The 115,343-nt window shown below is 39.4% G+C and carries 102 protein-coding genes and 4 pseudogenes (1 of these 106 cut by a window edge); 17 read left to right on the forward strand and 89 right to left on the reverse strand.

Translation table 11 applies throughout. From position 1 onward, the window contains the following. Nucleotides 1-21 precede the first annotated feature (21 nt). From QUF94_RS14780 to QUF94_RS14800, 5 genes and pseudogenes are all read right to left on the reverse strand, one after another. Nucleotides 22-300 carry an ArsR/SmtB family transcription factor gene (locus tag QUF94_RS14780; protein ID WP_289318386.1) on the reverse strand — a complete coding sequence of 93 codons (279 nt, stop codon included), beginning with the start codon at nt 298-300 and terminating at the stop codon, nt 22-24. Nucleotides 301-498: 198 nt separating this feature from the next. Continuing rightward, nucleotides 499-3,111 carry a phosphoenolpyruvate synthase gene (ppsA, locus tag QUF94_RS14785; protein WP_289316520.1) on the reverse strand — a complete coding sequence of 871 codons (2,613 nt, stop codon included), beginning with the start codon at nt 3,109-3,111 and terminating at the stop codon, nt 499-501. 524 nt (nt 3,112-3,635) lie between these two features. Then, nucleotides 3,636-4,709, reverse strand: a pseudogene (locus QUF94_RS14790) (helix-turn-helix domain-containing protein). 510 nt (nt 4,710-5,219) lie between these two features. Then, the gene (locus QUF94_RS14795; protein ID WP_289316521.1) at nt 5,220-6,131 is read right to left on the reverse strand and encodes a VanW family protein; all 912 of its coding nucleotides are present in this window, start codon (nt 6,129-6,131) and stop codon (nt 5,220-5,222) included. A 43-nt stretch (nt 6,132-6,174) separates the two neighbouring features. Then, a complete protein-coding gene (locus QUF94_RS14800; RefSeq protein WP_289316522.1) occupies nt 6,175-7,029 on the reverse strand; it encodes a hypothetical protein in 855 nt (284 codons plus the stop codon). Between the two features lie 732 nt (nt 7,030-7,761). On the opposite strand from QUF94_RS14800, the gene QUF94_RS14805 reads away from it, so the two are divergent. Next, nucleotides 7,762-9,288, forward strand: coding sequence for a serine hydrolase domain-containing protein (locus QUF94_RS14805; RefSeq protein WP_289316523.1), 1,527 nt, complete (start codon nt 7,762-7,764; stop codon nt 9,286-9,288). A gap of 354 nt (nt 9,289-9,642) precedes the next feature. After that, nucleotides 9,643-9,771, forward strand: coding sequence for a DUF3898 domain-containing protein (locus QUF94_RS14810; RefSeq protein WP_289318387.1), 129 nt, complete (start codon nt 9,643-9,645; stop codon nt 9,769-9,771). A 446-nt stretch (nt 9,772-10,217) separates the two neighbouring features. Here the strand turns inward: QUF94_RS14810 and QUF94_RS14815 are convergent, their stop codons facing one another. Both QUF94_RS14815 and QUF94_RS14820 read right to left on the reverse strand, forming a co-directional pair. Next, a complete protein-coding gene (locus tag QUF94_RS14815) occupies nt 10,218-11,360 on the reverse strand; it encodes an Ig-like domain-containing protein (protein WP_289316524.1) in 1,143 nt (380 codons plus the stop codon). 1,815 nt (nt 11,361-13,175) lie between these two features. Beyond that, entirely contained in the window at nt 13,176-13,355 is a 180-nt protein-coding gene (locus tag QUF94_RS14820; protein ID WP_289316525.1) for a hypothetical protein, read from the reverse strand. A 701-nt stretch (nt 13,356-14,056) separates the two neighbouring features. Between QUF94_RS14820 and QUF94_RS14825 the strand changes: the two genes are divergently transcribed. Beyond that, a complete protein-coding gene (locus QUF94_RS14825) occupies nt 14,057-14,296 on the forward strand; it encodes a hypothetical protein (protein WP_289316526.1) in 240 nt (79 codons plus the stop codon). A 120-nt stretch (nt 14,297-14,416) separates the two neighbouring features. Here the strand turns inward: QUF94_RS14825 and QUF94_RS14830 are convergent, their stop codons facing one another. From QUF94_RS14830 to QUF94_RS28815, 5 genes and pseudogenes are all read right to left on the reverse strand, one after another. Further along, nucleotides 14,417-16,021, reverse strand: a complete 1,605-nt coding sequence (locus QUF94_RS14830) for a phosphodiester glycosidase family protein (RefSeq protein WP_289316527.1) — start codon at nt 16,019-16,021, stop codon at nt 14,417-14,419. Nucleotides 16,022-16,727: 706 nt separating this feature from the next. Further along, nucleotides 16,728-17,057, reverse strand: a complete 330-nt coding sequence (locus tag QUF94_RS14835) for a peptidoglycan-binding domain-containing protein (protein WP_289316528.1) — start codon at nt 17,055-17,057, stop codon at nt 16,728-16,730. A gap of 102 nt (nt 17,058-17,159) precedes the next feature. Then, nucleotides 17,160-17,687, reverse strand: a complete 528-nt coding sequence (locus QUF94_RS14840; protein WP_289316529.1) for a M15 family metallopeptidase — start codon at nt 17,685-17,687, stop codon at nt 17,160-17,162. Between the two features lie 170 nt (nt 17,688-17,857). After that, nucleotides 17,858-18,067: a hypothetical protein gene (locus tag QUF94_RS14845; protein ID WP_289316530.1), complete on the reverse strand. Its 210-nt coding sequence runs from the start codon at nt 18,065-18,067 to the stop codon at nt 17,858-17,860. Nucleotides 18,068-18,494: 427 nt separating this feature from the next. Then, nucleotides 18,495-18,875, reverse strand: a pseudogene (locus tag QUF94_RS28815) (helix-turn-helix domain-containing protein); the annotation flags it as partial. 514 nt (nt 18,876-19,389) lie between these two features. On the opposite strand from QUF94_RS28815, the gene QUF94_RS14850 reads away from it, so the two are divergent. Then, nucleotides 19,390-19,635 carry a hypothetical protein gene (locus QUF94_RS14850; protein WP_289316531.1) on the forward strand — a complete coding sequence of 82 codons (246 nt, stop codon included), beginning with the start codon at nt 19,390-19,392 and terminating at the stop codon, nt 19,633-19,635. Between the two features lie 375 nt (nt 19,636-20,010). Here the strand turns inward: QUF94_RS14850 and bla are convergent, their stop codons facing one another. The 14 genes and pseudogenes from bla to QUF94_RS14920 all read right to left on the reverse strand — a co-directional run bounded on the left by bla (nt 20,011) and on the right by QUF94_RS14920 (nt 29,130). Next, on the reverse strand, nt 20,011-20,793 hold the full coding sequence (bla, locus tag QUF94_RS14855; RefSeq protein ID WP_289316532.1) for a subclass B1 metallo-beta-lactamase: 783 nt from the start codon (nt 20,791-20,793) through the stop codon (nt 20,011-20,013). 570 nt (nt 20,794-21,363) lie between these two features. Continuing rightward, nucleotides 21,364-21,549, reverse strand: coding sequence for a DNA/RNA non-specific endonuclease (locus QUF94_RS14860; protein WP_289316533.1), 186 nt, complete (start codon nt 21,547-21,549; stop codon nt 21,364-21,366). 281 nt (nt 21,550-21,830) lie between these two features. Further along, complete coding sequence (locus tag QUF94_RS14865) at nt 21,831-22,241, reverse strand: immunity protein YezG family protein (RefSeq protein WP_289316534.1); 411 nt, start codon at nt 22,239-22,241, stop codon at nt 21,831-21,833. 1 nt (nt 22,242) lies between these two features. Continuing rightward, complete coding sequence (locus QUF94_RS14870) at nt 22,243-22,554, reverse strand: DNA/RNA non-specific endonuclease (protein ID WP_289318388.1); 312 nt, start codon at nt 22,552-22,554, stop codon at nt 22,243-22,245. Nucleotides 22,555-22,825: 271 nt separating this feature from the next. Further along, complete coding sequence (locus QUF94_RS14875; protein WP_289316535.1) at nt 22,826-23,314, reverse strand: hypothetical protein; 489 nt, start codon at nt 23,312-23,314, stop codon at nt 22,826-22,828. Continuing rightward, nucleotides 23,314-23,858: pseudogene (locus QUF94_RS29080) on the reverse strand (AHH domain-containing protein). The gene QUF94_RS14875 and the pseudogene QUF94_RS29080 overlap by 1 nt, the downstream one beginning before the upstream one ends. Before the next feature lie 503 nt (nt 23,859-24,361). Further along, entirely contained in the window at nt 24,362-24,628 is a 267-nt protein-coding gene (locus QUF94_RS14885) for an immunity protein YezG family protein (protein ID WP_289316536.1), read from the reverse strand. Continuing rightward, nucleotides 24,598-24,813, reverse strand: coding sequence for an immunity protein YezG family protein (locus tag QUF94_RS14890; protein WP_289316537.1), 216 nt, complete (start codon nt 24,811-24,813; stop codon nt 24,598-24,600). Before QUF94_RS14890 ends, QUF94_RS14885 begins: the two co-directional genes overlap by 31 nt. A 229-nt stretch (nt 24,814-25,042) precedes the next feature. Next, nucleotides 25,043-25,501, reverse strand: coding sequence for an SMI1/KNR4 family protein (locus tag QUF94_RS14895; RefSeq protein ID WP_289316538.1), 459 nt, complete (start codon nt 25,499-25,501; stop codon nt 25,043-25,045). A gap of 19 nt (nt 25,502-25,520) precedes the next feature. Continuing rightward, nucleotides 25,521-25,958 carry an SMI1/KNR4 family protein gene (locus QUF94_RS14900; RefSeq protein WP_289316539.1) on the reverse strand — a complete coding sequence of 146 codons (438 nt, stop codon included), beginning with the start codon at nt 25,956-25,958 and terminating at the stop codon, nt 25,521-25,523. After that, nucleotides 25,949-27,925: a T7SS effector LXG polymorphic toxin gene (locus QUF94_RS14905; RefSeq protein ID WP_289316540.1), complete on the reverse strand. Its 1,977-nt coding sequence runs from the start codon at nt 27,923-27,925 to the stop codon at nt 25,949-25,951. The genes QUF94_RS14900 and QUF94_RS14905 overlap by 10 nt, the downstream gene beginning before the upstream one ends. A 5-nt stretch (nt 27,926-27,930) precedes the next feature. Beyond that, nucleotides 27,931-28,212, reverse strand: coding sequence for a YwqI/YxiC family protein (locus QUF94_RS14910; protein ID WP_289316541.1), 282 nt, complete (start codon nt 28,210-28,212; stop codon nt 27,931-27,933). After that, nucleotides 28,212-28,640: a DUF5082 domain-containing protein gene (locus QUF94_RS14915; protein WP_289316542.1), complete on the reverse strand. Its 429-nt coding sequence runs from the start codon at nt 28,638-28,640 to the stop codon at nt 28,212-28,214. The genes QUF94_RS14910 and QUF94_RS14915 overlap by 1 nt, the downstream gene beginning before the upstream one ends. A gap of 241 nt (nt 28,641-28,881) precedes the next feature. Next, nucleotides 28,882-29,130: a hypothetical protein gene (locus tag QUF94_RS14920; RefSeq protein ID WP_289316543.1), complete on the reverse strand. Its 249-nt coding sequence runs from the start codon at nt 29,128-29,130 to the stop codon at nt 28,882-28,884. A gap of 451 nt (nt 29,131-29,581) precedes the next feature. Here QUF94_RS14920 and QUF94_RS14925 point away from each other — a divergent pair, with 451 nt between their 5' ends. Then, on the forward strand, nt 29,582-29,992 hold the full coding sequence (locus tag QUF94_RS14925; protein ID WP_289316544.1) for a hypothetical protein: 411 nt from the start codon (nt 29,582-29,584) through the stop codon (nt 29,990-29,992). A 154-nt stretch (nt 29,993-30,146) separates the two neighbouring features. Here QUF94_RS14925 and QUF94_RS14930 read toward each other — a convergent pair whose 3' ends face one another. The 19 genes from QUF94_RS14930 to QUF94_RS15020 all read right to left on the reverse strand — a co-directional run bounded on the left by QUF94_RS14930 (nt 30,147) and on the right by QUF94_RS15020 (nt 50,134). Next, nucleotides 30,147-30,443: a hypothetical protein gene (locus tag QUF94_RS14930; protein WP_289316545.1), complete on the reverse strand. Its 297-nt coding sequence runs from the start codon at nt 30,441-30,443 to the stop codon at nt 30,147-30,149. A gap of 346 nt (nt 30,444-30,789) precedes the next feature. After that, complete coding sequence (locus QUF94_RS14935; RefSeq protein ID WP_289316546.1) at nt 30,790-31,005, reverse strand: hypothetical protein; 216 nt, start codon at nt 31,003-31,005, stop codon at nt 30,790-30,792. 249 nt (nt 31,006-31,254) lie between these two features. Then, complete coding sequence (locus QUF94_RS14940; RefSeq protein WP_289316547.1) at nt 31,255-32,280, reverse strand: serine hydrolase domain-containing protein; 1,026 nt, start codon at nt 32,278-32,280, stop codon at nt 31,255-31,257. A gap of 142 nt (nt 32,281-32,422) precedes the next feature. After that, nucleotides 32,423-33,253 (reverse strand): ammonia-dependent NAD(+) synthetase, encoded by an 831-nt coding sequence (nadE, locus tag QUF94_RS14945; RefSeq protein WP_289316548.1) that lies wholly within the window; start codon nt 33,251-33,253, stop codon nt 32,423-32,425. Nucleotides 33,254-33,287: 34 nt separating this feature from the next. Next, nucleotides 33,288-34,757, reverse strand: a complete 1,470-nt coding sequence (locus QUF94_RS14950) for a nicotinate phosphoribosyltransferase (RefSeq protein ID WP_289316549.1) — start codon at nt 34,755-34,757, stop codon at nt 33,288-33,290. 61 nt (nt 34,758-34,818) lie between these two features. Continuing rightward, nucleotides 34,819-35,370 (reverse strand): cysteine hydrolase family protein, encoded by a 552-nt coding sequence (locus QUF94_RS14955; RefSeq protein WP_289316550.1) that lies wholly within the window; start codon nt 35,368-35,370, stop codon nt 34,819-34,821. A gap of 15 nt (nt 35,371-35,385) precedes the next feature. Next, nucleotides 35,386-36,150 (reverse strand): NUDIX domain-containing protein, encoded by a 765-nt coding sequence (locus QUF94_RS14960; protein ID WP_289318389.1) that lies wholly within the window; start codon nt 36,148-36,150, stop codon nt 35,386-35,388. 193 nt (nt 36,151-36,343) lie between these two features. After that, nucleotides 36,344-37,873, reverse strand: coding sequence for an acyl-CoA carboxylase subunit beta (locus tag QUF94_RS14965; RefSeq protein WP_289316551.1), 1,530 nt, complete (start codon nt 37,871-37,873; stop codon nt 36,344-36,346). Nucleotides 37,874-37,896: 23 nt separating this feature from the next. Then, on the reverse strand, nt 37,897-38,679 hold the full coding sequence (locus tag QUF94_RS14970) for an enoyl-CoA hydratase (protein ID WP_289316552.1): 783 nt from the start codon (nt 38,677-38,679) through the stop codon (nt 37,897-37,899). Nucleotides 38,680-38,689: 10 nt separating this feature from the next. Further along, entirely contained in the window at nt 38,690-39,598 is a 909-nt protein-coding gene (locus QUF94_RS14975) for a hydroxymethylglutaryl-CoA lyase (RefSeq protein ID WP_289316553.1), read from the reverse strand. A gap of 17 nt (nt 39,599-39,615) precedes the next feature. After that, nucleotides 39,616-39,828, reverse strand: coding sequence for an acetyl-CoA carboxylase biotin carboxyl carrier protein subunit (locus QUF94_RS14980; protein WP_289316554.1), 213 nt, complete (start codon nt 39,826-39,828; stop codon nt 39,616-39,618). A 40-nt stretch (nt 39,829-39,868) separates the two neighbouring features. Next, nucleotides 39,869-41,218 (reverse strand): acetyl-CoA carboxylase biotin carboxylase subunit, encoded by a 1,350-nt coding sequence (locus tag QUF94_RS14985; RefSeq protein WP_289316555.1) that lies wholly within the window; start codon nt 41,216-41,218, stop codon nt 39,869-39,871. A gap of 12 nt (nt 41,219-41,230) precedes the next feature. Then, on the reverse strand, nt 41,231-42,868 hold the full coding sequence (locus QUF94_RS14990; RefSeq protein ID WP_289318390.1) for an AMP-binding protein: 1,638 nt from the start codon (nt 42,866-42,868) through the stop codon (nt 41,231-41,233). Nucleotides 42,869-42,991: 123 nt separating this feature from the next. Beyond that, on the reverse strand, nt 42,992-44,134 hold the full coding sequence (locus tag QUF94_RS14995) for an acyl-CoA dehydrogenase family protein (RefSeq protein WP_289316556.1): 1,143 nt from the start codon (nt 44,132-44,134) through the stop codon (nt 42,992-42,994). A 60-nt stretch (nt 44,135-44,194) separates the two neighbouring features. Next, nucleotides 44,195-44,866 carry a TetR/AcrR family transcriptional regulator gene (locus QUF94_RS15000; RefSeq protein WP_289316557.1) on the reverse strand — a complete coding sequence of 224 codons (672 nt, stop codon included), beginning with the start codon at nt 44,864-44,866 and terminating at the stop codon, nt 44,195-44,197. A gap of 183 nt (nt 44,867-45,049) precedes the next feature. After that, on the reverse strand, nt 45,050-45,811 hold the full coding sequence (locus QUF94_RS15005; protein WP_289316558.1) for a hypothetical protein: 762 nt from the start codon (nt 45,809-45,811) through the stop codon (nt 45,050-45,052). Between the two features lie 28 nt (nt 45,812-45,839). After that, complete coding sequence (locus QUF94_RS15010; protein ID WP_289316559.1) at nt 45,840-46,886, reverse strand: cytochrome d ubiquinol oxidase subunit II; 1,047 nt, start codon at nt 46,884-46,886, stop codon at nt 45,840-45,842. A gap of 18 nt (nt 46,887-46,904) precedes the next feature. Next, nucleotides 46,905-48,266 carry a cytochrome ubiquinol oxidase subunit I gene (locus QUF94_RS15015; RefSeq protein ID WP_289316560.1) on the reverse strand — a complete coding sequence of 454 codons (1,362 nt, stop codon included), beginning with the start codon at nt 48,264-48,266 and terminating at the stop codon, nt 46,905-46,907. 1,361 nt (nt 48,267-49,627) lie between these two features. Then, the gene (locus tag QUF94_RS15020) at nt 49,628-50,134 is read right to left on the reverse strand and encodes an acyl-CoA thioesterase (protein ID WP_289318391.1); all 507 of its coding nucleotides are present in this window, start codon (nt 50,132-50,134) and stop codon (nt 49,628-49,630) included. A gap of 1,335 nt (nt 50,135-51,469) precedes the next feature. On the opposite strand from QUF94_RS15020, the gene QUF94_RS15030 reads away from it, so the two are divergent. After that, nucleotides 51,470-52,912, forward strand: a complete 1,443-nt coding sequence (locus QUF94_RS15030) for a flavin monoamine oxidase family protein (RefSeq protein WP_289318392.1) — start codon at nt 51,470-51,472, stop codon at nt 52,910-52,912. Nucleotides 52,913-53,066: 154 nt separating this feature from the next. Here QUF94_RS15030 and QUF94_RS15035 read toward each other — a convergent pair whose 3' ends face one another. The 3 genes from QUF94_RS15035 to QUF94_RS15045 are packed head-to-tail and all read right to left on the reverse strand — an operon-like array spanning nt 53,067 to nt 56,658. Beyond that, entirely contained in the window at nt 53,067-54,140 is a 1,074-nt protein-coding gene (locus QUF94_RS15035; RefSeq protein WP_289316561.1) for a Ger(x)C family spore germination protein, read from the reverse strand. After that, nucleotides 54,137-55,231: a GerAB/ArcD/ProY family transporter gene (locus QUF94_RS15040; protein ID WP_289316562.1), complete on the reverse strand. Its 1,095-nt coding sequence runs from the start codon at nt 55,229-55,231 to the stop codon at nt 54,137-54,139. The genes QUF94_RS15035 and QUF94_RS15040 overlap by 4 nt, the downstream gene beginning before the upstream one ends. Then, nucleotides 55,228-56,658 (reverse strand): spore germination protein, encoded by a 1,431-nt coding sequence (locus QUF94_RS15045; RefSeq protein WP_289316563.1) that lies wholly within the window; start codon nt 56,656-56,658, stop codon nt 55,228-55,230. The genes QUF94_RS15040 and QUF94_RS15045 overlap by 4 nt, the downstream gene beginning before the upstream one ends. A 212-nt stretch (nt 56,659-56,870) precedes the next feature. Between QUF94_RS15045 and QUF94_RS15050 the strand changes: the two genes are divergently transcribed. From QUF94_RS15050 to QUF94_RS15070, 5 genes are all read left to right on the forward strand, one after another. Then, on the forward strand, nt 56,871-58,397 hold the full coding sequence (locus QUF94_RS15050) for a spore germination protein (protein WP_289316564.1): 1,527 nt from the start codon (nt 56,871-56,873) through the stop codon (nt 58,395-58,397). An 18-nt stretch (nt 58,398-58,415) separates the two neighbouring features. Next, nucleotides 58,416-59,507: a GerAB/ArcD/ProY family transporter gene (locus QUF94_RS15055; RefSeq protein WP_289316565.1), complete on the forward strand. Its 1,092-nt coding sequence runs from the start codon at nt 58,416-58,418 to the stop codon at nt 59,505-59,507. Beyond that, nucleotides 59,504-60,589: a Ger(x)C family spore germination protein gene (locus QUF94_RS15060; RefSeq protein WP_289316566.1), complete on the forward strand. Its 1,086-nt coding sequence runs from the start codon at nt 59,504-59,506 to the stop codon at nt 60,587-60,589. Before QUF94_RS15055 ends, QUF94_RS15060 begins: the two co-directional genes overlap by 4 nt. Nucleotides 60,590-60,839: 250 nt before the next feature. Then, a complete protein-coding gene (locus tag QUF94_RS15065; RefSeq protein WP_289316567.1) occupies nt 60,840-61,391 on the forward strand; it encodes a Rid family hydrolase in 552 nt (183 codons plus the stop codon). Between the two features lie 19 nt (nt 61,392-61,410). Continuing rightward, a complete protein-coding gene (locus QUF94_RS15070; protein ID WP_289316568.1) occupies nt 61,411-61,587 on the forward strand; it encodes a Sec-independent protein translocase family protein in 177 nt (58 codons plus the stop codon). 92 nt (nt 61,588-61,679) lie between these two features. On the opposite strand, the gene cysI is transcribed toward QUF94_RS15070, so the two are convergent. Together cysI and QUF94_RS15080 are read right to left on the reverse strand one after the other, a co-directional pair. Next, entirely contained in the window at nt 61,680-63,398 is a 1,719-nt protein-coding gene (gene cysI / locus QUF94_RS15075; RefSeq protein ID WP_289316569.1) for an assimilatory sulfite reductase (NADPH) hemoprotein subunit, read from the reverse strand. A 26-nt stretch (nt 63,399-63,424) separates the two neighbouring features. Then, complete coding sequence (locus QUF94_RS15080) at nt 63,425-65,239, reverse strand: assimilatory sulfite reductase (NADPH) flavoprotein subunit (RefSeq protein ID WP_289316570.1); 1,815 nt, start codon at nt 65,237-65,239, stop codon at nt 63,425-63,427. A 350-nt stretch (nt 65,240-65,589) separates the two neighbouring features. Here QUF94_RS15080 and QUF94_RS15085 point away from each other — a divergent pair, with 350 nt between their 5' ends. Then, complete coding sequence (locus QUF94_RS15085; protein ID WP_289316571.1) at nt 65,590-66,498, forward strand: LysR family transcriptional regulator; 909 nt, start codon at nt 65,590-65,592, stop codon at nt 66,496-66,498. A gap of 216 nt (nt 66,499-66,714) precedes the next feature. On the opposite strand, the gene QUF94_RS15090 is transcribed toward QUF94_RS15085, so the two are convergent. The 4 genes and pseudogenes from QUF94_RS15090 to cuyA all read right to left on the reverse strand — a co-directional run bounded on the left by QUF94_RS15090 (nt 66,715) and on the right by cuyA (nt 71,215). Further along, nucleotides 66,715-67,791 (reverse strand): alanine/ornithine racemase family PLP-dependent enzyme, encoded by a 1,077-nt coding sequence (locus tag QUF94_RS15090; RefSeq protein WP_289316572.1) that lies wholly within the window; start codon nt 67,789-67,791, stop codon nt 66,715-66,717. After that, the gene (locus QUF94_RS15095; RefSeq protein ID WP_289316573.1) at nt 67,788-68,876 is read right to left on the reverse strand and encodes an N-acetyltransferase DgcN family protein; all 1,089 of its coding nucleotides are present in this window, start codon (nt 68,874-68,876) and stop codon (nt 67,788-67,790) included. The genes QUF94_RS15090 and QUF94_RS15095 overlap by 4 nt, the downstream gene beginning before the upstream one ends. A gap of 602 nt (nt 68,877-69,478) precedes the next feature. Then, nucleotides 69,479-69,963 (reverse strand): annotated as a pseudogene (locus tag QUF94_RS15100) (DinB family protein). A 256-nt stretch (nt 69,964-70,219) separates the two neighbouring features. Further along, the gene (gene cuyA, locus QUF94_RS15105) at nt 70,220-71,215 is read right to left on the reverse strand and encodes a D-cysteate sulfo-lyase (RefSeq protein ID WP_289316574.1); all 996 of its coding nucleotides are present in this window, start codon (nt 71,213-71,215) and stop codon (nt 70,220-70,222) included. Nucleotides 71,216-71,759: 544 nt separating this feature from the next. Between cuyA and QUF94_RS15110 the strand changes: the two genes are divergently transcribed. Beyond that, nucleotides 71,760-72,473 carry a GntR family transcriptional regulator gene (locus tag QUF94_RS15110; RefSeq protein ID WP_289316575.1) on the forward strand — a complete coding sequence of 238 codons (714 nt, stop codon included), beginning with the start codon at nt 71,760-71,762 and terminating at the stop codon, nt 72,471-72,473. Nucleotides 72,474-72,669: 196 nt separating this feature from the next. On the opposite strand, the gene QUF94_RS15115 is transcribed toward QUF94_RS15110, so the two are convergent. From QUF94_RS15115 to QUF94_RS15175, 13 genes are all read right to left on the reverse strand, one after another. Next, nucleotides 72,670-73,230 (reverse strand): nucleotidyltransferase family protein, encoded by a 561-nt coding sequence (locus QUF94_RS15115; protein ID WP_289318393.1) that lies wholly within the window; start codon nt 73,228-73,230, stop codon nt 72,670-72,672. Between the two features lie 151 nt (nt 73,231-73,381). Continuing rightward, on the reverse strand, nt 73,382-74,341 hold the full coding sequence (locus QUF94_RS15120) for a VOC family protein (protein ID WP_289316576.1): 960 nt from the start codon (nt 74,339-74,341) through the stop codon (nt 73,382-73,384). A gap of 41 nt (nt 74,342-74,382) precedes the next feature. After that, nucleotides 74,383-75,171 carry an SDR family NAD(P)-dependent oxidoreductase gene (locus tag QUF94_RS15125; protein ID WP_289316577.1) on the reverse strand — a complete coding sequence of 263 codons (789 nt, stop codon included), beginning with the start codon at nt 75,169-75,171 and terminating at the stop codon, nt 74,383-74,385. 41 nt (nt 75,172-75,212) lie between these two features. Then, on the reverse strand, nt 75,213-75,722 hold the full coding sequence (locus QUF94_RS15130; RefSeq protein WP_289316578.1) for an aromatic-ring-hydroxylating dioxygenase subunit beta: 510 nt from the start codon (nt 75,720-75,722) through the stop codon (nt 75,213-75,215). A 21-nt stretch (nt 75,723-75,743) separates the two neighbouring features. Beyond that, entirely contained in the window at nt 75,744-77,045 is a 1,302-nt protein-coding gene (locus QUF94_RS15135; protein ID WP_289316579.1) for an aromatic ring-hydroxylating oxygenase subunit alpha, read from the reverse strand. A gap of 39 nt (nt 77,046-77,084) precedes the next feature. Then, a complete protein-coding gene (nadX, locus tag QUF94_RS15140; RefSeq protein ID WP_289316580.1) occupies nt 77,085-77,870 on the reverse strand; it encodes an aspartate dehydrogenase in 786 nt (261 codons plus the stop codon). A gap of 16 nt (nt 77,871-77,886) precedes the next feature. Further along, nucleotides 77,887-79,332, reverse strand: a complete 1,446-nt coding sequence (locus tag QUF94_RS15145) for an aldehyde dehydrogenase family protein (RefSeq protein WP_289316581.1) — start codon at nt 79,330-79,332, stop codon at nt 77,887-77,889. Nucleotides 79,333-79,344: 12 nt separating this feature from the next. Then, on the reverse strand, nt 79,345-81,033 hold the full coding sequence (locus QUF94_RS15150; RefSeq protein ID WP_289316582.1) for a thiamine pyrophosphate-binding protein: 1,689 nt from the start codon (nt 81,031-81,033) through the stop codon (nt 79,345-79,347). 30 nt (nt 81,034-81,063) lie between these two features. Continuing rightward, nucleotides 81,064-81,855, reverse strand: coding sequence for an SDR family oxidoreductase (locus QUF94_RS15155; protein WP_289316583.1), 792 nt, complete (start codon nt 81,853-81,855; stop codon nt 81,064-81,066). A 122-nt stretch (nt 81,856-81,977) separates the two neighbouring features. Beyond that, nucleotides 81,978-82,916, reverse strand: coding sequence for a VOC family protein (locus QUF94_RS15160; RefSeq protein WP_289316584.1), 939 nt, complete (start codon nt 82,914-82,916; stop codon nt 81,978-81,980). A 122-nt stretch (nt 82,917-83,038) separates the two neighbouring features. Next, nucleotides 83,039-83,572 (reverse strand): cupin domain-containing protein, encoded by a 534-nt coding sequence (locus QUF94_RS15165; protein WP_289316585.1) that lies wholly within the window; start codon nt 83,570-83,572, stop codon nt 83,039-83,041. 288 nt (nt 83,573-83,860) lie between these two features. Continuing rightward, a complete protein-coding gene (locus tag QUF94_RS15170) occupies nt 83,861-84,676 on the reverse strand; it encodes an IclR family transcriptional regulator (RefSeq protein WP_289316586.1) in 816 nt (271 codons plus the stop codon). Between the two features lie 377 nt (nt 84,677-85,053). Next, the gene (locus tag QUF94_RS15175) at nt 85,054-85,272 is read right to left on the reverse strand and encodes an alpha/beta fold hydrolase (RefSeq protein WP_289316587.1); all 219 of its coding nucleotides are present in this window, start codon (nt 85,270-85,272) and stop codon (nt 85,054-85,056) included. A gap of 760 nt (nt 85,273-86,032) precedes the next feature. Here QUF94_RS15175 and QUF94_RS15180 point away from each other — a divergent pair. Both QUF94_RS15180 and yppF read left to right on the forward strand, forming a co-directional pair. Then, complete coding sequence (locus QUF94_RS15180; RefSeq protein WP_289316588.1) at nt 86,033-87,322, forward strand: MFS transporter; 1,290 nt, start codon at nt 86,033-86,035, stop codon at nt 87,320-87,322. A gap of 315 nt (nt 87,323-87,637) precedes the next feature. Next, a complete protein-coding gene (gene yppF / locus QUF94_RS15185) occupies nt 87,638-87,820 on the forward strand; it encodes a YppF family protein (RefSeq protein WP_289316589.1) in 183 nt (60 codons plus the stop codon). A gap of 185 nt (nt 87,821-88,005) precedes the next feature. Here the strand turns inward: yppF and QUF94_RS15190 are convergent, their stop codons facing one another. Genes QUF94_RS15190 through QUF94_RS15215 form a run of 6 tightly spaced genes read right to left on the reverse strand, consistent with a single transcriptional unit; the run spans nt 88,006 to nt 94,075 of the window. Beyond that, entirely contained in the window at nt 88,006-89,331 is a 1,326-nt protein-coding gene (locus QUF94_RS15190; protein ID WP_289316590.1) for a GntT/GntP/DsdX family permease, read from the reverse strand. A 55-nt stretch (nt 89,332-89,386) separates the two neighbouring features. Continuing rightward, on the reverse strand, nt 89,387-90,109 hold the full coding sequence (locus QUF94_RS15195) for a GntR family transcriptional regulator (protein ID WP_289316591.1): 723 nt from the start codon (nt 90,107-90,109) through the stop codon (nt 89,387-89,389). A 17-nt stretch (nt 90,110-90,126) separates the two neighbouring features. Beyond that, a complete protein-coding gene (locus QUF94_RS15200) occupies nt 90,127-91,140 on the reverse strand; it encodes a sugar kinase (protein ID WP_289316592.1) in 1,014 nt (337 codons plus the stop codon). Continuing rightward, complete coding sequence (gene dagF, locus QUF94_RS15205; protein WP_289316593.1) at nt 91,133-91,888, reverse strand: 2-dehydro-3-deoxy-phosphogluconate aldolase; 756 nt, start codon at nt 91,886-91,888, stop codon at nt 91,133-91,135. Before dagF ends, QUF94_RS15200 begins: the two co-directional genes overlap by 8 nt. Continuing rightward, entirely contained in the window at nt 91,885-92,994 is a 1,110-nt protein-coding gene (locus QUF94_RS15210; RefSeq protein ID WP_289316594.1) for a DgaE family pyridoxal phosphate-dependent ammonia lyase, read from the reverse strand. Before QUF94_RS15210 ends, dagF begins: the two co-directional genes overlap by 4 nt. Continuing rightward, nucleotides 92,972-94,075 carry an amidohydrolase/deacetylase family metallohydrolase gene (locus QUF94_RS15215; RefSeq protein WP_289316595.1) on the reverse strand — a complete coding sequence of 368 codons (1,104 nt, stop codon included), beginning with the start codon at nt 94,073-94,075 and terminating at the stop codon, nt 92,972-92,974. Before QUF94_RS15215 ends, QUF94_RS15210 begins: the two co-directional genes overlap by 23 nt. A gap of 790 nt (nt 94,076-94,865) precedes the next feature. Here QUF94_RS15215 and QUF94_RS15220 point away from each other — a divergent pair. After that, a complete protein-coding gene (locus QUF94_RS15220; RefSeq protein ID WP_289316596.1) occupies nt 94,866-95,372 on the forward strand; it encodes a hypothetical protein in 507 nt (168 codons plus the stop codon). Between the two features lie 345 nt (nt 95,373-95,717). Here the strand turns inward: QUF94_RS15220 and QUF94_RS15225 are convergent, their stop codons facing one another. Continuing rightward, complete coding sequence (locus QUF94_RS15225; protein ID WP_289316597.1) at nt 95,718-96,071, reverse strand: GNAT family N-acetyltransferase; 354 nt, start codon at nt 96,069-96,071, stop codon at nt 95,718-95,720. A gap of 935 nt (nt 96,072-97,006) precedes the next feature. Beyond that, nucleotides 97,007-97,453, reverse strand: coding sequence for a MarR family winged helix-turn-helix transcriptional regulator (locus tag QUF94_RS15230; protein ID WP_289316598.1), 447 nt, complete (start codon nt 97,451-97,453; stop codon nt 97,007-97,009). Nucleotides 97,454-97,575: 122 nt separating this feature from the next. Here QUF94_RS15230 and QUF94_RS15235 point away from each other — a divergent pair, with 122 nt between their 5' ends. Beyond that, on the forward strand, nt 97,576-98,763 hold the full coding sequence (locus QUF94_RS15235; protein WP_289316599.1) for an MFS transporter: 1,188 nt from the start codon (nt 97,576-97,578) through the stop codon (nt 98,761-98,763). A 579-nt stretch (nt 98,764-99,342) separates the two neighbouring features. Here the strand turns inward: QUF94_RS15235 and QUF94_RS15240 are convergent. The 14 genes from QUF94_RS15240 to QUF94_RS15305 form a co-directional block, all read right to left on the reverse strand. Next, the gene (locus tag QUF94_RS15240; RefSeq protein WP_289316600.1) at nt 99,343-100,386 is read right to left on the reverse strand and encodes an oxidoreductase; all 1,044 of its coding nucleotides are present in this window, start codon (nt 100,384-100,386) and stop codon (nt 99,343-99,345) included. 41 nt (nt 100,387-100,427) lie between these two features. After that, the gene (locus tag QUF94_RS15245; RefSeq protein WP_289316601.1) at nt 100,428-100,859 is read right to left on the reverse strand and encodes a DUF1801 domain-containing protein; all 432 of its coding nucleotides are present in this window, start codon (nt 100,857-100,859) and stop codon (nt 100,428-100,430) included. Between the two features lie 471 nt (nt 100,860-101,330). Beyond that, the gene (gene nagE, locus QUF94_RS15250) at nt 101,331-102,806 is read right to left on the reverse strand and encodes an N-acetylglucosamine-specific PTS transporter subunit IIBC (protein ID WP_289316602.1); all 1,476 of its coding nucleotides are present in this window, start codon (nt 102,804-102,806) and stop codon (nt 101,331-101,333) included. A 191-nt stretch (nt 102,807-102,997) separates the two neighbouring features. Then, nucleotides 102,998-104,236, reverse strand: coding sequence for an exo-beta-N-acetylmuramidase NamZ family protein (locus QUF94_RS15255; RefSeq protein ID WP_483313659.1), 1,239 nt, complete (start codon nt 104,234-104,236; stop codon nt 102,998-103,000). A gap of 13 nt (nt 104,237-104,249) precedes the next feature. Then, a complete protein-coding gene (locus tag QUF94_RS15260; RefSeq protein WP_289316603.1) occupies nt 104,250-106,190 on the reverse strand; it encodes a glycoside hydrolase family 3 protein in 1,941 nt (646 codons plus the stop codon). A gap of 213 nt (nt 106,191-106,403) precedes the next feature. Further along, complete coding sequence (locus QUF94_RS15265) at nt 106,404-107,414, reverse strand: MupG family TIM beta-alpha barrel fold protein (protein ID WP_289316604.1); 1,011 nt, start codon at nt 107,412-107,414, stop codon at nt 106,404-106,406. Further along, entirely contained in the window at nt 107,411-108,778 is a 1,368-nt protein-coding gene (locus tag QUF94_RS15270; protein WP_289316605.1) for a PTS transporter subunit EIIC, read from the reverse strand. The genes QUF94_RS15265 and QUF94_RS15270 overlap by 4 nt, the downstream gene beginning before the upstream one ends. 32 nt (nt 108,779-108,810) lie before the next feature. Beyond that, nucleotides 108,811-109,668: a MurR/RpiR family transcriptional regulator gene (locus QUF94_RS15275; protein WP_289316606.1), complete on the reverse strand. Its 858-nt coding sequence runs from the start codon at nt 109,666-109,668 to the stop codon at nt 108,811-108,813. Nucleotides 109,669-109,679: 11 nt separating this feature from the next. After that, nucleotides 109,680-110,588: an N-acetylmuramic acid 6-phosphate etherase gene (gene murQ, locus QUF94_RS15280; RefSeq protein ID WP_289318395.1), complete on the reverse strand. Its 909-nt coding sequence runs from the start codon at nt 110,586-110,588 to the stop codon at nt 109,680-109,682. Between the two features lie 415 nt (nt 110,589-111,003). Continuing rightward, complete coding sequence (locus QUF94_RS15285) at nt 111,004-112,185, reverse strand: ABC transporter substrate-binding protein (RefSeq protein WP_289316607.1); 1,182 nt, start codon at nt 112,183-112,185, stop codon at nt 111,004-111,006. 21 nt (nt 112,186-112,206) lie between these two features. After that, complete coding sequence (locus QUF94_RS15290; RefSeq protein ID WP_289316608.1) at nt 112,207-112,914, reverse strand: ABC transporter ATP-binding protein; 708 nt, start codon at nt 112,912-112,914, stop codon at nt 112,207-112,209. Continuing rightward, complete coding sequence (locus tag QUF94_RS15295; protein ID WP_289316609.1) at nt 112,907-113,671, reverse strand: ABC transporter ATP-binding protein; 765 nt, start codon at nt 113,669-113,671, stop codon at nt 112,907-112,909. The genes QUF94_RS15290 and QUF94_RS15295 overlap by 8 nt, the downstream gene beginning before the upstream one ends. Before the next feature lie 2 nt (nt 113,672-113,673). Then, nucleotides 113,674-114,669, reverse strand: a complete 996-nt coding sequence (locus QUF94_RS15300) for a branched-chain amino acid ABC transporter permease (RefSeq protein ID WP_483313660.1) — start codon at nt 114,667-114,669, stop codon at nt 113,674-113,676. 1 nt (nt 114,670) lies between these two features. Beyond that, on the reverse strand, nt 114,671-115,343 hold the 3' portion of the coding sequence (locus tag QUF94_RS15305) for a branched-chain amino acid ABC transporter permease (protein ID WP_289316610.1). The gene runs 191 nt beyond the window's last position; only the last 673 of its 864 coding nucleotides appear in the window; the start codon falls outside the window, past its right edge; it ends in the stop codon at nt 114,671-114,673.

Below are 115,343 nucleotides of genomic sequence, written 5' to 3' on the forward strand. Positions count from 1 at the left end.
TCAGAAGTTTTTTTAATGAAATTACTCTATCCATCCTTTCAGCAAATTTTCAAGTGGTTCGTTGTTGAAAATAAGTACTCGATATTTTCCCTTGCGTTTTGATTTTACGAGCCCAGCATCTTCCAATGCAGAAAGATGTTTAGCTATCGCCTGTCGCGAAATGGAAAGGTCGTGCTTCATAATGAGACGTACCGTAAGTTCATACAACGTCAGCTCGTTGCGTTCGGATAGTTCGTCTAATATTAGCCGCCTAGTCGAATCGCCAAGCGCTTTGAATATAGCGTCTTTGTCCCAATTCATATATCGAGTATAAGCAACTCTACGGTTGCTTGTCAAGAATAAGCAACTGTATGGTTGCATGATAAAGGAACCGTATCATGCTATCTTAACAAGTTAAAGTCAAATAATAGTAGTTTGAACCATTATAGAAATTTAAACTGTATTCTAACAAAAAAGTGCATTAATCCACCCTGGATTAACACACTAGTTAAACAGCAATTACAATGTTTCGATATACCCTTCTGTTCCATGCACGCGAATTCTTTGCCCGTCTCTTATCAGTTTGGTAGCATTCTCCACCCCAACAATTGCTGGTAAGCCATATTCACGTGCGATAACTGCTCCATGGGTCATCAGTCCACCAACTTCGGTGACTAGGCCTTTTATGGAAACAAATAATGGTGTCCAGCTAGGGTCAGTAAAGGAGGTGACTAATATATCTCCATCTTCTAAATCAGCATCTTCCATGTTTAAGATGACACGTGCTCGTCCCTCTATAACTCCGGAAGAAACAGGTAGACCTACAATAGCTTCGGCTGGGAGATTTTCTCGTTTGTACTCACCTACAATGATTTCACCATCAGACGTGATAACACGTGGGGGAGTGAGTTTTTCATATAATTTGTACTCGTCTTTTCGTTTGCTGATGATCTGGTAATCCAGTTTATTTGTGCGTACTTCGCGAAGTTCTTCAAAAGTGAGATAGTATATATCTTCTTTTTCATGAATAAAGTTGGCTTTTACGAGTTGTTCGGCTTCTTTCAGTAAAGCCTGCTTATAAACGAAGTAGCGATTAACCATGCCGTATTTTGGATATTCCCGATAACCGATGAAATTCCGGATTAGATCGATCATTCGTTTTGTTTCTTTGGCTTTTTGTTCACCATCCGGTAATTGCTTCAATTGATCTAATAACTCTTGTTCTTTTTTCAAAGCTTCCTGCCGCCCTTGCTCAACTTTCCGATTGCTAGCATTAGGCTCAAAGTTTTTGATATTACTAAGAATCATGGAGACAAGTGTAGTTGGTTTTTCGCTCCAACGAGTTTTAGTAATATCGATTTCTCCGGTACATCGCATTCCGTATTTGTTGAGATAAGCATAGATAGCGTCTTGGGTTTCCTGTCCGCCATTAAACTTAACAAGTTCATCCAAAAAGTTATCATTTTTAACATGTTTTAAATAATCAATTACTTCTGGATAAGGGCGAATCACATCTGCGACATCCAATAGCGCCAGGCCCATTTCCGAAGTAATATTGTTTGGTACAGATTGAGAAAGCGTATCTGCTACGTTTTTTTCACCTAACCACATGTTCATTTTTTCATTGATCCATGATGAAGCATCCATAGCAGCCATAATCACACCCAAACTTTGTGGGTCAAATAAAATCGTCTTTAATTGCTGGATATCTTCTAGAATAAAATCAAATAAATCTGATCCTGATTTCGTTTGGATGTTTTGTTTTAACTCTTCTATCGATGTTTGACTACTCTTAATCAAATCAGAAACGATTGTCGGATCGTTTTCGATTTGTGCTTGAAAACCCGCAGACGACATACCTTTATTGCTTTTACCGGGACTCAGTTCTTTGTTATCATTTGGTAACGATTTAATAAAATCTCCTCGCTCTACTATGGTCATGAGTGCGTCCTTTATGAGCGGATCGGATTGTCCCAAGGTATCTATTATCGTTTTTCTTCTGACAGGCGAAGCCAGATTATGCGTGACATCAACAAATAACCTTCCACCAGCTTTAAACCGGGGTCCAAAAGAGGTTAACTGGAATAAAGACATTCCCAATGGTTTCATGGGGTCGGTCATCATTTGTTGATGACCGACAGATACATAAACGTGATTTTCTTGATCATTCGCTTCAGGGATCGGGTATAAAGTAGTGATTGGCCGACTCTGGACAATATAAAATGTATCATCAACCAAACACCATTCGATATCTTGTGGGTAACCAAAATAAGCTTCGATCTGTCTTCCTGTGCGTGCTAGTTGTAAAATTTGTTGTTCAGTAAGTGTTTGAGTCTTTTGCTGATCAGGGTCGATCTGTTGTGTCTCTGTTCCGCCTTCTTTTAGTCCATAGATAGCCAATTTTTTGGTTGCTATCATCTTATCGACGATTTCCTCTTCCTGTACTTTATAACAATCGGCAGATACCAAACCAGAGACCAGTGCTTCACCAAGTCCAAAACTGGCATCGATTGATAGCAGCTTTCGATTGGAAGTAATCGGATCAGCAGTAAATAAAATTCCTGAAGCCTGTGGGAAAATCATCCGTTGAATGATAACTGATAGGTAAACTTGGCTGTGATCAAATCCGTTTTGGATTCGGTAAATTACTGCACGATCAGTAAATAGGGAAGCCCAACATTTGCTGATATGCTGCAAGATTGCTTCTTTTCCGATGATATTTAAATAGGTATCTTGTTGACCAGCAAAAGAGGCATGTGGTAAATCTTCAGCAGTCGCACTAGAACGCACTGCATAGGCATGTTCATCGCCAAACTGGGAGAGATAATGAGCAACTGCTTTCACAACATCGGAGGGAATTTCTATTTCCATAATGATTTGTCGAATCTTCCTGCTGATTTCACCAATTTGATCTCGATCCTCTACTTTTAGCAGTGTTAGTTGATCCAACAATGCTTGAAACGTTTCGTTTTGTTCGATGGCTTTTTGATATCCCACTGTTGTAACACAAAAACCTTCTGGTACTTGTATTCCTTGAATTTTTGATAATTCCCCTAATTTTAACCCTTTTCCGCCAACGAGCAAAAGCTGTGTTTTTTCCATTTCCTGAAAACCGAGAACCAAAGAACTCATTTATACATCTCTCCTAACCATTACATTTCTTTTGGTTTCTTTGATATATTTATCCCTCTCAACAAATTTCATTAAAGTTCTTTTGTATTTTAGCAGTAGCAAACGAGAATAAATAGTCTATATTTACCATTTTTTATATGCTATAATTAACTTAGAAAGAGTTAGAGTTCAATTTTCAAAAAATAGCTAGATCTTATCATACAGTAACCTGATAACCCGGTTCATCCCCTCGAAAGCAGCTCATATACCTTTTAGCCCACAATGAATATGCCATCTAATCTGTTTTTTTTTCCAAAATACCTTGTATTAATATAAGATATCAATCTCTTATTAAACTAACCTACAATGTTAGTTCAACAAGAATGATTGATTTAACAAAATTTAAAAACAACAACATTTTGGAATTCGTTTGACAAGTCGTTCAGAATAGTCCCGGATGACGGAAAAAGAGGTTTAGTTTTTTTACACTTTATGGAAACCCCTTCATTGATTGTCTTTAAAAATTCTTGTTCCCACTTCCAATTTTAAGTTTTATTAATAAGCTCTATATATTGTAAATCTCCATAGCCTACTGTTGGGAACAGAGCAAATAACCTATTAATTAATTCTGATGTTGCTAAATCTTTATTTTTGGAAATATACTTTACTACTGCATTATCTTCTTTTAGCATATCCAAATATATGTCTATTGCCTGATACATGACCGGAAGTAGTTCATTTGATGGTTTATTATGATTGACCAATACTTCCTCGTATACAGAATAATAATGACCTAATTTAAGTTCATCTTGATTAACTTTAAATTCATCCTCTCTGAAGCAATTTAAGAGCACTTTGCCTTCATATCCGGACTGTTCAAGATAGGAAAGTATGGTAAGTAGGTTCATTTGACAAAACATGTCTTCACCAAACCATAAAACGATACATTTATACTCTTTATTAAAAAGATTGTCTAATGGAACAATGACCTTTTTGATATAATTCTCTACCGACTCATGATGTCCAGAAGCTCGTGTGTTTATAAATTCTTTATCAAAAACTTGTTTAGTTGTCGCGTTTACACACATCGCTTCATTAAATGGAGCGTAATCAGAATCTCCCATTAGTCTGTTATCTTTAAACTCCTCATACATAACTTGACCATTCAATATGTTGAGTACGTCTTTGTCAAACAATTCACTCTTCTCATTTTGTAACTGTTCAACCTCAATTTTTCTAGAAACGTTCATTCTACACCATTCCCCGCCTTTATTAATAGTGAGCTTAACAAGGGACTGGACAGGCAACTTGTTAAGTTGATATTCTCTAGGATTGATACCAAAAACAGTTTTAAAGGCTCTGCTATATGCTTCTTGCGAAGAATAATCGTAATCAAAGGCGACGTCAATTATCTTCCTGTTATTTGCTAAATCTTCCGTGGATAAATACAATCTTCTAAGAAGAATATAGCGCCTTATACTTATACCTGTTACTTGGTGAAATTTAAACGAACAATAATAAGGGGACTATCCCATATAATTAGATAGTTCATCTAATGAAAATTGATTTTTTAAATTGGCTTCAATCCAATCAATCATAAGCTGTATCTGTTCATTCATTTATCTCACTCCTTAATAAAATTATATGAGGTATCAATTCCTTTTATTTGATATTTCTTGTGATATATAAAATTAAACCTACACAAAAATCCCGAAATATTGTTTAAAATTATCTAACTTTATATTAAAGCTACAATAAAAGCCGACACTATTAAAGTATAGTGTCGGCTTTTCATTTACATAATCTACCTTACAAATTGGAAAACGATCGCATGATTGGCTTAAGGTTATTAATTATCAATATACCGATGCAGTAATAACCGGATAAAGCCAGCCGGTGGAGTTTGTGACTCCTGCAGCCAGGAAACAATTCTATAGCCAGTATCAGGATTTAATTGTTGGTGAAATTCATATATATATTGATCCGAAGATTAGGTACAAGGTAAGGTTCAGAAATTATACAACGGCGGGGCTATTGCGTATTCCGTCCATATTGTTGGATTGAAAATGAAATTTTTCAGAAAAGTAGGTGATTTTATAAAAAAACAATCCGCTCGTAAAAGTGTACTTTTACGAACGGTAAATCTGTTCTTTTGATATCTGATTTGAAGCAGCGGGAACTTTTCGTGTCTTATAATTTATCATATCTGAAGAGTAAACCCTGATACTTACCATTCCTCCTTGCGTTGTAGCTCGGATTAGGATAGGTTGATTGTACTTGTTTTTAAAACTAAAATCAGGACCATACCAACTTACTGTAGCATCGCGGCCAGATGGAACATACGGAACGCTCCTAGTATGGGAATAGCGTTGAATAGTTTGCAACCCTGCATTGTCGATAGCATTAAACAGGGTGGATGACACCTGACATATCCCTCCACCAATCCCTTCAGAAAACTCTCCTTTAACGATAACTCGAGCGAGCATATATCCTTTATTTACTGATCTCTTGCCAACGGCTTGATTAAAAGAAAACACCTCTCCTGGAAACACGACATAATTATTAATGGCTTCTGTAGCAAGCGAGATATTATTTGTACGATTTTTGTTGTTCACATTAAAATAAGTTCTATATTCACCTATCTTTTTTTCACGAATCTCTGCAAGTAATTCGCTATCAACTTTTGGATGAATAGCAAGCAAAGGTACTTCTAGTTTATAGGCTCTATTACTGTACAAAAAGGAATAAAATTGCTCTTTAAATGCTTGATGGTATAGCTTGTAACCTACCCGCCCAGGAAGAATATTACCTTGTTTGTCTATTGTGGCATTTACAGGTTTTTGGTAAACTTGTCGGTCTATTTTTTCGACAAATTGATTGTATTTATCCACGTCCATGATAGGAACATCTAGGAAGGGCATAGTAATATCAGCATGGTTGACACTAGCAATCGTTTGTCCTTGGTGGGTTACCGCTATGCTTTCAGAAATATTCACTGGTTGAACGAATAGTAAAAGTCCGGCAATCCATGATAATCGCATAGAATTCACCCCCATATTGGATTGGAATTTATTTTTACAAATCTTATTTTAAGTCTTCATAGATCGCATCTTGATCAATGAACCAACGATCAGTCAAACTCTCCCTTCGGATCATAAAATGCATAACCTTTTTTTCTTTACCTTCTCTCTTCTTATAAATAGCTACTTGAACGGGTACATCCACGAGAAATAGCCCATTTAGTTGTTCAGGAGGTTGTCTTAAAGGGTCAACTACTCCAAAATATGTAATATCTTTAACAAGTTTATTGGCTCGATTAGGATGACTCGGATTTGATAAGGTCATTGCTAATAATTTCTGATTTCCTTGATTAATGGCTATGGTAAAAATACGTATAAGTTCATAGGGACTTACCGTTTGTATATAATCATCAAGCTTACCAGCCGCTTTCAATACCATTAATTTATGAGAAAGGTCTTCGTTTTTCAAACGATGCGTAATGCTTCCAGAGAAATGAACACAGAAATGGCCTGAAAAACCATTTTGAAGAGCGCCAGCACCATGTGGCATTCCGTGCATTGATGCAGCAATCATTTGATTATTGATTAATACAATAATGGCTCTTCTATTCCAACTCCATTTATTATTATAAATTTTCTTCATGATTTGAGTATCTTCTTTGGTTAGTGGCTGTACGTCGGCATGATGGCTACCTGCTCTTCGTTGTACCTTAAATGATAAACCAGTTTCAATATCAATAATGGTGAAATTTGTTTTATTAGGAATAATGTTGTTTACAATCTCCCAAGGTAACATCTCAATTTTAAAGCTAATGGGTACTTCTTCATCTTCCCATTCAATTGCATAGACCGAGTGATCGACCATTAAGACAATTATAGAAATAGCGATAAATACCTGATAAATTTTTTTGTTTTTCATTTGGTTTCTCCTGTACTTTTTCTTATTATTTCAGGACATGATCAGTTGAATACCTTCAAATATTTGGGAATTCTTCAAATTAAACTCCTCCCTGTTAATTTATGTTCTAAAACACTGGGTTTGGGGGAATCAGCTATAAAGGCATAAAATGGCTCAATCAAAAAGTTCATTTTGAAAGTGGAATGCATTGATATTTCTCGTGGTAAATTAACCTCTATCTCTCTTTGTTAAACTGTTTCTATAAGCTAGTACATCTTAATTTAAGTGTTTAACCTCACATTTGAAAAAAAGAAACCGACTACATCTGTTCTAACCAGGGAGCAAAAAGTTAAATGGTCAAATTTCATTACTCTTAATCATAAGGAATAAAGAGAACATTTATTGGGGGGGTCTTTATGAGAACAAGTATTTTTAACCTTCCAAGCACCTTCGGCTATCCAAACAGCACTCGCTTTACAAACCACATGGGATACCCCCTCCTTGGCTACAAAGCAGACTAGGACATGCACGATTTGTGACAACTTTGTCATTTCGACGCGTGATTTTGTTATATAAATCGATGGTTTCGGTAATTATTGCGCGCTATACTAAACGTTATTCAGAACATATAGACTGAAATGGGGGGGAACGACGTTGCTTAATCTGCTAGCAGCACGGTCATGCTAACGATTTACTTCCTTGTTGCAGCAATAGCTACATAAAAAACATAAATTTGACCAAGGGGAATCGGTAATGAAACCATCAGTAAGAATTTGTATGTTAATGATTGCTATGATTTTGGCGGTTAGTGGCTTCACACCCAAAATAGCTAACGCCGAATCAAGTGAAAAAATTCAAAAGATCGATAAGTTTGTTGAAAAGCAAAGAAGCATTAGTAAAATTCCAGGGTTATCGTTAGTTATTGTAGAAAAGGGGAAAACGGTATATCAAAAAGGCTTCGGGTACGCTGATGTAAAGGCGAAAACACCTGTGACCTCTAATACATTATTTGAAATCGGATCGACAACGAAAGCATTTACAGGTCTAGCCATTCTGCAATTGGAAAAGGAAGGGCTGTTAAAACGATCAGATGATGTCCGGAAGTATATCCCATGGTTAGAGTTAAAATATAATGGAGAGCCGCAGACGATTACTTTGAATCAGCTCCTTCATCATACCAGCGGGATAGCTACTAATTCTATAACTCAAATTCCTGAAAGTAATGCGGATAACGCCCTTGAGTTGAATGTAAGAACATTGCTGAATCAGCAATTAGATCGGAAGCCAGGCAGCTCATTTGAATACGCAACACTCAATTACGATGTATTAGGACTCGTTATCGAGAACGTAACGAAGCAGCCCTATGATGTATATATGAAAAAGCAGATATTAGAGCCGATTGGTATGAAAGACTCGCTCGTTGGGCTGCATCAAGTTCAGTCCACTGATATAGCTTCTGGTTATAAAATAGGATTTATGCAAGAGCAGTCTTACACGCCGCCCATTTATCGGGGGAACATACCAGCTGGATATCTTATCAGCAATACGAATGACATAGCAAAATGGATGAAATTACAATTAGGAAACGATTCAAGTAATGCGATAGACAAGCAGCTCATTCAAGAATCGCATATCCCTGATCAGTCAGTTGAGCCTTTCGATAAGGACACCTACTATGCCAGCGGATGGGGAGTTATGATAAAAAACGAGAAACAATATATTCTTCATGCTGGAGAGAACCCAACATTTAGCTCGTATTTCATCATGCAGCCCGATGAACAATTAGGGGTAGCAATTCTGTCCAATATGAATACGAGCTTTACGACAGCCATAGGTCAAGGTGTGATGGATTTATGGGAGGGAAACGATGTTACTAATAATCATTCAGATAGATATCAAAAGTTGGATAGATTCGTGACCATCCTCTGTATTGTAGTCGGCTGTTTTGGTTTATTTTTCATCCTACTATCGATAAGAGTAATGAGGAAGCTTGTTAGAAAACAACGCATTAGGACATCATTAAACGTAAAGAGAATCTTACTATTATCCATCCATACGCTGATTGTAGCTGCAATTTTGACACTCGTAATCATGTTCCCGAAAATTTTATTTGGATATCCATGGACATTTATAAAAGTGTGGGCCCCAACTACGATCACGGTGTTATTTTATAGTGTCATAGCGACAAGCATCATTCATTATTTGTTTGGGTTATTACTTATTTTTACCAAAAATGAAATTGAATTAAAGAAGAAACAAATCTCGATAAAACAATTTTAACAATATGTTGATCGATTTGTATCAAAAATGGGATTCTGATTAATTCAATATAATTAAATTATCAAATAGGAAGCGAAGACAGCCCGAGTCCTCTCACTTCACCTAACAAGTGGGTCCTCAATCAGGATTCCCGATTTAAGAACGATTTTCCATTAAAGAGCGTGATTGTTGAACAATGAGCAGTCGCTATTTACTAGGCGGATCCGAATAGTTCTATAAATGATTGGATGTAAATAATTAAGCAACCCAGCTAATCTTCTCATGTGAAGGTAGCTGGGTTTTTAAATTGGGTGTGCAAAATAACCCTTAAAATATACGTAAATTATCGGTGAAAGTGACAATTATCAAAGCCTTATTAACGGGAAGTATGTATTAATGATAGAATCCGATACAATAGAATTCGATAAAGGTGTGTCACCGATTGAGTTTCATTGGCCGGATGATTTGATGGAGATTGTGGAGCGGATTAGTAGGAAGCTATGAGAGATTTAGAGGGTTAATTTAGGGGTTTTGAACGCTAATATAGTCTATGATTTCCCGCATTTTTTGTGACCACATTTGTGCCACGAAAAATAAAATATAAAGGTCTTATGGATTGTATCAATATCTTTCCATTTAATAAATTATTCATCTAACCACTCCGCTGCAAAAAAAGCGGAGTGGTTTTTATTTAATACTCATTTTTTTCGTTACAAATTTATAGATACATTCATATCCTACATAACAGTAACAATAAGGAACAAAGAAACGACACATGATATCAATCCCTTTGATAAGTTATTAAGAGTGTCGTTGCTAGCTAAAAGAGATGTGAATGGTCTCTTTTCATAAACCGCCTCAATTTTTTAAATAACACCGATATAACATCTGCTAGAAATCCTTTTATAAACAAAAAGCCGAGGAATTAATCCTCGGCTCTGTTATTGAACTTAATGTTTTACAACTTTAGTAGTTGCCTTTGAACTAGTATTCCCTGCCTTATCCTTTGCAGTTATAGAAAGTGTAGTCCCTTTTTTCTGTGCTTTAATCTTGACTGAGTAGCTCCCCTTAGAAGTTGCTTTTGCTGAACCGAGGGTTTTACTTCCTACCTTCACAGTTACAGTTGAATTTGCTTCAGCTTTCCCAGTAACAACTTTATCATTGTCATCTACTTTCTTTACTGTTGGCTTGCTTGGTGCGACAACATCTACTACAGTTACCGATGCACTTGAACTCACATTCCCTGCACTATCTTTAGCTGTGATTGTCAATTTAGTGCCTGCTTTTTGAACTGCTATTTTAACAGAGAATGTTCCTTTAGATGTTGCTTTTGCAGAACCTAACACTTTACTTCCACTTTTAACAGTAACCGTAGAACTAGCTTCTGCCTTTCCCGTTATTACTTTGTCATTGTTGTCAACCTTATTAACAGATGGCTTAGATGGTTTAACATCGTCTACAAATGCTGTTGCCGTAGCGTAAATGTCATATTCTGTATTATCGTCAATATATTCGTTATCTTGGTCTATAACACCCACATAGTATGTGCCTTTTTTAGCTTGATACGCTTGTACTTCAACACCGTTATCATATTCACTACCTAGATATACTAAGTTACTATTTTTAACGAAATCTTTTTGCACAGCAGCAAATACTAGATCAATAACATATGAGTCTGTTAATCCTGCCACTAATAAAACTCCACTACTAGGAACAACTACTTTATGAAAATCAACATCATTTAAAGGAAGCAATTGCCCGATTGTTCCTTTTTCATAAGATGCACTATCAGCTGAATCAAAGTCGTCATTGTACTCAGTTTCAAAAATATAATCGCTACTGGCAGAACTACTCATTCTACCCATTTTGTTAAAACCTTTAACTGAATGTGATTGAGAACCAAATACTTCTTTTTCAAGTTGATTAAACGTTTTAGAATCAATAACACCTTTTTCAAGTGGTTTTTCCACCTGACGTTCAATAGCATTTCTTGCCAATCCGTTCTCGTTTCCTTCTGCCTTAACAGAAACTACAGACAATGATGAAGCAAATAGACCTACAGCAACCAATGACAAAATACCTTTATTACGCACGATTATTCCTCCTGAATTCGTTATAAAGAACCACTCACTTCACCTATACTAATACATAAGTACCTGAATTACCATATGTTTCTTTATATATATTTTGACAAAAATATACATGGCAAGGTCTCCCCACCCCTTCTCCCGGCCCGAAGAAGTCGAGCTGAAAATCAACCAGGCGTCAGTTTCCTGCTACCTTTAGGGGTTTCCTGAAGTTCGTCGAATATGGTGATCAATTCCAGAAATCATAAAAACCATTCACATGTGCCATGAACAATTCGAAGAGAACAGTGATGAACTGAATAATTCAAAATGGACTTGTTATCTTAGAAACAAGCGAAAGAAACTTCATATATTCAGTATGTCTTTCACTTATGGATCACAATTAGGGCAAAAAAAAGTCTGAGCATTGTGCCCAGACTCCTATCCAGAAATTATTTTTGGTATGTTGGTTTTTTAATTGCTATCAAAACCCAAAAAACCATGATTATTGGAATGAAAAATAAATTAAAATTAGTTCTTTCATCAACGATAATTGAAAAAACATCGTTAATAATTAAACTAATCAAGCTTACTAAAATGCATAAAAGCAAAGAATGTATCGTTAATTTCAGCATTTTCACTCTCGAAAAGTCAGTATGTCAAACATTGTGTTTCCCCCTTAGCTTCGGATATTTCACCAGTATCCTAGTGCTTTACACGCCTTTTACTTTAGGTTTCTTTTTACCCCATTTGGGACAAGCAGAATAAGCTCCTAATTTATACAAGTCTTGAACATATAAAGTAGTAACAGTCATCCCAACACTAGCTCCAAATAAAAGTTTTAAAGCCTTTTCGAATCCTGAAGGCGGTGCAGCATGTCTACCAATAAGTGACGCTGTGACTCGAAACGTGACTCTAGAGTCACACTATACCTAAATCCAGAATATGGAGGTCTTTGTGACTGCCTAGTCTTTTCTACTATTATATAAAGTTATCTCGTTTGTCGAGGTCCACCACCCGGATCAGCACTATGTTTGTAATATCTTTAATGACTGGTGGTCTCAAGCTATAATTAATTCTATTTAAATTTTAATAATGGTCTACTGGTGCACCTAGGTTATCCAAGTCTTGTGAAATATTTAGAATGATTAAATATCTCCACTCGTTTTTAAGTTTTCCTAAGTCCACAACCTGATGAACCTCTACTTCATCATTTTCATACTCTTTACTAGTCTCGCAAATTTCATATAAACTTTCTACTAATTCGGTATTATCCCGATTCCTAACGTCTAACTGTACGAATGTTTGGCTTTTTTTTTATTTTCATTTTCTTCACTCCTAGTTTTTGAAGGATAAGGGATATTGATTACTCCTAGTTGATTTAGTTTTGTTAATTACAACTCTATGGCTTTTTGTTGATGTATCCTTAGTGCTAATATTAGAATCACAACTCTTAGCATAATGAACCTGAACTTGATTAGAGCCTTTGTCCTAAATTGTCCACTTATCATCAAAGTTTGCAATCTTATCTACTCTTAATCTTTTCACATCTACATCTTTACCATATTAAGTAGCCTTCCTAGCGAATATATTAGCTAGGAACATTAAAATGAACTTGGAAAAGTATCCAAGTTCATTTTTCCTTTGACATTTTTTTTACTACAAGCACCCTTTTGTTAAACACTATGTTAAAGTTCTTGGTTGATTTTGAATAAATCATAATCAGTTGTTGTATCCATTTTTTTGCTAAAGCTGACCCGTTAGTCGAATAAGGAATAACTATTTATATGAAGTTTCTGAAACTTCATATAAAGCATCCATTTTTCGAATAAGAAAATGTGATTACTTTTGATTCTCAATTGCTCTCGTAACAATTCGGAATACAAAGTAAGACATACCACTAAGTCCAATAATCCCTACGAAAGTTAGGAGAGGGATTTGTTCTGAAAATAACATACCTACAACAAATAATATAAAGCATAATATTATACCGACAATAATTAAGACGTCCTTATTTTCCAACGATTCCCCCCCTTTATTTTCACCTCTTGTTTCACTAATCTACTTACGTTAGTTTAAGTAGAAATCTTCACATTCTCATAAACATTTAAACATAAATATCCATTTCGGATTTTTATTTTGTCTATTTTCTAAATCGATCTTTGCCTTTAACATACCCTGGTTAAATACGAAGGGTTCATAGTTGGGTTTCTCTACTTGAACTTTTCAGGTTCTTCTACATAAAACTCGATAAACCCACAGCAAGGACATACATAACAGGGGCTAATGTTGCTCATAGTATTAGCATTAGGTTTTTTACCTGTTTTGTAAATTCTAATTGGAAAACTATCTAGATTAGCATTCACCATAACTGTTTTACATTTAGAGCAAATATTCTCCAAAATTGCACCCCTTAATAGATGATTTCTTAATATTGGTAATGTAAGTTGTATGTTATTCCATATTCTTCTTTTTATTTTAACATAAAAATCCAAATATCCTTTAAAAACACTTTTTAGACTCACATTAAGAGCAACCTGTCATCCATATTATCTATTAAAAATAAACCGTTACATTTAACATAACCTTTCCATTTAGCTCAACTTCGTTCCTCGATGAACATTTAAACACATCAAATCTTTAGGATGATTAAATCTCACTCTAGTAAACTTTTATTATATAATTATACTAATAAAATAATTCAACATATGGAGGGTACAATCATGGACATAAATGAAAGACTAGCATTAGAGTCATTGTTATCTCCTGAATTAATCAGCAAACTGAAAAGCTTATCAGATAATACAGACATGCCTATCCCTGAATTATTAGAAATATCTGTATCGTCTCTCCTAGAAAAGATGAGCAATCCTGCCGAACTAAATATTGGACTTAATAATAAGGAAATGATTTTAAGAAATAAAATCATCATTAATCAAAATAAAGAAGAATTAAATAAATAGATACAAAAAAGCACTTTACCATTTAGGTTAAGTGCTTTTTTGGATTGATGAGTTCCTTGAGTTGAATATTTTTTGGTTTCAAAATCAATTTAAGATTAACCTCACTACATGACCAATCCATTATTCTACTATCAATATTCCGTCGGCAATTGGGCGTTCACCTGCTGCATCGGATGGTCTTGTGACTCGATCATCCCCAACTGTCATGGTGGTCGATCCGCCGCCATCAAGATTGATGGCATCGACGGCTCCTAATGACTTCATGATTTTCGCACTTTCTTCAAAATTAGCCCCCACACTCCAGCCAGGTGCGCGTCCATCGATGGTGACAAATAATAGATTGCCATTTTCCTTGATTCCTGCAAGCGTTCTAGGATTACGACGTTCCCCAAAACGATAATAAAACCCAGGATCTTCTTCCCAGTGAAAGCCTTCCTCTACGGCATTAATGGAAATTTTTCCGTTTTCCAATAATCGAGGACCTCCATTAATCATGCTGGTGGTTTGGTCTAATTCCATTAGCTTTCCATCCCCAACGATTTCACTCTTCACCTGTATCTTCATCCCTTGTTGGGCGTGGTCACGAAGCCACACTGCTGCTTCCCCCGTTCCCGCAAGAACAGAACCGCTGCTTGGAATGTCTCCCCCACGATGGTTACGAATTCCCACCACTTTTCCGGCATGATTTACTACCACTTCCACACCGTCTCCCAATTCTGTCTTTTCTCCAAATACGGAAGTATATTGGATAAGTTCACTTTCATCCTTACAAGTAAAATCATGTTTCGGCCGTTCTGTATTGGTATCCCCTCCAACACCGCCACAATTGCGGATTAATCCTGGTTTCCGGTTTAATCCATCCACTTCTCTAACCGCACCATCAGATGAAGTGGCCTGAATTGACGTGGAAACAGAAGCAATGTCTGCCTTCTCTTCAACAGAAGATAAAATCAGAGCTGAACGGCCATTAATCGCTTCACTGACAAGCTGTCCATTGCTGGCAAATATACCGGCAAGATCGCCTGGTGTTCCATCCTTTTCTCCTACAACAAAGTAACCGGCATTAACTCCAGCAATGCCATCATTTCTGTCAGCCATTTGGGTCAATGTTTCTTTCCCTGTCACAGCATCATTTGCTAATTCAGGCACCAATTGCCCTTGAAAACGATCCTGATCCACTTCAAGGACGTTTACTACCCATGGTCCTGTTGTTTTCTCTCCGTCCTCACCCGTATACACATTCCGGTGACCCGTATATCCCTTTTCCGATAACTTTTTTCTCATTTCGGTTGCATCCGCTTCCAGCTGATATTGCCCGACGCGAACTATGTATCCAAGTGGATCTTTTTCGCGATCATCCATGGCCCGATTCTGTTCTCTAATGATACGAGCATTTTTGAAACCATCCTTCTTTAAATTTGCCAACAAGCTTTTTGCCTGTTCATGTGTTTCTACAAATGCCACATCCACTGTGAAAAAGTCTTTTGAAGATGTTTCACCACGATTGATTTTGGTATACGTAACTCCTGGTGCTGGATTCATTGAAGTTCTTTGCTCATGCAAATTAGGCGTTCCCAGCGGAAGCACATGATTTTTGATTTGCACTTGTGATTGAACAGTCGAATTTGCTTGAACTAGAGTTTCCGGAATGGTATTTACGACCATCACAGAAGCTAAACTAATAGAAGCGATAGGCAAAATTGCCTTATTCCATAAATTCTTCATTTTTTCCCTCCAATAAAGTTATGTCATCCTTTAACTTTATTGTTTAAATATTATGGAAATTCAAAAGAACTATTATATTTCAGTCAATTTTTAGTGAATAAAAATGAGTATAAATACTCGATAAATATTACTATTCACATTTGTAAAGGACAGAATTTTGGATACTTTCTCTTTGTACATAGTAAATCAACCTTTACTTTTAACAAAGCCTTCATCTTGCTTTGCTACTTGATCAGTGGATATTATAAAATGGGATTATCAATTTGGAGGTGAAATTTATGGAGACAGTAAAAAAGAACGTGTTGTTGATACCAACCATTTTGTCGGTTATCAATGTGATCTGCCTTGCTTCATTCCTCATTGGACTTAGTTCTATGAACTATCCAATTTCAAGGATCTTAACTAATTTTGGCTTGTTATGCCCATTGATCGCAACCTTATCATTCTTCTATTTAGTAATTAAAGTCAAAGGAATAAAGCATTCCGCATTAAAGTACTTTCATATCGTAAATGCGGTTACATTTCTAGTCCCGATATGTATTCTTACTTTTCTTATACTTCGATTCTTAAACGATTGGGATATTTACTTTTAAAAAACTGCTATTATAAAAATCCTTTTTCATTCATACAAAAAAAGCCCTCATTTTTAGGGCTTTTTGCTAAGCTAATTGCTTCAAGCATTATAGTTCTAAATCCATTTCATATATCATCCAAATAATTTTGCAAAGGAATTTTCACAGGCGATCCCGTCTGCAGGTATTCCAGTGGCCCTTTGAAATGCCTTGAACGCTATTTCCGTTCCACTTCCAAAGATACCATCTATGCCGTGCGGATTATGTCCTTCCATATAAAGTGCAGCTTGAAGGATATAGGTGATATTCCCTTTCGCCCCTTCCCTAACATTGGGTGAAGCCGCTTTTGTTTGGGGTCCCCATATTCCATCCACATTATTCTTTGCACCATATTGTTTATTCAATTCGGTTTGAAAACCCTTGATCAGCGCTTTTTTAGTATCAGGCCCATAATAACCATCCACATCTATTTTGGCATTGTAACGGCTATTTTATGTCCTTTGAATGGACTTGATAGTCTGATTGCCGCTGTCCTTTGCAGGCGTATCTGTTACAATGACATCGGATTAGACTTGTGTTGCTGGAGTGGTTCCATTCACTTTTGATATTAGTCTAGGCTTTGTTCCCGCTTTTAACTGAGAATAAGTTAGTCCACCCGTCATATCCAAGTGCGGATAATCTTTAAAGCTTGACCAATCCCCTCCCCATGCAAAGCCCAAAGATTTACCAATAGCCGCTACCCGTTTCCATTTTGAATCAACTGTCCATATGCCATTCTTTCCATCATCGCTGACTATGAAATAATCAATGGCTAGTCCATAATTATGGTAAGATTGACCTGGCATCGCGTTGGTCACTCTCGGTTTCGATAAATCACTATAGTTTTTACCATCGTAGTTATAACCTAGGCGACCTTGACCATATAGCTTTGCTTGCTCTTCCATAGACCGATAACCTGCGCTGATTTGCACGAAGATACCTTCTTGGTATGCTCGTTTAACCATTTCCAATGCTGATTCTTTTACGACTGGATGAATACTGCTGCCCATATTCTTTTTCGAACGATCTAATAAAGTTTCTAATTTAACTGTCAATTTAATCACCTCCTAATATGTTATGGTACTTATTAGGAAATGCTTGTACACCTACCTTGACGTTACAAAAAAAGCGCCCTTTTATGTTGACCTAGTATGGGTTCATCATTCATATAATTCTGGTAAAATAACAAAAGCACAACCCTTAATGGGATTGTGCTTTTGTTATTTTATAAAGGCTTATTTTGATCTTCTTTATCTTTACCAATAACTCTTATCAACTCATCCAGCTTTTCATTTCTTTCTTGATCTAATCTTGTCTTTGCATTGATGAATTTAATTATCTTAATTATGAAATACACACTTAATACAATAAGTCCCAGATAAAACAATATAGGTATGATTGCAAAAAGCCCTATTAAACTGCTGGCTTGGTCCATAAATAATTCCTCCCAAATGTAAAATATAGTATTATTATACAGGAAAAACAAAAGATGTTTCGTCCGATATCAATTTATTATTTAAATTGCGCAATATGATAATTATTTTGCGCAAAATACCTGAAGCTAGCAAAATTTTTAATAGCTCCAATTAGTCATCAGAAAATTTCTTAAAGATGTGGTAAAACAATATTGAAGGATTATGAGCAGAAAAAGGGAGAAGTTTAAGTTACCCATTATAAAAACCCCTATTTTATCTATTCAAATATACATAAAATAGGGGTTATATATTTTTTGTTGCGTTTCTAACATGATTATAAAATAGATAAATTAAACAACACATAATCAGTCAATACTCTTCTAAATCCCTCATAATCTCTGCTCTCTACAATATGTTTTCTAAAAAGAGTTTACACTCTAGAACAGATTAGACTTTCAAAAGGCTAATTATCAAGGAACGTTGTCGACCTTTTCCGGGTATAAGAGGTTCTTGTAAACGTAAGACTAAGAGTTTCCAAAAGTCTTGAAACTCCACGAAGTGTATACCTCTCCCCCATTCCTGTTCAATATACTTCGACACTAAAGAAAGGGTCCAATTGTAAGTTGTAGAAATTCCAAGATCATTGGGAGTTTGATAAGTGACTATTTGAACAAGTTCTTGCTTCTGTTTGTCTGTTAGCTTGTGTGGTGCACCAGGAGAGTGTCCCATTTTCAAACCATCAATTCCGCCTTTTTTATAAGCATTGATGTAAGAGGAGATGGTTTTAAGACTCCGCAGGGTGATGTCACTGATTTCTTTTTGCTTGTAACCTTTTTGTAAAGGTAAATAGTTTGGTAACGTTCAAACGTCCTACGGTCACTGGATCCCTTCATGGCTTCCATCACACGTGAAATTTCACTTTGGTTATTCAAAGGAAACATCCCTTCGAGGAGTCGATTTTATACCCAAAATGTTGAAAAATAAACCCTTAATTCACAACAAGTGAATCATAATTGATTCTTTTCAAAATTCAATAATTCTTAGTATAATCCAGTTCATTTTAAAGCAATTAATTTTATCCTACTGTCTTTGTAAATCATTAAATACAGGTTGCTGTTAACTTATTATGGGTAGCTTCTATTTTTTACGCAAAATAATTATTAAAATCACGTAATATAAATAATAAATTGACAGCTTCCAATCCAAAAATCATCCAGCTCCCAGTACAATTCACCAATCCATAACCAGCTTTCCATTATTTCCATTCATTTTGTTCCATATTTTTGCCTTCCAATCATTTCCATCATATAATGGAGCTATTAAAGCTGAAGGGGGAATGTAAATGAACGATGGTAGAGATCCATTCGTTTCTTCACTCGCTTCTCATTTAAACATGAGGCTCACTCGTTTAGCAGATGAAAGGGGTATCCCACTGGAAAGATTGTTGGATAAATCCGTCGAATTGTTACTAGAATATATGGAAGACAATGAATTGATCAATGACCATGTTAAGTTAAACAATGTGGAAGCCATTAATAAAAATAATGAAATCATTCAGCAAAGCAGGCAAATCCTTAAGAAAGATTAACCGATGAACACTTAGCCATCACGGTTAAGTGTTTTTTCATCTTTATGGATCGTATAAATCAGGCTCACATCTATCGCCGCTATCTGTGTGTCCAAATAAAGAAGGCAGCCACTAGGACTGCCCTGTAGAACAACTGCCTTACAGTTGCTTCATTCTTTTAGTGATTAATAAAAACGGTGCTTGTTTTTTTTGCATTTTTTACATTTACAGCGCTTTCCAGGAAACCATATTGTACTGGGGTCATTGTTCTCAAAACATTTTTCTACATAACAACAATTTATCTCCATCCTAACACCCTCCTTACTATTGTATATGCATGGACTAATCGAAGGTGTGGACAAGTTGCTAAAAGTTTAGAAGTGAATGCGATTTATTTCATTTTCCATGTTTCTGGACAATTTCCAATGTATGTGGAAGCAAACTGAAATCCCCCCAAGTTTTATGGCCTGGAATAACGATTTTCGTATCATTATATACATACATTAAATTCTTCATCGTATTTGGCCATGCTTCCATGTTGGCTTCATCAATGATCCCGGAATTTTTTTGTTCCAGCGCGAAAATCATATCACCAAATAATAAGTTATACTTTGGAAGCCATATTGTCATGTTATCAGAAGTATGGGCTTCTCCCGGGAAGTATGTTTCGATTTTCATATTTCCAACTTTTAAAGTTGATGCCATTGAATCCAGGGAAGGATCGGGCATAGGATAGTTGAACTCTTTTGCCAATCTTGCAGTTTCAGGAGTACTTATTGTTTTTATTTTTTGATCCAATAATGTCTGTATACCCCCAATTCTATCGTATTTGTGGTGCGTAATTATAGCCAGCTTTACAGGTTTTTTGAATTCCTTTTTAATCATATCCAATAATTGCTTTGCCAGCGTATCGTCCCATGTTGCATCGACTAAGACGATTCCTTTTGAAGTATTAAGAACCAAACCATTCGCACCAATCTTATTACCACTGATTTCCGTATAGGTTGTATGAACCCATACATCTTTTTTTATTCTAGTTAAAACCACTGTTCCATCTTCACTGGTTATAACCGTTTGTTTTGATTTGGATTCATGAGCTGAAACCGGTGTCGAAATGTTTAAGAGTAAAAAACAAACACTTGCTAAAACGATTAAAAATCCTTTTTTTAACTTTTTCATATAATTCTTCCTTTCGCTACTATATTTATAGAATTAATACACTTCCAAATTTTAGTTCAAATATATATGACGTTTTATTAATCGCAAAACAACAGCTCCTCTGCTTGACGGAGGAGCTGTTGCGAATATGCTTTTAGGCTTGTGCTTCATGGATTTTCTGTTTTTTTTGCCGGTTTCCAAAATTGTTCGATTTCCTCGAGTTTATAATAATCATCTAGTTTTGATTCATTTTATTTTTTATCCCCCTGCTCTATTTTCAATGTTCTTAACTCCCAACGACTATCGTCAATTTTATACTCTATGTTTTGATGATGGCGGGGGCTAATTGATCCTTCTTTGTGTATGCTATCGTTCGTACTTGTCATACTTATATTGTTTCAACACCTCATTATGGTTGTATCTTCTTGGATTAAGCATTTCAAAGAGAATCACCTTTTCAAAAAAGGCAATGTAGTTTTCTATGAGTACCCTTATACAGATTCCATTATAGGCTCTTGGTTTTAACATATATTTTTCGATATAATAATACTTTATCCCAAGATTCAGGAATAATAAAATTTAATTGACGTCCTATTTTTGGCCCCCTTGATCATCTGGCAAGCGTTCTTCTCTTCCAGCAATCCGCTGTGCATAATTGTTTCGTTTGCCTAAGTCGAGAGACCCTTCGACACTTGTTATCCGATTCTTTTCGTCCGTTTTATATACATGACCACCAGGGAATGTATATTCAATATTCGGTTTTAAAACTTTCTTCATTCGCTCTCTTGTATAATGCTTTCCATACTCCACTTTTGTAATTTCAATCTATCCTCTTGCTAGCACTACTTTGCCTGTACCCTTACCACCTTCACTCTTCACCGCAAACTTCTGTAAGATAAATTTTTGTCAAACAGTATAAATAAGCAAGTGTTATCTATACTCTCTTAGTACCAAACTATTTATTCGGCACTAGGTAGCCCCCAAAAAAAAAGAAACCTTGAAAGGTATTTAGCCAATCAAGGGGTTAAAAAAGCATTTCAAGGTTTCATTATATAAATTTAGTTTAGATATTCAGCTTCCCATTTATCTTGTTTTTCTACAGGGCTAAGTTCCGAGATATCCTCATATCCATAATTCATTTTCATTTTTCCTGTGTTATCTAAAATGAAAGTTAGGTTAGTCCATAGTTCCTGTTCTTGCTCCTTAAATTCTTCGTGCAATCTCGAAAAACAATTATACAATTCATTATCAAGCCCCTCAAACTCTTCCTCATCAACATTAAATAAATCAGTTATATCTAAACTATATACTGGTTCCCCTCCAGTTTCAGGGTAATAGTAGAAAAAAACTTTTTTATAACCTTCTCTATACTCAGCGTATAAAAAGATTTGTTTCCAATCCTCTGGAATTATATTTACTAATGTATTCGCAATTTGTTGATATGTCTGCTCCATTATTTTGGTTTCCATCTCACTTACCTCCTAAATAATTAGTTAATCTATCTGAATATTTTTTACCATCTATTGCATAGTTGATTTTAAACTCACTCGGTCTAGCTGAATGCGCCTCATATATTGGTTTTACTTTAATAGTTACTTCTTTACCCTCTAATAAAGCCTTCTTCCATGTATTTTCTAGAGTCTTATATTCACTCCTATTTAAAGTAGCATTCATAGGTACTAAGTTATCAATTTCACCAGAACCTTTAAAGACACTTGCTATTAAATGTCCACCATCATCGTTTGATAGTCTATCGTCTCCTCCAACCTTTCTTTGGGCTATGGATTTCGTTTTGCTTTACCCAATTCTAATTTAGCTTCAGCAATCGCAATACGCCCATTATCATCAGTGGTATATTTATATCCTTCTTTTGTTGTATATTCTACATTTGGTTTTAAGGTCTCTCTTTGTTAATTGTAAATTTTCTGTTTTATGGTACATATTCATATCAACAATGAAAAGACCTTAACTTTTGCGTTAAGGTCATACAAAAGAACAAGCTTTTCTTGTCCACCGTTATTCTTTCTTAAGGTATTCTTCTAAAATACTCTATTCATTTTTTCAATTTATACGCAACAATTTTCCCATCTGGATAATCACCATTCCAACCGCAAGGAAAAGCACCGAATTGATATATGTCAAATAATTCTTCAAAAAAGGAACTATTCTTTCCGTTTATTGCTCTATTGATAGCACAATTAGTAAGATCAGCCACAACATCGTTATAAAATATATTATATTCAAATGGGCTTTCTCTTACATTCTTAGAGATTATTTCTAATAATGCTTCCAATCCCTCCGGCTTTTCATCTTCTGGCATTGCATAATAACTACCCCAAACTTCACTCATTTCTAATTCCCTGATATCTTTCCAATTATATTCGTCTTCACCAAATATTTCATCATAAGCTAAGTGCTCTGCTGTTTTTATATCATTAATAAAAACAATTTTATCTGAAATATTATTAGGAAGTTCTCCTTGAAAATTTTTCGAAAACTGTATCACTTCTTCAACAAAATTATTATATATACCATAATTCATTACTTATTATACCACCTTTCCCATAGGTCGACTGTTGCTCCCCCTCCTCTTTTCCATACAGGGGTTACAATCTCCTTTTCCATTCTTTCAATTTTATACTGTTCCAACCCAATTTCTTTTATCCTCTTAAGCTCAATTTCAAGATAAGCATCTTTCATGTATAATGGTAATCCCTTTTCTTGAAGTGTTCTTAACTTTTGTTGCAATTCAAAAACTTGCATTTCTATTTTAGATATATCTTGACTAACATCTATTTCGTCTAATTTTTTCTTACAAAATTACTATAAACTGAGTGATATCCTTTATGTCTAGAAGTTGTACTAATATCAGCATCAGGTACTCGAAGAAAAAATCCATTTGAGGCATCGTCCATATCCATTCCTATTTTTATTAATACAGGATGACTTCTAAATTCCTTTGGAATAATATGTTGTGCTTGATAAGGCGTTCTTTTTGTAGTTTTAGGTAGACCCATTTCTTCAAACAATTTTTTCCCTAATTTTGTAGAACTACCTCCTGTCACCTTTCCAGGACTACCAGGAATAAGCCTTTTAACTTCACCCGTACCCTTAGGAACATTCTCCCCTGAACCACCCTCTACTTTGCTATCCTTAACCGTAAATTTCTGATAGGCTTCCTTAATTGTCTGCTTTTCCATTACAACTTGGGGAGGCATGGTCCTCCTGCGAGGGAAACTTGTTCCATACTTATCCGTTTAGGAATTTCTTTTTTAGCTAGTTCTTCACCTATATTTTTTACGTGGTTTTTCCTGATTTCGCAATGTCTGTTATTGTAGCTTGAACATTCTGATCCTGCCTTTGCGCAAATTCCATTCTGTAGGGGACTTTGTACCACTTGCTATTTTATCACGACCCTGCCTGAGGTCAGTAAATCCATTTTCTTATCTATAAATATTTTTTAGACCTAACGGCCTTTTATCTGAGGAGACCGATATAACTTAAAACGATACATATTCTATTTCTACAATGAAAAGACCTTAACTTTTGCGTTAAGGTCATTATAAGAACAAGCTTTTCTTGTCCTCCATTATTCTTTTTTTAGGTATTCTTCTAAAATACTCTTATCATATTCAGATTCAGGTAAAAGGCCTAAACGATTATATTCCCAAATAACCCTTCTTTCGTAATCATCTGCATCTGATAGATCTTCATAATCATAGTCAACCTTAAATCTTCCTGAACTTTCTAAAGTAAAAGTTAAATTGGTCCATTGTTCTTGATTATTCTGTTTAAATTCTTCTGATAAGTCTTTTAAGATCTTTATTAACCTCCGCCATGTTTCTCTATGCTCCATTCAACTAATATGTAATTAAGGTATATCATGGATATATATGAGGTTATCATTAAAATTAAGTGATAGAAAATGAACGCTGTCCCTGTCCCCACAGTAATTTCTCCATACAAAATTACTTTACTCCACTCTCCTGGAATTATCTCATTTACAGTTTGAGCTATTTTTTGGTAGTTTGATTCATTCAATTCTTTTACTCTCCTGCTCTAAAACAGACGCTACCTGATAAGAGTAAAGTTTTGGTTTATTTTGTATAAAAGGTCAAAAGAATTATAACCATGGCTAATAGCTTTTAATATCATTCATAAAAACGAACAAATTGAAGAATAGCATCAGAAAGCGTTGATGAAAGTGCTTGGAATCTACCGGGTTCTATATATTAATTGTTGTATTTTCGCCCCAATATTCAGACTTTATTTACTTTGCGACAAATAAATTGTCCATGAACTCTTTAAAATTTCCAGATATCGGTTTAATAAATTCTTTCCTTAATTCATTATCCTCCTCAAAGTAGTCCATGTCACAAAAATAAACTTTACCTTTTTGTTCTCTATCTAAAGATAAACAGATTAAACTATTAGCCGGATCTAATCCTATAGGGAGAAAATCTTTCGGTACAATCCTGCTTTCATTATACTTAATGAAATTACTTTCTAAATTTTCTTCTATTTCACTAGATAAAGGGAAAAATAGTATAATCGAGGAAGTTATTGTTCGATCTTCTGTTTGAAATCTTCTATTTACCGCTTTTCCACCATTATTAGATAATAAAAATTTACTGAAATCTTCCGGTATTACTAAATTAAATTTTTTCTCGAAATTTTCAAGTTCACTTACTGTAATATTTTTAAATGTATATTCAAATTTATATTCCATTTTATTTTTGCTCCCCCATCTACTTTGTATCTTCTAAAGAATACATTTGCTCTAGCAAATCACTAAATGTATCACACACTAATGATAACGCTTCTTCTTCATGATTGAAGAAAATTATTTTGGGAGAAGGATAATTATTTCGATAATCAAAACATAAGTAGTTTCCAAATGGATCTCTGGCAAAAGGCACAATCCCTTTTAACGTTGGACTAGAAAATAGCTCATAAAACATCCCTATATTTATATCATTATCAGTAAAGCTAATTAAATCATTAAATACTCCCTGTTGCCCTTCACCAAAATTAAAGATATTAGGCTCTGGAAAACCTCCGTTATATCTCATAACACACATTTTGTAGTCATCAGGATATTCAATCTCAAACAGTCTTTCAATCGAAGCAATTACACCCTCATCGGGTTTTTCTTCCTCTACAAATAGCCACTTTTTTAATCCCATGTTACCATCTCCAGAATTTCTTTTTTTATAATACCTTTTCTGCCCGATTCACCACCGCCCCATATAGCTCTTCCACCAGTATGTCCGGCTGCTTGGTGTTCAAAATAATCCACAATTTGCATTCTACCTGTTTCCTGATGATGATGCCAAGTAAGTGTTTTAGGAACTCTACCTTCTTTTAACACTTCATATTCTTTCGCTGTGAACTTTTCAGCTAGTTCTGGAATGCTTATAATTTCTTCAGATAAGGTTTTAGATAAATATTCAAATTGTGCAGCATCTGTTTCTAAAAAATATTTTTCTGGTAAGTAAATTTCAAATTTTGATTGAAAAATTGGGAATCCATCTTTGTCATAAATTACTTGATATTCTTTTCCATTTTTGTTTGAAATAAAAGTGTACAGTGTAGTTCCGTCTTCATTACGTTCTTTATATTTATAATTTCTTGGTTGGTTAGGTCTTCTTGTATATGCTGGTAGATTTTTTACTGCTTCAACCATCGCATCGTCAGCCTTTGCCTGGTTTACAGTAGACAGTCTCTTCACCGCAAACTTCTGTACGATATCCTTAATCGTCGTTTTATCAAAAGTAACATGCATGTAGTTATTTCCATAGGCCGTCGCTAATTCTTCGACCCTTATACGGAGAGGCACTTTCACTTTACCGATTTCCCTGCCGAATGCTTTTGCCTTCTGAACCTGCTTTTGCGCAAATTCCTTGCTGTAAGGAATGAACTTTGTACCACTCGCTACTTTATCTGCGACCTTCGCCGCACCTGCCACACCGCCGATTCCGAGTGCCATCAACAGGCCGTTTTGGCGCTGTTCCTCGGTTAGCTGGTTGCCGAACATGTCTTTGCCGGTGACCGCTTCGCCGAGGCCATTGGCTGCGAGGAGTCCGTATATCCCGTATTCGGTTTTCTGAAGGAGACTAAAGCCTTTTGTCGTTTTATAGGCATCAAGCGCGTGGTTCGCTGCGTTGAGTCCTTTAGCCGTTTTGTATAGGGCGCTGCCGCCTTTGATGGCCCGGCCGGCCCAGCCGACGACGGGGATGAATCCAGCGGCGGCCATGGCGCCGGCGGCGATTCGTTCGGCATCGGACAGCTTGCGGCCCGTTACTGGATCGACTCCGGTTGAGGCTCTGATAGAATCATAATATCCCGTGAAATCCCCTGTAAAGGTTTTTGTGGTATCCCAGGCTTTTTCATACCACGGGCGGTTTTCGAGTTCTTCCATTTCACGTTCGATTTTCTGGGCTTCGGCTTGTTGCTTTTTGAAGGTCTGATAGTCTTTCATCTGACCGGCGACTTCATCCTTCACTTGATAGACGTCACTATTCTTAAATGCCGATTGGTTGAACGTCATCGGCGAAACGTTGCCGTCCTGTTTGGTGGCATCAAGCAAGGCGCGGAAGAGGCCAACGGCCACGTTTTCCTGCCCGACGGACACATCATATTCCTCGACCAATTGCCGGTCGACATTCTCGACCTTTGTCACGGTGTCATCCAGTCTCTGTCCGGCCAGCGTGATTTTTTCATTAAAGTCATTTTGGTTGAACATATCAAGAGGAAGGATATCGTCAATGCTGTTCAGGATTCTTTGAAGATCGCTCGCTTGTTCATCGACAAGCGACTTCGCTTGGTTAATGCCGGTCGAGACTTCGCCATCTAAAAAGGGAACCTCGACCACCGTATTTCCGGATAGATCCGCCTCTTCCAGGCTGGCTGGAATGCCTTCCAAAAAACTGATTTGGGTAGTGAAAAGTTCCATCCAGGCGTCCGCCACCTCGATTTGCGCTTCATAGAAGCTTTTGATGGCGGTGGCACCAGCACCTTGAAACTCATTATCCAAGCCAACGATGCCCTGAAATTCCTTTTTCAGGGCTGCGACTTCTTTCTTTAATTCTTCATATTGCTTGGCACGCGACTTGGTTGCGGCCGTCAATGTCTTGGCTTCATATATTTTCATCGCGGCTAATACCCATGTGAAGACGTATGGGCGATGGCTTCATCCTGTTCTTTTAATAAATCAATGTTGGCACGGGTATCTTCGACATTTTTCTGGACGATTTTGATATATTGCTCAAAGACCTTCTCCAGGTTCGTTTCCCGATCGATCCATTTCGAGGTGAATTCCAATTTATTGTTGCCAAGTTCGCTTGCCGGCAGATTTCCAAGCGTGACTGTACCAAGTGCCGTCTTCACCTGATCGACTTGCTTCGTTACGGCAGGATGATTCAGTTTGATTGTCGTCATTAAAACAACCGCCTTTTTAAATCTGATATTTTGCTTTCCAGCTGCTCAAATGCCTCTTCGCCTTTACTTAAAAGGTGGTCGGCTTCTTGGGCTATATTCCCCGCTATGCTCAGAAGCGTATTCTCGGCATTTAGCTTTGTAATCATCGCTTCGATTTTCCATTGGTAATCGTCATAATCGTCATGAATGATACTGAACATCACATTATAGGCATCATTACGGGCTTCCTGAAAATGATCTGAGCGCTGACCTGTCCAGCTGCCACCTAGCTCAGGGTCTTTTATTTTCCTGATCTCGTTAAGGCACATACTCTGTTCTCTTATAATATCGTTTTTCGCATTTACCAAACGTTCAATTTGCACATTTAAATCAGCTTTTTTACCGGAGATAGCAGAGTGTATATTACTCAATATATCTGCATATACCATGAAACTCACCTCAAAAACAGTATATTCCTACACTAACTGTCATATTTTTCTTATTTACATTATAAGGATTATAGTCCGAGAGTTAAATAGGGAAAAATATGCTATTTTATCAGTTAAAAGAGAAGTTTGGCATACAAAAGTTTCATACATACCATATTCTTTATACCCTGAATTTTACCAATTTTAAACAATAAGTAAAAAATGGCACCTCGTTAGATCCCCTATAAAAATTTCAACCACTTTATTCAAACTGCCCCAGACTATATCTGTTCATCAAATCACCCTGAACAAACTCCCTGCAAGTAGAAGATAGATGTGACCGTTGAGGATGTATCAGATCTCCAAAAGGCAAATCACCGACAAATTTAACTTCGCCTTCAAAACTCTGTCCGGATTCAGCATCAAAACCGATTACTTTCACAAAGCAAGTTTTGTGTCCGGTTTTCATAAAATCAATTACCGTTAACACATGATTATGTACATCATTCATTCTTTTTTCCTCCAACCATGAAAACATTGAGTAAGGATAAGATCATACAAATTATTCTTTACTATCCTTATAAATAAAGAAACCGATCAAAACAATCATCACTAAGATCGCTATAGGCATTAAAATATTGGAAATAGGTACACCTACTTTCCATGAAAAAACTTATTCTTTATTTTTCTATGTATTTTGATTGATCTATTCACCATTAACTATACCTTTATTTAGCTGTCATTGCATGTCTTGACTTTCCAAGTCATCACTTATGCTTTTCTTATGTTTCCCAATAAAACGCGAAAGAATGAAACACTTACATAGTAGAAGATATACTCGCCTTAGCATGTTTATGATCGCATATTACGTTAATTTAAGGTCAGCTTTTCCCCCCTGAAAACCAGCCCTCTTCTATATAGATTTATAACCTGCTATAATCTAAGGATTGGAGGTGTGAAAAATGAAAGAAATCATCCAGATATTAGCGGAAGTCGTCAATAATCTTCACGATTTCATCCTATTCTTTGTGAGTGACACATTAAATTCAAATGCCACGGACAAAGATCTGCATTTTTGGATAATGGGAATCATCGGTATCATCATATTTTTGTTCGTGTTATTTTTATCTAATTTAATTTCCCGGATGCGTTTTGGGATTACGATACTCTCTTTCCTTTATACCTTTACTGTCATGGTTGTTTTAGTATTTGCCATTGAAATACAGCAAGCCCTTACCAGCAGAGGGAATATGGAATTTCAAGATGCGGCTATAGGTCTTTGGGGGTTCATCGTATTTTTCATGGTTTTTGCTGTACTATCATCCATATTCCTTTTAGTGAAGAATTTTTTCAAGCAATCAAAAAAAAGGTAACGATAGGTCACCTTACTTAAGATTTTCCTTATGGACATTCAATCAGGATTTTGCATCGGCAATGATAAACTCTCTGTAGCATCATCTTAAATCAGATTGGAAAGGTTACAGAGAAGCGGATTTGAGGCGGGGTAAAATAAACATATGCTATCAATTACTTCGGTTCACTTTCATTGAATAAATCAATGCTAAACAGATTAAAAGAATCGTCGTCATTAATTCGTTCTTGATCATTTCCGGATATTTCAGAACTATTTTCCCTGCGACGGCGATTTACTTCACGTAATTCCGCTTCCAGAAACTCCGCTTGACCATGGGAAAGCTTGATCGTGATTTCATTATTATTTTGATCATCTGCAGCTTTCAAGAGGACATAACTATCCGCTGCATTACGTAAAGTCACATTGCTTACTGTTAAGTTCATGTTCGCGAGTTCATATCTTGCCTTCATACCGTAAAAAGAACCTCCATCGGAAAATACCGGTTAGAATAATGTATATTAAATATACTCTACTTCAAGATATCTAAATATACAAATCCTTTGTTTGATATTTTAGGTCTATAAAAGCTTCTTTCCCTATATACGGAATGACGTTTCAGACTATAGTTTTAAAAAAGGGTCATCTCACGCCACAAAGGTATGCGATGAGTCTTTCAGTCCAAATATTTTCTCTTTAATTTGTTTTGTGCATTTCCGGTCAGCTTGGCTTGCATGAGAACAATATCTATATAGGTATAAAATTAGAAAATGTTATTTTCATTAGTTATAACTCCCTCCTTAAATAAGACAAGACCGTTTAAACGGTCTTGTCTTCATCGCATTTTTCTTCATATTCAAAATTATGTTTTGTATCTTGTACCGGGTGTTCCCTTTTAACATCTTCTTTTTTCCCCATTAACATGTCATCGTATGGTGTATACATGTTAGAAGGCGTTTTCTTTTTAAAAATTATTCTGTAACCAATCAGGACTATAATGCCAACTACTATTATTATAAATAAAGAAGAAACCATACATATCCCCCTCAAATTATCTTAATACCATATTATAACATAAGGCATGAGGGTCAATTTCACTATGGTATTCCTTCCATTTCTCTTTCAGCACTATTTTGTCGATTTGTAGAAAACCTATATTTACAACGATTAGGGGCTATTTTTTGCACTGTTCCGTATTTGATTCGAGTAATTAGGATAGCGCTTTTTAAACTAGGTATTTAAATGAAGGATGGAACCTTTCCCTATCGTAATGTTTTCATTTGTTTATAATTCTTTCTCGATTGCGCGGGCAATATCGTATGGACCCATGCTTTCATTTGAAACAATGACCGTTTTCATCCGATTTGCCGGATATACCGCAGAATGGAAACTTACACCGGGGTCATATCCCATAATATAAAATTTGAATATCCCGTCATTTTTTTTACCAATCCATATACCATACCCATAGTATTCCCCTTCATCTCCCGTAGAAATATGGGGTTCCAATAAAAGATTGGTATATTCTTGATTCAGTAACTGATTGGAAAATAATTCTTCCCAAAACCTGAACATATCTGTTGTGGAAATATACGCCCCTCCATCCGCTCCACCTTTGATCGGAAGGGAATAAACATTCGTTCTCCATGCTCCATTTTCTTCGTCAATGTACCCTAATGCAGTATTTTTAGGAAGCTGGTCCATGGAAAAATAACCGGAATTCTTCATTTCACAAGGCAGAAAGATATTTTTATTGATATATTCAGAAAATTCGAGTCCGGTCAGTTCCTCAACAATCAATCCCAAGACAATATAGCCAGCATTATTATAATGAAATCTTCCCCCGGGTTGGAACATCATCACGCCATCTTGAAACATTGGCAGGAAATCTTTTAATCTTTTTATATGGTACATCGGATTTTTCTGCCATAGCTCTTCAAAATCCTCCATCACTTCTTCATCAAAGTAATCAGGAATGCCCGAAGTGTGTGTTAAGAGGTGATGTATGGTTACATTTTGATGGAAATTAGGAAACACCATCGGAAGACAGTCTTGAAGTTTAGACTCAACGCTAAGTTTCCCTTTTTGTATTAACTGGCAAATGGCGATAGCGGTAAACAGTTTACACCCAGAAGCAATTCCGAACCTTGTTTCAGTCGTATTCATAATCTCATCCGATCGATTGGAATAGCCATGTGCTGAGCTATGGATCAGATCATCTCCCACTTTCACACCAATTACACCCGAGAAATCAATTTCCTTGCTTGTTTCTTTAATAAGCCTGGATAAATCCATATGTAGAGTCGACATTTAGTTTTCCCCTTTGCTGGTAAAATTTTTTATTACTGATGTGTTAGCAAAGGTGATAGTAATGGTCTTGTAAAAAAACACCCGCACCTTAAGAGGTGCAGGTGTTAAATTTCTTTAACATGTCTCGGCTTCACACGTTCTTTTATTTCCACCAAGTATCATAAACGTTTATGGCTTCATTACGTTTATGTTCGGTTTTTGTATACCATCCTTCGATGATTTCGGCAGCTTCCTTCCTGATTTCCTTGCCTTCAAGGTAATCATCGATTTCATCGTAGCTAACGCCTAAAGCCACTTCATCAGGTAGTAACGGTTTGTCATCTTCTAAATCGGCCGTTGGTATTTTCGTATAAAGACGCTCAGGAGCACCGACGAATTTCAGGATTTCTTTTCCTTGCCTTTTATTTAATCGGTATAATGGAATGATATCCGCTGCACCGTCACCATGTTTCGTAAAGAATCCTGTGATCGCTTCAGCTGAATGGTCCGTACCAAGCACGACGCCTTTATAAAGTCCGGCTAAATCATATTGTACCTTCATTCGCTCTCGTGCTTTGACATTTCCCCTTAAGAAATTCGATAGCTTTTCAGAAACTGCTTCTTCCACAGCTTTTACTGATGCATCCACCGCTTCCTTGATGTTGACTGTAACCGTTTGGCTTGGCTTGATGAATTTTAAAGCCAGCTGCCTGTCATCTTCATCAGCCTGTACTCCATATGGCAAGCTTACAGCAACAAACTTATAGTCGCTGCCATTCGTTTCTTCATTCAATTCATTGACAGCGGTTTGGGCAATATACCCCGCCAGTGTTGAATCTTGACCACCAGATATTCCAAGTACAAAGCTTTTCAGAAACGTATTTTTCTTCATATACCCTTTTAATAGATCAACACTTTTCCTGAATTCGACTTCAGGATCGATCGTTGGTTGGACAAGTAATTTTTTTACGATTTCTTTTTGTAATGGACGCATTGGCAAAGCCCCGCTTTCTAATAAAATAGATTGGTCATTTCGTTAGCATTCTTTCTACATTGGCTTTAACTTCATCTATATTCCTCATTTTATTATCCCAACAATCCTGGCTTAGATCTACCGGATATTCCTCTGGATTAAGTGCACGAAGGTACTCCGGCCATAATACTTGAAGATTTTTTTGCGTGAAGGCCTTGATTTCATCTATGGTTGGCAATTCATAAATCAAGCTGCCATCCTTGAAAATATCCACATGCAGATCAACCGCATCGAAATCCGTGACGAATTTACTTAGGAAGGTATGGACCGGATGGAACATTTTTAATTTTTCCTGTTCCTGCGGCTTCTCATATTCCATCGCCAAATAATCACCTTCAGCGTGATGGTTCACTTTATTGATGATTCGATATACTCGTTTTAAGCCAGGTGTCGTAACCTTTTCAGGATTAGAAGAAATTTTGATGGTATCTCTCATATTCCCATCTTCGCCCTCTATTGAAACCATTTTATAAACAGCACCGAGCGCTGGCTGGTCATAAGCCGTAATCAATTTGGTTCCGATGCCCCAAATGTCAATTCTTGCTCCTTGTTGCTTAAGGTTGATGATCGTATATTCATCCAAGTCATTGGAAGCGACAATCTTCGCATCATGGAAGCCTGCAGCATCAAGCATACGTCGTGCTTCTTTAGATAAGTAAGCTAAATCACCGCTGTCAAGACGGACGCCAATGAAATTGATTTTATCGCCCAGTTCCTTGGCAACACGGATTGCATTCGGGATGCCGGAACGCAATGTATCATAGGTATCAACCAAGAATACACAGTCTTTATGGGAAACAGCGTATTTATGGAAAGCCGTATATTCATCTTTATAAGCTTGGATCATGGAATGGGCATGCGTTCCTGAAACCGGGATGCCGAACAGCTTTCCAGCACGTACATTACTGGTGGAATCAAAGCCGGCAATATAGGCCGCTCTCGCTCCCCAAATTGCAGCATCCATTTCTTGCGCCCGTCTTGAACCGAATTCAAGGGCAGATTCTTCACCGATGACCTGTTTGATGCGCGAAGCTTTTGTTGCAACAAGTGTGTGATAGTTCACAATATTAAGCAACGCCGTTTCTATGAGTTGAGCCTCGCCAAGCGGTGCCTCCACCCGTAAAATCGGTTCATTGCCGAAGACGAGCTCTCCCTCTTTCATGCAACGGATCTCTCCCGTGAAACGGATGTTCTGCAAATATTTCAAAAATTCTTCATTGTAGTGCAGGTCCGTTTTTAAATAGTCGATATCACTTTCCGAGAAGGAAAAGTTTTGAAGGTAATGGACAATTTTTTCAAGTCCCGCAAAAATCGCATATCCGCTATTAAATGGAAGCTTTCTGAAAAATATCTCGAAAACTGCCTTTCGGTCATGTGTTTTGTCCTGCCAATAAGTTTGGGCCATATTTATCTGGTAAAGGTCAGTGTGTAATGCGTAACTGTCGTCGTTGTACTTTTTTTCCATGGATAGTTCCTCCCAAAAGAGAAGCATTCGCTTCCCTTCTATTCTGTTGCGTGAATCGTTATTATAGAATGGTGGCTCCAAGAGATCCTTTAAAATGTCCAAGCGCCCAATGGTGACCGGCATCATTGAACGAGGCCACTGCATTTTCATATACAAAGATTTTATAGCCTAGATTATAAGCGTCGATTGCCGTATGCAAAATACAGATATCTGTACAAACCCCGACTAAATATACATCAGTAATGTGGCGTTCCCTTAGGCGGATATCTAGGTCCGTTCCTGCAAATGCCGAATAACGCGTTTTATCTATATAATGAACATTCTTTTGATTTTTATTTGTTTCATACTCTTCTTTTAACGCCCCATATAGGTCTCTACCCATTGTACCGCTAATATTATGCGGTGGAAACAAATTCGATTCAGGATGTAAGCGGTCTCCTTCTTCATGTAAGTCAATCGCGAAGACTGTGTATTCGCCTTGTTTGATAAATTCCTTTGTTATGCTGACAAGTGCCTTCTCGATATCCTGGCCTGGCCTCCCGCAGGTCAATGAACCTCCGTCTGCCACAAAGTCATACGTATAATCGATATTGATCAATGCCTTTTTACCCATTTCACTATTCCCCCCTTAGTAATAAATAGAGTCCATGACAACCTCTGCATTAAATCGGTAAAGTTGTGAAGGCCGATACGAATTACGTTTCGTTTTCTTTTGCATACCCTTTTCATCCAAGACTTTCTCCAAGAACGGGAGTTTAGGGGCTTTAGCATAAAAAAGTGAATCTGCGCTGATTTTTGCATCATCTCTAGCTGTCAGCAAAACCCGTTGCAGTTCAGAAAGAGTAAATTCATCCGGCAGGAATTTTTGGGCTATCGTCGTTTGCACCATTTCTTTTTTCATTAAGTTCATCGCGTCGTTAATGATTGTATGATGATCAAATGCAAGCTCTAATCGTAAGGCTTCCTGTATCGTGAACAATTCAACCTCGGCTGCATCGTCATTCGCTTTTCTTTGATGAAGATACTCTTCCTGGACAATTGCATAAAAAGCATTGGATATGATCCATCCCCTGGGATCGCGTCCTGGCCGGTCATAGACCCCGAAATGCTTGACATGGAATCCAGCTACGCCCGTTTCTTCTTTTAATTCTCGTTTAGCTGCTTCATAGGCAGTCTCGCCAGCATTGACAAAGCCTCCGGGCAAAGCCCATTTATCTCCTTCGACATTTGGGCGTCCTTCTTTATCTTTTGTGGCACGTTTGATTAATAATAGCTTCAAAAACATTTCAGGCGGGGCTTTCTCTGCCGTTTTCTTCGTAGTAATCGTAAAGATCGCAATATCTGCCGTATATCCATCTGGAGTAATATATTTCTTTTTTTCCTGCTGAGCCATGGCAACTCTCACTTTCTTTCACTAAGTATGGAATTAAGTAATTAGTAAATCATTAATTACTAATTATAGTACTCTTCCTTGTGTGATTTAGCAACTCTAAATGGAAAAAAATTTTCTTATTATTTGAAAAGTCATTTATTTTAACACAAGATAAATAGCCCGGTCATCATGACCGGGCTTTTTTTTGAATTAATTAGACAGGATAGACTCCATGTTTACGATCGGTGAATGTCAATTGTTTACTGCTATATGCTTCAAACCTGGCGCACAATTCATCACGCAGGTCATTTGGCTGGATGATGCCATCAACAATCATCTCGGAGGCTAAGCGGTAGATATCAATGTCTTCATTGTATTCATTGCGCTTTTGTTCGATGAATGCCGGGCGCTCTTCTGGTTCCATGGCATTGATTTTATTGGCATAGACTGCATTGACCGCAGCTTCTGCCCCCATGACCGCAATCAATGCCGTCGGTAAGGCAAGAACGCAATCCGGTTCAAAAGCGGGACCGGCCATCGCGTAAAGTCCAGCCCCATAAGCCTTACGGACAATGACTGAAATTTTTGGGACCGTGGCTTCACTCATGGCCGATATCATTTTCGCACCATGGCGAATGATGCCTGCCCGTTCGACCTTCGTTCCGATCATGAATCCAGGAATATCCACCAGGAACAACAACGGTATATGGAAAGCATCACATAAATTGATGAACTTGGCTGCCTTATCGGCTGAATCATGGAACAGGACGCCGCCCTTGACTCGCGGCTGATTGGCAATGATCCCTATCGTTTGCCCATTTAACCTTGCAAGCCCAGTAATTAATTCAGGAGCAAATAGCTTCTTGATTTCACAAAACGATTGCCTGTCTATGATCCTATCGATCAGGTCATACATATTAAAGGCTGCATTCTGATTTTTTGGAATCAGTTCTTCCAATGTTTTTTCGAAATCTGCAGGCAGCTCAGGCGTTGTGGCTTTAGGCTTTTCTTGATAATTTCCTGGAAAATAGCTTAAGTATCGGCGTGCAAACGCGATGGATTCTTCTTCCGACTTAACAAGCACATCCCCGCATCCAGAAACAGAACAGTGCATTTTCGCCCCGCCCATTTCCTCTTCACTCACTTTTTCGCCAATGACCATTTCTGCCATTCTCGGTGAACCTAAGTACATGGATGCATTTCCCTCAACCATTACGACAATGTCACAAAAAGCTGGAATATATGCCCCACCCGCCGCAGACGGACCGAACAATAGACAAATTTGCGGGACTTTTCCCGATAACTTCACTTGGTTGTAAAAGATTCGTCCTGCACCGCGGCGTCCAGGAAACATTTCTACCTGATCCGTGATTCGAGCACCGGCAGAATCGACTAAATAAAGGAGGGGCAACTGTAATTTATCAGCTGTTTCCTGAATGCGAATGATTTTCTCGACTGTCCTTGCTCCCCAGGAACCGGCCTTTACCGTCGAATCATTGGCCATGACACAGACCCTCTGACCATTGATTTTCCCGATACCTGTAACCACACCATCTGCGGGAAGGCCATCACTGGCACAATTCGCAAAGAAAGCATCCTCTATTTCGACCCCTTCATCAAATAGAAGCTCTAGCCGTTCACGTACGAAAAGCTTTCCTTTTTCAGCATTTTTTTGATGATATTTTTCTAAACCGCCTTTTTTAATCGTTTCAACCGTTTCGGTTAGTTTATCCGTCGTTACCATCTATGTTCCTCCTTCAATTGAAATCATTGACCCGTAAATACCGGTTTGCGCTTTTCCTTGAATGCTGACAGACCCTCTAGTCGGTCGCGGGTTTTTAAGGTTGTCTGATAGCAGTCTTTTTCAATTTGCAATCCTGTGTTCAAGTCGGTATCAGCTCCTTGATTGATCGCCGCTTTTGCTGCCCTGAGTGCTAATGGGGCATTGCCCGCAATTTCCCCAGCCAGTTTTTTCGCTTCCTGAAGTAATTGTTGGGGCGGATATACATGACTGATGATTTTCAAGGCATGTGCTGCTTTTGCGTCCAATCTCCTTGCTGTATAAATCAGTTCTTTAGCTGTAGGTATTCCAACTATTCGCGGCAGGCGCTGAGTACCGCCAGCGCCTGGGATGATTCCTAATGCCGTTTCCGTCAGTCCCACCTTTGCCGTTTCCGATGCTATGCGTATGTCACAAGCTAGTGCCAACTCCAGCCCTCCGCCAAAAGCGGAGCCGTTAATTGCAGCGATGACTGGGACTGGAAGGTTTTCTACAGCCGTAATCGTCTCACCGATCAGCTTGACTGTTTCCTTGACTTTATCATCATTCATCCCAGCTCGTTCCTTAAGGTCAGCACCTGCACAAAACGCCTTATCCCCTGCTCCCGTTAATATGACGGTTCGTAAATTGGAATCCCTTTTCAGTTCATCCAACCCTTCGATTAAGCAATGAAGCAATTCCGTGGATAATGCATTGGCAGCATCCGGACGATTCAAAGTCACGATGGCAATTCCCTTTTCCTCATGACTGATTTCAACTAATGAAGTCATAAATTCCACCTCAATTTTCTTTTTCCGCGTTATATACAGCCATTTGATGGCTAGGCAATGGTTTTTCCAAAAAGCTTTGCATCATGGTCGCAGCCTTAGTTAGTTTTTCTTGATTGATTCCCGTGTGTATTCCCATATTATGAAGCATATGAATCAGGTCATCCGTTGCCACATTGCCGCTCGCACCTGGTGCATACGGGCATCCCCCTAAACCACCGAGCGAAGAGTCGAAAGTGACCACTCCATAATTCAGTGATTCGAGTACATTAGCGAGTGCCATGCCCCTTGTATCATGAAAATGGAGGGCAATTTGGCTGATATCATATCGTTTAACAGCCTGTTCAAGGAACAAGGCAACCTGTCTTGGAGATGCAACCCCGATGGTATCACCCAATGAGACCTCATTGATTCCGTATTCAAAAAGTTGATCGCAAACACGGAAAACCTGTTCGATTGAAACCTCCCCTTCATAAGGACAGCCGAAAACGGTTGAAACATAACCCCTAACCGTTTTCCCGCTTTTTGCTGCTGTCCCGATGACATCCTTCAATACTGGAAAGGTATCGGAAATCGATTTATTGATATTTTTAAGATTATGGGTTTCACTGGATGACATGAACACTGAAATTTCATCGATATTAGCCTCAAGCGCCGACTCAAGTCCCCTTTGATTGGGTACAAGGGCAGCATAAGTGATACCGGGATTGCGCTTAATTCCCTTAGCCACCTCAACGGCATCACTCAATTGAGGAATCCACTTTGGATGTACAAAAGAAGTCACTTCTATATAAGATAGTCCTGTATCAGAAAGCTGGTCGATCCAATCGATTTTGCTTCGCGTAGGTATGATGACCTTTTCATTTTGTAGCCCATCACGCGGACCGACTTCCTTAATTATCACTTTTTCGGGCCAATTCATCTTACCCCTCCGTCCCTTTATTCAATGACGGCCAATACATCGCCCTCATTTACAAAATCCCCCTCATTCACTTTAAGTTCTTTGATGGTGCCGGCATCCTCAGCTCCAATCGGGATTTCCATTTTCATGGATTCCAAGATAATGATATCCTGTCCCTCGGTTACACTTTGCCCCTCGTTCGCTACGATCTTCCAAACGCTTCCTGCCATGCTTGCCTTTAATTCTGCCATCTTATATTCCCCCAGATCATTAATGTTTTAAAAATATGCGTTATACAGTCAATTTTTTAATATATTTCACAATGAAATCCGTAGTTGTATCCCCTTGGGAAAAAGCTTCATGAGAAATTATTTCCCTCAGCAATGGAAGGTTTGTTTTAATTCCTTCTATGTTATAGCTTTCCAGCGCTTCTCTTAATCTCTCGATTGCTTTATCCCTCGAATCGCCGCTCACTACCAATTTGGCGATCATCGGATCATAGAAATGCGAGACGACGGAAGTTCCATGAACCGCCATTTCATGACGGATCCCCTCACCTTCAGGAAGTTCCATGCTGGTGATTTTCCCCGGTGCTGGGTAAAAGGTTTTCGGATCTTCAGCATATATGCGCACTTCAATGGAGTGTCCATCCTTTTTAATCTTTGCTTGTGTGAATTCCAGTTTGTTGCCTGACGCTATTTTAATTTGCTGCTCGACTAAATCCAGTCCCGTAATTTCTTCGGTGACAGGATGCTCAACCTGAAGGCGCGTATTCATTTCCAGGAAATAGAAATTTTTATCCGCATCAACTAAAAATTCGAGGGTACCCGCATTGCTATAACCAATGGATTTTACCGCTTTCACTGCAGCCATTCCCATCCTGTTTCTTGTTTCTTCGTCCAGGAAAGAAGAGGGAGCTTCTTCCACGACCTTCTGGTGACGCCTTTGAACGGAGCATTCCCTTTCCCATAAGTAAACAGCATTCCCAAAGGAATCCGCCAATACTTGAATTTCGATATGACGAGGTTTCTCTATCAATTTTTCAATGAACATATCTCCATTGCCAAAAAACAATTGGGCACGTTTTTGATTCCCTTCGAAGGCTTTGGATAATTCATCTTCATCGGCAACGGCCTGCATGCCGATTCCCCCGCCGCCCGCCGCTGCTTTTAACATGACTGGATATCCAATCCTTTCGGCAACGGCTGCCGCTTCTGCGCTATCAATTAATGGACGTGAAAATCCTGGAACCAATGGAAGTCCTGCTTCCTCCATCTTTTTCCGTGCCTCGACTTTATTGCCCATCTGCTGGATGACCTCTGGTTTGGGACCAATGAATATCAAGCCGGCTTCTTCGCAAGAACGGGCGAAATCTGCATTTTCACTAAGAAATCCGTAACCTGGATGAATGGCATCTACTCCGGTTTCTTTAGCGAGTTCCAAAATCTTATCGACGTTCAAATAGCTTTCCTGTACTCTCGAACCGCCCAATAAATATGCCTCATCTGCCAATCCCACAAATGGCGAATCCGAATCTGCTTCCGAATGGACGGCAACAGTATGTATTCCCATCTTCTTGCATGTACGAATAATACGTGATGCTATTTCTCCTCTGTTTGCGATAAGAATTTTTCGAATCATTCGATATCCTCCTTATTTAGTTCGTTCCGATAGTAGGTCAAGAGTTTGTTCCCGAAGCTTATACTTTTGGATTTTTCCGGATGCAGTCATTGGATAAGCATCGGTAAATTGAATGTAACGGGGAATTTTATGAAATGATATTTTCCCTTTACAATACTCAATCAATTCTTTCTCCGTAAGGGTTTCTCCCGCTTTCAAAATGATCCATGCCGCTACCTCTTCCCCATACTTTTGATCTGGAACGCCGAGTACCTGTACATCGACTATTGCAGGATGTTGATAGAGGAATTCTTCTATCTCACGGGGATATATATTTTCCCCGCCGCGAATGATCATATCTTTCAGCCGACCTGTAATCTTGCAATAACCATTTTCGTCCATCACCGCTAAATCTCCCGTATGAAGCCAGCCTTCCCGGTCAATCGCCTGCTCAGTAGCTTCCGGGTTATTATAATATCCCTTCATCACATGGTATCCCCTTGAACAGAGTTCCCCCTGTTTGCCCCGCTGGACTTCTTTCCCAGTAGCTGGATTGATAATTTTCACTTCCACTTTCGGCAAGGCCCTTCCCACTGAGGAAACACGAAGTTCGATTGGGTCATCCGTTCTTGTCATCGTAATTCCTGGAGATGATTCCGTTTGACCATAAGTAATCGTAATTTCCGAGATCCCCATCTTATTCACCACACTTTTCATGACTTCGATCGGGCATGTTGAGCCTGCCATGATTCCAGTCCGCAACGAACGTAAATCATACTGGTCGAAGTCATCGAGATTAAGTTCAGCGATGAACATCGTCGGTACACCATGAAGTGCCGTACATTTTTCGGATTCAACGGCCTGAAGGACTGCGCGTGGATTGAATTCCACGATGGGCACCATTGTTGCCCCTACAGTAACAGAGGCCATCGTACCAAGGGAACAGCCGAAACAATGAAAAAACGGAACGGGGATGCAAAGCCGGTCATCCTTGGTAAGCTTCATGCAATCCGCAACATTCAATCCGTTGTTGACCAAGTTTGAATGCGTTAGCATCACACCTTTTGGAAATCCTGTCGTCCCTGATGTATATTGCATATTAATCACATCACTTGGAGCCAATTCCCCCATCCTCATGTCCAGCGACTCCTCCGAAATGGATTCGCTCCCGCTAATGACTTCATCCCAGGAAAACGTGCCGGGATAACGCGTTTCGCCTAAAACGATGATATTTTTCAATTTTGGCAGTTTCTCAGATTGTAATTTTCCCGGTTCTGCATTTTTCAATTCAGGTACGATTTCATACAGCGTTTCTATATAGGAATGATCCTTATATTGTTCCATCAGGATAATCGTTGTCGAATCCGATTGCTTAAGCAGGTATTCCAGTTCAATTGTACGGTAATTAGTATTGACCGTAACCAGCACCCCGCCCATTTTCGCGGTGGAAAATTGGGATATAAGCCATTCCGGTTTATTGGACGCCCAAATGGCAATATGTTCCCCTTTTTCAATATCGAGTGACATGAACCCCCGGGCTACCTTTCGGCAAATCTTTTCAAATTCGCGATACGAATGGCGAAGGCCAAGTTCATGGTAAACCACAGCTTCATTATCACCATATTGTTCAGCTGTCTTTTCAAGCATTTTCCCGATAGTAACATCTAGCAAATCGGACATCATACTCCTCCTATCAAATAAAAGTAAGGATGAACGCTTTTTGCTGTATAGATAACATCTGCTTTTCACCTAAATGAACCCTAGCATCATTGTTCATTTTGCGTTCCAAAAAGATTAACAGCCTAATTGTCTGGCGATTACGATTCTTTGAATTTCGGATGTGCCTTCCCCAATTTCCAATAACTTAGCATCTCTTAAATAGCGTTCCACTTCATATTCGCGCATGTAGCCAGAACCGCCATGTATTTGAATCGCTTGATTGCTGGCCCGGAACGCTGTCTCACTTGCAAAAAGCTTGGCGTATGCCGCTTCCTTTGCAAAAGGTTTTTTGTTGTCTTTTAACCATGCTGCCTTATATACCATATTCCTAGCCAATTCAATTTCCATCGCCATGTCTGCAAGCTTGAATTGAATCGCCTGGAAACTTGAAATGGATTTACCGAATTGAATGCGCTCTTTTGAAAAAGCTAAAGCCTTGTCAAAGGCTGCTTGTGCGATGCCGACGGCCAAAGCTGCAATCGAAATCCTACCGCCATCCAGCGTGAATAAAAATTGTTTGAACCCTTTATCTGGATCTCCCAATAAATTTTTCTTTGGCACGCGGACATTATCAAGAATGATTTCACACGTATTGGAAGCGCGAACTCCCATTTTTTCATAATTGCTATTGATCGTAAGCCCTTCCGTATCCGTTGGCACGATGAATGCAGAGATGATGTTCTTGCCCCTGGAATCCTTACCCGATACAGCGGTAACAGTGATGGTTCTTGAATAGCTGGCATTGGTTATCCATGTTTTCTCGCCATTAATCACATATTCATCACCTTCTAATACAGCAGTCGTTCTCGTCCCTCCAGCATCCGAACCCGCATTAGGCTCTGTTAACCCGAAGGCTGCCAGAGTTTCACCTGTCGTGATTGGAACCAGATATTTTTGCTTCTGTTCTTCGGTTCCAAAATAGTAAATTGGACTTGCCCCAAGTGAAACGGCTGCTGCATAGCTTAAGCCGGTTCCCCCGCACGCCTTGCCAACCTCTTCAACGGCAATTGCATACGAAATCGTATCTCCACCCGAGCCGCCATATTCGTCAGGGAACGGAATTCCTAGCAACCCGAGTTTCCCCATTTTTTTGAATACATCCTCTGCAAACATGGACTTGGCATCCAATTCTATCGCAATTGGTTTAATTTCCTTTTCGGCAAATTCCCTAACCATTTCCTTAATCATCTGTTGTTCTTTTGTAAGTGAGAAATCCATTTGTTCATTCCCCTTTCTTTTAAGACCGACTAGTTGGTCTGTACAAGTCAAATTTTCTGTTTAATCCGTAACCATTTGGTTTTTCAGTAAAAATGGCTGGGTTATTTCCGCTTCTTTTTGTTTATCTGTCAATAATGCCTGGAGAATTAAATCTACGTAGATATCACCGATTTCATCGATTGTTTTTCCGCCGTCCCTTTTGTACCATTTGTAGGACCAGTTCACCATGCCCAGAATCGACATCCCGGTAATTTCAACAGGCAATTCGCTGCGGAACACTCCCTTGTCAATACCTTCTTTGATGACGGAAAAAATGATTTCCTTATACATTTGACGCTTTTTTTTAATTGCTTCAACATAAGGTGGCTTTAAGTAAATGCTTTCTTGATAGAAAACTGAGATGTGTGGTTTATAGAGGTCAAAAACTTTAACGAATGATTGAATGATCTTTTGCATTTTTTCTGTTGGATGGGTACTTGCTGAAATGGCTTCTTGTGCTTTTGTTAAAACATATGAAATAAAGTAATCATGAATGACAAATAAGAGCTCATCTTTGGAAGAGAAATGGTGATAAAAGCCACCCTTGCTAGTTCCGCATGCCTTAACGATTTCGTTAACGGAGACACCATGAAAACCATGCTGATCGAAGAGTGTCAACGATGTTTCAATTATTTTTTCTTTTAACTCCGTAAGACTGCACCCCCTCTTGTATCCGCTTACATCCAACAACATAAAGTGTGTTACTATGTAGTTAACTGGATTTATTTAGATTTTACCAAATATTTAAAAATTGTCAATTTTTAATTATAAACAAAAAAACAGCCCTCATGACCAAGAGCTGTCAACTTACTTTATTTAAGAAAGATATGCCTGAACAATGATTCATTCAAATTATCCGTTGACCAATCACACTGATTATTTATTATTCTTTGCCTTGACTGGTTTTACCTGGGCTTTTACAAGCTTCCATCCATTGTTATAATTCCAGACTGATTTAATCTCAAATATCGGATCACGTTCATCGGACCCTTTCACATTTTGGATTCCCATAAGCCCCTTTCCTTTTCCCAAAACGGTCTTGAGGTCCAGTGAAGAGTATGGATCAACCAAAAGCTCGGTAGGTTCATTAAGCTTTCCATTACGATAAATGCCCAATTCATCATACGTTTGTTTTTTGGAACTGACATCTATCACCACTGGCTTTTGCCCTTCAATTCTGATTTCCGCTTTGTATCCGTCTAGAAATTGGGCCATTACGGGAACGGATGGAGGTACTTCCAATTCCTTAACTTTTCCATCTTTAAACGTATAGGCGTAACTGGTTATCAAACGGTCCCTGCCTTCCATCAAAACCGTGACCAATACATCCTGGACCCCGTCATTATTCAAGTCCGCAACCTTGAGATCAGGTTTATACCCTGCTTCAAGCGGGACGCTGATTGTACGGCGATTGCTTTCAACGCTTAACTCAATTTTCTTCAGAAACTTGCTTCCTTCCTCATATGGCAGCCCCTGAACCTGGATGATGTCTATTTTCTGGTCACCTGTTACATCCCTTTTTGTTGAAATATATGTGCCATCGACCTGAAAATTCTTATCATGTGCTTCAACCGCTTGATAGCTCAAAAAGAGTGAGATGACTAAAACCGCATATTTTAGCAGATATAACTTTTTCATAGTGATAACCTCTCTTTTCCAAGATGAACTAATTTGACATTTGGCGCCGTTTGAACTTTCGACGCTGATCTTTCATGAAGATGGACCAGAAATAATAGAAACCTGGCACTAATATCGCAAAGCCCACGATATATGTGGCAAATACTGCCCGGAATGAAGTCGGATCGGTAAATCCTGAGAGAATCGTGACATTTGGATAAATGATATAGGGTAAATGTGCGATTCCATAAACATAACTGCCGATTAAATACTGAATGATAATCGCTATTACGGCGAGGCGAGGCATCCCTTTAACCTCCCGCTTAGAAAAATGGGGCAGATACAGAGCTACACCGCTAATGATGAAAAAGACGAGCGAGACAAGTAATAATGCAGAGTTTTTCATCATTCCTTCGTAGATCCAATTCGCTTCATTTTTTAACGTGAGCATAACCAGCAGAGCCATGACTAACATTAGCGGTCCCGTTATCATCGCATCCCTGCGGTATATTTTGTATGCTTTCATTTCATCAGCCTGTTTTGAGTAATCAGATAGGAGCAAAGATGATAAAAAAAGCGTGCTCATAATTCCGAACCCCACAAATGCATACTCATTCGGACTCGTGAAAAGTCTAGAAAGATTCAATTCTTCATTCCCTCTCACGCCCTCGACAAATCCAAGATGGGTGATTGGCAATACGCTTATTAATAGTCCGGGTATGATCAATCCCGTTAATCCTGATATATACGTTAACGCTTTTTCATATTTGTCTACGCTATGCGAGAAAACCAAGAAAGCACTCCTAAGGGATAGCAGGACCAAAATCAGGCTCGCGGGAACGATCAAAGCTACCCCAATCGGGAAAACCGCACCTGGAAATAAACTGTAAATTGCAATAACAAGACCAACGACAAAAGTATTAGTCACTTCCCAAGTCGGTGATAAATAGCTATTCGCTATCTTCGTAGCATTCGTTTCTTCCTTTTTAATGTAAGTCATTGCCCAGAAGCCAGCGCCAAAATCCATGGAGGCCATGATGGCATAAAGAAAAATAAAGCCCCACACCAGTGTTATTGCAAGAAGAGCATCACTCATTCGCCTTCCCTCCCCCTTTTATGAATTCGAATCGAAAAGCCTTACATCTTTCTGTTCGGCTTTATATATATCATCCATCACGGAATGTCGCTTGAAATAATACAAAAGTGTAAACACGACCGAAACGCATAAAATGATATATACAAGAATGAACATCGTGAAAAGAAATCCAAGGTTTTCGTACGAGGTGACTGAATCCTCTGTGGTCAGCATCCTGTATATCGTCCATGGCTGCCTGCCTGTACAAGCAAAAATCCAACCGCATTCGATTGATATCACCGAAAGCGGCCCTGCAGCAACAAACAGCCAGAGAATCCATCTCGGATAAGTCTCCTTTTTCAGCCACTTATTCCAAACCAATGCAAACAGTGCTAACGCTATTAAACCTGAACCAATGAGGACCATGGCGTTGAATAAGATATGGACATAAAGCGGCGGCCAATACTCTTCTGGAAAGTCATTCAAACCCGTTACGACCGTATCGAAACTATTTCCAGATAGGAAGCTTAGTACCCATGGAAATTCAATCCCATACTTCACTTCCTGGGCTTCCCTATCTGTATAACCGAATAAGGTAAGCCCAGCATGGTCCTTTGTTTCGAACAATCCTTCTGCCGCCGCCAATTTTTCTGGCTGTTCCCTATATAAATGCTGTGTAGTCGCATGACCATTCAGTGCCGTCAAAAAAGAAAAAACCAAACCTAATACAATACTGAGCTTGAGTGCTTTTTGGTGAAAATTAAATTCAGTAGTCCCATATTTATTTTTCAGCATCTTATAGGCTGCAACTGCCGCTACGACAAACGCTCCTGTAGTATAAGCAGTCAGAGCCGTATGTCCTGCAGTCACTAAGAAACTTGGGTTGAAAAATGCCGCCCAAGGGTCGACATCGACGATTTCCCCATTTTCAAACCGGAAACCAGCCGGTGTCCCTTCAAAAGCATGGACATTCGATATCAAAACAGCCGAAGCCATTGCTCCGAATGCAACAAAGAATAAACTCACGATTCGGGCCCATGGCTTGATTTTTTCAGCAGCATACACATAGATCGACATGAACAACGCTTCAACCATGAATGCATAAATCTCGATCTGGAACGGAAGCGCCATGACACGCCCAATCACTTCCATGAAACCTGGCCATAATAGTGACAGTTGCACACCCGCAATCGTACCGGTCGGAATCCCGACCCCTAGTAAAACCCCTAATGTTTTGGTCCAGCGTTTAGCCATGACAACATACTGTAAATCCTTTGTCCTTTGATACATCAATTCCGCGGCCAACATCATCATCGGCAACCCGACGCCGATCGTTGCAAATATGATATGTACAGCCATATTCGTCCCGAACATTGCACGGGCCATTTGTATATGATCCATACTGTCTTCCTTTCTAACCTTTGTCTCTTGGTAGTATCTCCTCTATAAAGGAAAATATTTAATAATTTTCCACAAACTAAGTTTTCAAAGGTTTTACAGAAAGTCAGTAATTTACTTAATGATGTTTTTGGATTATTTTTTATTCAATATTCTATCGAGGTTATTCTTAGGATATATTTATTTCGGTTAATCGCTTCTTAACCTCGCTTAGATTGCATGTACGAACGGCAATTTTATTATAACTGTGCAAACAAAAAAGTATTTATAAAATTTTACCTTGTAATTTATTCTTCCGCATAACGAACGGGTCACCAAACCATTACCATTGACATCAATAGGAGTGGAATCAAAGATTGCCGCGAATTCTTCACAATTCTCTAAAGAACATTCATTTTCATATTTCCTTCACATAAAAAATACACACATACCCTACAAAATAGTAGTCTATGTGTGTATTACGGCCGGCATTGACTTTTGCCCAGTTTTAGGAATTATTTTCCTATATATCAAATTAAAAGTACGGATACTAGCCTATATATATTTATTTATTATCCTTAGAACTATCTTAGTCATAAATAGAACAATACAATAAAAAATTAACCTTATTGCAAAAATAGCTCCAGCGAGTGGTTTTTGCACCATAACGAAGGACTTCTATAATAAAAAAACTCTACCATATCGTAGAGCCCTAGAAACCAGCAAGTATTTCTAGTACTAACAATACGTTCAGTATTGCTAATATGGTTGTTGCTTCAATTATAGTTGTCGCTGATTCACATCCTTGTAATCTGCCTATTACAAGAGGGTTTACAGTAATAAATCCACTCGAATCTTGTTTATGACTGTATCATCTATCATCCATGCCAAATTTGTGGGTGGGAGTAAAGACCTCCGGGGAATCTCTTTGGTTGTTCCAACAATTTGACTAATCGCACCCATATACATCGACTTAACCGTTCTAATTCAGATGAGGACATGTTCGGGGGGATCTTTTCCTCCATCAAAAGGAATATCAAAAATGCCACATATTAAACTCATTCACATGGATAAAGCAGTTACTTCTGGGTGAAAACGGACTCCACCCTTTGAAGGCTCAACTGCATCATTTTGTTAAGATCGATAGCCGGTGAAAACTTTTACTGAAGCATCACCCATTCGAACAGGAATTCGAAGAGTAAGGATTCGAACAGGTTCTTTCAGTAACTCGTACAATGTTATCTAACTTTTGAATTACTTTTTTTATAATAAACTGGATTGAACTTAGTAAATCAAATACTTCACTTTGCTTATTGTCCGGCTTTTCAGCTTGATCTTACCTTCTTTCACCTCATAGGTTATAAGTTTTATCTTCTATATGAAAGTTAAGGATAATCTACATTTAAAAACGTAGCCACATCTTTGCTTTTTTGTTTTCTCTGGTTCCGCATTTTTGCTCGATCTAATGCCGTTTCATGTAATTTTTTTTCTTCTTCTGTCTCCGGAATAACTTTTGGAACACGTGTTGGACGTTTTTGTTCATCAAGTGCAACAAATGTTAATATAGCAGTCGCTGCAATTCTCCGTACACTGCTTTTTAAATCTTCAGCAATAATTTTTACAAATACCTCCATTGAAGAAGTGCCTGTCCATGCCACATAAGATATAAAACAAACTGAATCCGTTGTACGAATGGGATGTAAAAAGTCAACTGAATCTGTTGAAGCAGTTACACATTCACTTCGACTATGACGTGCTGCAGAAATCGATGCCACTTGATCGACGTCACTCATTAAGCGGCCGCCAAATAATGTATTATGATTGTTCACATCATTTGGAAAAATACGACTCGTTCTTATCACCCTTGATTCTTTGCAATATTTTGCTTCTATAAACCCGTCCTCCTAAAACATGGGCCTGAAATCGCCTATGTAAACTTTTAGTATATGGTAATATTATGATACAATTTTGAGATTTTTATCCTTCACTATCGGCCTACGTAGCTTAGTGTTCCGAGAATGGGCAGGTTGCTTTAAATTATCATTCACCCTCTGCTGTTGCTCCAGCTCTTTGCGAAGCATTAAAAGCTCCTCCTGTTCGAGTAACTGTTGTCTTTCTCTTGGTAGGAACCAGACTTTTCATATTGGTAAAGCCACCGGACTAGGGAGGATGTGGTCAGATCATACTCATCACTGAGCGTTTTCTTTAATTTCCACTTCCGTTGAAACTGAATCATTATCAATGAATTCTACTTATTATTAACAACGTAAATCTTGCTTCTTATGCATGCTCAAAGATAAAGTGGAGAAAGAGACAAGATTTATGCTTATGTTTTTCTATTTTAGAAAAATAGTAGATATGCCTATCTGTTTAGTTTCCCATTTTCGAACTCTAAACGTAAAATATCTTACTATGAAAACTTCACCCATTATTATAAACTCATCAATTATTTAGAAAAGAATCCTATAAGGGCAAATGCAATATCCTAAAGGAATATACACACGCATTGTATATCCTTCTTTAGCTAAACTTAGTTGCAGGTCTATTCTAAATCCATATAACATCTGAAACTCAAATTAGTTACTTGGAATATTGGTTTTTGAACAAATTCTTTTACGCTGGCAATTATACGATGATCATGGGACAAACTCGCCGTATAGCTACCACTCAGCAAATGCTCTTCAATGATTCCATATAATTTTTATGTGCACTCACTAAAAATATGAAACTATACTGACTCCAATTGTAGTGCTAAATTAGCGTTTGGTTTCAATGGACAAAGAAAGAAAATAAATTCTTGAAATTCGAAACGATGAATTAATCATTTTTAAAAACTTCCTTGCCACGCTTAATGCCTCAGTTATTTAATAATTTCTTCCCATTGATCAAAAAGGCTGAACACTGCTTCTCTAACTTTCTAAATTAATTTCGGCTCCATCATAAATAGTAGTCTTAAGATCGTTAGCTGCCGAAAAAAAAGGCATCATCTTTTAACCACAAATCAGCTGCTTATTCACCTCCTGCACTTTTAAATTATCTAAAAATTAAGTATTCCACATAACGGATAAACCTAGCGGAATATGATAGCAATAAACAATCATGACAAATTAATGAAGATCCTTCATAAATGGTGGACCCATGAGAATATGATAGCGTATTAGGAAAGTGTAACAAGAGAGGAGAAAAACACTTTGTCCTTTTTCAAAGATCCGCTATCACCCGATCAAATGCTTGCTGTGATCAGAAATGGCCTGGGTCCTTCCCAAATCCCCAAAAGGATAATAATCATTGGTGCCGGCATGTCAGGGTTGGTTGCAGCATCCCTATTAAAACAAGCGGGGCACGATGTAACGATATTGGAAGCATCCGGGAGGGTCGGAGGGCGTGTTTTGACCATACGGGAGCCATTTTCAAATGGTTCCTACCTTGAAGCCGGTGCCATGCGCATTCCGAATTATCATTACTTAGTTGCGGAATACATCAAGAAGTATGGTTTACGAGTCAACACTTTTGTGAATGCGACTCCTAATGATCCCATTTATGCCAATGGAATCAAGACGACCGCTGCCATATATCAACGGAATCCGGATATACTGAGGTACCCTGTAGCTCCCCATGAAAAAGGCAAAACAGCTGAAGAATTACTCAACATGGCAATTAAGCCTGTGACTGACTTTATCATTCAAAACCCACGTAGAAATTGGGAAATAGTCATTAAAGAGTTTGATAAATACTCCATGAGCTACTTTTTGCAGTACAATCCAGTAGGAATCAGTCTATCAACAGGGGCGATTGAAAGCATCAAAGTCCTGATGGGTATAGAAGGATTCCCTGAACTTTCTTTTCCTGCCATACTTCGGGAGCTTATGCCGCTCTTTAATCCAGACGTAAATTTTTTTGCAATCGAAGGAGGAAACGACCGGCTTCCTTATGCTTTTCTACCGGAATTGAAGGATAATCTTAACTTCAGATATGAAGTGACAAAGATCGTTCAACATGATAATCAAGTCACCATCCATTCCAAACATACTCAAAGCCAAAACCCCTTAACGGTTACCGGTGACCTTGCCATCGTGACGATCCCTCTTCAATTGTTGCAATTTATGGATATTGAACCCCGGAATTCCTTTTCCCATAATAAGTGGAAGGCAATAAGGGAACTCCATTATGCTGCGTCAACAAAAATTGGACTTCAGTTCACGCATAGGTTTTGGGAAAAGGAAGGAATCCTCGGTGGTAAATTGACGACCGATTTACCCATTAGATTTTCTTATTACCCCAGCCAAACGAGCAACCAGAGTGAATCCGGTCTCATCTTAGCAAGTTATACATGGGAAGATGATGCCACTTTGTGGGATATACTTCCAGAAAATAATCGTTTACAACACGCATTGAAAAATTTGGCAGTGGTCCATGGAAAACAAGTATATGATCATTTTTTATCAGGAGCTTCTTATAGCTGGACACTGAATCAGTATGCATACGGCGCTTTCTCCATGTTTAAACCTGGTCAGGAAACGGACTTGTTTCCATACATCCCAACCCCTGAAGGAAGGGTCCACTTCGCTGGTGAGCATACATCAACCGTACCAGCATGGATTGAAGGAGCCATTCAATCCGGCATCAGGGTGGCACATGAAGTGACGAATCTGCCTAGAAAATTCGGATGAGCCTTTATAAAAATAAAGGGACTTTTTTCCTTTAGTTGAACCATAAAGATTCAATCAATTAAAGAGCCATAACAAAAAACCTTCCCGTTTGGAAGGTTTTTCAATTGTATGACCATTCACTTCACCCCTCCTTTTGAACCAAAGTCTATGATCCTTAAGTCCACTTGATAATTAATATCAGCTTTACTGAAAACTTCGTCCCATTTCCTTTATTTTTCTCCCAAAACTTTGGATGCTGATTTTCCACATAACGATAAAATCCTGCTACCCCTGTTTTATATTCATGCTGTAATTTGTATACGATTTTCTTGACATCCTTCTCAACTTCATCCTCGGCAATTCGCTCAATGTCTTTTAAATAGGCTTCTTCAAATGAATTTTCCTTACCATACCAATCTTCCGAAAGTCTTCCTGTGTAACCGACCTTAACATTTATCGTCAAATGATCCCCGTTCAATTCCGTCGTGATTTTCCTCCTTGTCCTTTTGATCACTTCAACACTTAAAGGCTTACCGTGTTGGACCGCTTCGATTATCCCGCCTTTCAAATTTCCGTTCAACCAATTCAAAGCAGCTATATCCTCATCATTCATGACCCCGACCAACTTTGAATTGTTGATCACACCTGCACCCTCCAATATTAATTTCCTACCTCTTATATCAACGGCCTGAATGGCAAAGCTTCCATCTGATTGCAAACTTGAGGAAGCTTTGCCCATTGTTAAAGGTGGAAGAATTTTATTCGTTCGCTTCACATTATCTTTCAATTCATAAATTACATTCGAAGGGATCTCCCCATCGTCGGATAGTCCCAAAATTTCTTTTGTCGGTCTCTTTGTTAAATAAACAAGGCAACTTCTCCTTGTATTGTTATCGCGTATGGACTGATTAATGATAGCTTCCATAGGTACTTTCTTTAATACATCTTCATTAATGATCAGGATACGCTGATGATTGGTTAAAACCGTATTGGTTATGAGCAAAGAATCCCTTATTGCTTCATGCAACGTTTTGGCACTGACTGTAACATTCTTATATTTTAGTTGAGCTTGATTCTCCTGAACACTACTTCCTGGAGGTACCAGAATTTGCTGTGTTAACATAATTTCGTCTTTCTTTTTACTATTATCGATTCCCATTCCGACCACAAGGGATAATTCTTCAATATTTTGACTGTCCCAACAGCCTGTAAGCAAAGGAATAAGCAAGATTAACCATAATCTTTTCATCCGCTTCTTCTACTCCTTTTCACTTGAACGATTGTGAATGTAATAATTGGCAAGCCAATCAATATATAGGGAAATACATAGCCCAGCAAATCGCTCAGTTTAAAAATCTCGGTTGTATTTTTAGGGATTTTGGCGAGAAAAAAAATGATTGGAACCAAAACAATAAGGTTCGTTGAATATGAATTGTTGAAAATTTTCGTCAGTCCTTCTGCTGCGAAGTAATAGTAAATTGCATGTGTACAAAAGAACTGAAGAATCCAGGTGATTAAGAGAAACAGCTCTAAACGCTCTATAAATATCCCTTTTACTTCATACGATTGAATAAAAGAAATGGTTGGCCAGGTAACAGCTTTGACTTCAGGTACAGTCAGTGTAGCGACTACCAGAACATATGTAATCACATATAATAACATCGGTATGAAAAAACCGATTAAAACGCCACTTTTTACCTTGTTTTGATTTTTAACGACGCCAAACAAAAAGATGAATAGTTCAATTCCAAAAAAAGACAAAGCCCCGGAGCCCATTCCTTTCATCACAGGGAGAAACCCTTTTCCAAGAACAGGCTGCAGGTTTTTTATATCGACTACTTTAATACTGAACATATAAATGAACAAAACGATGACAATTGTCAGAGGAAGAAAGAAGACGCACACCTTTGCAATGGCTTTAATTTTGCCTGTCAATAGATGGACACTCGCTAAAATCAATGTGAGCATTACTATTTCAACCGGGGTATCCTCCAACAAATAAAATCGGACCATTTCACTCATGGCAAGCACTTCAAAGCTGGCCACACCTATAAAGTAAACCACCACGATCAACCCAATAATTTTGGAGAGCCACTTTCCATAGGCCTCCTCCATGTATTTGTAATAGTTAGCCACCTTATGTTTTTTTAACAGTACAACCAATAAACTTATGAAAAGGGCAATAGCGATCCCATTAAAAATCAAGACGATCCATCCATCGGCTGAATTAACTTTTTCCGTTATCGTCCTTGGAAGCGTAAGCATCCCAACTCCTAACATGGCGCATGAAATGATCGCGGCCAATTCCCCACTAAGAATTTTGCCGTCTGCTTGGCTCAAGATAATTCTCCCCCTTTTTTCCGCTTCGGTAACCGGAGGAACGCGTCCTTCCAAGTCTTTTTACCGATAAAATCCGTTGGTTGAAAATAAGGTTCTTGAAAGCTAGTCAATTTCGACAAATGGCTGATAACGATGATAAAGAATAAAGTGGTTCCATATAGGCCTAGAACGGCGGAAAAAATCATCGCCCCGAACCTTAATGCCCTGAATGCCAGTCCAAAGCTATATTGTGGTACCGTAAAAGAGGTAATCGTTGTAATCGCAACGATTATGACCATGAGGGAACTCACAATATTCGCTTGAACGGCTGCTTGTCCAATAATGACACCACCAACCAATCCAACCGTTTGCCCAATGGGCGCCGGGAGCCGAATGCCTGCTTCACGAAGCAGTTCAATCGTCAATTCCATGATGATCGCTTCAACAAAAGGCGGAAATGGCACATTCTCCCTTGTACCAGCGATGGTCATTGCTAGTTCAGTCGGCAGCAATCCAGGGTTGAACGAAACCAAGGAGATATAAATTCCTGAAAGAAAAACGGTAATAAATAAAGAAAAGTAACGAAGGACACGTAGAAAAGAACCCGCTACCCACCTTTCATAATAATCATCAGGTGACTGCAGCAGCATCGTGATCGTCGTAGGTGCCATCAACGCAAATGGCGAGCCGTCAACCATGATGACCACCCTTCCCTCCTGCAGTGCCGCCAATACTTTATCCGGACGCTCCGTATTCTGGATCTGTGGGAAAGGGCTAAACGATGTATCTTCAATTAATTCTTCAAGCATCCCCGAGTCTTGGAGATTGGTAGCTTTTACTCCATTTATCCGATTATTCACTTCTTTTAACAAAGAATCGCTTGCTTTACCTTCATAATAGATCAATGCAACTTCCCGCTTTTCAAGCGTCCCTAACTTCTGTTGTTTGACGATTAGGTTGGGATGGTTTGAATATTGTCTAATCAAGCCGATATTTTCCTGGAGACTTTCGATAAACCCAAGCTTCGGTCCACGGACAACCCTTTCTGTCGAAGGTTCACTCAGTGTACGAATTTTCTCCTTTTCCAGATTCAAAACATAACCATTTGTCATTCCATCTATAAATAAAAGCGTTTTCCCGTCAAAAATAAGCTCCTTGGCTTTTTCATATGTTTCAACATCCTGTTCCCTGACTGAACAGATTTTGGATATGACCAACTGCTCGATGGAAACCGGGTGACTGGATTTAACCTGGGCTGCCGATAAATTCAGAACTATATCATTGAATGCTGAATAATCCATCATTCCACTGACAAATACAAATAATCCTGAAATTTCATAACCGGGAATGAATATCTGTTTAAAAACTATATCATCCTGCATATCCAATTCAGATTTCAATTTTTCCTGCTTTTGATCCAATCTTATATGCAAGGGTTTACTTTCCATGGTGAACTCCTTTGGTTAAATGCGTTTTATTGTATCAGTTTCCTCTATTTTCAATTTTTCTATTCGAACTGGAAATAGTGACAGCTTTTAGAACAAGGATCCTTATAATGTATTCCCTTTCCGAAACGAGCAACCTTAACAATCCAAAATGGTTAATATGTATTTAAATTGCAAATGCTAGGATAATAAGCTTCAGTTTAGAGGTGACAACATTGTTTAACCGCGGAAAGTTCAAAAAAAAACCCAATCAACCAAACGATAAAAATGATGAATTAAATAAAGTTTCGGATGTAAGGGACCTATTCAATACCCTTTCTTCATCCAATGATTTCATGAACCATCAAGGAACCTATCATGGCGTAGGCTATTGGGTATCTTTTTATCGCTCTTTAATCGATGCACAGGAACTTCATAAAAGTGTTCTTTCTGTCATACCAACGCTGGAAGCGATAAATTTGGAGCAAATTAAAGAAAACGTTCCTATAGAAAATACACTTATCACCAATACCAAGGTTGTAATCGAAGAACGGATCATGAGAGGCGAAATTGCCATTCGTTTAGATGCGAATCTTGATGAATGCCTATTAATCAATGTTGCGGCCCAACAAGGAAGGCAAGTTGATAAACCTGAACTTGAATTTGGAATCATAAGTGCTCAAGAAGCTTTTGTCGAGGATATTGATATCAATCTGAATCTAGTCAGAAAAAGGCTGCCTATCCCTGGATTGCAAGTAAGTGAACTGACTGTGGGGTCGTTATCTAAAACGAAAGTGGCGGTTTTATCCATAAAAGGAATCGTTGATCAGGAAAATGTCGATAATGTTATCCAAAGGATCAATGAAGTAGAGTTTGATGAAATATTGGACGGTTCATATCTCGCGCAATTGCTTTATGATGATTCAAATACCTTATTTCCCCTTTTTCTAAATACGGAAAGACCTGATCGCATCGCAAGTGCATTGGCAGAAGGTAAAGTAGCCATGTTGATCGATAGGTCGTCTTCTGCACTTATTACACCAACCATTTTGTTGGAATACTTTATAACCATGGAAGATTATAATATGCCATGGGTTCCGGCATCTGCTTTCCGTTTATTAAGGATATTCGCGGTCGCTTTTTCGATATTTGCCACTCCTATTTATGTAGCGGTGCTGACTTATCATTATGAACTGATTCCTAAAGATCTTTTGGAAACGATCGTCACTTCAAGAAACTTAATACCTTTTCAGCCTTTGATCGAAGCATTATTCTTGGAGATCTCCATTGAGTTATTACGTGAAGCGGCTGCCAGGCTGCCAACGAAGGTAGGTCAGACATTAGGTATCGTCGGCGGTATCGTTATCGGTCAAGCTGCCGTTGTCGCCGGTTTGACCAGTAATATCTTATTGATCATCGTTGCCCTCTCAGCACTGGCATCTTTTGTTACGCCTATTTATAAAATGGGTAATGCCATTCGGTTACTGCGTTTCCCCTTTTTAATAGGAGCCCAAATTTGGGGGCTGCTCGGGATTACGATAGCGGCCGTTTTTTTGATGACCCACCTTATCAAATTAACGTCGATGGGACACCCATACCTTGAACCGATATACCCATTTCGCATGCAAGATTGGAAAGATAGCTTTGTCCGGCTACCCTTTAATCTTTTCAAGTCGCGGCCTATAAATTTACGTCCTGATGATATATCCAGACAGCCACAGCCAAAAAAAGCAAGAATCAAAAAAAATGATTTTAACGAGTGATTTAAATGAGGGTCCTATATGAACCAAGCTGGAGTTAATGAAAAGTATAAGGTATCACCGTTCTATGTGTTTTTTTTAGTGCATTCCATGCAAACGGGAGTAGGCGTTTTAAGTTTTCAAAGACTTTTATCAAAGTCGGCGGGTACGGATGGCTGGATTTCGATATTACTAGCCGGACTGATCGTTCATATATTGATTTGGATCATATATAAAATCTTCAGTATCGTCCCAGGTGATATCATTTCCGCCAATAATCTTGCATTCGGAAAATGGATGGGGAATTTCTTCAGTCTATTATTCATTCTTTACTTTTTTTTACTTGGGATGGATATCATGATCAGCTATATAAATGTCTTACATGTATGGATGTTTGAAGAGGTAGCCTCCTGGGCGTTTACTGTGGTCTTCCTGATTCTGATTTATTACATAAATACGGGAGGGTTCCGAACAATTACGGGTGTTGCCTTTTTAAGCGTCCTTTTGACATACTGGCTTCTATTTGTCCTGTTCTATGCCATGAAATACTCTGAATTCACCAATTTGCTCCCTTTATTCCACCACACTCTATTGGATATATTGGAAGGAACCAGAAGTACTTCATTATCGATGCTTGGTTTTGAAATGATCCTGATGTTTTATCCGTTCATCAAAGACGCTAAAACATCACAAAAATATGCTCATGGTGGAGCCTTGACGACAACCTTAATAACCGTATTCATTTATTTGGTTTCACTTGTTTTTTATTCACAAAAACAGTTGCAACTGACTATTTGGCCGACACTGACAATGACCAGCATTGTCGAATTACCTTTTATTCAGCGATTTGAATATATAGATGTTTCTTGGTGGGCCATCGTTATCATTCCCAACATGACCATCGCCTTGTGGGCTGCCAGCAGGGGTATCAAGCGTTTATTCAATATTCAGCAAAAGTATCCATTATGGGGGATGTCCATTATCATCCTGCTTACAAATATATTTGTTTTTGATGTAGATTCCCTATATATATTGAATAAAATAATCAATCCATACGGCGTGCTCTTCATTGCTTTATACCTGCCTCTTCTTTTAGTCATCATCTATATAAAGAAAATGAGGAAACGTAAATGAAAAAATTATTTCTTATTATCTTGACTTTTCCCCTTCTTTGCAGCTGTGCCCAGCCAAGGGTGGTTGACGAAGTTAATATGTCCCAAGCCATTGGCTACGATATATTCAAGAATGATATCGTCGAAGGGATGTTCGTCATCCCTATCTTCCAACAAGACAAGATTGGTAAATATCAAATCTTAACTGGAACATCGACGACAACGAGTGATGTTCAGGCTGTCGTTTCCAAAAAAGCGGATAAGCCTGTGTTGCTTGGACAGACACGCATCGTTTTATTTAGCGAAAAAATCGTTCATGAAATCGGAGTGACAGAACTTACCGATTATCTCTACCGTGAGCCACAACTTGGAAACAGGGTCATGTTGGCCGTCGTTGAAGGAAAGGTCAAGGATGTAATAAATACGAAACCTCCAAATACGAATGTGAATGTTGGAATCTTTTTATCGGATTTGATCAATCAACAAAATGAAACAGGAAATGGACCCGATACAAATCTCCATCTTTTTTTAGGAAACGCCCTGGAAGATGGCGGAGATTCGTATCTTCCTTTAATTAAAATAATTAACAATGAAGTTGCGGTATCCGGAGTGGCCTTGTTTCATGAAAATAAAATCGTCAGTAAAGTCCGAACGAGGGATATGTTCGTTTTCAAGACATTGGTTCAATCCCATAGACGGGGAATTTACAAATTCAAATTAAAAGACAAGAAAAAAAGCGATATCGTAGTGGAAAGCATCCGAAGCGGTTCAAGTTATGAGGTCTCCGACTCAGAGAGAAATCCCTCGATCACGATTAAACTTAAAATAAAAGGGCAAATCAAGGAATCAATGCGAAGTGAAAATCTAACCAATAGAAAGATGATAAAAAAAATCGAACAGGATATGGAAGATGATTTAACGAGGCAAGCAAACCGTCTTATTAATGATTTTCAGAAAAAAAACATTGACCCTATTGGCTTAAAGGAAAAATATCACGCCAAAAATAAAAAAATGACCTATAAACAATGGAAAAAGATCTATCCCATGATGGACATTAAAGTAGAAACTAAAGTTGACATCATCCAAACCGGGGTCTCAGAATAATTAATATTAAACGAATATCATTAGGGCATTTAATATTCTTCATCTGTTTGTGAAAACTACTACCATATATTGAATATACAACAAGGTAGAATTCATTTTGCTTGTGAATATCACAGTTATTAAATCGGTTGCACGGCAGGTGCTTTTAAATCAGCCAGATAGTATAAAAGAAGGTAAGGTCACTACTTAGGTAGGATAAAACAGAATTATTAACCTTACGATGTTTTTATAAATGAAAGGAGCTGACTTTATGAAGAAAACCATGATATCAGTCATTGCTACTTCAATATTAGGTATAAGTGTAATCGTAGGATTCTCTTTAGCTTCCGCAAGTAGTGAAAAAGATGAATTGAACTCTGATAAAGTGACCTTCTTTGGGTCCCCAACTTCTGCGATTTCCAGTTCAGTTGCTGTACCTCAAAGTTATAACCGGTTATTGTTTAGTGGAACAGTCTCTCCTCTTTTAAACAAGGATGGAAAAACCACTTATGAGAGATATGGCAATACAGAAAGGCAGGCTATCGGAATTTTAGAAAAATTAAAAGCAGATTTGAAAACAAAAGGACTTTCCCTCGCTGATGTAACCTTTCTTCGTGTGTATGTCGCACCAGATCCAAACAAAGAAGATACTCCAGACTATCAAGGTTGGTTTAATGCCTATGCTATGTTCTTTAATACAAAAGAAAATCCAGTGAAAACAGCTCGTTCCACAGTAGGGGTGCAAAGTCTGGTTTCGCCGGATTATCTCATTGAGATTGAAGCAGAGGTAGCCTTTAAAAATAACAGCAAGTCAAAAAAATAGACGATAGGAGTGAATGGTCATGTTTCAAAATCTCGGTGTTCCAGGCCTAGTTATCATTCTCATCACTTGTGATTTTGGTTCTGAAAAATCATCTGAAATCGGGCGGGCTTTTGGACGAACTTTATCTGAATTCAAAAGTGCAACCAAGGGGTTGGTTGATGAGGAAAAGAGGAAGATTAAAAACTTGAGTTATTGAAGGATACAAGCCAAAGAACTTTTCTACTTAATAAAAAACACCTTAAATACAAACCGAGACAGGAATACTTTCCTGTCTCTCGTTCGTGTTAATCAATCATGAAAATTCGTTCCATCCGTCACTTCTTTAATAATCCCTGCATTGATGACAAAGTCCCCGAAATGCTCCCCTTCCTGACGTTCCTTCGCATAACGGGAAAGTAGTACGCTCAACTCTTTTAAAATCTCTTCTTCACCGATGTTCTCACGGTACATTTTGCTTAATCGGCTTCCATCGAATGCAGCACCGAGATACATATTATATTTGCCAGGTGCTTTCCCGATAAAACCGATTTCTCCTAGTGCATGTCGGGCACAGCCATTCGGGCATCCGGTCATTCGTATCGTGATTTCTTCGTTCCTCAGCCCGTTTTCATCAACGATGGCCTCGACTTTATCAAGCAGAACCGGCAAATAACGTTCTGCTTCTGCCATTGCCAACCCGCATGTTGGAAGCGACACGCATGCCATCGAGCTGCGTCGGAGCGCTGAATGGCGTGAACCATCCGTCAAACCGAATGTTTCGAGCAATTCAACGATCTTTTCCTTTGTCTCGCTTGATACATTGGCAATGATCAAGTTTTGATTGGCCGTCAAACGGAAATCACCCGTGTGGATCTTAGCGATTTCGCGCAAGCCGGTCATCAGTTTGTAATCTTTGATATCGGCAATTCGGCCACCCTCGACAAATAGTGTAAAATGCCATTTACCTTGAATGCCTTCTACCCAGCCATAGCGGTCACCATTATTGTCGAAATGATAAGTTCTCGCCTCCTCCAGTTTCCATCCAAGACGATTTTCCAGTTCAGCCTTTACCGGTTCGAGCCCAAGCCTGTCAACCGTATACTTGAACCGGGCATATTTCCGGACGGAACGGTTTCCGTAATCGCGCTGAATCGTAATGATCTTTTCCGCGACATCCAGTATGTGGTCAGGCTTGCAAAAGCCGATTATTTTGGCTAGCTGTGGATAAGTCGCTTTGTCACCATGGGTCATTCCCATACCGCCACCGATTGCCACATTAAAGCCAACAAGTTTCCCATTTTCAATAATGGCTATGAAGCCAAGATCCTGGGAGTAGACATCAATGTCATTGGAAGGTGGGACCGCAATGCCTATTTTAAACTTCCTTGGCAAATAAAGCGGACCGTACATTGGTTCGACTTCCTCCAATTCAGGTGTACCGACAACCTTTTCTTCATCCAGCCAGATTTCATGGTACGCCCTTGTACGTGGCAATAAATAATCACTCAATTTTTTCGACCATTCATATACTTCGGAATGGATTTCGGATTGAAATGGAATCGAATTGCACATTACGTTACGGTTTACATCCCCGCATGCAGCGATTGTATCCAGCATGGACGCATGGATTTCCTGAATGGTTTTTTTCATATTCCATTTTAAGATTCCATGCATTTGAAACGTCTGTCTTGTTGTCAATTTCAAAGTACCGTTACCGTATTTCTGAGCAAGGTCATCCATGACAAGCCATTGAGAAGGCTGTGCAACACCGCCTGGCATGCGGACACGCAACATGAACTGATAGGCAGGCTCAAGTTTTTGTTTTTGACGCTCATTGCGTAGATCCCGGTCATCCTGCAAATAGCTGCCGTGGTGTTTCATTAACCGATTGTCATCATCCGGAATCCCGGCGCTGATCCGCTCCTGCATCACTTCTCCAAGTGTACCTCGCAAATAATTGCTTTTCGCTTTAATTTGCTCAACATCACTAGGCGGACCTTCTGGTGCTTTTAATAGTGGGTTCACCATGTTGTTATCTCCTTTTCATCCATATTTCAGTACACATCACGTTGATAACGTTTATTCTGTTGCATTTCTTCAAGATAAGCTTGCGCATCAGCATGGCTCATTTGACCTTCTTTTTCTATGATCTCAATAAGCGTATTATGGACGTCATGTGCCATGTTTTTCTCATCACCGCAAATGTAAACCGCTGCCCCTTCTTGAAGCCATTCGTATAATTCCCCGCTGTGCTCAAGCATCCGGTTTTGAACATACACTTTTTCATCCGCATCACGTGAAAAGGCAACATCCATTTTCGTAAGTACACCTGTTTTCAACCATTTTTGCCATTCAGTCTGATAAAGGAAATCCGTCACGAAATGCTGATCTCCGAAAAAGAGCCACGTTTTCCCTTTCGCTTCCGTTTCTTCGCGATCCTGGATAAAGGATCTGAACGGAGCAACGCCCGTTCCCGGTCCAACCATGATGATTGGAGCATCTGGATTCTTAGGCTGCTTGAAGTTCTGGTTATGCTGAATATAAACGGGCAGGGTGTCCCCTGGCTGTATTCGGTCCGCACATAATATGGAGCAGACTCCTTTTCGATCCCGACCGTGACTTTCATACCGGACAGCACCGATGGTCAAATGCACTTCATCCGGATAAGCGGATAAGCTATTCGCGATCGAATATAGACGGGCTGGCATTTTCCGGAGTATGGATACGAACTCTTGCGCCGTTTCACCCCATGATCCAAAGTCACGGACAAAATCAAGCAAATCACGGCCTTCACGATATTCTTTTAGGCTTTCTTCATTACCTGGTGATAGGAGCTCCTTTAATTCCTCGTTACCTGAAAGCTGGGCCACCTGCCCAAGGAACGATTTTGTCAAAACCGTAATTTCAAAATCGGAGATGAGCGATTCCCTAAGCTGACGAAGATCCCCCTGCTTATTGACCTTCACGGTTTCTTCAGGGTCCCAATCGAGTTCCATAAGAAGCATATCCACTAATTCAGAATCATTTGTCGGATAAATACCAAGGCTGTCTCCAGGTTCGAATGTAAGCCCAGATCCTTCAAGTGATAATTCAAGATGATGTGTCTCTTTATTTGAGCCACGGCCGTTCAAATTTATATTTTCAAGCACTTCCGCTTTAAACGGATTTGTCCTGGAATACGTGTGTTCACTTTCTGAAGCTTTCGCTGCAGGGACTGCTGTAACGGTACTGCCTTGCTCTTCACTTAAACTGGAAATGACTCCTTCCAGCCATTCTGAAGCCGGCTCATCATAATCAAGGTCACAGTCCATTCGTGGAAATAACCTTGTCCCGCCAAGTTCCTCCAAGCGTTTATCGAATTGTTTTCCCGTTTCACAAAAAAACTCATATGAGCTGTCCCCAAGCGCCAATACCGAAAAGCGGAGTTCTTCAAGGCTTGGTGCCCTCCTGCCATGAAGGTACTCGTGGAAGGACAGCGTATTATCCGGTGGATCACCTTCTCCATGCGTGCTAACGGCGATAAGAAGATTTTGGACTTTTTTCAAATTGTTCACTTTAAAGTCACTCATGGATGAAATGGTAACCTGAAAGCCATTACCCTCAAGCTTTCTCGCCGCATTTTCTGCCAGCCCTTGAGCATTGCCCGTCTGTGAACCATAAAGAATGGTAACTTCTTTTGATATTGTCTTCCCGCTGCTTTGAGCTTCCATTACCGGGGTTTCGGCCGTTCCCATATTCGAAACTGACAAAGATGCGGTCAGATAACCGCTCAACCAAATTTTTTGTGTTTCTGTCAAGCTAGGCAGTAGATTGTTAAGGAGCTCTGCCTGCTCATGTTTAAAGGGACTGTTCATTACCTGAAGTTGCACGATTTCCACCTCACAAAGGGATATTAACTTATCTTAGTTGACTCTTATTTATAACGAGTGGGTTTAAACATTTATTTCCATCCATAAAATCAATTAACTCGTTTACTCCTATAGACCAAGTCGGTTTTAACTGTAAAAAAAATTACAAAGTACAGTTCATACACGTATGGAACATTTTTTCATAGCAAGCTAGAAATAAAAAATAAGGTTATAAAGGACGTTAGCCTTCCCCAGCCTAGACTCTTCCTAAAATAAGTTTCTTATTAAACTTTACCGGAAGGCACATCATTAGTAAAATATATATAATTTATTGTAACTATTAAGAATATTAATAATAAGGTGGTAATTCTATGTACTATGATGCTCTAAAAACATTTGTGACCCTTGTGGAAGTCAAGAATTTTACTAAAACGGCAGAAATGCTCCTAATGTCACAACCAAGTGTTAGTTTGCACATAAAAAAATTAGAGGAAGAGTTCCAAACCAAATTATTTCTCCGCTCCCCTAAATTCCTAAAAGTCACCTTGACAGGAGAAATTCTTTACGATCGGGCTAAGCAAATGATTACAATATATGAACAGACCAGACAAGACATCCAGGAACATGATAGGTCCATTAAAGGAGAATTAAAGATAGGGGCAAGTTTTACGATAGGAGAGTACATCCTACCTTCGTTGCTCATCGACCTTCAAAAGGATTACCCTGAACTTGAACTTCAAGTCGTAATTGGAAACACTGAAGAAATCGTTCAAGCCGTTCGGTTATACAAAGTGGATATCGGCTTGATCGAGGGTCAAACTAATGAAAAAGAGCTTTCTGTACACCCCTTCATGCAAGATGAGCTTTTCGTTGTTTCTTCCAACGACCATGAACTCGCTTATAAAGACGAAGTGGAGATTACCGATTTACATGACCAAGCATGGGTAACCAGGGAAGTTGGGTCCGGTACACGAGAATACCTTAACCATGTCATACGTTCAAATGGTTTGAAAATTAAATCGATACTTACGATAAGCAGCAATCAAGGAATTAAAGAAACACTTATAAAAAACGGCGTAGGGCTGGCTCTCCTTTCCCAAAGTGTCATTGAAAGGGATGTGCAAAATAAAATCCTTTCTATTATTCAGTTAAAAAATGAATCCTTTAACAGAACTCTTTCCTACGTGTATTCACCAATTATGGAAGATAAAAAGAATGTCAAGACTTTTATAACTGAATTAAACAAAAAATGGCCTATGAAAGCAAAGCCGGTAGGCTGATCATTGCGAAGAATGCTGTTCTATGAATGAAGTTACAGGCTGGTAATCCTGATGACAGGAACCTTTTTAAGTATATACACTAACAAACTTAACCGAATGATCCGGGATTAGGCTGTTTAACAGGTTGCTTCTGTACTTTATTAGCATTCACAGCCTGCCTTTTGATTTAATGAATGGAGAGGAAAATGGAGTTTATTACGTGGAATGATGACTTGCTTAAATGGCGTTGCTGTATTTTTTATAAACATAAGGAGAAGTCATTATGGAAAGAAGCGCACCATAGTTAAGGTTAAAAGTGACTTCGTCTCCTACTATCAGATTACACTTTTTGGGATCAAGCACGGTGTGGTCACTACTCGAACCAAGGATCTCGATATCCGTTTTCGGAATTAACCCTGCCACCAGAACATCCTGATTTCCCACTCCAAGAATAACTCTACTCATTTGGCCACGATCTTGAAATTGAGGAAAGACTCCAAAAGCATTCTGACCTATTTCCCCATAGGGTACGGAAGGTTTTCTTTTCGATTCAATAACTTCAGTCACGAAAGTGAAAGCATCAGTATATAAGTCTGGGATGGCCAGTCTATTTAATGTTTCACGACCCAAATAAATGGATTCGCCCAACCGTAAATTGTTAACCTTCCCTACTGAATCAACTGCCATGAACCAATTATAATTGGCAGAGTTCCCTCCCGATATATAGGAAAGAGGAAGCGAGAATTTCGTTTCAACTGCGCTGGCCAGTAAAGATAACATGCCCATTTTCTGCTCGTTTGGTTTTACTCCACCAAAGCAGGCAAAGTTAACTCCTATGCCCACTATTTTGACCCCTTGGAGTTTCAAGACCTCTGATATAAAAGAATCAAGATCTTCAGGCATGATCCCTTCTCTTAAATCTCCCATTTCGATCATTAGAATAATCTTCTGCTCCTTGTTATGCCTTAAAGCAGCTTCTGATAATCTTTCAATAACGGAAAACTCGGTATTCAAGCTAATATCTGCATTTTTTATAACGGAATTCACTTCACTTAAAGAAGGAGATTTTAATAATACAAAGTTTGCCTTGATTCCTGCATCACGCATTTTTTGGAGATTGGCAACCTTCGAATCTGCGAGCATATGAATCCCTTGATCCAATAAGATCCTTGCTATCTCCGGAGCTCCGCAAACCGTTTTTGTAACGCCCATAATCTCAATATTTTTTGTGCCATATATTTTAACAAGCTCAGCTGCATTATGGGCAATTTTTGCAAGGTTGATTTCGATCCTTGGTGTAAAAGACTGTGTCATTTAATCAATGCTTTTTCCTGTTTACCATTCAAGTTGGGGAAGGCATCAAAAATACTTGCAATCAGTTTGTCGCAGCCAAACTTTAGTACATCAGTCGTTGGAAGTTTAATATCCTCTTCATATTCGGAAATTGTTTTAGCCAGCTCATCATCGGACATGTTTTCATGGTTGATGGTCACCGCAATCACTTTTGCCTTTGAAAAGTTTTCAATAAGATCGATCTCGCTTTTTACCGTCGGCATTTTCATATAGCTAAAGTCACCTAAATGTTCCCGTTTGGGTGCGTGCTGAATGATGACCGCTCCAGGTCTTGAGCCTCTTATTATTCCACACGAACTTATATATGCTGGGTGGCTTAACGCCCCTTGGCCTTCGACTATAATAATATCCGGATTATCATTTTCATATGCCTTCATGATTTGGTTTTCAATTTCACCTGTCATGAATTGGGACGGGATTGCATCAATCGCCACACCGTATTTCGCCCCCTGTATCAGTCCCGTTTGTCCCGTCGCAATAAAAGCGACATTAAAGCCCCTTTTTAGTAAGGCATCTTCGAGCAGAACCGACGTTGTACGCTTGCCTATTGCACTATCCGTACCAAGAACGGCTACAATGGGTGTATCGATGTTTAAAATCCGTCCTGAAAAGAGATGCATATCCTTTTTTTGTGCAGGTTTTCTTACGTCATGGATCGTGATCTCGAATTGTTCTGCGTGCTTAATGAACTCTGGGTCATCTGTAAAAAACTCATGAAGAGGGTTAACGATATTCATCCCATGTTCAATGGCTTTGAGAAGGAGATTTCTCTCATCCTTTTTAAGGAATGCCTCTGAAGGAGCTATTCCATATATGAATTGATCAGGAACATTCTGTATATTTTCGAGTGCCTGGTTAAGGTCCTTGAATATAGGTATTCCATTTTTCTCCCCAATAAGGCATTCGCCCGCATCCAATCCAGCCTTTGTACTATCAATCACACCAACAATCTCAAATTTCCTAGAGCTTCTAACTAGTCCATTAGCTGTCTTTCCATCCATTATCCCAAAATTATTTTCACAATATACTATAGCTGTTTCTTTCATAAGGCTTTTCCTCCCAATATCTATTTTTACGACCATATCTCGACTTAAAGATATTTTACATATTTAATCAATAAAAGAACTCCTGATCCATAAAAAAAAAGCCATATTTAGGAGAAAAATTGTAACTAATTTTCAAAATATACAAAATTTTCACCCACTTTTACAAGTATAGCATAGTTGACGAATAACTGTTCGATTTGTTTAGTTTTATTTCAAGACTTACGATTTGTTCCGTACCATCCATTTTTCATTATGTAAATATAGTAAGTAACTTCCTTTTTCCCTATTTCAGCCGTAAGTATTTTTCCAAGTGAAGTTAAAGTGCTTTTCATTCAAAACAGCAAACTCATAGTAACTGTCCTTATATTAAAGCCCCATTTTTTCGTATAGTTTAATAGCTTTGTTCTCTGTAAAAGCACTTAGCTCCCCCCTTCTGTTTCATATAAAGGAAAAGCTCCTTAAGACAGCTCCGAAGTATTAAGGGGATTCCACGATTAAAAATCCCAATTTCTCAGTCTATGAATGAGGAATTGGGATTTAAATATTAAACAATGGACCCTTTTTGTTGAAGGTCATTACTTAAACTTTATAAGATAGCATAATTATAGTGGTGGATTTTCCACACCTAAATGAATCCAATCTTCTTTTGGCGGCCCATAAACCCCAGAAGGTTTTATTCCTGCTTGACGCATCAGAACCGTAACTTGTCCCCGATGATGAACAATATGCTTGATTAGTCCCATAAGGATGGACGCATTTGTTTCCTGTCTTCCAAAAGCTTCTTGTATTTGTTCTAAGGATTCGTCTGTCCATTGATGTTCAATAATTTTGGCTGCATGAGAACTTACATTTTTAAAAGTAATAGCTATTTCCTGGGCTGAAGATGGGACGTTTTCTGCACTTTCTATCCGATCAATCTTTAAACCGAAATGAGCTAGATAATCTGGAATGCTTGTCTTCCCAAAGTACGACCTTCAGGATAAACTTGTTGTTCTAATGAATCATCTGTCAAGCTATCCAAAACTTTTTGAGTCAGTATAGCTTCTTTATTCCATTCTTTAATAAAATCTGAAATTGTAATATACATATAATCCCTCCCCTATTTCGATAGATAATTACTTACTCAAAGTACATTATAAAACATATGTTCCCCCTATTCAAATTTAGTTAAAATAAAGAATTATAAACTGGGAATTAATGACTCATATTGGAATTAGCCTGCATATTAAGTAAAGAAATAATCGTTTAGAATACTCTCACTGCTTCGGTTGTCTTGGCATTTGAGCTATGCAAATGAGCGAGCTTTTTCCACTTTAAGATTAGTATTTATTATTTAATGACATTTAATTAAAGAGAGAAGTATTGGCGTATAACGATGAAGCACCACCTGAGTGTACAAAAAGGATGTTATCCTCCGGCTTAAAGGTGCCTTTTTGGATTAAATCAATGAGTCCCGCTGCCGCTTTACCCGTGTATACCGGATCCAGCAAAATCCCTTCTGTTCTTGCCATAAGCTTGACAGCTTCCACCATTTCAGGGGTAGGCAAAGCATAACCAGGACCGACATACTCATCCAAACACGTAACAGCCTCACGAGGGATTGAATTTTGTATGCCAATGTGTGTTAAAGTTTCTCTAACAAGCTGAAAAACTTTCTCTTCTTGTTCAGCTTTTCCTCTGCTTACATTTATGCCAATTACTGAAATTCCACTTTGATTTCCATGAAATCCTGCTACCAAACCAGCATGCATTCCCCCACTGCCGCTTACACAAATAACTGCTTTAAAATCTATCCCTTGCTCAAAGGACTGTGCTAAAATCTCCTGAGCGCATGCAACATATCCCGTTGCACCAATGACATTGGATCCTCCAACGGGAATGATGTAAGGTTTATCTCCTTTCTCCGTTACCTCTTTAGCGACTTTCTGCATTTCTTGCATTAAGTCCGCTCCATTAGGTACAACTATAATTTGGTCAGCCCCCAATAAATGATAGAGAAAATAGTTACCGTTAAAATCCGGCTCTGAAATTTTTGAAAGTCCCTCTTCCAACACTAGGATGCATTTCATTTTCTCTTTAACGGCAGCAGCTAGTGTCAAGCGGCAATGATTCGATTGAATGCCTCCACATGTAATCAACGTATCCGCGCCTTGTTCCAATGCATCGGCAACAAGGAATTCCAGCTTTCTTGTTTTATTTCCCCCAGCCGTCAGACCAAGCATATCATCTCGTTTAACATAAATGGATGGGCCCCCAAGAACTTGAGAAAAATGATCTAATCTCTCAACTGATGTATATGTTGGTGTATATCGCTTTCTAGGAAATTGTGCTAAATTCATTATAAAAACTCCTCCAGTATCCTCTGTTGTACATTAAAAAAAATCAATCTGACGTTCTCGTTATTTAGAAAATAAATAATAGCAAACGCTTCTATTTCCATCATAGCATGTTTAGGTAAACGAGCAACTTCATTGCACTTCTAGCAGGATAGAATACATCATTCATCACGGCAAAGTGACTATATCAAACCGATGTTTACTGTAAGTTTGCTTCCACTTATTCTATGACACCCTGTTTTCCACTATATTATCGGGCAATTCCCCCCTTGTTTCAGGATAGTTGGGGCTTCCCTGAATTTCATACCTTGCCTATGAGGACAGATAGCCTTGTGGGCGTCTTTGGTTTTAATTGTTTCATAGATTATATAAGTCACCTCTTGGATTTGAAATAAATGCCAAATCATTAGTTATGCCGAAACAGAAACGGACTCGAACCATTGAAATGTATAAATAATCAAAAGTCTGAAGCATTGAAATGACTTCAATCGTTTTTTAAGATAAAATAAATATACTTGTATATAATTGGATTTTAGAAAGGAGCACCATGGAAACCAAACACTATCAATATATTACAGAACAAATAGAACATTATTCTTCTAAGCCCTTAAGGGAAGCTATATTTTTCGTTATTAAAAACGCGATCATCGAAGGGGTATTTTTACCAGGAGATCGTTTAACGGAAGATGATATCGCCCAACAATTCAATTGTAGCCGTACACCGGTTCGTGAAGCTTTGAGGAAATTAGAACAGGAAAATTTGCTTCAGGTGAAACCTGGTATAGGTATGGTCATATCCAATGTGGATATTGGACTTTTGCAGCAAGAATTGGAAATCAGGAAAATGCTCGAAAACTATTCCATACAAAAAGCTTGTGAAGGAATTACGGAAGAGGAATTGAAAAAATTGGAATGGGCAACGGATAAACTGCAAGGGGCAATAAATAGTAATGACCGAATAGCGGCTAGTCGTGCAAACATTGAATTTCACCGCTTATTATATTCCTACTCGAGAAATACCTTTCTCCAAAAGACTACTGATTCATTATGGCTTTCTTTAAGAATTTCCTTTTTGTCGGCCCGTAATGAAGATGTTACAATGGTTGATAAAGGCTGGTATGAGGATCGGAACAACGAGCACTTACAGTTAATCCATGCAATTCGTGACAAAGATGTAGAAAAAGCAATAAAGGTCAATACAATCCATATCCAAAAAAGTCATGATTATTACCTTGATTACATAAAACGTATATCTGAATGAAATTAACATTAATAAAAGGGTGCCTATTTGCGAAATTCAGTCCGCAAATGTAGGAACCCTTTTATTTTATGCCACATTTAACGACCCTCAGGCAGTATACGATCGATTCGCGTGATATTCCAACCTTCTCTCGCTTATTCCGGCCATCCGCGCGATATTTCGTTCAGTATTTCTCATGTCATTCAGTTGGTTTGCATTATGAATCCAAATGCAGTTTCACTTTAAGGAAATCTTGAGGCGTGTCAATGTCAAATCCCCACATCGGATCATCAAAAGGAACTGTTTCAGTCAGCCGGGCATATTTCCTGATGATGTTTTTACCACCTTGATCACCTTCTATTGAATGGAATTCATTGAGGATCACTGCATCGACTAGTATCGGATGTCCTAAGTCTCCTTTATATTTCGGTTGTACGATCCGTATTCCTTCATCTTTACATGCCGTATATTTTTTAATTAAAGCTTGTATGACGGCAGGGGAAATAAGCGGCTGATCCGCAAGGAAGATCATGACTGCATCCACCTGTTCTTTGATGGATTGAACTCCAAGTTTTAGGGAGGTGGACATTCCATCTGCATATTTCGGATTATGAATAATCTTCAATTCTGGAAAATCAGCACAATGTTGACGTATTTCTTCTATATATTTACCGGCAACCAAGAAGATGGGCTGCATGGAGCTGCCAACGATAGGATGAATGACATGACGAAAAAGAGGTTGGCCCCGTAAAGGAAGGAACAGTTTAGGTTCTCCCAGGGGGAATGCTGATGATTGGCTGAACTATAGATTATAGTGAATAAAAGTTTCGGATATATAGACTCCTGGAGTTCAATATTCCTGATTATGTAAGTTCAAAGGGCTCAGATAATTGCTTTCGGAACACTTTTTGAGATCAAATGAAATACGATTACGCATCAAAACGTTCTAGCAATTCAATAATCACTTTATAGGTCGAGGTTGTATCCATATAGGCATATCTGCCTTTTCCGTTAAAAAAGTTCCCTGTCTGTATGACCGGGTACCCCATTTCTTCCAACATCTTCATTTTATCCTCCATGTCTTCTACGACAAACAAGATATGGTGAACTCCCTCTCCATATGTTTCAAGATGATCTTTCCACGTGCTAGGTGATTCGCCCGGCTCGATCAATTCAATCTGAATTAACGGAGTATCGATAAACATATATCTTGATTTTCCTTCAGTGGGCTGCCCTTTGTAAATCACATTTGTAATTTCGGTGGGACCCGAATGAATGATGTGAGGTTTTTCAATACCCAACAACTCACAATATGCATTTGCAGCCGCATCCAGATCTTTCACAACCAGTGCAAGTTGTTCCACTTTGTTTGTCCCTAATAGCGGCTGAACTCTTGCATCTTCAGGTCTTTCCCATTCCGTTTGTCTTGGTTCTGCACTTTCAAGCAGTTCAACTAAGGTTTTGTGATCATCCAGTGTATCCACATATACATATCTGCCGTCACTTGAAGTGAATTCGCCCGTTTGCAAAACCGGGTATCCACTTTTCTCCATGATTGGCAGTCTCTTTTGGATAGAGTCAACATCAAAAGCAATATGGTGGATCCCTTCGCCCACTTCATCCAGGAACTCACGCATCGTTCCTGGATTTTTATCCGGTTCTATTAGTTCAAATTGCACGGTTGGTGTATTCAGAAAAGCCAGTTTAGATTTTGATTCCGTCGGCACACCTCTAAAAGTGACTTTCGAAACAGAACTGTCCCCAGTTAAAAATGGTTCTGCCTTCTTAATGCCCAGCAGTTTTGTGAAAGCTAGATTAGCAGCTTCAATATCTTTTACAACAAATGCGAGTTGATTAATATTCCTATTGCCCAATAGTGATTCAGCCATACTTATTAACCTACTTCCCATAGTTTATTTTGTTATAAAACTCACCCCAGTCCGCGAACTGACAATCCCCCATCACTGGAAATGACTTCTCCGGTAATTGCACGCGCTTCGTCCGATGCTAACAGGACATAAGCAGCTACATGATCTTCGGGCATCTGGGCAAGCTGAAGTGGGTTTCTTTTTTTTATGCTTTTGGCCTTCGTATCATTATCTACGATTTTCACGAATGGACTTAGAGGGGGAATGACGGATAATGCTGTCAGTGTACCACCAGGCGAAACAGCATTCACCCTAATATTCGGAGCGAGTTCAAAGGCAAGTTGGCGCATCAACCCTATTTGAGCATGCTTGCTTGCTGTGTACCAAACCCCGCCGCCATCAGGATAGAAACTAGCACCGGATACGGTGAAAATAATATTGCCATTCGATTTTTGCAGTTCTTTAAGAGCGGCTTTCGCACCGAAGAAAGATCCTTTTACGTTAATATCGAGCAGTAAATCATATGCATCGGAAAGTGCCTCGGGAGTTACGTCGGCAAATTTAGCAAAACCATCAAAGACTCCTGCATTGGCAACGAAAACATCCAGCTTTCCAAATTGCTCGACAGTGGCCTGTACAGCCCTCTCATTGTCTTCATATTTACTTACATCACCTTGGTTAATGAGAATCTCTTCACCAAATTCTTCTTTCATTTTCTTTAGCGTTTCTATCGAGCGGCCGATAATGCTGACTTTTGCCCCTTCTTGTATAAAACGTCTAGTGACAGCCTCTCCTATACCTGAATTGCCTCCGGTAATCAACACTACTTTATCCTTTAACGCCATTGCCATTGTAACCAGCCTCCTTGTTTTCTCTTTTATCCAAGTCCATATTATACGAAGATAGCAAGATTCCTGGTATTTATCGTTGTTTGGTCAACAATGAATATCCGTTTGGAAAGTTTCCATTTACCATCTTCGAATATGAATTCGTCATTTCGTTCCCCCGAAATCAAATCGTGTTGAATATCCGTGCTTCGGCTTCGATAGATAAGCAGATAACTCTTAACGACTGCCTTTTCACCTTCTACAAAGTCTTTAACGCGTACATTAGAGACAAAACGCCGTGTTCTTGATGGTGGTATTTCCGCCCATGCATAATCTGTTTTCAATCGATCCACGCGCAGCTTCAGCAGCTCAATATCATCATTAAATGTAAACATGTCCGTTGAATAATCCGGGCGTTCCACCCCTTCTTTATTAACACGAACAGGCATTTGATAACGCAAGCTGGTGTGCATTAGATCGAACCAATCATCAAATTCAATATCATCCAATAATTGTGCTTCATCATACAACCACTGTTCAAATTCACATTTAAGCAACATTTTCTCCACGTTCATTTCCGTTCCCCCTCCCAGTTATTATTTCGTCATTAATTCCAGCCAGTACTTGTAGAAATTCCGTTGGCTCGCTTCTGTAAATTTATCATCGTAAGCAATACCCGGTCCGATAAAATCAACAGGATCACGATGTAGACCCATGGTATAATTATAGGTTAAGTTCTTAAGGAAAGGCATTGGACCTTGGGCTGCTTCAGTAATATCCGTAAACACTTCCGTATCATCCTGTTCGAAAATACCGGATGGGCTAAAGGTCAATATAAACGAATCTCTTGATCTATCTTTCCAATCTTGGGAGGCGTTCTTTTCCACGAGCATCCAAGCGATCACTTCCATTTTATTGTGACCGATTGGACGCCACATTCTAATTGAAGTGTTAGAGATGAACTGGTCTTTGATTTTTGTATGGGATATTAAAAAGGATAAGTTGGGGAAAACGTTTCCAATCATATTCTTTAAGTTTGATAACACTTCATATTGTTCTTCAGTCAGGTTACTTTTAAATTCATCTTTCAATTCTTCAGGGAAAGCGAAGTCAGGGTTAGGTGTCCCTAAGTTTAGTCCATGTCCATTATCCATATGGATTTGAAAACCACGCTTTGAATAGGTAGCATTGGGCACCATCCCCAGTTTTGCGATGGAGCCGTGCGTGACCATCGTGTGATAGGAATCACCAGCAAAGTTATCGGAACCCACTTTCCAGTTGGAATTAACGACGAATCTTTGAGGGACGCCGATAACTTCCATTTCTGCACGACCTACAAGTAAGTCCAAATACCATTTAATATCTCCAAGAAACTCTTCAAGCGGCTCTGCATCTTCATTCCAAGTTCCAAATAAAAGACCTTTATAAGATTCAAGCTTCACTTTATGAAGGCCCATTTCTGAACGGTCAAGGGTGCCCCCATAAATGTCCTTTTGTAATGGTACCCCCACGAGCTCACCTGTGTTTTTAAAATTAAATCCATGATAGGGACATGTAAATAAAGACTTGTTCCCTTTATCTGCACGGCATAGTTTCATTCCGCGATGGGTGCACATATTATAAAACGCCCTGATTTCCCCTTCAGCATCGCGAGTAATGATGAGCGAGTAGCCAGCAAGTTCACGGGTCATGAAGTCTCCTTTGTTGGGAACTTCAGATTCATGACCGACAAAAACCCATGTTTTCAAAAACACTTTTTCATGTTCTATATCATAAACCTTTTGATCTCCAAGGAGGTATGCAGGTATAACGCCTTCCTCTGGTTTAACGGTTTCATTCAAATAGTTGACAACTTGCTGTTTTGACATTTCTTCTAAGGATTTATCAGTTTTAAGCATACTTACTCTCTCCCTTCCATAAGCTTGACCAATAATTCATTACCCGATTTGAACGCTCTTTTCCTTGTTTTGCAGAGTAGCCAAAACACTTAATGCGGCTAGATAACTCGTTTTCGGATTATTTGGCATCGGATCATTTTCCACTTCAAGCTTTAGTTTCCCGAACGAACCTGACGCTTCAATTAAGTGGTTGTTTTTAAACACTTTTGGATCGGCAATGATTTTCACTTTCGTCTTTTCAGATCCAAGACCAGCCAAAGACAGCACAATCGCAACATTAATGTTTCTCGGAAACTGTTTGATCGCTTCTGCAGCCGATCCTTCGAATAAAACCGTTTCTTCTTCCACTGAAGAACCTGTGGGCAATGCGTTTGGCGGTTTTCTCGTAGTGATGCAAACAGAATCAAGGCCATTCACCGCTTTTGCCGATTTAAGGACATCGAGACCTCCAATCGCACCAGATGGAAGGAAAATATTCACTTTATTTTTTTTGCAAATCTGGTTTGATTGTTCTTCGAAGGCAGCATTCGCCATCACGCCTATACTGCTTAACAAGAGATTTCTCCCGCTTTTAAGCACTTTCAATGAGTACTCTTCAGCAGCTTCAATCGTTGCAGCCTCTATGACTAAATCTACATCCGATTTAAGGAGTTCGTCGACATCACTATATGGCTGTGTCCTGAAATCTTCAGCCAGTTGAGCTGCGATTTCTTCACGGCGGGCATAAATCGAAACGATTTTCCCACCTGGAAGAAGTCCGTCGTTATTAATTGCCTGAAGCAGAAATTTCCCGATATTGCCGCACCCGATTAAGCCTAACTTCATATAGTTTCATCCTTCCTCAATCAGCAAACCCGTATGAGTCCGCAAAGAATTCCAGCCCGCAATGCCTTGTTTCCCGGGAAACACCACTTTCTTTTAAGCCAGGGAAATCCAGAGCCAAGTCGCTGAAAACGGTATGATTATTATGGAAAACCGCACCAGCTTCGAGTCGATCTGCCATTTCAACAGCTATATCTTCATTATCGGTCCAAACAGACGCACGCAAGGCAAACTCACTATCATTCGCTAATTTTACAACTTCATCAATATCATTGAAAGGTAAAATTGGAATGACAGGACCGAATTGTTCTACCCTAACCACTTCACTCTGCTGATTGACACCAGTAATAATGGAAGGAAGCATATAATAACCTTTATCCCAAGTTTCAGGATTCAGTTGAATGCCAGCAGTGATTATGTTTCCTCCTTCCTTAGCGGTACGTTCGATCAAGCCATTCACATAGTCATACTGTACTTTATTATTCAATGGACCCATCGTTACGTCAGGCTGAATGCCATCCCCAATTACCACCCGGCTAAACTCTTTGGTCAGCTTCTCAACTACCTCGTCATAACGTGATTCATGGACATATACTCGTTTAACCGCAGAACACACCTGACCTGCAGCCCGTAAAATCCCCATCCTCAAACGTTTGATCGCCGCTTCATCCATAGTTGCGTCTTCCAAAATAATGGCAGGATCATTGCCGCCAAGTTCCATATACACTTTTTGCAGGTTTCCAGCTGATTTCTTCATGATATCTTTTCCAGTTTCTGTACTTCCGACAAACGCCACTGTCCGTACACGGGAATCGGAACAAAGTTTGTCGCCGATTGCTTTTCCTGATCCTGAGACTATATTGATGACTCCTGGAGGAAAATGTTCAGCAACTACTTTTAAACAGGTCATTATCGTTAACGGGCAATTCGTTGCAGGTTTTACTACAACCGCATTGCCTGCCAAGACAGCAGGTATGACCCTTTTAAATGTTAATATCATCGGAGAATTCCACGGTGTGATAATTGCCGTGACACCTCTTGCCCTTCTCCGGATTTGAACTTTTTGATTTCCTGGGAGCACTTCAGGCTTCCACCAATCAAGTAGTTCTGTCGCGCAGCCCTTCATGACTTCAACACAGCGTAATAAATCCTTTTTAGCTTCAACTAGTGTTTTGCCATTTTCACGTACAAACACTGTAACATTTTCCTCGATTATTTTTGAAAGTTCTTCTGCCGCTGAGTTCATCCGGCTAGCCCGATCCCTGACATCAGAGCGAGACCACGTTTCAAAAGCATTTTCTGCCGCTACAATCGCGTCATTCACGATTTCCCCAGAGCATTTTGCCACCTGGCCAACTACTTCCGATGTGTTTGCGGGATTGATCACATCGGCTTTTTCAATCATTTCTATCCATTCTCCATTAACAAGGCATTTTCCTGAAACAAATGGGTATGTCGAAATCATTCTCAATCCTCCTTATAGTTTTTTTGGTTTAAATGCTTCCGCAGCTCCTGGTGGTCCACCAAATGGCTTGGCCATTGGACCGACAGCATCCATATCAACAACGATCATTGAAGGTTTACGTCTTTCTTTTGCTTTTTTCAGTTCAGATATGAATTCATCTCCAGATCCAATCCGTACTGCATCAAAATGCATGGACTCAGCCAGTTTCACAAAATCTGGACTTAATAAATCCACGGCTACCTGCCGACCATATGCGGCAGTTTGAATATTGCGAAGAACCCCATAGCCTGAGTCATCGAACAATACGATGATAACTGGTAAGTTTTCTTCGGCTGCCGTAACCATTTCCCCGACATTCACCATAAATCCACCGTCTCCAGCCATAAGAACTACGGTTTTATCTTTACACCCCATTTGGGCACCGATTGCTGTTGGAAGACCTTGACCAATTCCACCGCCAGATGCATGAATGGATGTTCTCGGTTCATAGATTTCAAATAAACGGCTGCCCCAAACGTTTGCCTGTACAGTTACATCTCGAACTAAAATGGTATCGTCCGGTAATATCTCCCTCATGCCATCTACAAATTGCTCATAGGGTCCAAGCGTTTCCCGGAGTTGAGCACGCACTTCATTTCTAAGCGAAAGGACTTCTTGTAAATAAGAAGGTTCAGCCTGCACTGAATTTCCTTCGAGATTTTGAATGATGGCAGCTAGCATATCTTTTGCATCGCCAACCAAACCCAGCGTGGCCTTATAATTCCGGTTAATGGCCTGCCAATCCGCATCGATCGCTATATGTTCCTCTGGCACCGGCACTTTCCAGTTGGATGTTTCATTTCCCCTGAATCTTACACCTACACTGATCAATAAATCCGCATTTCCCAAAAACTCTTTTGTTGTTTCATAAGCCGCAAAATGTCCGATGCATTGTTCATGGTTTTCGGGGATCGAACCTTTTCCTGACTGACTGGTTATAACTGCTGCACCAAGGATTTCCGCCAATTTTTGCAGCTCTTGCGAAGCATTGGCAGTGATGACTCCACCCCCGGCCCATATCACAGGACGGCGTGCTTCAACCATTTTTTGCACGGCTTGTTCGGGAATGAATGGCGTTGAATTTGTTTCAGACGTTGAAGCTCGTTGTCCTTCGAGGGTTAGATCTTCTATGATTGCCGATTGATAGTCAATGGGAATTTCCAATGTAACCGGTCCTGTTGGTGCAGTTAACGCCTCTTGGATCGCCTTCCTTACAACTGCCGCAGTTTGCTCAGGATTTCTCAGCCTCACTGCATTTTTACACGCTCCGCTCATCATTGAAAGCTGGTCTTTACACTCATGTATGTATCCTTTGCCTGTACCAAGATAAGAAGAAGCTACCTCACCAGTAAGATGAAGAAGGGGAACACCAGCTGCCCAAGCTTCCACTAATGAACCAGCTGCATTACCTGCCCCTGTACCGGTACTCGTGATCACTACACCCAATTTCCCAGTAGCCCGGGCATATCCATCGGCCATATTGACGGCACCGCTCTCACCGCGTGAACAAATGAGTTTAATGCTCCCTTCTCTAAGAATTGCATCATAGATGGGCATATTGTGAATACTGACAATCCCGAAAGCCGCTTCCACTCCTGCTTGAACTAGTTCCTTTACGATGGAATCGGCGGTCGTAAACTCTATTTCTTCTTGTATTTTCATCGCGTTATCCTACCTTTTTTAGTAATATATTTAAAGTGCCTTTCCGATCGCTCCTGCTGTCTCAATCGTCGAACCCGCTACATAACTTGCTTTGTCTGAAGCAAGGAAAACAATGACACTGGCCACTTCTTCCGCTTCCCCTACGCGGCCGAGAGGGATATTACGTTTTTTCGCAAGGTCTCCGTAATATTCTTCCGGGTCCATATCAGGCGCATTTTTCAATCTTCTTCGCTCCCATTGATCGGTCCGGATCAATCCAAGACTCACTGAATTCACCAGTATGTTGTCAAAGGCAAGTTCCTGGGACAAGGTTTTGCTTAAATTAAGGAGACCAGCCCGTGCTGCTGCAGTCGCTACCATGTGACGTTCAGGTTCTTTAGCAAGCGTTGCATTAATATTAATAATCCGCCCCCCTCCCCTTTTAACTAAATGAGGATGCGTTGCACGAACGGCATATATGATGGCAAAAAACTTTAATTGAATCTGTTCATCCCACTGCTCATCCGTAATGTCAAAAAAGTAGCCCATAACGCTTTGACCGGCTGCATTCACCAATATATCGATCCCGCCAAACTTCTCAGCCGTACCATTAATGAAAGAATCCACATCCGATTTGGAGGTGACATCACAGGTTGAAGCAAAAATATCATCCTTAGTGCCAAATGAGAGCAATTGACTTTGTGCACTTTCCATACGCTCTGTGCTTCTGCCGCATATAGCCACTTTCGCTCCTTCAGCTAAAAACATTTCTGCTGTTTTTAATCCCACGCCCGATGTGCCGCCCATAATGACAGCCACTTTCCCTTTCAATCCTAAATCCATCTTGTCACTCCTTTTTCAAAACCATTTTCCTTAAGTGCGCTGCCCTTTAAAATACTGGAAGTTGTTTCACTGTAACCAATACATCTAGCGCAAGCACAAATGGAAGGAAGTGGAATACCCTCTCATTTTTCAGACATGACTGAATCATCTATAGCAGAGTCCACCCAGCCAGGATCGGGATCCCCGCCCATTGCTTTGCGGGCTTCGGGTTTCGGCGGCCCTGCAATCCCCCATTGATCCATTAAATGTGGTACCCGTTTCCATACACGTGCTCTCCATTCCGATTCATCTTCAATCGTTTCCAGATAACATGTATACTCCATAACAAAACCGCCTGGATCTTGAAAATAACAGAAAATATTGTCTCCAGGTCCATGACGTCCAGGTCCCCAAAGTTCTGACAGTCCCGCTTTCCGCACATTGCTTATGCCGCGCATCAGTTCATCCACGGAATCGACTTCGTAGGCGATATGATTGACTGACGCATGTTCATCTTGATTGAAGGCAATGGAGTGATGCATTCTGTTGCATCGCAGGAATGACATTTGATGCTCACTCCAATCGGTAACTTTAAAACCAAGTACGTCTGTATAAAACTCAACGATCATATCCAAGTTCTTAGTGTTCATTACAACATGATTCAGCTTCACTGGATCAACATTTTTCTTGTTCCAAATTGACGTTTGAACTTCCACCCAAGCCGAAAGCTCTATCACGCGATTTTCCGGATCAATAAACCGTAGGCCATAACCAGCACCTGCTTCATCCAAATATCCAGGCGGTTCAATAATTCGAACACCCTTCGATTGTAATATTCCCGCTGCTCGATCCACCGCATTTTTATCGACCATTCCGAAAGATAAATGGTGCAACCCACGTTTTTCTCCCTTGTGTAGGCTTAAAATATGATGTTCCGGTCCTGCCCCCCGAAAATAAACGGTATTCTCCTCATCCGGAGCATCCACTCTATCCAGTCCCCAAACCTTTTCGTAAAACTCTGCTTGATCGTCAAAATTCGGAGTAATCATGCTAATATGTCGTAAATGAGTAATCCCTAGCATCTTTTTTATACCTCCCATAAATCAGATTACCTTTTAGAAATTTGCATTGACCACATTTAAATCTAATCGAAAAGGGCGCCTCATTAATTTCCATAATGCAGGTGCCCTTTTCGGCTAAATGATCAGTCTTTAATGATGGCTTCTCTTTCTTTTGAGCGTTGTTTACGCAGTTCTTCCAGCTCGCTGCCTTCAGGATATGTTGGCAAGTTAGGCTTCACTGCCCCTAGCATCACGAGCATGCGCGCTTCAACATCACCGTCATTCCTAATTCCCCGATAAACCCCTGGTGGGCTACTGATGCAGTCTCTCGCACTTAGTTTAATTTCATGCACTTCGCTGAAGCTATCCTCTTGAATTAACGCAGTGACTTCACCCTCAAGAATGAAAAACACTTCTTCAACATCATCGTGAAGATGCAATGGCCCGATACATCCCGGCGGCAGCACCATTGTACTAAGAGTGAAATGTTCACCTGTAATTACATTTGTATCGTTATTTGCGGTGGCACCGCGTCCGATATATCTCATCTGTGCACGTCTATAAGCTGGATCGATTTCTTCTTGGAACTTCAAGACACCCCAATCAAGCGTACGGTCTTTCAATCGGGCAACATATTTTTTTTCAAAATCTTTCACTGAAAAAGTTTCTTTTGTCATTTTAAAATTCCTCCTTTTTTTGTTGTTTCTAAACCACAATGTGTTTCATAAGTAAAACATTGTTTCGTCTATGAATTAATACTAAAATGAAACCGCTTCATTGTCAATGAGTTTTTAGAATATTTAAAACTATTTTTACAATTCACACCTTCTTCCCTCTTGGTATAACTTGGAACGATGCAACCACCATATTCCTTTTTTTAACACAAAAAAAGTGCGGATACCCTAGAATTGGGGATCCACACTTTCGAAGATTATTCATTTTTTTAGATTGGCACTCAATCATGATCAGATATCTTCATGTTGAAACGGCGTAACCCCACTAAATCCCATATAAACGGATAACTGCCGAGAAACATCAAGGAGTTTAGGCAAGGCGATTTTATCGATGAAATCTTCCTGATAAGCCGACTCCGTCGCCACGACATTCAAGGCAGCCAATACATTTCCAGTGCGGTCAAAAATCGGAGCGGCAACAGAACGGATGCCAGGGTGGAATTCCCCACTTGTCATCGAATAACCATTTTGCCGAATCGATTCCAACTGTTTTTGAAACTCCCCCGGCGTGGTAAGAGTTTTATCTGTATAAGGAGTTAGGTTTGAGATTTTGAACATTTGCATTAGCATTTCTTTCGGTTGATAGGCCAAAAGCAATTTTCCATTGGCCAAAGCATGTGCCGGCAGCCGCAAACCTATGTTCACATTGACAGCGGATACCCCTCTAATTGGGGCACTCCCAACATACACAACTTCCTGTCCATCCAAAATGGACAGATGGCAGGAGGCTCCGATTTCATCACGCAGGTTCTCCATATAAGGTTGGACAATTTCCTGGAACTTCAAGCTATTCAAATAGCTGAAGCCCAATTCAAGTACCTTTGGCGTTAAACTGTAACGTTTCGTATGTTCATCCTGAGATAGATAACCAATATTTTGTAATGTGAATAATAAACGATATGGTACCGTTCTGCTTACTCCCAGTTGTTTTGCAATTTCTGAAAGAGACAAACTCGGCTGTACTTCATTAAAGAGCTTAATGATTTCCAACCCTCTTACCAATGAATTAGCACTATATTTCTCTTTCTCTTTTTCTTCGCTTGCCATTCGAGTATTCCCCCCGTTGTTATTGATTTCTCTGCGAACTATATACCCTATTGTTAAGATTTCTTCATCTCAACTACCTAGAAGGAACTTGCAGTATATGTACATCTCTTCCTGCAATTTCTTTTGGTGAATATTTTTTCATGCTTACTTCAATCTTTGCCTGCCTTTTGTCTCAGTAAAAACTCGGTAACATATTCATTGAAAACCCCTGGAAATTCCTGCTAACATAAATGGCCGGTATTCGTTACCATGGCAAACTCGGAATCAGGAATCAATTCATTTAAAAATTCTTGATTCACAAACCTGTGTGACCTGATCCAGTTCACCACACATGACCTATGTCGGGATAGATATAGAAGAAAGGATGTCCATTTGGTTTAAATTTGATAAGAGAAGGCAACGGACCGGTATCCAGCAGAACTTTCACCGTACCCTGGTGCGTCCCCGGCAATTACTCTAAATTCATCATCCAACTGACCGAGCTGTTGTCTCCATGATTGAGAATTGGTTCCCAAACCATGGAGGATAACAAGCGCTTTTCCTTCACCCGATTCCAAATAATGAATCGAGCTTTCTTCTAAATGGCTAATTGGCATCCTTGTAACCTCACAATCCTTTACTCTTCATGAATATTAAGTGTTTATTTGTCAATTAAAGCATAATTACATTTATAAAACTATTTGAAGGGCCTAGCTTAATTGACGTAACGATAGAATTACACGACTTATCGAAGACATCTCGATCCACCAAATATATCTAAATATGCAAATAAGAACAAATGAAGAATCTTAATACATCAATATTTTTTTTACCAAATCACGTGATTTTCCATAATAAGTATTTCATATATAAAACAACCTAAATGAATTATAAATTTTCCTGATTTTAAATTCAATATAAACAAGTCAGAATTTTTGATAATTTAATATTAATTCCTTTTTTTGACACAACTCAAATTCACTTCTCTTTTTAAGTCCTATATAAGGGCCTTTCCACTCATTTGCTTGTATGTTTTCCCCCACAACGTACAATAGTGTGCAACGGAGGTCGATTTTAAACATGAATCCCAATGGGTTATTTAAAAATGGCCATTGAATCATTTATTCTAAAAATGGAGAATTATCAAAATATTAAATTGACAATCAATTCTATTTATTTTATCGTAAATAAAGTAAAACTTTGTTTCACTTACAAAACATACCATTGCTTATTTATCTTTCATTATTTTAACGAAAGGCGGGATACAGATCTTAAAGGAGAAAATCAAAACTAGTACCTATCTAAAGGAAACCGTTATTCACTTATTCCAATGGTAAGTGTTTTAAGCAATGCTAAAAGCTATAAGGAGATGGTATTATGTTAAATGGGCAAAAAAGATGGCTGTATATTGCCGTTCCAATTTTTTTCTTTTGGTTTTTTGGACAAATTGATAAGGTTGGCATTTCCATTATTCAAACAGATCCAGAATTTTTGAATGCACTTGGTATGACAGGCGACGACAAAAACGCGAAGATCGGTCTTCTTTCTTTTGTATTCACCATTGCTTATGGAGTTTCAAATCTTTTTTGGGGCTTCATCATTGATAAATTAGGTGCCCGAAAAACAGCCATCGCCGGATTATTCGTATGGACTTTAACCATGATTACATCAGGTCTAGCAAATTCATATGAAATGTTTTTAATTAGCAGGGTCATTCTCGGTTTTGGCGAAGGGATGATGATTCCAGTTTCCGGTAAATTCATTTCTAACTGGTTTAATAAACGAGAATTGGGGAGGGCCCAGGCATCATGGCTCACCGGAAACTATTTAGGTCCTGCAATTGGAGCCGTTGTTTTGGTGCTCGTGATATCTTTACTCCACTGGCAAGCAGCTTTCTTTATGCTAGCAGCCTTCAACTTGTTTATTAATATCCCGATGTTCATCTTTTTGACGAGGAATACACCAGAAGAGCACCCCCGTATAAGTAAGGAGGAATTGGCTTTCATTCGCCAATCGGATGATGAAGACAAAGAAAGCATCCCTTCCGAGAGTAAGAGTTTCGCCCAGGATTATCGTTTCTGGATAGTCTGGTTCGGCATGCTCGTATGCTCCTTCCTTTTTTTCGGGATCAGCATTTGGCTCCCTACCTATCTCATCGAAGCAAAAGGATTCGAAAAGGAAGGGATGTCGAGCATTACTTCGCTTTCCTGGCTATTTGCTTTAGGGTTTGTCTTGGCATGCGGTTTTCTGGCGGACAAAACCAGACGTCCAAGTTTGATGGCCTCGATTCTATTTTCATTGACGGCTGTCTTTCTGACTGTAGCGGTATTCATCCCCAATCCTATTTTGGCCGGGCTATGTATGGGACTGGCAATGGGATGTCAAGGCGGTGTGTTCCATCTAAGTAATATGCTCATGGTAAAATACTCAACACCTGAAACGGCAGGACGTGCTGCTGGACTAATGGGATTCACGAATATAATGGGAGGCTTTTCAAGCTATATCATGGGGTGGCTTCGTGACTTGTCCGGCGGGGATTTCAGTACTTCGATCGCTATGCTGATTTTTGCAGCCCTCTTAGGTTTAGGAGCTTATATATTCTCCATTAAGAGAGAAGCGGCAGAACTGCTTTTATCACCTTTGCCTGCTCAAAAGATACAAGTCTAAAGAGAAAGTTCCTTGTAAAATCAGACCAACACTAGTTTAAATGACTATCTAACCCTTGAAATATCAAGGGTTTTTTTCTTGGGCGGACCTAAATGCGAGCCGGCACAATAAAAGTTGGAAAGAGCTCTAATCAGTCGGTATAGCTCTTTTTAGCATTTCCCGATAATAATTCGTCAATTTTTCCAGCGTTCATTCCTAATCATTCCTTTATTTGTATGAAAATGTCGATAGTTAAAATATTCAAAAAATGACAATTACTCGGTTACCCATGTTATATTGTTAATGAAAAAAATACTTGTCAAGTAAGGTGAGTGTGTGAATATAGAAGTTTTAATACTCCATTATATTCAGGAAAAACGTCAAAAGCCTAATCATGCCAATGAATTATTGGATTATATTCAGGATGAATATGTAAACGGGAAGCTGTCAATCTTACAATATAGAAGTCTTTGTCAGGACCTATATCTTCGAGGAGCAAAACAAACGTCTTCTGGGTGAAAACTGCCCTTGTCACTAATCAAATCACTTCCATAGCAAAGGCAACTATATTCAATCCTTTTCATTTACTTTAGAAGAGATCCCTTCCCAGAAAGTTTTTCAATAAATAAACCTCCATGATATGTCACCCCAAGACATATCACGGAGGTAAAGGTTACTTATTCAACAATTGAATCCTTTGTTGATTATATGAATATATCCAAAATTAAAACCAGACCGAATGCCACGAAAGAAAGCAAGGTTTCCATGACTGTCCATGTTTTGAAAGTTTCTTTTACGGTTAATCCCATATATTCTTTTACTAACCAGAAACCGGCGTCATTAACATGGGAAAACATAAGTGAGCCTGCGCCCGTGGCAATAACGAGTAATTCTAGATTAACACCCGTCATATTGGCAACGACCGGTGATACAATTCCTGCTGCCGTGGTCAAAGCGACTGTTGCAGAACCTGTGGCAACCCGAATCAATCCGGCCACAAGGAATGCAAGGACGATGGGTGATAATGATATTTCTTCAGACATGGAAGCAATTGCAGTCCCTACGCCACTATCAATTAAAATTTGCTTGAATCCTCCACCTGCACCGATAATAAGGATTATGGAAGCTAATGGCAATAAGCATTCTTCCGTTAACTTTTTAAGTAGCGATTTGTCCATGCCCTGTCTGAAACCCAAGAAATAGTAAGCTGCAAAACAGGAGATTAATAAGGCGATCACTGGACTTCCGATAAACAATAGGAATTTTTCTATGGAACCTGGTAGCGACAGATAAGGCGCCACTACAGTTAAAACCATCAACAAAACCGGCAAAAGGATGATGAAGAACGAAACTCCAGTCCCCGGTAATCCACTTGACTTTGTTTCCACCCGAATCAATTCCGGTTCTCCAACAGGAATGACCCGTTTATGAAGCCATTTTGCAAATATTGGACCGGCAATTACAGCTGTCGGGAATGCGATGATCAATGAGTACAGAAGTACGTGTCCCATGTTTGCATTATAGATTCCAATAGCTGTCATGGCTCCCGGATGTGGAGGTACCAGACCATGTACGATCGATAAACCAGCAAGCACTGGAATACCTATTAACAAGATGTTCACTTTGGTTGATTTTCGAATGGAAATGACCAAAGGCAGCAAGATGACTAAACCAACTTCAAAAAATACCGGAATACCGATGATGAAACCAGATAAAAGCATGGCCCATGGAAGGTTCTTCACGCCGAATTTATCAATGAAAAAGTCAGCTACCTGCATACCAGCTCCTGAGTCGGACATCATCTTTCCTAAGATGGTCCCTAAGGCCAATATTCCAATAAGGTGACCAAGGACAGCTCCGACACCCGTTTCATAAGCTCCTACAATCTTGTCCATTGGCAGTCCGGAAAAAACCGCTAAAAATAAACTGGCTACAGTCAAGCTTATGAATGCATGCCATTTCCACCATGATACCCCCAAAATAACAATTACGATTGCTATCAGCGTGATTCCTAATAAATATAGATCCATATGTTCTCCCCATCCCTAAGAAATCGCTTACAATCAAACCAATACAATAAATAGATTATTGTACCGGCTCGTTATATGTCACAATGTAGTTCTGTTTAGCCGTGTGGTAATACCCTTCACTGTATTCCATAACATTTCCGTCCCCATCACTGGAAATCCGAATCCTTTTCAATACTGGACTATTGTTTTCTATTTTCAGTGTTTCGCAAATGTGATCCGGAGCGATAGCAACGGCAAACTCATCTCTGAATGTTTCAAGTTTGACGTTTTGATCTTCCAAAAAGCGGTACAAAGAATTGATTTGGACCTCTTTAATCTCTTCTTGATTTATATTAAGTGAAACATAATGTGTAAAGTAAATATAAGGTTCATTGTCCAATAAATATATTCGTTCGATTCTTGTGCATTGGTCACCAAATAAAGAATGCAGCTTAGCGTCCGAAGAAAGGTCAACATGACTTATGTTTAACACCTTTTTTAAAATGAAGTGCCCTTCTTCCACCAAAAGCTCTGTAAAACGCTTTCCTTTAGAAAGTTTGACAATCGATCCATTAGCTATGACCCTCGTGCCTTTGCCGCTTTTCTTTTCAACATACCCCTCTTGCACAAGTTCTTTGATTGCATTACGGACAGTAACCTTACTTACATTAAATTCTTCTTCCAATAGAGGCTCGGAGGGAATGTTTGTGTCGATGGCATAAACCCCATGTAAAATACGATCCTTCAATATTTCCTTTATTTGTAAATACATCGGTCCATTTTTTCTGTTCACATTCATTCCTAATCTCCTGCCTTTTATCTCTTAATATCTTCCATTTTACCTTCCATCGCCGAGAGTATCTCCTTTTCGGTTGCCAAAGGAGTATCTCCAACGACAGTACATGCCAGCATTCCTGATACAGCCGCAAACCGAACTGTCTTTTCAGGGGAATATCCCAGTAATTCACCATGTAAGATTCCGCTGGTATAGGCATCTCCTGAACCTATTCTATCATATACGGAAAATGATAGAATATCGGAAAAGTAAAATGTTCCTTCCTTATATATATATCCCCTCAACTTATGGGTATTATCGCTGTTGATCGAACGATGTGTCCCCGCTATCGATTGAATATTGAATGTCTCTGCTACTTCTGGGATCAACTCAACAAGCTGCCCTTCCCTTGTGGAGCCTTCTGACTTCATTCCTAAAATATATAGCGCGTCTTTTTCATTCATCATGACGATATCAGCCAAAGAAAGCATTTCTTCATAATGAGGCTTTGCGTCAGCGTAACCACCCTCCCATAAAGAGGGGCGGTAATTGCAATCGAAACAAACTGTACCGCCTTTTTCTTTGACTTTTCTAGCCAGCACCTTCATACTTTCCCGTACATTTTCCGCCATGGCCAGCGTGATTCCGCAAAAATGGATGATATCCGCATTTTCCGAAATCATATCCATATCATAATCGGAAGAGTATGCTGTATTAAAACTGCTTTCCAGTCGATTGGAATATGTGACACGGCTCGCCCGCTGTCCAAAACCATTTTCCAAAAAATACATCCCCAAGTATTTTCCACCTCTAGAGATGAAGTTCCGTCCAATTCCTAAGCGCTGCAAAGCTGAAACCGCTGAATCCCCAAGGGGGTTATCCGGTAATTTTGTAACAAGATATCCATCATGTCCAAGCTTGGTCATCGCAGAAGCAACGTTTACCCCCGTGCCTGAAAAGGAGTATTGCAGAGTGTTAGCCTGTGATAGCAATTCATACCCTGGTACCTGCAAACGCATCATTACTTCCCCGAATGCCACAATCCTTTTAGGCATGTTTTTCAACCAATTTTTTTGTTATGGCTAATAATTTCCGTACATCCTCCCCATTCGTTTTTCCAGTTTCTTCATCGATGATGGAAGAATAGACATGGGGAATGACTTTAGGCACTTTTGCTTCCAATGCGATTTCCAGTATGGTCTCGAAATTATTTAAATCGATTCCGCCTGTTGGTTCCAAAGCAAATCCCTCTTCACCACAAGCCTTTGCCACAGCACGATACTCACCTTCATGCTTCAGGCCTTTCATCGGGAAGTATTTCAATGCATTTCCGCCCATATCGCGAACCAGCGCAATGGCAGCTTTGATAGGCACAATGGCCGTTTCACTTGCACCTGCACTTACAGGACCAGTGGAAATATTCACATAACCGACTTTCCCCGTTGGAGAAACAAGTGAATTTATCCAGCTATCCTTCTTACCTAAATTGGCCCTTGTAGCACCTACAGCCGGAAAAACCTGATTAATATGACTGCCTGGATAGTATTTTGCAATTTCTGCGACAACTGCTGCCTGTCTATTATCGCCCGCGCCCAATCCTATAGAAACGGCCTCATCAATGGCTTCCCCGTATTCTTTCATTGCTGTAACACCAGCTTCCACAGTTGGATAATCCTTTGAGAGTACACCAACCAATACATGGCCTTCCGCTGCTTCAAAGACTTCCACTGCATTTTCTACACTATTTGCTAGTACATTTAAGGCTACACGATCATTCAATAACCGTTTGTTTATGTTTGTCATCCTTGTTTTCCTCCTAAAATGGTTCTTAATTGAGCTTCAATGACGTTTATATCATCACCTTGCAATGGACGTGGATCTATATCGAAAAAGCCTTGCCGTATCCCATAATCACGTGTATAAATGGCTATATCCCCATTTCTGAGCTGCTCGTTCACTTCCTTCGCCGTTGTTTCCGTAATCAAAGGATCAATGGAAATACGTGCCCTATATATGGCACGACCCGCTTCATCCTGAACAATCGTTACTTTTACGCCATCAATGGAGTCAAGTGAAGCGAGAACTTGTAAACTAGCTTTTTCTTTTTCACTATTATCCGTTTTGACAAAATACTCATCCAATGCCTGAAGCAGCCCAAAGGTAGTTTCTTTGCCGACCTTCATGCTCCTTCCGATACAGTGCAATTGAACCTTTAACCATTCGATATATTTTTTTCTGCCAGCTACGATACCGGATGTCGGTCCTTCAATGGCTTTTGATCCACTATAAATCGCCAAGTCGGCAAATTGTACATATTTCTCCAAGTCTTCCTCCGCTGCTGCATCGACAATCAGAGGGATATTATTCGTTTTGGCCACTTCCCATGCTTCTTCGACAGATATCATATTTTTCTGAACGGCATGATGTGATTTCACGTATAAAATGGCGGAAGTATTTTCATTAATGGCATCCGCAATATGTTCCGCTTTCCCTTCGTTTGCATAACCAACTTCAACCAATTTTCCGCCACCCAGGTAAATCATGGTTTCAACCGGTGCACCATACTGAACGTTATGGCCCTTCAGCATGATGATTTCATTCTTTTTAATCGGTTCTTGATGAAGCCTTTCGCTTTTTCTTCTGTTTCCTTCAGTAACGATCGCCGCTACTGAAAGGGCGATACCACTTGATGCCGAGTTTACGACGACAGCTGCTTCAGACTGAAGTAAATTCGCTATATGCTGGCCTGACTTATCCACTAAATCAGAAATTTCAACATAATTTTGTCCACCTTTTTTCATCGCGTCCATCACTGTATCCGTTGGAGCAGAAACCCCCAATATGCTCATTCTTCCGCTTGCATTGATGACTCTTTTCAAACCGTATTTAGCATTCAATGTACTCTCCATTTATAACCACTCCTTTTACGACAACTCTTTTTTCTGCCATTCTTTTTTCGTCATCGGAATCCAATAAAAGCGTCGGCTCATCCTCAATTGAGAATAAGGTTAAGTTAGCAATATCCCCAGCTGAAATCCTGCCTAGCTCTGGTTTATGCAACCATGATGCTGCATTGACCGTGACGGCATCTATTACTTCTTTTAATGGATAGCCCAGATACAAAAATTTTGTAAGCACATGTGCCATATTAAAAACTGGGCCATTCTCTCTGTTTTTCCGATAGATATCCGTACTGATCGTATTGAAGCGGATTCCCCGCTTTTTCGCCGTTTCTGCCGTTTTAAAAGAAAAGCTTGCCGTTCCATGACCTACATCCAAATGAACTCCACGTTCAATCGCCTTACTGAACTCAGGCAGTGGCTCTTCTCTTTCATCAAATAAATTATTCGCTTTACCATTTAAGAAATGTGTAATAATGTCCTTTTCCTCAAGTAAATCAAGGACTTCCTTAATATCAGGCGGCCCTGAACCGATATGAACCATTAATGGTAAATCAGTTTCAGCCGAGAACTTCCGAGCGATTTTCAATGGTTCGATACCATTTGGACCAACCACACTTTTACTTATTCTCGCTTTAAGTCCAACGACAAAATCCCCGTACTTGGAAAGTGCCTTCCTGATTTCCCCTTCGTCCAGCCATGAAATATCCGATAACTCATCAATCCTTTTCAATCCAATCCGCGAAATATTCAGAAAGGCGAAAACATTCGTTTTGGAATTTTCACAACTGCTAACCAAATCAGATATCCTATCTGCCCCCGTGCTTCCCGCATCAATGACCGTTGTTACACCAGTTTTGTATCCAATCTCATCAACATCATCACCATAAGGATCGAATTCCGGAAAAGCATGTACATGCATATCGATCCATCCGCTGGAAACAAATACTTTTTGATCATAATCTATTACCTTATCTCCTATTGCAGTTCCGGGAAGTGCGATTTCTTTAATCATCCCATTTTCCAGTATGATATCAGCTGCATATCCCTCTAACATCTTTACATTCTTCAGAACTAACGTATCTGTCATTTCTCTCATCCTTTTCGGTACATCCTATCGATTGCAAGGACTTTGTATACGGTTACACTGAATTGTGTGAGAATTCATTTCATTTCTCTTTACAAAAATAGATTATCATATTTTGCCGAACTAATCAATATAACGTTATAATGTTTGGTTTGAATTTACAGAATACATAAATCATTTATTATTCTTCTTTTGTCATTATTGTTAATTTGTTCCTTATAGTGTGATCTAGTTTGGGGGTCTTTTAAACAATTACGGGACTGTCCAATGAAATAAAAGGTGGGAAGAAAAACAATCTGTTTTTCTTCCCACCTTTTATTTTTTCACGGATTTATACAAAAAGACAATTAATGTAACAGATGTTCCAAAATCCTAAATTTCAAAAAATCATAGGTCCTATGGGAATACAAAAATAGCATTCCAGTCGGTTACCCTACTAAATAAAGATAACCTCTAGATACTTTAGGATATAGAGAGCATTGCAACATTTTATTCTAAATACATTATTAATTTTATCTTATTTTTTTCCTTTTATTCAAAAATATGATTAATCCAATTATGGCTAAAATTAAAATTAATATGTCTATGTTATAAATAGAAAATACTTTTTGATCAGCTATAATTACTGAAAACATCCTTATTATTAAACCTATACAAGTAGAGATAAGTACAATTTTAACTGATTTAATTTTTTTTTCCTTTATTTCCATATTTATCTTGACCTCCCTTATATAGTTATATAGTATCAAATTATATCCAATATTCAAAAAAAATACAAAGGGAGTGTTATTAAATGAAGAAAAAGTCCTTATTTTCAATACTAATAACAAGTTTATTGGTGGTCTCTAATGTTCCTAATGCATTCACAGAAGAGAAAATTAAATTAACACCTTCATCAACAGCAGTAAACCCAATCGTAGAAGTCAATTTAATTAGTGAAGATTTTGTACAAATACAACCAACTGCAAGCATTATTGAAATGAGCAAACCTATTGCTCATCCAGCTAAACTAACAAATGCCCAATTAGGAAAGATGGTAAAGGCTTATCAAAAGGGAACAACATGGTTAAGCATCGTAAGTACTCTTGTGTTTGCAGGTGGTCCCACAGCACCAGCAGGAGTAGCTACTGCACTGGCATCCGCACTCGCTGGCAGTCCAAATAATTTAATTGCAGCATATCATTCCGGAAAACACGCTTACCACGTATCAGTCTATGCTAGTGGTAAAAAACCAAGTTTATCTAAAATAACTTATATTTATTACACTAAATCGAATCTTTCATTTAGAAGCCCTCGTTGATTAATCTACCTGCCAGTATTCAGACTGAGATAAGCCTACCTAAGTAATTGCTCTTAAAATTTAAATATATAAAGTATTACAAAAAAATTAATCATTAAATTTATTAGGTAATACGGTACAATTAAATAAAGGTTCAGTCAAAATTATGCGTATATTGGCAATTTATGCATTTATTCATAGGATAATTCCAATCATTAATTCCAGCAGGGCACCTCCCCCTTTGAATAGGTGCATAGTATTCTTCCTGACTCATTTCATTTTTCATTTGGATCCCTTTAACTTGTTTTGTACGAAAAAAAAAGGCTGCACCTAATAGGTACTAGCCTCCTAAAAAACGCGCCGAATTCACGATTCCAACGAAATATATTCAGCACCATTTTCTTTTGCCCAATTATGTATATAACTAAGCAGATTATATCCAAGGCCACTAGGACGATGATTTACATCAGTAACCAAATCTTGTACAAACACATAGCGTTCATTATATAAATCTTCACGCCAGCTAATACCCGCTAAAGCTACGATGCTTGTATCATGATATAAAGCAAATAACTGTTTACCCTCCTTACGCATATCATTTAATAATTGTAGATATTCCTTTAAAGTCAAATCAGTTCGTAACTGACTCAATATAGGGTAAGCCTGTAAGAATTGATGTTCTACAGTTAACTCTACTATATTTTCCACTGGTATTTTCATACTAAAAATCTCCTAACTTTTTTAAGTTTAATTGCATTACCTTGCCCATATAAATCGGGATTAATTTTCTTACATTTAAACCCAGCCAATATGTTTTATAAACAAGGGGCTAAAGGTATCCAATGTTGAGAAATTAAACCTAAATTACATAGAACATGATAAGGTACTCAAATAAATGTTTTTCAATAATTGTTCTTCTATCAGTTTCCTATTCTTTTCCTCCTCCATAAATAATTGTTAGATATATATGTAAAAATAATATGCATGAATCGTGCCATTTCAAAAGAAATATACCAACTAATTCCTAAAATTCGCACCATACTCTAACCCATTTCCAGGATTTTGTTGCTCCATTTCCTTAATTCCTGCGCTTTTAGTCCTAGTAAGCGATATTACTTGAACATCTCTAAAACGAATGGTAACAACAATGCTATACCGCCTTTTCGGAAAGTTTATCCGCTAAGAGAATTCCAACCTAAAAAGTCGATTTCCTCTACGATAAGGAATCGACCTTTTTATCTTCTTATAGAACTACACACCAGTTTGTTTGAGTGTATCATTTTTCAATTTCTCATGAACCATTTGCATTTCCCATAAAAAAAACATCTTAATCTTTTGATACATATTCAATTTCCCATCATCATATCTTCTTTAATGGATTTCTGACATCATTTTAAGAATTATTGAATTTGCTGAAATTAGACTACGGGGAATGTGTATGTGGTGAACAGATTACATCGTTGGGCATTTAAGGAACACAATGAAATAAAGTTTAGGAACATTTATGATTAATTAATCATTCTGATAAATAATCACCTAAAAACAATGAAGTTATAGTGGAATTCATTGCTCAAATATATAAAAATGGCCAGCGTGAAAATCAATATAGTGCTTTTTCTTTCTATATATAAGGGAACCCCTCCCCTCCAAGAAGACTATATTTTATTATCTATACGTGACGACACATGTTCGGTCAGTTTCCCAACGATTTGTTTAAGCCTTTCCGTTTCCTCTTCATTTAAGACGCTATAAAAATCACGAAAGATTTTGGCGAAACACTTATTGATGGAATGGTAGGTTTCCTTTCCACTTTCGGTTGATTGGATAAAAACGACCCGCCGATCATCCTTGCTGTGTACCCTTTCGATCAAATCCTTCCGTTCAAGCCGGTCAATTAGCGCAGTTCCTGCTGCAGGTTTAATCTTCAAATGATTCGAAACATTTTTAACAGCTATGGATTCATTTAAGACTATTAATTGCAATGCACGGTACTGTACAGAAGTTAAATCGTATTTAACTAATAACGGTTCCACCATTTCCTGTGAGAGGCTGCTTAGTTCTTTAATCTCTATATGTAAATTATACAATTCACTTGAATGCATGTTTGACAATCCTTTCTTATTGACAACTATCTATCTAAAACTATAACATAATTAACGTATCAAAAAATTAACCATGCGAATTAAAATGGTTATTGATTTTTAAAGAGAGAGAGAGGCTGTCCATGTCAGCAGAGCAACGTAAAAAGATCATAATCCTCATGATCAATATGTTTATAGCAATAGGAAGTTTCGGTATCATCATTCCCATTTTACCAGCATACCTGGCCTCCATTAATCAAGGCGGAACCGCCGCTGGCCTAATGATCGCCATTTTCGCAGGTGCACAACTTATCTTTTCGCCAATTGCCGGAAAATGGACTGACCAATTCGGGCGCAGAAAAATGATTATTTATGGATTGGTCGGTTTGACATTATCCATGTTTATTTTTTATGCAGTCAATTCCATTTGGTTATTGTATGCGTCGCGTATCATCGGTGGGATTGGAGCCGCTTTGCTTATACCCGCAATATTTGCTTATGTAGCTGACATCACCACATTTGATCAACGCGCTAAAGGCAATAGTTTAGTATCTGCCGCTATGTCCCTAGGAATTGTAGTCGGTCCAGGAATTGGAGGGTTTTTAGCTGACTTTGGCCTGAAGTTTCCCTTTTTGATTTCTGCACTGGTCTCCCTATCAGCAGTGGTATTTTCGATTTTTGTATTAAAAGAAAGCGAAACGGCACAAGTTACTCAATCCATGGATGCTGAAACTGAAACAATGGTTCGGAAGATTGCCTTATCCGTGAAAATGCCCTATTTCATTCCACTCATCATTACTCTTGTAATGAGCTTTGGGTTAATGGCATATGAGTCTGTAATTGGACTTTATCTTGATAATCAATTCAACTCAAGTCCTAAGGACATCGCCGTCATGGTTACAGCAACAGGTATCGTCAGTGTAATCGTACAATTGTTTGTCGTCGACCGGATTGTCCGGCGTTTTGGGGAAGTGAATGTGCTGAATATCTTTATCAGTGTTGCAGCCATAGGTTTCCTTCTATCACTTTTTGCTTCAAGTTACCTGATTTTCTTTTTAATCTCACTTATTATCTTCCTTTCCACTTCCATTTTACGGCCAGTTCTTAACACACTGATTTCCAAAATGGCAGGGAATCAGCAGGGATTTGCAATGGGTATGAATAATGCGTATATGAGCATCGGAAATGTGCTTGGACCCACACTTGCTGGAATGATGTATGATGTCCACATCACCTATCCGTTCATGTTGGGCCTTTTCCTCTTAATCATTACTTTGATGATTACCATGGCTTGGCAAAAACGATCTCTTCATGCAAAGGCATTATCCTAGAACTCAAAAAGGCATTTCAAGTTTTATAGCATGATGAAAACCCCGAGTAGCAGCGCTATTTGGGGTTTTTCATTAGGATTTTTATATCCTTTCCTCTTGTAATCGAGATCCTTCATTACAGTTTAATCACGAGTAATACGTTCGAATTCACAAGTATTTGCTTCGAATTCACGAGTAAATGTACGAATTTCACGAGTATTTGATCCAAATTCACGAGTAAATGGCTCAAATTCACGAGTAAATGCTACCTTTTACCGAATATTTGGGCCAAACTTATGCATTTACAGCTCGAAATCTTGCGTAACGTTCGAATTCACGAGTAAATGCTACCTTCTACCGAATATTGGAGCCAAACTTATGCATTTACAGCTCGAAATCTTGCGTAACGTTCGAATTCACGAGTATTTGCTCCGAATTCACGAGTAAATGCTTCATATGTTCCTTAAGTTAATGATTTCCCTAATAAACCAGGAAATCATACATTTGACCATAATAAAAAGCGGCCTTTTTCCTCTTGAAAGAGGTTAAAGCCGCTAATAGTTCTTCTCATTTCAAATTGTTATAAGGGGAAAATTAATTTCATTTAATATAAACGGCTTTCTTCAATTTACTGCTTTCAAAAGCCGCATCAATGATTTTAATGACGGATAGTCCCTCTTGGGCAGTGACTGGAGCTTTTTTTCCGCTCAATATACTATCGGCAACTGCCTGGTAATACGTTAAATAAGAACCATGCAGTGTTTCAATGGTTTCTTGTGTCTCGTTTTCTCCTTCAACCGTAACCAGCTTACCATAAAATTCAGGAGCATCTGCACCCCAAGAGTCATCAATCGGTTTTTTACCATCACTTAGATCAGCCTCTTGGCAATCATTACCGGACTTTATAAATGATCCTTTACTTCCATGAACTTGAAAACGCGGTCCATTAGACGGGACGATTGAGCCTGAATGCAATATAACTCTCAGCTTTTCATATCCTAATATCACATGGAAATAATCATCAGTTTCTGCATTTTCTTTTTGCGAAAATACATCTGCCCAAACGAACTGCGGCACCCCAAACAAATGCAAGGCTTGATCGATGAGATGTGAACCTAGATCAAATAGGATACCTGACCCCGGGCCTGGTTTTTCCCTCCATCTATCCCTGACCATCGGCCTGAACCGATCATAATGGACTTGGTATGTATTGATTTCCCCAAGCACTCCATCATCCATAAGTTTTTTCACGGTCAAAAAGTCATTATCCCATCTCCTGTTATGATAGACACTTAAGAGCAGATTCTTTTCCTCTGCAATCTTAATGAGCTCCTCTGCCTCCCAGGCTTCCACTACCATCGGCTTTTCAAGGATGACATGCTTCCCGGCTAACAAGCTTTGCTTGGCCATTTCATAATGTAAACCACTCGGTGTCGTAATAACGGCCAAATCGATTGACGAGTCTACAAGAATTTCCTCCAAGGTGCCTACCACTTCCACATCCTTCAAATCTTTTAGGACTTTTTCCTTTTGGGAGCTGACAACTTTCACTATTTGAAATTGCCCTAAAACACTTAGTAATGGCGCGTGAAATGTAGCGCCCGATAATCCATACCCAACTAAACCCACTTTAATTTTTCTCATTTTCGGTTCCCTCTCGCTTTCTTTCTTCTCTGAAACACGCTTTATTTCACTTCATTGTTCGGATACTTTTCTCTCAAAAACTTGACAGACTGATTAATCAATTCTTTCAAAACATCAATTTCGATATCTGCCACTTTATTAATGTACACACACCCTTTTCCAGAAGTATGTTTTCCAAATGCCTGTAACAATTCTTCCCTTTTTTTGTCACCCGGAGAAAAATATAAACTGATTTTTGCTTTTCGGGGTGAAAAGCCAACCAGAGGCGCGTCGCCTTCGTGACCAGATTCATATTTATAATGATAGATACCGAATCCAATGATGCTCGGTCCCCACATCTTTGCCTCATAACCTGTCGTCTTGGCAAAAACATCCAATAATTGATATGCATCTTCACGCTTTTTAGGATTATCGACGTTCTCAATGAACTCAATGACACTACTGTCAGTTTCTTTGGTTTTTTGTTTATACATGATCGGAACCTCTCCTATACTAAAAGGTAGAAAAATTCAAAGATATCCTTTGCTCAAAACGAAGTACCCTATACGATCGTGTTCTTTGCGGTTGTCTTTATGTATACAGCTACAGCCTACATTATCGATGAAATCCTTACTATTCAAATGAATGCGGACGAGCTTCATTTAGTAATTCTCCAAGCTTCATTGCAAATCCTTTATTAATACCCTTATATATTATAGAACATTGATTCGTTTTATTCTAATTTAAAAGCAGAGATTAATAAGATAAATCTAATATTAGGAATTGTTTAATTCACATCGATTGATTGGTACCTATGAAACAGTACGTTATCATAAAAATCTCTACGATCAGAATGATAAGGAAACTTAAAACTAATCGTAGAGTTAGTGTATCCATCCCATTTACATTAAGCAAACAGTTGTATTAAAGGGGGAATTGGAAGCCAATATGCAGTTTATCCCGACCTATTGCCGTCGGATTTTTTCAATTTCATCTGCTATGAATTGTACCTGTGTCCCTACGATGACTTGAATGCTTTGGGGACCCACGATATTGATTCCTGCAACCCCTGTTGATTTGATTTTATTTTGATCGACAGCTCCCATATTCTCCACCTCAACCCTTAATCGGGTAACGCAGTTATCTACAGATGTTACGTTGGCGTCTCCGCCTAATCCCTCATAAATAACAGAAGCCATCCTAAAGAATTTACTCTCATTATTCCCGCCTTGACTATTGTCCGCCTCTGCAATCACTCCTTCACCATCAAGCTCATCTTCTGTATCATCTTCCCTGCCGGGAGTCATTAAATTGAACCTTGTTATCAAGAATCGGAATAAGAAATAGTAGATGACAGCAAAAGCCAGTCCTTGAAGAAGTAGCATATAAGGTTCATTTGCCATTGGCAATCTTGAACTTAAAACAAAGTCAATGAATCCTGCACTAAAACCGAACCCTGCTGTCCATTGGAAAGTCGCAGCAATAGCTAACGAGATTCCTGTTAATAAGGCATGCACAACAAAAAGGGCTGGTGCAACAAACATGAAAGCAAATTCCAACGGTTCAGTGACGCCTGTGAAAAATGAAGCGAAACCGGCTGCAAGCATTAATGAAGCCACTTGTTTTTTCTTCCGTGATTTTGCCGTATGGTACATGGCAAGAGCCGCAGCCGGTAAACCGAACATCATGACGGGAAAGAATCCGGCTTGATACATACCCGTGGTTCCTTTTATTCCCGTTCCAGCCCAGAATTTACCGATATCGTTAAGTCCTATTACATCAAACCAGAATACGGAGTTTAACGCATGATGTAAACCTGTTGGTATCAAAAGCCGATTGAAGAATCCATAGAGTCCTGCTCCAGCAGCACCTAATTCACTTATTCCTTCCCCAAATATTACTAACCAGGAGTAGATGAGTGGCCAAACGAAGAATAATATAAGAGAAACCAGTAACATGGCAACCGCCGTAAGGATTGGGACAAGGCGTTTACCGCTAAAGAAAGCGAATGCATCCGGCAGTTCGACCTTACTGAACCGATTAAACATAGCTGCCGCTATAAGACCCGAGAGGATTCCGACAAATGCATTTTCTATTTTCTCAAATGCTGGGTTTACATCTTTTACATCAATTCCCTGCAGCATCGCTACCGAGTCCGTGGAAAGCAATGTCGTTACGACTAGATAGGCTACCAGCCCGCTCAAAGCGGCGGCTCCATCTTTTCCTTTCGACATCCCAAACGCCACTCCAACAGCAAACAAGATAGCCATATTGTCAATGATGGAAGACCCTGCTTTGATTAAGAAAGCCGCTAACGGACTTTCCGCTCCCCATCCTGCTGGGTCTATCCAATAACCGATCCCCATTAAAATGGCGGCTGCCGGTAATACGGCTACTGGCAGCATCAAGGAACGTCCAATTTTTTGAAGATATTTTTTCATTCCGCTTTCCTCCTTACAATTGCTGATTTAGGGCAAACCCCATATTCTATTAGACAACGGTTCCTTCCATTTTAGAACCTCATTTCATTAATAAATTGACTATATTAAGGAAAAAAGTCTTAGCGATTTACTCCTCCTTCTAATGTTCAAAAAAAAAGAAAAGTCCAAATGGACTTATCCTTTTTCACCACTTATTTATAGAGTAAGTAATTTTTGCGAACCTTTTTAAAAGCATCTTGCTTTTCTTGATATTCTTTCATAATTTCATTTACTGAAGAACCTTCTTCAATTCTGGACCTTACCCAGCCATTTCCAATCAATAAATTGAAATTGTTGGCTGCAAGGAATTCGAAATCACCAGGATATAGGTCCTGAATGGTCTTGATGATGTGAAGTCCAGTAGGGACAGCCTTGAATTCCTCTCTATCCGTTATATAAATTTCCACTCCGTGGCTAAGTTTACCTGCATGCTTTGAAAACATAGGTGTAAAAGAGGCTGCCCTGAATTTTACACCAGGTAAACGAAGAGCATTTAATTTCCCAGCAAGCTCATCACCGTTTATATAAGGAGCACCAATCAACTCGAATGGTTTAGTCGTTCCTCTGCCTTCCGAGACATTCGTTCCCTCGATCAAGCCTGTAGCCGGATATACGAATGTAGTAGAGACTGTCGGCATATTCGGTGACGGCAAGACAAAAGGAAGCCCAGTATCGTCATAATCCATATCTCGCTTCCAGCCTTTCATCTTGATGACCTTTAGATCTGCACCAATTTTAAATTCCTTATTGAACAAAGTCGCGAGTTCCCCAACAGTCATCCCATGCTTAAGCGGTATTGGGTACAAACCAACAAACGATGAGAATTCAGGTTCAAGCACCGGTCCATCTACCGACTCCCCGCCTTGTGGGTTCGGCCGGTCCAGCACGATGAAGGGGATATCATTTTCTTTGGCTGCTTCCATTGCATAAGCCATCGTGTAGATATACGTGTAATAGCGTGTTCCGACATCTTGGATATCAAAGACAAGGACCTCAACATCTTTTAACATTTCGGGCGTCGGTTTTTTCGTTTTGCCATATAAGCTATAAACGGGCAACCCTGTTTTTTCATCAATATAATATTCAACGCTTGCACCTGCTTGCGCATCTCCTCGGACTCCATGTTCAGGACCGAATAACGCTGTCAAATTAATATCCGGATCATCATGAAGTAAATCTACGATGCTGGTTAATTTAGAATCGATGCCAGTTGGATTCGTGATCAAACCGACTTTCTTTCTGCTTAACACGTCCTTTTCTTCTTTTAAAAGGACTTCAATACCGGGATTGACTTTTTGTTTTTTCTTCTCTTTAACAGCGGTTACACTTTTTGAGGAAACGATGCCGAAAGAAAGCATGCAAATGGTAAATAAGATAATCATTCTTTTCAAATTGCTTCCCTCCCTATTTTTTTATGGGTCTTCCTGATTTAATATCTAATCCATATCCAAATTTATAAAGCCTTTCAGAGGGCTTAGTCACTGATGGTATATCGACCGGCAACTTGCCTTTAGGCTTTGATTCTCCAAAAATGGTCGAGATGCCTGCCGGGATATTCGGCTGTCTATAACGCCCATTCGAATAACCTTTGAACCCGTAAACAGCAAGAACCGCTTTCGCTTCTTCAAAGTTTGCAACATCATACGGGTTTCTTAAACTCATTAAAACAAATTCTTTGTCCTTCTTATTAGCATGGTTCATGATCGCTCTTGGGAAGGCTGTTGCCCACTTCGACGAATCTTGAATGCTATCATCGATCACTCCATCATTTACAGCCGGATCGTTTTTGACAACATAGGAACCGGTTATGACAAAATCCGATTCATCGATTAGTTTAGCCACTTCATCTGTAAATGACTTTCCTGAAAAACTCATACCCGTTATTTGGACTTTCTTTATTTTCTTTTTATCAGCTAATTCTAGGATGCTCCTTGACATGGATTCAACTTGATCATCAAAAGGGGCAAGAACTAAAACTTTATCATTTTTCTTAGGTTTGAAAGGCAATGTTTTGTTTTCATTTTTCAATAGGGTGATGGCATCTTCCGCGATTTTCCTTTCTTTTTTCAAATGATCTTCATTCCCGACCACTTTAAACGCGGTTTCGATTTTTTTATCGACCGGAGTTTCATCAGGATTTAATATCCCTCTTTTCACTTTCAGTTCAAGTATCCTTGTTACGGATTGATTGACTTGACCTTGAGGAATTTCCCCGCTTTCCACTGCTTCCTTCACTGCATGGAATACAGAGGTTAAATTCTTTTCCATTTGAAGCGAATTAACCTGTGCAGGCATCAATGCAATATCAACACCAGACTTCAGGGCAAGGACAACAGCTTCTTCCTGTCCGAAGTTGTCCGCGATGGCTTTCATATTCAAAGCATCTGTAACCACGACACCATCAAAACCCATTTCTTCACGTAATAGACCCGTGATGACCTTATGTGACAACGTTGCAGGAACCATAATTTCTTGACCGTCTTGTTTACTGATATACGTAGTGTCATCGAATGCAGGAAATTGAACATGCGCAGTCATCATCATATCAACTCCAGCATCGATGGCCCTTTGGAAAGGAACCAACTCGATGGAACGCAAACGTTCTTTATCATGAGAAACAAGGGGGAGACCATAATGACTATCGACTGCTGTATCTCCGTGGCCAGGGAAATGCTTGGTCGTTGCTATCATGTTCTGATTTTGCAATCCTTTTATCGTCTGAATGCCAAGCTTTGATACCAGTTCCTGATCAGAACTGAAGGAGCGAACGCCAATAACAGGATTTCCGGGATTATTATTGACATCGACAGACGGCCCGAAATTGACATTTATGCCAAGTGACGAAAGTTCCTTTCCAATGATCTCTCCCGTTTGATAAGCGTAATATTCATTTCTGGCTGCACCAAGAGCCATGTTACCAGGAAGGTTCGTTCCAGTTTGAAGGCGAGTTACGATCCCCCCCTCCTGATCAATCGTTATGAACAGCGGAAGGTCTGGGCTTGCCATCTGCAAACCATCCGTGAGCCGAACCGTTTGTTCGGTACCGACTACATTCTCAGCAAACAGAATCACACCGCCTAGATGATATTTTTTGATGATGCTTGCAACTTCTGAGTTCATTTCAGTAAACCCTGTAGCCTTCGCTTCTCCTTGTTTTTGCCAATTGCGAAAATCCGGCATGAGCATTTGACCGACTTTTTCATCGATTGTCATGTTTTCTACGATTTCCTGAATATCCGATACTGATTTTTCATTCTCTGATCCTTTTGCTGTCGCATTCCCTCCCAGACTGGATAAAACCAAGAATAATGCGATTCCAGCAGGGGCACATATCCTTTTTATCATTTAGGCTTCCTCCCTTGTATACTTTTAAGTTCTGTTAGCAACACTTCCATATCCATTACCATGAAAGGATGAAAATGAATGGAATTGAGCTATTTAGGTCCTAAAAAGAAATCAAGGCAGCATCCGGAAACCCCATCAGCCGCCTTCTTTTAACAAGCCTTCTTGAAATATATCCGTTTACCCCAGTATCATTGTTCGTTACAGCTCAAAAGGTCATTCACACCTCAGTTCTATGGATTGACCAGGCTTTAGAAGGGACAGCAAGGGAATATCTTCTTCTATAATTCGCCCTATCACATTGACCCGATGACTTGCCTCCAGGTCTCTTCTGCAAATTTGAACCTCTCCCCGATATCGACCGTATCCATCATTGTCCATCGTTATGGATCCAAGGGTGCGTGCAACAGTATTACTCGGTTCAACATTTACTGTGACTCGGGTATTTTGCAGCCGGAAAACATCTTGAGAAACATCTGGCCTCAATTTAAACTGACCGCTTTGCAAGAGTCGGGATTTCGCTCTAATAGATAGAATATTTAGACTTTTATAGGTAATTAGATTCTCAAGCAAATTATTCTCCGTTCCTTGATCTCCAACGAAAACTCCCTCCACATGCTGAAACAGCTCAACACCGGCAGCATATGGATTCATCAACCTGTGTTTTTCAAGCGTTGGAAGGCCCTCATGCAGTGGGCCGCGTTTACTCCCAGCACCCGGGATGAAAGCAAAGATCGGTATGCCGTATTTCTTGAACATACGATTTTGCACATGAAAGAATTCTTCCTCAAGTCCCGTTTCACGCCTTGGATAAAAGTTGTGCCATGCTATCAAACTTTCCGGTTCCACCCCGCTCCCAAGCACGGCTAGAAGTTCATCTTCATTCCACGTACTTGCATTCAGTGAGAGGGAAAACACCTTAGATAAAGATGTAACCGCTTCTTGATCAAACCCATCATCAAGGCGAATACCTTTAATCCCTAATGGCCATAAATCCTCAAGTTTGCTAATCCCCAAATGATCAAGCGTGTTTAATGATACATCTGCATGGATTTCCATTCCATAGGACTCTGAAAGCTTTAAAAGCTTGATCATCCTCTTTACGAGGTCACCCTTTTCTTCAGGAATATGAAGCGAGGTAAATGCCCTCTTCACTCCTAGGTTGGCGGCATGGATAATTTGTGCTTCTGCATGTGGATCCTGTAAATAAAAAGAGATTCCAATCACTTGAATTCTACTGCCATTTCATCTTTAAATCCAAACAAATACGTAAAAACAAATCCTGCTATATAGGAAATAAACAACCCTACGAGGAACAGTCCGATTTGGTTTGGATGCACTAAAAAGGTAAGCGGCAGTCCAGAAACACCGATTGACGACGTTGCGATTCCGAATTGAGCTTGGAATGCCCCACCTACTCCTGCACCTAAACAGGCGGTTAAGAAAGGCCGGCCCAGTGGCAGCGTCACTCCAAATATAAGCGGTTCGCCGATACCAAGCATCCCTGAAGGAAGACCTCCGCCGATTGCTCTCTTTAAACTAGCTTTCTTCGTTTTCATATAGATGGCAAATGCCGCTCCTACTTGCCCTGCACCTCCCATTGCCAAAATGGGTAGCAGTGGATCATCTCCAATCGAATTGATCAATTCTAAATGAACAGGCGTTAAACCTTGATGTAAACCAGTAATGACAAGAGGTAGGAATGCCGCACCAAGCACGAATCCTGCTACAACACCGCCGATATCCAATATATTCAATAACCCTGTCGTAATGGCATCCGATAAAAACCCTCCTACCGGCATAAAAACAATGTAAGTGACAATCCCGGTAATGAGTAAAGCGATGGTTGGCGTCAAAATGATATCCAGTGATTGCGGAATGAATTTCCTGACCTGTTTTTCCACCAAGGCTATGAAGATAGCAGCAAAAAGGACTCCTATCAACCCACCGCGGCCAGGAAGTAAATTTTCACCGAACAATGAAATGTCGCCGACTGCCGGATTGATGACCAAGATACCCGCTACTGCACCAAGTGCAGGTGATCCGCCGTATTCCTTTGCCGCATTGGTCCCAACCAAAATCCCCAAATAGGCAAAGAGCCCTGACCCGATAACGGTTAAAATGATGGCTAATTGCGACTCTGCTGCAAGCCAGCCCGCTTGAACGATCGCTTTTGTAATACCGGTAATCAAACCTGATGCCACTAACGCGGGAATTAAAGGGATGAAAATGCTTGCAATCCTGCGTAAAAAAAGTTTAAAAGGTTTGGCGTTTTTCCTATCATTCTCGGATTTGTTCTTCGAGGCCACTTCTTTTAAGTTCAAACCGCCGGAAGACTCCAGAAGCTTTTCAAATTCTGTATGAACCTTGTTCACCACGCCTGGCCCGAGGACGATTTGTATCGTTTCCTCTTCAATGACGCCAAAAACGCCTTCCATATTCTTTATATCTTCCATGTTTACTTTCGAACGATCGATTGGCAGTACCCTTAGTCTGGTCATACAATGTGCAGCATCGGCAACATTAGATGCCCCACCCAATTTCCCCAATATCTCTTCTGCTAAACTGGCGTACTTATCCCCCTTACCCATTCAAAAACCCCCTTTGTCAAATCTCGTAATATTCATTTATATCGATCTGTCATCGATTTAATGGCAGACCTGGTGTTATCAATATATTGGACAGTCTCTTCATATTGCTCTGAAGCCATCCCCAAAAACAAAATGTCAATCATATATAACTGCGCCAATCGTGAGGATGTCGCTGCACTTCGAAACGGTGCTTCATTCGAAAAGGATGTATGCAGTGTCGCATCACACAAAGAAGATACCGTTGTTTGACCAAAATGAGTCAGCCCGATCGTTTTTACCCCACGTTCTTTTGCCAGCTTCAGTATATTGACAACTTCTGGTGTTTCCCCGGAGAATGAAATGGCAAAAACGATGTCATTTTCATCTGCATTGGCAATCAGGGTTGCAACTAAATGCATATCTGTAAAAGCCGTTGCCCCTTTATTGATGCGAAGTAATTTTTGCTGAGCATCGGCAGCAACTATATTCGAAGCACCCACTCCGCAAAAGTGGACGGTTTTAGCGTTCAGCATCAGCGTTATAGCCCGTTTGAGATTATCATGATCGATTATTTCAGATGTGTCCCGAATGGTCTGAATCGAATTACTCGTCGTTTTCTCAACAATCCGATACAGAGATTCGGAAGGCTCGATATCCCGGTAACCCTGTTCTACAGTCTTCATCAAATCTCCAGCAATCCTTATTTTCAGATCTTGAAACCCCTTTATTCCAAGCGATTTACACAACCTAATAACAGCAGCCCCGCTAGTTTGGGCAGACGTACTCAATTCCTGTACAGTGCTGTTCACAACTTCATGAGGATTCTGTAGAATATATTCTGCTAGTTTTTGTTCTGATTGCGGCAGCTTGCTCAACATCGTCTGTATGATGGATAATCCTCCTGTAGCCATTGTTTCCCTCCTTAATCTTTATGGATCGAGATGGCTTTTCTGACATCTCCATCAGCCTTTTCCAGTAACTCGATTGCTTTTTGATAATCTGTTGCCGTTTTTATCATGACAATCGCTGGTTTAACTTGATTATTTGCCTTCTCAAGCGTATTCAAAGCTTGATCATAGTCAGCATTCGTTACAGTTTCTATGATGCTTATCGCACGGTCCTTCAGTTTTTGATTACTGACATTTACATCAACCATCAGATTTTCATAGACTTTTCCCAAGCGGATCATGGTTGCTGTTGAAATCATATTGAGTACCATTTTATGTGCGGTTGCCGCTTTCATTCTCGTGGATCCTGTTAACACTTCCGGTCCGACCACCACTTCAATCCCTATATCAGCTGATTCTGTGATACTCGCGTTTTTATTGCATGATAAAGCCACCGCTTTAGCCCCAACTTTCCTTGCATAACGTAAAGCGCCCCTCACATACGGGGTACGGCCGCTTGCCGCAATGCCAATAACCGTATCATTTGCTGTAAGGTTCACGTCAATTAAATCAGATTCCCCAAACTCTTCTTTATCCTCCGCTCCTTCAACAGCCCGAACAAATGCCTTTTCCCCTCCTGCAATAATTCCCAGCACCCTTTCAGGCGGGGTACTGAAAGTAGGTGGACATTCCACGGCATCCAGAACACCGAGTCTTCCGCTCGTTCCCGCTCCGATGTATATAAGTCTCCCACCTTTTTTTAACGATTCGTAAGCCCATTCAACTACCGTTTTTATTTCTGGCAAAACCTCCTGTACCGCTGCTGCCACCTTTGAATCTTCTTTATTGATTGCTGAAATGATTTCCATCGTATTTACACTATCGATATTCATCGTCCCTTCGTTCCGTAATTCAGTCGTTAACGAACGCAGATGTTCTTCCATAGACAATCAAATCCTCCTATTGCTTAAATATAATTTCAAAATTTAATAGTAAATAATGAAATTATATTTCATATTATATTCAATGATAGCGGTTTCATTACTTTGACACAAGATATTTTTGTAAAATTCACATTATTCATCCCCTTAACATACCCCACACAGGCAATCTCCTTATTTGGAATCAAATAAAATTTCATTACATCCCGGGGAAATGGATGCATCTATAGCCGCCTTCTGCGTGTAATGATTTACCCATAGAAACCTCTAGTTTTGTAATATTGCACTCCTGATTTTTCCGTCAATAAAAAAACGTGTACCGTTCCCAAACTTGGGTACGATACACGCATAAGTATTATAACAAAATGCTAAACTAGTTTACTCACAGGACTCGGGATGCCTGCTACCCCTGACCCAGTTAACGGACGGGGACAACTTTCCCGTCTTCGACAGCGCCGACGACAATAGTTGATGCAAATCCTCCATTTTCATCAATTGAGGGAATATCATATATTTTTTGATCTGGCCCTATATTTGAAAGACCATCCTGCATATGTTTACGGATAGCCTTCGCATCATCCACACTGCCTGCAGATTCCATAGCTTCAACAAAGGCATACATGGCGATATAATTCAAACCTACTTCGGAACTTGGATCTTCCTTATAATTCTTTTGATATTTCTTAACGAATGCGGGAACTGCTTCTTCATCCGAATCCATCAGTGGAAGAACGCCAATCGAGCCTTCCAATGTTTCATATGAACCGGCAATCGGCTTCATTTGATCTAGCTTTGCTTGATCCATGATGATGAAACCGCCTTTAAAACCTAGCTCCCGAGCTTGCTTCGCTACTTTTGCCGTAGGTTCCGAAGCACCACCGATAAATAGAACATCAGGGTCTTTTTTCAAGGCATTGGTAACGATCGTGAAGAAATCGGTTTCTTTGGCGAAATCGATCGACGAATTATAAACGACTTTACCGCCTTGCTTTTCCCAATGTGGGAGAACGGCTTCCGTCCAGTCTTTACCATATTGGGAGGAAGTAGGTAAAGCGGCTATTTTCTTGCCGAAATTTTCCATTGCGTAAGTTGTAAAAGGTTCGATATACCCTTCGTAATTCGGCGGAATTCGAACGGTTAATGAATTTCCACTCTCGGTCACTGTCGGTTCACTCGTATAAGCACCAATGATGAATTCCTCTTGTTCATTAAAAACCTGCAGTGCCAACACACCTCCGCTATGAGGCGTGAAAATAATCGGCGTATCATGTTCCTGAATTAGACGTTTTGCATTCGCACCTGTTTCATTTGGTAAGTATTTATCATCCAATGATACCAAATTCAATGTGTATTTCTTACCATCCACTTCAAAACCACCAGCATCGTTAATTTCATTGACGGCCATTTCGACACCATTCAATGTCCTTTTCCCATATAGCGCTGCTGCCCCGCTTAATGGACCGCTAAAACCAATGTTAACGACATTTTCACTTTTACCTTTACCGCCACTGCTAGACACAGTGCTATCCCCTTTATTGCACCCAGCCAATACAGTGATCATTAGCAGCATGAAGACAAATATTACTTTCAATTTTTTCATAAAAATCCCCCATTCAATTTTTCAGGCTCCAATATATGCTTTCCTTACTTCATCATTGGCTAATAAATCACTGGCTGTCCCTTGAACGACAATTTCCCCATTTTCAAAAACATATCCTTTATCTGCAATGCTAAGGGCAGCATTCGCGTTTTGTTCCGCAAGCAGGATCGTGATTCCTTCCCGGTTTATTTCTTCAATGACTTGAAACATCTGTTCGACAATAAGTGGAGCCAGTCCCACCGAAGGCTCATCAAGCATCAACAATTTGGGTTTCGACATCAAGGCCCTTCCAATTGCCAGCATTTGCTGTTGACCTCCGCTCAGGCTTCCCGCTTCATCATGATGCTTTTCTTTTAAAATCGGGAATAAATGATAGACGTATTCCAAGGAATCCTTGATCTCCGCCTTTTTCTTTCGATGCACATAGGCACCCATCCTCAGGTTTTCCTGGACGGTCATCTGTGGAAATAGTTTACGTCCCTCGGCACACTGGACTATTCCCTCCAAAACATTCTTATCCGGGGCACGGCCCCCTATGGGCATGCCCTGAAAATGAATTTCCCCCTTGGACAGCTTACTGATACCGCTTATGGAACGAAAAGTCGTGCTTTTCCCTGCCCCATTAGCTCCTAACAAAACTACAATTTCTCCCTTGGCAACTTCGATATTCACATGTTTTATCGCAGTGAAACTCCCATAATTCACGGCGACATCGGTTAACTTAAGCACTGGCACTACCTCCCAAATAGGCTTTAATCACCGCTTCATTTCCGCGGATCTCCTTAGGTGTGCCCTCGGCAATTTTTTCTCCATAATTAAGGACCATGATTTGATCTGCCAAGTTCATGATCATATGCATTTTGTGCTCGATTAAACAAATGGTCAGTCCTGATCGATTTAATTTTTTAATCAGTTCTGTCAAACCTTCCGTTTCATCCGGGTTGATTCCCGCAGCAGGTTCATCGAGAAAGATAATTTCCGGTTCCGTTGCAAGGGCAAGGGCAATGGCTGTCCGTTTCTTTTCCTCCTGCGAGATGCTGGAGACCATTCTGTCAGCAGATTGCGTCAATCCAACAATATCAAGCACCTCCATTGCCTTATCCCTGCATGCCGCTTCCTCTCGTTTTAAACGGTTTGTTCTTAGAATGGCATCAACCAAATTGGATTTGGTTCGCAGCCTATGCCCGACAATGACATTATCCAAGACGGTCGATTGATCAAAAAGGCTTGTCGTTTGAAAGGTCCTTGAAATTCCAAGCCCTGCAATTTCATTCGCTGGAAGTTTGGTGATATCTATCCCTTTAAAAAGGACCGTACCTGAAGTTGGGCGATGAAAGCCACTGATCAAGTTGAAAAAAGTTGATTTTCCTGCACCATTCGGTCCGATTATTGCATTGATTCTTCCTTTTTCAATCATAAAATCCACATTATTGACCGCCGCTAATCCACCAAACCGCTTTGTCAAATTCCTCGTTTCGATAAGCAAACTCATCCCTCCTCCGCTTTCATGTGAATTTCGTTCCTCACCTTGGACCGCTTATTAACTTTTCGCTTGTTTTGCCAATCAAAGATGGCCCCTGCGATTCCACGCGGATAAAAGATGATGATTATCGTAAGCAATGGTCCGAATATCAACATTCGATATTCTTGAAGGAATTGCAGATTCTGCGAAAGGATCACTAATAGTAATGTACCCACCAATGGACCAGAGAGTGTCCCGATTCCACCAACCAATAAATACATCAATAGATCGAACATTATGGCAGTTGATCCGATATCAGGTCCAATGAAGCGAATGAATGAAGCATACAAGGCACCTGCTAAACCTGCAAAGAATGTGGATAGGACAAATGCGGTTAACTTATTCTTCATTGTGGATATGCCTATCGTTTGTGCAAGGTCCTCGCTGTTCCTGATGGCCATATACGTCCTGCCGGTCAACGAGCGGATAATTCGATACACGATCAAAATCACTGCAAGCAGGAAAATGAGGACCAAATAATATTGTGATGCTGCAGTATCAAATGCGATTGAACCTATATTTCCAGGAGCAGGGATACCGATCAATCCCCTAACCCCTTCTGTAAGCCCCTCCCATTTATCGATGACCAGATATATGATGTAACCAACACATAGGGTATAAATCGCGAAAAAGTGTTCCTTTGTCCTCAACGCTATCAATCCGATTAAAAACCCAATTGCACATGTGATTAAACATGCCGTTACAAGTGCCAACCAAAAGTTCATTCCCGCTTTTACCGTCAGCAGGCCAAGTGAATATGCTCCAATGGCAAAAAATCCAGCATGTGCAAGCGAGAGATATCCAGTATATCCTGACAGTAAATTGATCCCATAAACAGCTATCGCCCAGATGAACGAAAGTGTCAGCATATGGAGATAATAGTCGTTTTGCGCGATAAAGGGGAATGAAAAAGCAAAGATGATAAGAGCGATGATTCCATTTCTTTTCGTTAAAATCTTCACGCTACCTCTCCCCCTTGGCAAAAAGACCTGTTGGTTTCACGGTTAATATCACGACTAAAAGAATGAATGCGATGATGTCCTTATAGTCATTTGAAATATAAGTTGCGCCCAGGCTCTCACTGAAACCTAGGATATATCCGCCTACGATCGCCCCCGGGATGCTCCCCATCCCGCCCAAGATGATAATGACGAATGCTTTTAGGATGACTAAATGCCCCATGCCGGGAAAAACAAGGTTAATCGGTGATGCAAGGGATGAAGCGATGGCAGCTAATCCACCCGATATCATGAAGGTCAGCATCGCGACTTTATTAATGTTGATTCCCACTAATGACGCACCTTCACGGCTTTGGGACATCGCTATTATCGTTGACCCGGTATAAGTTTTCTTAAGGAAAAGGTAAAGTAAAACCATTACTGCGATAGCTGACACGATGATCAATAACCGCTGTAGTGTGAACGTCAAGCCCATGAAGTTGACGACTTGGCCGTATGGAGAAGTCATTGTATGGAAGTCTGCACCCCAGACAAATTGGGCAAAAGCTTCAAGAAAAAGGAGAATGCCGATTGCTGCTATCTTATCGTGCAATGGAGGTGCCTCCCTTAACAGACGGAACACGAAACGTTCCAAAAGGACTCCCAATAAACCAACAACGATAACGGATACAAACATG

Origin of the sequence: Peribacillus sp. NJ4 (assembly GCF_030348345.1) — a bacterium.
In the GTDB taxonomy this organism is placed as follows: domain Bacteria; phylum Bacillota; class Bacilli; order Bacillales; family DSM-1321; genus Peribacillus.

What these genes read in the sequence shown, in the direction of transcription:
- QUF94_RS14930 (WP_289316545.1), bottom strand. Translation starts at nt 30,443, where the DNA reads ATGAAGGCAAGATATGAACTCGCGAACATGAACTTAACAGTAAGCAAT.
- QUF94_RS15000 (WP_289316557.1), bottom strand. Translation starts at nt 44,866, where the DNA reads ATGTTGTTGGATGTAAGCGGATACAAGAGGGGGTGCAGTCTTACGGAG.
- QUF94_RS14925 (WP_289316544.1), top strand. Translation starts at nt 29,582, where the DNA reads ATGAAAGAAATCATCCAGATATTAGCGGAAGTCGTCAATAATCTTCAC.
- QUF94_RS15120 (WP_289316576.1), bottom strand. Translation starts at nt 74,341, where the DNA reads ATGGCTGAATCACTATTGGGCAATAGGAATATTAATCAACTCGCATTT.
- QUF94_RS14965 (WP_289316551.1), bottom strand. Translation starts at nt 37,873, where the DNA reads ATGGTAACGACGGATAAACTAACCGAAACGGTTGAAACGATTAAAAAA.
- QUF94_RS15215 (WP_289316595.1), bottom strand. Translation starts at nt 94,075, where the DNA reads ATGACAGATACGTTAGTTCTGAAGAATGTAAAGATGTTAGAGGGATAT.
- QUF94_RS15195 (WP_289316591.1), bottom strand. Translation starts at nt 90,109, where the DNA reads ATGAATGTGAACAGAAAAAATGGACCGATGTATTTACAAATAAAGGAA.
- QUF94_RS14805 (WP_289316523.1), top strand. Translation starts at nt 7,762, where the DNA reads ATGAAACCATCAGTAAGAATTTGTATGTTAATGATTGCTATGATTTTG.
- QUF94_RS14975 (WP_289316553.1), bottom strand. Translation starts at nt 39,598, where the DNA reads ATGAATTGGCCCGAAAAAGTGATAATTAAGGAAGTCGGTCCGCGTGAT.
- QUF94_RS14900 (WP_289316539.1), bottom strand. Translation starts at nt 25,958, where the DNA reads ATGGGATTAAAAAAGTGGCTATTTGTAGAGGAAGAAAAACCCGATGAG.
- QUF94_RS15155 (WP_289316583.1), bottom strand. Translation starts at nt 81,855, where the DNA reads ATGGATTTAGGATTGAAAGGGAAAGTGGCTGTCATTATGGGCGGCACA.
- QUF94_RS15130 (WP_289316578.1), bottom strand. Translation starts at nt 75,722, where the DNA reads ATGAACGTGGAGAAAATGTTGCTTAAATGTGAATTTGAACAGTGGTTG.
- QUF94_RS15015 (WP_289316560.1), bottom strand. Translation starts at nt 48,266, where the DNA reads ATGGATCATATACAAATGGCCCGTGCAATGTTCGGGACGAATATGGCT.
- QUF94_RS14970 (WP_289316552.1), bottom strand. Translation starts at nt 38,679, where the DNA reads ATGACTTCATTAGTTGAAATCAGTCATGAGGAAAAGGGAATTGCCATC.
- QUF94_RS15245 (WP_289316601.1), bottom strand. Translation starts at nt 100,859, where the DNA reads ATGTATAAACAAAAAACCAAAGAAACTGACAGTAGTGTCATTGAGTTC.
- QUF94_RS15285 (WP_289316607.1), bottom strand. Translation starts at nt 112,185, where the DNA reads ATGAAAAAATTGAAAGTAATATTTGTCTTCATGCTGCTAATGATCACT.
- QUF94_RS14955 (WP_289316550.1), bottom strand. Translation starts at nt 35,370, where the DNA reads ATGGGTAAAAAGGCATTGATCAATATCGATTATACGTATGACTTTGTG.
- QUF94_RS15045 (WP_289316563.1), bottom strand. Translation starts at nt 56,658, where the DNA reads ATGGAAAGTAAACCCTTGCATATAAGATTGGATCAAAAGCAGGAAAAA.
- bla (WP_289316532.1), bottom strand. Translation starts at nt 20,793, where the DNA reads ATGAAAAAGTTAAAAAAAGGATTTTTAATCGTTTTAGCAAGTGTTTGT.
- QUF94_RS15145 (WP_289316581.1), bottom strand. Translation starts at nt 79,332, where the DNA reads ATGATTTCGACATACCCATTTGTTTCAGGAAAATGCCTTGTTAATGGA.
- QUF94_RS15090 (WP_289316572.1), bottom strand. Translation starts at nt 67,791, where the DNA reads ATGACACAGTCTTTTACACCAAGGATCGAAATCAACCTTGCAAAAATT.
- QUF94_RS15065 (WP_289316567.1), top strand. Translation starts at nt 60,840, where the DNA reads ATGAAGAAAACCATGATATCAGTCATTGCTACTTCAATATTAGGTATA.
- QUF94_RS14875 (WP_289316535.1), bottom strand. Translation starts at nt 23,314, where the DNA reads ATGAATTATGGTATATATAATAATTTTGTTGAAGAAGTGATACAGTTT.
- QUF94_RS14935 (WP_289316546.1), bottom strand. Translation starts at nt 31,005, where the DNA reads ATGGTTTCTTCTTTATTTATAATAATAGTAGTTGGCATTATAGTCCTG.
- QUF94_RS15270 (WP_289316605.1), bottom strand. Translation starts at nt 108,778, where the DNA reads ATGGGTAAGGGGGATAAGTACGCCAGTTTAGCAGAAGAGATATTGGGG.
- QUF94_RS15235 (WP_289316599.1), top strand. Translation starts at nt 97,576, where the DNA reads ATGTCAGCAGAGCAACGTAAAAAGATCATAATCCTCATGATCAATATG.
- ppsA (WP_289316520.1), bottom strand. Translation starts at nt 3,111, where the DNA reads ATGAGTTCTTTGGTTCTCGGTTTTCAGGAAATGGAAAAAACACAGCTT.
- QUF94_RS14910 (WP_289316541.1), bottom strand. Translation starts at nt 28,212, where the DNA reads ATGACGACAATCAAACTGAATCATCCTGCCGTAACGAAGCAAGTCGAT.
- QUF94_RS14960 (WP_289318389.1), bottom strand. Translation starts at nt 36,150, where the DNA reads ATGGCTCAGCAGGAAAAAAAGAAATATATTACTCCAGATGGATATACG.
- QUF94_RS14800 (WP_289316522.1), bottom strand. Translation starts at nt 7,029, where the DNA reads ATGAAAAACAAAAAAATTTATCAGGTATTTATCGCTATTTCTATAATT.
- QUF94_RS14795 (WP_289316521.1), bottom strand. Translation starts at nt 6,131, where the DNA reads ATGCGATTATCATGGATTGCCGGACTTTTACTATTCGTTCAACCAGTG.
- QUF94_RS15010 (WP_289316559.1), bottom strand. Translation starts at nt 46,886, where the DNA reads ATGAGTGATGCTCTTCTTGCAATAACACTGGTGTGGGGCTTTATTTTT.
- QUF94_RS14865 (WP_289316534.1), bottom strand. Translation starts at nt 22,241, where the DNA reads ATGGAAACCAAAATAATGGAGCAGACATATCAACAAATTGCGAATACA.
- QUF94_RS14995 (WP_289316556.1), bottom strand. Translation starts at nt 44,134, where the DNA reads ATGGATTTCTCACTTACAAAAGAACAACAGATGATTAAGGAAATGGTT.
- QUF94_RS14895 (WP_289316538.1), bottom strand. Translation starts at nt 25,501, where the DNA reads ATGGAATATAAATTTGAATATACATTTAAAAATATTACAGTAAGTGAA.
- QUF94_RS15150 (WP_289316582.1), bottom strand. Translation starts at nt 81,033, where the DNA reads ATGAAAATACAAGAAGAAATAGAGTTTACGACCGCCGATTCCATCGTA.
- QUF94_RS15260 (WP_289316603.1), bottom strand. Translation starts at nt 106,190, where the DNA reads ATGATAAAAAGGATATGTGCCCCTGCTGGAATCGCATTATTCTTGGTT.
- QUF94_RS15085 (WP_289316571.1), top strand. Translation starts at nt 65,590, where the DNA reads ATGTACTATGATGCTCTAAAAACATTTGTGACCCTTGTGGAAGTCAAG.
- QUF94_RS15035 (WP_289316561.1), bottom strand. Translation starts at nt 54,140, where the DNA reads ATGAAAAGATTATGGTTAATCTTGCTTATTCCTTTGCTTACAGGCTGT.
- QUF94_RS14920 (WP_289316543.1), bottom strand. Translation starts at nt 29,130, where the DNA reads ATGAATGATGTACATAATCATGTGTTAACGGTAATTGATTTTATGAAA.
- QUF94_RS15175 (WP_289316587.1), bottom strand. Translation starts at nt 85,272, where the DNA reads ATGCCAATTAGCCATTTAGAAGAAAGCTCGATTCATTATTTGGAATCG.
- nagE (WP_289316602.1), bottom strand. Translation starts at nt 102,806, where the DNA reads ATGAAAAAATATCTTCAAAAAATTGGACGTTCCTTGATGCTGCCAGTA.
- QUF94_RS15160 (WP_289316584.1), bottom strand. Translation starts at nt 82,916, where the DNA reads ATGCTAGGGATTACTCATTTACGACATATTAGCATGATTACTCCGAAT.
- QUF94_RS15005 (WP_289316558.1), bottom strand. Translation starts at nt 45,811, where the DNA reads ATGAAAAAGTTATATCTGCTAAAATATGCGGTTTTAGTCATCTCACTC.
- QUF94_RS14905 (WP_289316540.1), bottom strand. Translation starts at nt 27,925, where the DNA reads ATGAAAATATATGAAGCCAAGACATTGACGGCCGCAACCAAGTCGCGT.
- nadX (WP_289316580.1), bottom strand. Translation starts at nt 77,870, where the DNA reads ATGAAGTTAGGCTTAATCGGGTGCGGCAATATCGGGAAATTTCTGCTT.
- QUF94_RS14780 (WP_289318386.1), bottom strand. Translation starts at nt 300, where the DNA reads ATGAATTGGGACAAAGACGCTATATTCAAAGCGCTTGGCGATTCGACT.
- cuyA (WP_289316574.1), bottom strand. Translation starts at nt 71,215, where the DNA reads ATGAATTTAGCACAATTTCCTAGAAAGCGATATACACCAACATATACA.
- QUF94_RS15225 (WP_289316597.1), bottom strand. Translation starts at nt 96,071, where the DNA reads ATGAAAATACCAGTGGAAAATATAGTAGAGTTAACTGTAGAACATCAA.
- QUF94_RS14985 (WP_289316555.1), bottom strand. Translation starts at nt 41,218, where the DNA reads ATGATTCGAAAAATTCTTATCGCAAACAGAGGAGAAATAGCATCACGT.
- QUF94_RS15170 (WP_289316586.1), bottom strand. Translation starts at nt 84,676, where the DNA reads ATGGCAAGCGAAGAAAAAGAGAAAGAGAAATATAGTGCTAATTCATTG.
- QUF94_RS14950 (WP_289316549.1), bottom strand. Translation starts at nt 34,757, where the DNA reads ATGGAAAAAAAGTACAACGACGACAGTTACGCATTACACACTGACCTT.
- QUF94_RS15220 (WP_289316596.1), top strand. Translation starts at nt 94,866, where the DNA reads ATGAAGAAAAAGTCCTTATTTTCAATACTAATAACAAGTTTATTGGTG.
- QUF94_RS15210 (WP_289316594.1), bottom strand. Translation starts at nt 92,994, where the DNA reads ATGGAGAGTACATTGAATGCTAAATACGGTTTGAAAAGAGTCATCAAT.
- nadE (WP_289316548.1), bottom strand. Translation starts at nt 33,253, where the DNA reads ATGCGTCCATTACAAAAAGAAATCGTAAAAAAATTACTTGTCCAACCA.
- QUF94_RS14885 (WP_289316536.1), bottom strand. Translation starts at nt 24,628, where the DNA reads ATGGAGCATAGAGAAACATGGCGGAGGTTAATAAAGATCTTAAAAGAC.
- QUF94_RS14825 (WP_289316526.1), top strand. Translation starts at nt 14,057, where the DNA reads ATGGACATAAATGAAAGACTAGCATTAGAGTCATTGTTATCTCCTGAA.
- QUF94_RS14915 (WP_289316542.1), bottom strand. Translation starts at nt 28,640, where the DNA reads ATGGTATATGCAGATATATTGAGTAATATACACTCTGCTATCTCCGGT.
- QUF94_RS15230 (WP_289316598.1), bottom strand. Translation starts at nt 97,453, where the DNA reads ATGCATTCAAGTGAATTGTATAATTTACATATAGAGATTAAAGAACTA.
- QUF94_RS15070 (WP_289316568.1), top strand. Translation starts at nt 61,411, where the DNA reads ATGTTTCAAAATCTCGGTGTTCCAGGCCTAGTTATCATTCTCATCACT.
- QUF94_RS15060 (WP_289316566.1), top strand. Translation starts at nt 59,504, where the DNA reads ATGAAAAAATTATTTCTTATTATCTTGACTTTTCCCCTTCTTTGCAGC.
- QUF94_RS14940 (WP_289316547.1), bottom strand. Translation starts at nt 32,280, where the DNA reads ATGTCGACTCTACATATGGATTTATCCAGGCTTATTAAAGAAACAAGC.
- QUF94_RS15275 (WP_289316606.1), bottom strand. Translation starts at nt 109,668, where the DNA reads ATGGCTACAGGAGGATTATCCATCATACAGACGATGTTGAGCAAGCTG.
- QUF94_RS14980 (WP_289316554.1), bottom strand. Translation starts at nt 39,828, where the DNA reads ATGGCAGAATTAAAGGCAAGCATGGCAGGAAGCGTTTGGAAGATCGTA.
- QUF94_RS15095 (WP_289316573.1), bottom strand. Translation starts at nt 68,876, where the DNA reads ATGAAAGAAACAGCTATAGTATATTGTGAAAATAATTTTGGGATAATG.
- QUF94_RS14845 (WP_289316530.1), bottom strand. Translation starts at nt 18,067, where the DNA reads ATGGACCAAGCCAGCAGTTTAATAGGGCTTTTTGCAATCATACCTATA.
- QUF94_RS15125 (WP_289316577.1), bottom strand. Translation starts at nt 75,171, where the DNA reads ATGGCAATGGCGTTAAAGGATAAAGTAGTGTTGATTACCGGAGGCAAT.
- QUF94_RS14860 (WP_289316533.1), bottom strand. Translation starts at nt 21,549, where the DNA reads ATGAAGAAAGTTTTAAAACCGAATATTGAATATACATTCCCTGGTGGT.
- QUF94_RS15180 (WP_289316588.1), top strand. Translation starts at nt 86,033, where the DNA reads ATGTTAAATGGGCAAAAAAGATGGCTGTATATTGCCGTTCCAATTTTT.
- QUF94_RS15110 (WP_289316575.1), top strand. Translation starts at nt 71,760, where the DNA reads ATGGAAACCAAACACTATCAATATATTACAGAACAAATAGAACATTAT.
- QUF94_RS14830 (WP_289316527.1), bottom strand. Translation starts at nt 16,021, where the DNA reads ATGAAGAATTTATGGAATAAGGCAATTTTGCCTATCGCTTCTATTAGT.
- QUF94_RS15055 (WP_289316565.1), top strand. Translation starts at nt 58,416, where the DNA reads ATGAACCAAGCTGGAGTTAATGAAAAGTATAAGGTATCACCGTTCTAT.
- murQ (WP_289318395.1), bottom strand. Translation starts at nt 110,588, where the DNA reads ATGGAAGAACATCTGCGTTCGTTAACGACTGAATTACGGAACGAAGGG.
- QUF94_RS15030 (WP_289318392.1), top strand. Translation starts at nt 51,470, where the DNA reads ATGCTTGCTGTGATCAGAAATGGCCTGGGTCCTTCCCAAATCCCCAAA.
- dagF (WP_289316593.1), bottom strand. Translation starts at nt 91,888, where the DNA reads ATGACAAACATAAACAAACGGTTATTGAATGATCGTGTAGCCTTAAAT.
- QUF94_RS15200 (WP_289316592.1), bottom strand. Translation starts at nt 91,140, where the DNA reads ATGCCTAAAAGGATTGTGGCATTCGGGGAAGTAATGATGCGTTTGCAG.
- QUF94_RS14850 (WP_289316531.1), top strand. Translation starts at nt 19,390, where the DNA reads ATGAACGATGGTAGAGATCCATTCGTTTCTTCACTCGCTTCTCATTTA.
- QUF94_RS15165 (WP_289316585.1), bottom strand. Translation starts at nt 83,572, where the DNA reads ATGACAAAAGAAACTTTTTCAGTGAAAGATTTTGAAAAAAAATATGTT.
- cysI (WP_289316569.1), bottom strand. Translation starts at nt 63,398, where the DNA reads ATGGTGAACCCACTATTAAAAGCACCAGAAGGTCCGCCTAGTGATGTT.
- QUF94_RS15135 (WP_289316579.1), bottom strand. Translation starts at nt 77,045, where the DNA reads ATGCTTAAAACTGATAAATCCTTAGAAGAAATGTCAAAACAGCAAGTT.
- QUF94_RS15190 (WP_289316590.1), bottom strand. Translation starts at nt 89,331, where the DNA reads ATGGATCTATATTTATTAGGAATCACGCTGATAGCAATCGTAATTGTT.
- QUF94_RS15240 (WP_289316600.1), bottom strand. Translation starts at nt 100,386, where the DNA reads ATGAGAAAAATTAAAGTGGGTTTAGTTGGGTATGGATTATCGGGCGCT.